93 protein-coding genes and 2 riboswitches (1 of these 95 running past the window's edge) are annotated in these 102,660 nt (G+C 46.6%); of the genes, 69 read left to right on the forward strand and 24 right to left on the reverse strand.

Annotated elements, in window-relative coordinates; translation table 11 throughout:
• The 3 genes from AC58QC_RS20770 to AC58QC_RS20780 form a co-directional block, all read right to left on the reverse strand.
• Positions 1 to 1,299, reverse strand: partial view of a S8 family serine peptidase gene (locus AC58QC_RS20770; RefSeq protein ID WP_497416979.1) — the 5' end (the start) only. 1,845 nt of this gene lie to the left of the window's left edge; 1,299 of the gene's 3,144 nt are visible here — the first part of the coding sequence; it begins with the start codon at positions 1,297 to 1,299; its stop codon lies off the left edge, out of view.
• Positions 1,300 to 1,403: 104 nt separating this feature from the next.
• Entirely contained in the window at positions 1,404 to 2,804 is a 1,401-nt protein-coding gene (locus tag AC58QC_RS20775; RefSeq protein WP_497416980.1) for an MFS transporter, read from the reverse strand.
• A gap of 63 nt (positions 2,805 to 2,867) precedes the next feature.
• On the reverse strand, positions 2,868 to 3,458 hold the full coding sequence (locus tag AC58QC_RS20780; RefSeq protein ID WP_497416981.1) for a TetR/AcrR family transcriptional regulator: 591 nt from the start codon (positions 3,456 to 3,458) through the stop codon (positions 2,868 to 2,870).
• Positions 3,459 to 3,829: 371 nt separating this feature from the next.
• Here AC58QC_RS20780 and AC58QC_RS20785 point away from each other — a divergent pair, with 371 nt between their 5' ends.
• The 8 genes from AC58QC_RS20785 to AC58QC_RS20820 all read left to right on the forward strand — a co-directional run bounded on the left by AC58QC_RS20785 (position 3,830) and on the right by AC58QC_RS20820 (position 19,013).
• Positions 3,830 to 7,756 (forward strand): polysaccharide lyase family 8 super-sandwich domain-containing protein, encoded by a 3,927-nt coding sequence (locus AC58QC_RS20785; RefSeq protein WP_497416982.1) that lies wholly within the window; start codon positions 3,830 to 3,832, stop codon positions 7,754 to 7,756.
• Positions 7,757 to 7,895: 139 nt separating this feature from the next.
• Complete coding sequence (locus AC58QC_RS20790) at positions 7,896 to 10,208, forward strand: AraC family transcriptional regulator (protein ID WP_497416983.1); 2,313 nt, start codon at positions 7,896 to 7,898, stop codon at positions 10,206 to 10,208.
• 202 nt (positions 10,209 to 10,410) lie between these two features.
• Complete coding sequence (locus AC58QC_RS20795) at positions 10,411 to 11,403, forward strand: ABC transporter permease (protein WP_497416984.1); 993 nt, start codon at positions 10,411 to 10,413, stop codon at positions 11,401 to 11,403.
• Position 11,404: 1 nt separating this feature from the next.
• Complete coding sequence (locus tag AC58QC_RS20800) at positions 11,405 to 12,283, forward strand: carbohydrate ABC transporter permease (protein WP_497416985.1); 879 nt, start codon at positions 11,405 to 11,407, stop codon at positions 12,281 to 12,283.
• 99 nt (positions 12,284 to 12,382) lie between these two features.
• Complete coding sequence (locus AC58QC_RS20805) at positions 12,383 to 13,927, forward strand: type 2 periplasmic-binding domain-containing protein (protein WP_497416986.1); 1,545 nt, start codon at positions 12,383 to 12,385, stop codon at positions 13,925 to 13,927.
• 78 nt (positions 13,928 to 14,005) lie between these two features.
• Positions 14,006 to 16,336, forward strand: a complete 2,331-nt coding sequence (locus tag AC58QC_RS20810) for a glycoside hydrolase family 95 protein (RefSeq protein WP_497416987.1) — start codon at positions 14,006 to 14,008, stop codon at positions 16,334 to 16,336.
• A 12-nt stretch (positions 16,337 to 16,348) separates the two neighbouring features.
• Positions 16,349 to 17,551 carry a metallophosphoesterase family protein gene (locus AC58QC_RS20815; protein ID WP_497416988.1) on the forward strand — a complete coding sequence of 401 codons (1,203 nt, stop codon included), beginning with the start codon at positions 16,349 to 16,351 and terminating at the stop codon, positions 17,549 to 17,551.
• 37 nt (positions 17,552 to 17,588) lie between these two features.
• The gene (locus tag AC58QC_RS20820; RefSeq protein ID WP_497416989.1) at positions 17,589 to 19,013 is read left to right on the forward strand and encodes an alpha-L-fucosidase; all 1,425 of its coding nucleotides are present in this window, start codon (positions 17,589 to 17,591) and stop codon (positions 19,011 to 19,013) included.
• A gap of 67 nt (positions 19,014 to 19,080) precedes the next feature.
• Here the strand turns inward: AC58QC_RS20820 and AC58QC_RS20825 are convergent, their stop codons facing one another.
• Genes AC58QC_RS20825 through AC58QC_RS20835 form a run of 3 tightly spaced genes read right to left on the reverse strand, consistent with a single transcriptional unit; the run spans position 19,081 to position 21,749 of the window.
• Entirely contained in the window at positions 19,081 to 19,899 is an 819-nt protein-coding gene (locus AC58QC_RS20825; protein ID WP_497416990.1) for an alkaline phosphatase family protein, read from the reverse strand.
• An 18-nt stretch (positions 19,900 to 19,917) separates the two neighbouring features.
• Complete coding sequence (locus tag AC58QC_RS20830; protein ID WP_497416991.1) at positions 19,918 to 20,781, reverse strand: EamA family transporter; 864 nt, start codon at positions 20,779 to 20,781, stop codon at positions 19,918 to 19,920.
• Between the two features lie 26 nt (positions 20,782 to 20,807).
• Positions 20,808 to 21,749, reverse strand: coding sequence for a metallophosphoesterase family protein (locus AC58QC_RS20835; protein WP_497416992.1), 942 nt, complete (start codon positions 21,747 to 21,749; stop codon positions 20,808 to 20,810).
• A gap of 232 nt (positions 21,750 to 21,981) precedes the next feature.
• On the opposite strand from AC58QC_RS20835, the gene AC58QC_RS20840 reads away from it, so the two are divergent.
• The 4 genes from AC58QC_RS20840 to AC58QC_RS20855 all read left to right on the forward strand — a co-directional run bounded on the left by AC58QC_RS20840 (position 21,982) and on the right by AC58QC_RS20855 (position 26,495).
• Positions 21,982 to 22,752 (forward strand): DeoR/GlpR family DNA-binding transcription regulator, encoded by a 771-nt coding sequence (locus tag AC58QC_RS20840; RefSeq protein WP_497416993.1) that lies wholly within the window; start codon positions 21,982 to 21,984, stop codon positions 22,750 to 22,752.
• Between the two features lie 139 nt (positions 22,753 to 22,891).
• Entirely contained in the window at positions 22,892 to 24,319 is a 1,428-nt protein-coding gene (locus AC58QC_RS20845; protein ID WP_497416994.1) for a spore germination protein, read from the forward strand.
• Complete coding sequence (locus AC58QC_RS20850) at positions 24,316 to 25,386, forward strand: GerAB/ArcD/ProY family transporter (protein ID WP_497416995.1); 1,071 nt, start codon at positions 24,316 to 24,318, stop codon at positions 25,384 to 25,386. The genes AC58QC_RS20845 and AC58QC_RS20850 overlap by 4 nt, the downstream gene beginning before the upstream one ends.
• Entirely contained in the window at positions 25,383 to 26,495 is a 1,113-nt protein-coding gene (locus tag AC58QC_RS20855; protein WP_497416996.1) for a Ger(x)C family spore germination protein, read from the forward strand. The genes AC58QC_RS20850 and AC58QC_RS20855 overlap by 4 nt, the downstream gene beginning before the upstream one ends.
• A gap of 246 nt (positions 26,496 to 26,741) precedes the next feature.
• Here the strand turns inward: AC58QC_RS20855 and AC58QC_RS20860 are convergent, their stop codons facing one another.
• Entirely contained in the window at positions 26,742 to 27,737 is a 996-nt protein-coding gene (locus AC58QC_RS20860) for a helix-turn-helix domain-containing protein (protein WP_497416997.1), read from the reverse strand.
• 104 nt (positions 27,738 to 27,841) lie between these two features.
• Between AC58QC_RS20860 and AC58QC_RS20865 the strand changes: the two genes are divergently transcribed.
• Both AC58QC_RS20865 and AC58QC_RS20870 read left to right on the forward strand, forming a co-directional pair.
• Positions 27,842 to 29,605: a glycoside hydrolase family 35 protein gene (locus tag AC58QC_RS20865; RefSeq protein ID WP_497416998.1), complete on the forward strand. Its 1,764-nt coding sequence runs from the start codon at positions 27,842 to 27,844 to the stop codon at positions 29,603 to 29,605.
• 190 nt (positions 29,606 to 29,795) lie between these two features.
• Positions 29,796 to 30,557: a sulfite exporter TauE/SafE family protein gene (locus AC58QC_RS20870; RefSeq protein ID WP_497416999.1), complete on the forward strand. Its 762-nt coding sequence runs from the start codon at positions 29,796 to 29,798 to the stop codon at positions 30,555 to 30,557.
• 365 nt (positions 30,558 to 30,922) lie between these two features.
• On the opposite strand, the gene AC58QC_RS20875 is transcribed toward AC58QC_RS20870, so the two are convergent.
• Entirely contained in the window at positions 30,923 to 31,990 is a 1,068-nt protein-coding gene (locus AC58QC_RS20875) for a GntR family transcriptional regulator (protein WP_497417000.1), read from the reverse strand.
• Between the two features lie 327 nt (positions 31,991 to 32,317).
• Here AC58QC_RS20875 and AC58QC_RS20880 point away from each other — a divergent pair, with 327 nt between their 5' ends.
• From AC58QC_RS20880 to AC58QC_RS21035, 32 genes are all read left to right on the forward strand, one after another.
• Positions 32,318 to 33,616: an ABC transporter substrate-binding protein gene (locus AC58QC_RS20880; protein WP_497417001.1), complete on the forward strand. Its 1,299-nt coding sequence runs from the start codon at positions 32,318 to 32,320 to the stop codon at positions 33,614 to 33,616.
• A 99-nt stretch (positions 33,617 to 33,715) separates the two neighbouring features.
• Complete coding sequence (locus AC58QC_RS20885) at positions 33,716 to 34,600, forward strand: carbohydrate ABC transporter permease (protein WP_497417002.1); 885 nt, start codon at positions 33,716 to 33,718, stop codon at positions 34,598 to 34,600.
• A gap of 2 nt (positions 34,601 to 34,602) precedes the next feature.
• Positions 34,603 to 35,451 (forward strand): carbohydrate ABC transporter permease, encoded by an 849-nt coding sequence (locus tag AC58QC_RS20890; protein WP_497417003.1) that lies wholly within the window; start codon positions 34,603 to 34,605, stop codon positions 35,449 to 35,451.
• 86 nt (positions 35,452 to 35,537) lie between these two features.
• Complete coding sequence (locus tag AC58QC_RS20895; RefSeq protein WP_497417004.1) at positions 35,538 to 36,497, forward strand: glycoside hydrolase family 43 protein; 960 nt, start codon at positions 35,538 to 35,540, stop codon at positions 36,495 to 36,497.
• 55 nt (positions 36,498 to 36,552) lie between these two features.
• On the forward strand, positions 36,553 to 36,696 hold the full coding sequence (locus AC58QC_RS20900) for a hypothetical protein (RefSeq protein ID WP_171632188.1): 144 nt from the start codon (positions 36,553 to 36,555) through the stop codon (positions 36,694 to 36,696).
• A gap of 108 nt (positions 36,697 to 36,804) precedes the next feature.
• Positions 36,805 to 38,739, forward strand: coding sequence for an ABC-F family ATP-binding cassette domain-containing protein (locus AC58QC_RS20905; protein WP_497417005.1), 1,935 nt, complete (start codon positions 36,805 to 36,807; stop codon positions 38,737 to 38,739).
• Between the two features lie 150 nt (positions 38,740 to 38,889).
• Entirely contained in the window at positions 38,890 to 39,594 is a 705-nt protein-coding gene (locus AC58QC_RS20910; protein ID WP_497417006.1) for a hypothetical protein, read from the forward strand.
• A 115-nt stretch (positions 39,595 to 39,709) separates the two neighbouring features.
• Complete coding sequence (locus AC58QC_RS20915) at positions 39,710 to 40,408, forward strand: pirin family protein (protein ID WP_497417007.1); 699 nt, start codon at positions 39,710 to 39,712, stop codon at positions 40,406 to 40,408.
• A gap of 32 nt (positions 40,409 to 40,440) precedes the next feature.
• Entirely contained in the window at positions 40,441 to 40,770 is a 330-nt protein-coding gene (locus tag AC58QC_RS20920) for a hypothetical protein (protein WP_497417008.1), read from the forward strand.
• Positions 40,771 to 40,784: 14 nt separating this feature from the next.
• Positions 40,785 to 41,873 carry a nitric oxide synthase oxygenase gene (locus AC58QC_RS20925; protein ID WP_497417009.1) on the forward strand — a complete coding sequence of 363 codons (1,089 nt, stop codon included), beginning with the start codon at positions 40,785 to 40,787 and terminating at the stop codon, positions 41,871 to 41,873.
• 437 nt (positions 41,874 to 42,310) lie between these two features.
• The gene (locus AC58QC_RS20930; protein ID WP_497417010.1) at positions 42,311 to 44,191 is read left to right on the forward strand and encodes a sensor histidine kinase; all 1,881 of its coding nucleotides are present in this window, start codon (positions 42,311 to 42,313) and stop codon (positions 44,189 to 44,191) included.
• Positions 44,157 to 44,966 carry a response regulator transcription factor gene (locus AC58QC_RS20935; protein WP_497417011.1) on the forward strand — a complete coding sequence of 270 codons (810 nt, stop codon included), beginning with the start codon at positions 44,157 to 44,159 and terminating at the stop codon, positions 44,964 to 44,966. The genes AC58QC_RS20930 and AC58QC_RS20935 overlap by 35 nt, the downstream gene beginning before the upstream one ends.
• Before the next feature lie 95 nt (positions 44,967 to 45,061).
• Positions 45,062 to 46,420 carry an extracellular solute-binding protein gene (locus AC58QC_RS20940; protein WP_497417012.1) on the forward strand — a complete coding sequence of 453 codons (1,359 nt, stop codon included), beginning with the start codon at positions 45,062 to 45,064 and terminating at the stop codon, positions 46,418 to 46,420.
• Between the two features lie 92 nt (positions 46,421 to 46,512).
• Entirely contained in the window at positions 46,513 to 47,394 is an 882-nt protein-coding gene (locus tag AC58QC_RS20945) for a carbohydrate ABC transporter permease (protein WP_497417013.1), read from the forward strand.
• A gap of 21 nt (positions 47,395 to 47,415) precedes the next feature.
• Positions 47,416 to 48,297, forward strand: a complete 882-nt coding sequence (locus AC58QC_RS20950) for a carbohydrate ABC transporter permease (protein ID WP_497417014.1) — start codon at positions 47,416 to 47,418, stop codon at positions 48,295 to 48,297.
• A 168-nt stretch (positions 48,298 to 48,465) separates the two neighbouring features.
• Positions 48,466 to 49,347 (forward strand): EamA family transporter RarD, encoded by an 882-nt coding sequence (gene rarD / locus AC58QC_RS20955; RefSeq protein ID WP_497417015.1) that lies wholly within the window; start codon positions 48,466 to 48,468, stop codon positions 49,345 to 49,347.
• 615 nt (positions 49,348 to 49,962) lie between these two features.
• Complete coding sequence (locus AC58QC_RS20960; protein WP_497417016.1) at positions 49,963 to 50,829, forward strand: MurR/RpiR family transcriptional regulator; 867 nt, start codon at positions 49,963 to 49,965, stop codon at positions 50,827 to 50,829.
• A 180-nt stretch (positions 50,830 to 51,009) separates the two neighbouring features.
• Positions 51,010 to 51,924: an N-acetylmuramic acid 6-phosphate etherase gene (gene murQ / locus AC58QC_RS20965; RefSeq protein WP_497417017.1), complete on the forward strand. Its 915-nt coding sequence runs from the start codon at positions 51,010 to 51,012 to the stop codon at positions 51,922 to 51,924.
• A 30-nt stretch (positions 51,925 to 51,954) separates the two neighbouring features.
• Entirely contained in the window at positions 51,955 to 53,391 is a 1,437-nt protein-coding gene (locus AC58QC_RS20970) for an ABC transporter substrate-binding protein (RefSeq protein WP_497417018.1), read from the forward strand.
• Between the two features lie 90 nt (positions 53,392 to 53,481).
• On the forward strand, positions 53,482 to 54,384 hold the full coding sequence (locus tag AC58QC_RS20975) for a carbohydrate ABC transporter permease (protein WP_497417019.1): 903 nt from the start codon (positions 53,482 to 53,484) through the stop codon (positions 54,382 to 54,384).
• A gap of 16 nt (positions 54,385 to 54,400) precedes the next feature.
• Positions 54,401 to 55,261, forward strand: a complete 861-nt coding sequence (locus AC58QC_RS20980) for a carbohydrate ABC transporter permease (RefSeq protein WP_497417020.1) — start codon at positions 54,401 to 54,403, stop codon at positions 55,259 to 55,261.
• A gap of 28 nt (positions 55,262 to 55,289) precedes the next feature.
• Positions 55,290 to 56,258: a GNAT family N-acetyltransferase gene (locus AC58QC_RS20985; RefSeq protein WP_497417021.1), complete on the forward strand. Its 969-nt coding sequence runs from the start codon at positions 55,290 to 55,292 to the stop codon at positions 56,256 to 56,258.
• Entirely contained in the window at positions 56,258 to 56,962 is a 705-nt protein-coding gene (locus AC58QC_RS20990) for a PIG-L deacetylase family protein (protein WP_497417022.1), read from the forward strand. The genes AC58QC_RS20985 and AC58QC_RS20990 overlap by 1 nt, the downstream gene beginning before the upstream one ends.
• A gap of 92 nt (positions 56,963 to 57,054) precedes the next feature.
• Positions 57,055 to 58,194 (forward strand): exo-beta-N-acetylmuramidase NamZ family protein, encoded by a 1,140-nt coding sequence (locus AC58QC_RS20995; protein WP_497417023.1) that lies wholly within the window; start codon positions 57,055 to 57,057, stop codon positions 58,192 to 58,194.
• A gap of 25 nt (positions 58,195 to 58,219) precedes the next feature.
• Positions 58,220 to 59,134: an N-acetylglucosamine kinase gene (locus tag AC58QC_RS21000; protein ID WP_497417024.1), complete on the forward strand. Its 915-nt coding sequence runs from the start codon at positions 58,220 to 58,222 to the stop codon at positions 59,132 to 59,134.
• Between the two features lie 20 nt (positions 59,135 to 59,154).
• Positions 59,155 to 60,783, forward strand: coding sequence for a beta-N-acetylhexosaminidase (gene nagZ / locus AC58QC_RS21005; protein ID WP_497417025.1), 1,629 nt, complete (start codon positions 59,155 to 59,157; stop codon positions 60,781 to 60,783).
• A 595-nt stretch (positions 60,784 to 61,378) separates the two neighbouring features.
• Positions 61,379 to 62,449 (forward strand): serine hydrolase domain-containing protein, encoded by a 1,071-nt coding sequence (locus tag AC58QC_RS21010; RefSeq protein ID WP_497417026.1) that lies wholly within the window; start codon positions 61,379 to 61,381, stop codon positions 62,447 to 62,449.
• A gap of 91 nt (positions 62,450 to 62,540) precedes the next feature.
• A complete protein-coding gene (locus tag AC58QC_RS21015) occupies positions 62,541 to 63,722 on the forward strand; it encodes an anhydro-N-acetylmuramic acid kinase (RefSeq protein WP_497417027.1) in 1,182 nt (393 codons plus the stop codon).
• A gap of 131 nt (positions 63,723 to 63,853) precedes the next feature.
• Positions 63,854 to 64,696: a tetratricopeptide repeat protein gene (locus AC58QC_RS21020; RefSeq protein WP_497417028.1), complete on the forward strand. Its 843-nt coding sequence runs from the start codon at positions 63,854 to 63,856 to the stop codon at positions 64,694 to 64,696.
• A 335-nt stretch (positions 64,697 to 65,031) separates the two neighbouring features.
• The gene (locus AC58QC_RS21025) at positions 65,032 to 65,166 is read left to right on the forward strand and encodes a hypothetical protein (RefSeq protein ID WP_497417029.1); all 135 of its coding nucleotides are present in this window, start codon (positions 65,032 to 65,034) and stop codon (positions 65,164 to 65,166) included.
• Positions 65,167 to 65,243: 77 nt separating this feature from the next.
• Positions 65,244 to 65,474 carry a hypothetical protein gene (locus AC58QC_RS21030; protein ID WP_497417030.1) on the forward strand — a complete coding sequence of 77 codons (231 nt, stop codon included), beginning with the start codon at positions 65,244 to 65,246 and terminating at the stop codon, positions 65,472 to 65,474.
• 14 nt (positions 65,475 to 65,488) lie between these two features.
• Positions 65,489 to 66,010 carry a YbjN domain-containing protein gene (locus AC58QC_RS21035; RefSeq protein WP_497417031.1) on the forward strand — a complete coding sequence of 174 codons (522 nt, stop codon included), beginning with the start codon at positions 65,489 to 65,491 and terminating at the stop codon, positions 66,008 to 66,010.
• 75 nt (positions 66,011 to 66,085) lie between these two features.
• Here AC58QC_RS21035 and AC58QC_RS21040 read toward each other — a convergent pair whose 3' ends face one another.
• Positions 66,086 to 66,799 carry a hypothetical protein gene (locus AC58QC_RS21040; RefSeq protein ID WP_497417032.1) on the reverse strand — a complete coding sequence of 238 codons (714 nt, stop codon included), beginning with the start codon at positions 66,797 to 66,799 and terminating at the stop codon, positions 66,086 to 66,088.
• A gap of 131 nt (positions 66,800 to 66,930) precedes the next feature.
• On the opposite strand from AC58QC_RS21040, the gene AC58QC_RS21045 reads away from it, so the two are divergent.
• The 7 genes from AC58QC_RS21045 to AC58QC_RS21075 all read left to right on the forward strand — a co-directional run bounded on the left by AC58QC_RS21045 (position 66,931) and on the right by AC58QC_RS21075 (position 72,581).
• Positions 66,931 to 67,401: a GNAT family N-acetyltransferase gene (locus AC58QC_RS21045; RefSeq protein WP_497417033.1), complete on the forward strand. Its 471-nt coding sequence runs from the start codon at positions 66,931 to 66,933 to the stop codon at positions 67,399 to 67,401.
• 75 nt (positions 67,402 to 67,476) lie between these two features.
• Positions 67,477 to 67,902, forward strand: coding sequence for a GTP pyrophosphokinase (locus tag AC58QC_RS21050; RefSeq protein WP_497417034.1), 426 nt, complete (start codon positions 67,477 to 67,479; stop codon positions 67,900 to 67,902).
• Positions 67,903 to 68,014: 112 nt separating this feature from the next.
• The gene (locus tag AC58QC_RS21055) at positions 68,015 to 69,235 is read left to right on the forward strand and encodes an ATP-binding protein (protein WP_497417035.1); all 1,221 of its coding nucleotides are present in this window, start codon (positions 68,015 to 68,017) and stop codon (positions 69,233 to 69,235) included.
• Positions 69,236 to 69,700: 465 nt separating this feature from the next.
• Positions 69,701 to 70,228 (forward strand): P-loop nucleotide/nucleoside kinase family protein, encoded by a 528-nt coding sequence (locus tag AC58QC_RS21060; RefSeq protein WP_497417036.1) that lies wholly within the window; start codon positions 69,701 to 69,703, stop codon positions 70,226 to 70,228.
• A 61-nt stretch (positions 70,229 to 70,289) separates the two neighbouring features.
• Positions 70,290 to 71,378, forward strand: coding sequence for a low temperature requirement protein A (locus AC58QC_RS21065; RefSeq protein ID WP_497417073.1), 1,089 nt, complete (start codon positions 70,290 to 70,292; stop codon positions 71,376 to 71,378).
• 24 nt (positions 71,379 to 71,402) lie between these two features.
• Entirely contained in the window at positions 71,403 to 71,945 is a 543-nt protein-coding gene (locus AC58QC_RS21070; protein ID WP_497417037.1) for a GNAT family N-acetyltransferase, read from the forward strand.
• Positions 71,946 to 72,125: 180 nt separating this feature from the next.
• The gene (locus tag AC58QC_RS21075; protein ID WP_497417038.1) at positions 72,126 to 72,581 is read left to right on the forward strand and encodes a DinB family protein; all 456 of its coding nucleotides are present in this window, start codon (positions 72,126 to 72,128) and stop codon (positions 72,579 to 72,581) included.
• Positions 72,582 to 72,665: 84 nt separating this feature from the next.
• Here AC58QC_RS21075 and AC58QC_RS21080 read toward each other — a convergent pair whose 3' ends face one another.
• On the reverse strand, positions 72,666 to 74,006 hold the full coding sequence (locus tag AC58QC_RS21080) for an MFS transporter (RefSeq protein WP_497417039.1): 1,341 nt from the start codon (positions 74,004 to 74,006) through the stop codon (positions 72,666 to 72,668).
• A gap of 169 nt (positions 74,007 to 74,175) precedes the next feature.
• Between AC58QC_RS21080 and AC58QC_RS21085 the strand changes: the two genes are divergently transcribed.
• From AC58QC_RS21085 to AC58QC_RS21095, 3 genes are all read left to right on the forward strand, one after another.
• Positions 74,176 to 74,454, forward strand: coding sequence for an autorepressor SdpR family transcription factor (locus tag AC58QC_RS21085; protein WP_497417040.1), 279 nt, complete (start codon positions 74,176 to 74,178; stop codon positions 74,452 to 74,454).
• The gene (locus AC58QC_RS21090) at positions 74,451 to 75,089 is read left to right on the forward strand and encodes an SdpI family protein (protein ID WP_497417041.1); all 639 of its coding nucleotides are present in this window, start codon (positions 74,451 to 74,453) and stop codon (positions 75,087 to 75,089) included. The genes AC58QC_RS21085 and AC58QC_RS21090 overlap by 4 nt, the downstream gene beginning before the upstream one ends.
• Before the next feature lie 207 nt (positions 75,090 to 75,296).
• A riboswitch (cyclic di-GMP riboswitch) is annotated at positions 75,297 to 75,388 on the forward strand.
• Between the two features lie 74 nt (positions 75,389 to 75,462).
• Positions 75,463 to 76,992, forward strand: coding sequence for a methyl-accepting chemotaxis protein (locus AC58QC_RS21095; protein WP_497417042.1), 1,530 nt, complete (start codon positions 75,463 to 75,465; stop codon positions 76,990 to 76,992).
• A 15-nt stretch (positions 76,993 to 77,007) separates the two neighbouring features.
• On the opposite strand, the gene AC58QC_RS21100 is transcribed toward AC58QC_RS21095, so the two are convergent.
• The 3 genes from AC58QC_RS21100 to hflK form a co-directional block, all read right to left on the reverse strand.
• Positions 77,008 to 77,991 carry a bile acid:sodium symporter family protein gene (locus AC58QC_RS21100; protein ID WP_497417043.1) on the reverse strand — a complete coding sequence of 328 codons (984 nt, stop codon included), beginning with the start codon at positions 77,989 to 77,991 and terminating at the stop codon, positions 77,008 to 77,010.
• 180 nt (positions 77,992 to 78,171) lie between these two features.
• A complete protein-coding gene (gene hflC / locus AC58QC_RS21105) occupies positions 78,172 to 79,044 on the reverse strand; it encodes a protease modulator HflC (protein WP_497417044.1) in 873 nt (290 codons plus the stop codon).
• A complete protein-coding gene (gene hflK, locus AC58QC_RS21110) occupies positions 79,041 to 80,051 on the reverse strand; it encodes an FtsH protease activity modulator HflK (RefSeq protein WP_497417045.1) in 1,011 nt (336 codons plus the stop codon). Before hflK ends, hflC begins: the two co-directional genes overlap by 4 nt.
• 128 nt (positions 80,052 to 80,179) lie before the next feature.
• Positions 80,180 to 80,278: riboswitch (TPP riboswitch) on the forward strand.
• A gap of 145 nt (positions 80,279 to 80,423) precedes the next feature.
• On the opposite strand from hflK, the gene AC58QC_RS21115 reads away from it, so the two are divergent.
• The 8 genes from AC58QC_RS21115 (at position 80,424) to AC58QC_RS21150 (ending at position 87,465) form a co-directional block, all read left to right on the forward strand.
• The gene (locus tag AC58QC_RS21115; protein WP_497417046.1) at positions 80,424 to 81,044 is read left to right on the forward strand and encodes a thiamine phosphate synthase; all 621 of its coding nucleotides are present in this window, start codon (positions 80,424 to 80,426) and stop codon (positions 81,042 to 81,044) included.
• Positions 81,045 to 82,268, forward strand: a complete 1,224-nt coding sequence (gene thiO / locus AC58QC_RS21120; protein WP_497417047.1) for a glycine oxidase ThiO — start codon at positions 81,045 to 81,047, stop codon at positions 82,266 to 82,268.
• Positions 82,252 to 82,455, forward strand: coding sequence for a sulfur carrier protein ThiS (gene thiS / locus AC58QC_RS21125; protein ID WP_497417048.1), 204 nt, complete (start codon positions 82,252 to 82,254; stop codon positions 82,453 to 82,455). The genes thiO and thiS overlap by 17 nt, the downstream gene beginning before the upstream one ends.
• A gap of 4 nt (positions 82,456 to 82,459) precedes the next feature.
• Positions 82,460 to 83,227 (forward strand): thiazole synthase, encoded by a 768-nt coding sequence (locus AC58QC_RS21130; RefSeq protein ID WP_171632287.1) that lies wholly within the window; start codon positions 82,460 to 82,462, stop codon positions 83,225 to 83,227.
• Positions 83,228 to 83,503: 276 nt separating this feature from the next.
• A complete protein-coding gene (gene thiD / locus AC58QC_RS21135) occupies positions 83,504 to 84,346 on the forward strand; it encodes a bifunctional hydroxymethylpyrimidine kinase/phosphomethylpyrimidine kinase (protein WP_497417049.1) in 843 nt (280 codons plus the stop codon).
• A complete protein-coding gene (gene thiE / locus AC58QC_RS21140; protein WP_497417050.1) occupies positions 84,343 to 85,002 on the forward strand; it encodes a thiamine phosphate synthase in 660 nt (219 codons plus the stop codon). The genes thiD and thiE overlap by 4 nt, the downstream gene beginning before the upstream one ends.
• Before the next feature lie 732 nt (positions 85,003 to 85,734).
• Positions 85,735 to 86,346, forward strand: coding sequence for an ArsR/SmtB family transcription factor (locus AC58QC_RS21145; protein ID WP_497417051.1), 612 nt, complete (start codon positions 85,735 to 85,737; stop codon positions 86,344 to 86,346).
• Between the two features lie 3 nt (positions 86,347 to 86,349).
• On the forward strand, positions 86,350 to 87,465 hold the full coding sequence (locus AC58QC_RS21150; protein WP_497417052.1) for an aminopeptidase: 1,116 nt from the start codon (positions 86,350 to 86,352) through the stop codon (positions 87,463 to 87,465).
• Positions 87,466 to 87,542: 77 nt separating this feature from the next.
• Here AC58QC_RS21150 and AC58QC_RS21155 read toward each other — a convergent pair whose 3' ends face one another.
• Positions 87,543 to 87,932 carry an MmcQ/YjbR family DNA-binding protein gene (locus AC58QC_RS21155; protein WP_497417053.1) on the reverse strand — a complete coding sequence of 130 codons (390 nt, stop codon included), beginning with the start codon at positions 87,930 to 87,932 and terminating at the stop codon, positions 87,543 to 87,545.
• 50 nt (positions 87,933 to 87,982) lie between these two features.
• Positions 87,983 to 88,834 carry an AraC family transcriptional regulator gene (locus AC58QC_RS21160; protein WP_497417054.1) on the reverse strand — a complete coding sequence of 284 codons (852 nt, stop codon included), beginning with the start codon at positions 88,832 to 88,834 and terminating at the stop codon, positions 87,983 to 87,985.
• Between the two features lie 144 nt (positions 88,835 to 88,978).
• Here AC58QC_RS21160 and AC58QC_RS21165 point away from each other — a divergent pair, with 144 nt between their 5' ends.
• Positions 88,979 to 89,830, forward strand: coding sequence for a sugar phosphate isomerase/epimerase family protein (locus tag AC58QC_RS21165; RefSeq protein WP_497417055.1), 852 nt, complete (start codon positions 88,979 to 88,981; stop codon positions 89,828 to 89,830).
• Between the two features lie 342 nt (positions 89,831 to 90,172).
• On the opposite strand, the gene AC58QC_RS21170 is transcribed toward AC58QC_RS21165, so the two are convergent.
• The 8 genes from AC58QC_RS21170 to AC58QC_RS21205 form a co-directional block, all read right to left on the reverse strand.
• Entirely contained in the window at positions 90,173 to 90,904 is a 732-nt protein-coding gene (locus AC58QC_RS21170) for a nucleoside phosphorylase (RefSeq protein ID WP_497417056.1), read from the reverse strand.
• A 1-nt stretch (position 90,905) separates the two neighbouring features.
• Positions 90,906 to 91,583 carry a sulfite oxidase-like oxidoreductase gene (locus tag AC58QC_RS21175; protein WP_497417057.1) on the reverse strand — a complete coding sequence of 226 codons (678 nt, stop codon included), beginning with the start codon at positions 91,581 to 91,583 and terminating at the stop codon, positions 90,906 to 90,908.
• A gap of 30 nt (positions 91,584 to 91,613) precedes the next feature.
• Positions 91,614 to 92,537 (reverse strand): ABC transporter permease, encoded by a 924-nt coding sequence (locus tag AC58QC_RS21180; protein ID WP_497417058.1) that lies wholly within the window; start codon positions 92,535 to 92,537, stop codon positions 91,614 to 91,616.
• Complete coding sequence (locus tag AC58QC_RS21185) at positions 92,521 to 93,588, reverse strand: ABC transporter permease (RefSeq protein WP_497417059.1); 1,068 nt, start codon at positions 93,586 to 93,588, stop codon at positions 92,521 to 92,523. Before AC58QC_RS21185 ends, AC58QC_RS21180 begins: the two co-directional genes overlap by 17 nt.
• Entirely contained in the window at positions 93,581 to 95,080 is a 1,500-nt protein-coding gene (locus AC58QC_RS21190; RefSeq protein ID WP_497417060.1) for an ABC transporter ATP-binding protein, read from the reverse strand. The genes AC58QC_RS21185 and AC58QC_RS21190 overlap by 8 nt, the downstream gene beginning before the upstream one ends.
• Before the next feature lie 94 nt (positions 95,081 to 95,174).
• Positions 95,175 to 96,200 carry a BMP family lipoprotein gene (locus AC58QC_RS21195; protein ID WP_497267741.1) on the reverse strand — a complete coding sequence of 342 codons (1,026 nt, stop codon included), beginning with the start codon at positions 96,198 to 96,200 and terminating at the stop codon, positions 95,175 to 95,177.
• A gap of 184 nt (positions 96,201 to 96,384) precedes the next feature.
• Complete coding sequence (locus AC58QC_RS21200; protein ID WP_497417061.1) at positions 96,385 to 96,927, reverse strand: MFS transporter; 543 nt, start codon at positions 96,925 to 96,927, stop codon at positions 96,385 to 96,387.
• Between the two features lies 1 nt (position 96,928).
• Positions 96,929 to 98,359: an FAD-binding protein gene (locus AC58QC_RS21205; RefSeq protein ID WP_497417062.1), complete on the reverse strand. Its 1,431-nt coding sequence runs from the start codon at positions 98,357 to 98,359 to the stop codon at positions 96,929 to 96,931.
• Positions 98,360 to 98,590: 231 nt separating this feature from the next.
• On the opposite strand from AC58QC_RS21205, the gene AC58QC_RS21210 reads away from it, so the two are divergent.
• From AC58QC_RS21210 to AC58QC_RS21220, 3 genes are all read left to right on the forward strand, one after another.
• Positions 98,591 to 99,256: a TVP38/TMEM64 family protein gene (locus AC58QC_RS21210; RefSeq protein WP_497417063.1), complete on the forward strand. Its 666-nt coding sequence runs from the start codon at positions 98,591 to 98,593 to the stop codon at positions 99,254 to 99,256.
• A 40-nt stretch (positions 99,257 to 99,296) separates the two neighbouring features.
• Entirely contained in the window at positions 99,297 to 100,010 is a 714-nt protein-coding gene (locus AC58QC_RS21215; protein ID WP_497417064.1) for a phosphatase PAP2 family protein, read from the forward strand.
• Between the two features lie 278 nt (positions 100,011 to 100,288).
• The gene (locus tag AC58QC_RS21220) at positions 100,289 to 101,320 is read left to right on the forward strand and encodes an LLM class flavin-dependent oxidoreductase (protein WP_497417065.1); all 1,032 of its coding nucleotides are present in this window, start codon (positions 100,289 to 100,291) and stop codon (positions 101,318 to 101,320) included.
• Between the two features lie 45 nt (positions 101,321 to 101,365).
• On the opposite strand, the gene yxiS is transcribed toward AC58QC_RS21220, so the two are convergent.
• Positions 101,366 to 101,674 (reverse strand): protein YxiS, encoded by a 309-nt coding sequence (gene yxiS / locus AC58QC_RS21225; protein ID WP_497417066.1) that lies wholly within the window; start codon positions 101,672 to 101,674, stop codon positions 101,366 to 101,368.
• A 116-nt stretch (positions 101,675 to 101,790) separates the two neighbouring features.
• On the opposite strand from yxiS, the gene infC reads away from it, so the two are divergent.
• Positions 101,791 to 102,279 (forward strand): translation initiation factor IF-3, encoded by a 489-nt coding sequence (gene infC, locus AC58QC_RS21230; RefSeq protein WP_497417067.1) that lies wholly within the window; start codon positions 101,791 to 101,793, stop codon positions 102,277 to 102,279.
• Positions 102,280 to 102,660: the final 381 nt, after the last annotated feature.

Raw genomic sequence — 102,660 nt, forward strand, 5'->3', positions numbered from 1 at the left:
ATTAGGATAATGGGTGAAATTCTCATAATGATTTGCGTTTACAGCACGGAGTACTAGTGGTTGTGTAGATGTACGAAGAATAGTTCGAATGTCCTCTTCATCTAAGTCTTTATTTGATGCTTTCAATAAAGCGGAAAGCCCAGTAACAAATGGCGTCGCCTGAGAAGTACCAGACATATAGGTATAGCCGCCATTTAAAGCTGTACTATAAATAAAAACGCCAGGCGCTACTACATCTAATTTCCCAACATTGGAAAAATCAGCAACAGCGTAACTTAGATTTGGAAGCTGTTCAACTGCACCAACGCTAATAACTTCATCATAGGCAGCAGGGTAAGACGTTAAATAAGCATAACGTTCAGTGTCTATGGAAGGCTGGGAATCCAATTGCCCCTGTTCATTATTAATCCAGTGGTTACTGTCGTTACCTGCAGCCGCAACAATCACAATATGCTTAGCATAGGCTTCTTTAATGATTTCATGCAATGCTCTACTGTCTCCACTAATACCAAGACTCATATTAATGAGATCAACATTTTTATCGATGGCGTATCGAATCGCTTGAATTAATAGATCAGAACTTCCCTCGCCTTTATTATTTAGGACTTTAAGGGGCATGACCTTCACGCCAGGTGCTACCCCAATGCTAGTGCCCACGGCGGATTGAGCAGAAATAATCCCCGAAACATGAGTACCATGTCCATTATCGTCTTGTGCATTATTATCTTGATTAATAAAGTCATAACCCTGAACAACAGAGCCTTGTAGGTCTGGGTGTAACATATCCACGCCTGTATCCATGACGGCAACAGTTACTTTTTTATTTTCAGAAACGGATGAGTAGGTCCCCATATCGTCAAGGTGTGCCGCGAGCTTCCCCCAATGCTGCATGTAAGACTCATCACCTATATAGACGGTGTCAGTAACAGAGGCTGCGAGCGGTGTTACATCCGAAGTAATCAAATGAACTTTATAAACCGGTTCGACATAGTCGATATTTGGGTCTCTTTGAAGCTCAGCGATTTTATCCGAGACGGATTGTTCATTACCGAAGTTGAGCGTTGTCCATGATGAAGTTGATTGAGAGGACAACGCACGCATACCGTTATTATCAGGCTGTTGCTTGTACTTCACAATGACCTTTCCTGGAACGATATCGTTCTCATTAAAGGAAGGGGTAGTGGTTGTGGAGGCTAGTTCGTTCGTTTCTTGAGCAAAGCCTAGTGATCCAAGAAAAAGATTGAAGACGGTTAAGAGAGTAACGAATAGAACAATAAACTTTCTTTTATGCAGAACCATGACTTCCCCCTAGTAAATGTAATATGAATATGATGATTTAGAGATCCAATTCCATATATTACATGTATTCAGGGCGGTCTTTTGTCGGAATGTGTCGATAAACTCTAAATATTCGATAAAACAGTGGATTTGCGCTCGTTTATTCGAAGGGTCTGCCTTCCAAACGAAACATAATACAACCCAAGAATAACAAGCTGCGAACCCGCCAGAACGAAGTACATATTGCTAAAAATAAAGCCAGTCACGCTGCCGAATAAAGGATTCCAGTTCGGAATCACTGCCGATCCCAGATCGACAAATTTACCGTAAATGGAGATGGCGATGCCTTGCCCAATGAAATTGGCCATGGACATCATGCCCATCCCGACGCCAACCTGATCGGTAGGCAAGGTTCTCGAAATCGAGTTGGAGATCGCAATTGTGATGAACGATTGACCGACGTTTCCGAGAAGGAGGAAGGCTGAGATGTACAGTGGGGAGCTTCCAGTAAACGTCGATAATAGAATGAAACAGGCGAGCAGCAAGCTGGAAGCGATGTACACGACGAATGAATTGCCTTTGGCATCAGCAAGCTTGCCCCCACGACGGCCAAATAAGGCAGAAGCAACAGCAGCAGGCACCATAGCGAAGCCAATCCAGACGGAGGGCAGATGCTGAACATCGGATAGCAGGAGCGGGCTGAGCACATAGAGTGAGCAGCAGGTCCCACTGACGAGGAACGAGATCGTGAGTCCGAGTGTGTATTTTCGATTGTGGAATAGCACTGGCGCGATAAAAGGCTCCCCAGCGGTGCAAATACGCGCGATGAATAAGCCTAGAGCAGGAAGTGCGCCAAGCACAAGCCAGATGTTGGTCGTCACGCCGAGCAAGAGCAAGGCGATGGTGATGGCTAGCAATCCGCCGCCAAGCCAATCGAATTTGCCAGCTGTACCAGCAGGCTCATTTCCCAAATATTTGCGGTAGAAGGGGAGCGACGCCAAGACGAGCAGAGGCACAGCGAATAGCCAGCGCCAGTGCAGCGTGCTTATGATCAATGCCGCGATAACGGGGCCAAGCGCATTCCCGAAAGCGAGGCCGACCGCGGTCATACCGAGGGCTGCACCTCTCCGTTCCGGCGCAAAATAGCGCAGGGGTATGATCATCGCAATCGCGGGAATGACCGCGGCACCAGCAGCCTGTAAGCATCGGCCGACGAGCGCCATGCCAAAGGTGTGAGAGGTGAGTCCGAGCAATGAGCCTAGTGCGAATAAGAGGAGCCCGAAGGTAACTAAATCTTTTAACCTGTATCGATCAGCTAGCTTACCATAAGTGACGGAGCCAATGGCGTAAATCAAAATATAAGCCGAAGAAAGCCAACTCACTTGGCTAATCGTCAAGGCGAATTCCTGGCTTATCTTAGGGAGAGCGATGTTGAACATAATGCCGCTCATCATGGAGAAGGTCATCGTGACCATGAGTATTCGCATTAGTTTGTCACCAACTTGAAGCGGTGCTTTCGTTGTCATGAAGTTCCACATCCTTATTTGAAATGACTGTCAGTACTTACTGACATGTAGGCGAGAAAAAAACTAGGGCCGTAAAGCCCTAGCAAATAATCTAACACTCTCTTGAACGAATGGTGTTAAGGTGATGCCGGGATAGCTTTTATTACTATCGAGATCGTTCATGAACGCCCCGAAATGCATCATTATGAATGAAAAGGCATGAAGCTCGGGATTCGTTGTGACGATTTTCCCCTTCGCGGACATGTCGATGAAATAGTTGGTCAAAATCTCAAGAAGCTGTTGAGGATGCTTCTGGGTACGAGCGCGAAAGCCGGGCAGCTGGCCTTCATCTTCTTTGAGAGAAATTTGAATCATTTTCCGATTCCTATTCATGATCTCGTGATACGTCGTGGTAACTAGGAGGAGATCCGTCTCCAAATCCCAGACGAGCTTCTCGGCAAACAGCTTCTTCATCTCTTCCGCATAATGATAGCGGTCGAAGGCAGCTTCGAGGAGCTTCTGTTTCGTGCCAAAGTGACGGAATAGCGTCTTCTCGCTGAGGCCCGCCGCAGAAGCGATTTCCAGCGTCGTTACTCCGTTGTAACCTTTTTCCGCGATTAAATGGAGCGCTGCTAATAGCAGTTTATCGCTGCTTCCCATCTTGCTGCCGTCCATAGGGTATCCCACTCCTAAATGAAATGTCAGTACTCACTGACATTTATGATATAGGCGTTTGGAAGGAAAGTCAATAATGGTTTCTGATTAAGTTTTCTACGAGCAGGCAGTGAAAAAAACAATGCTCATAAATGGACATGAAGAATCCGAATAGGTTAAAAAAAGTGCATGAGTTGATGGAGAAGCCTATAACAACGGGGTTCTCTTTATTTGTCTCCGTCGATTTTCGAAGCAACAATTGGTCATTGTCACGGAAGAGGCGGTCATGTACGATCGGATATGTGCAAGCCATCAAGACGCACCTTACAGAAGGATAGGAATTTTTTTCATAGTCTTTATGATTGATAGAATGTGATCGGGAGGATGAATTCATGAAGAAGGTCAAAAAGAAAGTGAGTATGCTGTTAGCTGCTAATTTGCTTTTTAGTCTGGTAGCTACATCTGTTCCACTTTTTGAAAGCGCAACCAATCATGCGGAAGCCGCAGCGGTGAATTTGATGACGAACGGAAGCTTCGAACAAGCGGCCACGGCCACGGATACCAATTGGAGTAGCGTGAATGCTCCTGTAGGTTGGGGGCTCTGGATTCCGACTGGAAGCGGGAAAGCTCCAAACAAAACCGTTAATGTAACACTGGATTCAACGTCCACCCATGAAGGAAGTAAGTCTGTTTACTTTGATGCATTTGCAACAAGCAGAGTCTCGGTCAATCAGACGGTAACAACGGTGACCGCGGGGAAATCCTACCGATTGAAAATGTGGTTGAAGACGGAGAATGTGACAGGTACTGGCGCATACTTCAGAACGCAATTTTATAATACAAGCAAGGTTGGAGACGGACCTTCAACCCCCAAATTGTTAGGTACGAACGATTGGACGATGCAGCAGGTTTTTATGACGATCCCAACGAATGCAACCAAGTTAGTGATCGAACCATTTCTTGAGACCGGTATGGGGAAAGTTTGGTTCGATGAAGTAAGTCTGGAGGAATATAACGGAATCACAGGGATAGCTTTGGATCCGGCTGCGCTGTCTATGACAAAGGATACAACGTCTACGCTCACAGCGGTTCTCACTCCAACGAACGCAGTGGACAGAACTGTGGTATGGACTTCAAGCAATCCGGATTCAGTCACCGTGGACAGCAGTGGCAATGTGACTGCCGTAGGGGTTGGGATGGCAACGATTACCGTTGCGACACCAGATGGGACGATATCCGCTCAAAGTACAATAAATGTCGAGTCAGCAGAAATGGTAGCATCGTACAGTGCGCTTCGACAAAAATGGAACGATAAATTAACGGGAGGTGGCCTGTTCAATCCTGCCGATTCGGATATGGCTGCTAACCTTTCTAAACTGGCAGACAGTGTATCAAATGCAGCTCAAACGGGCTTTTGGAATACACTAAATAAAGCTGGCAATCGGACAAACGTATGGAGCGATTTGGCGAGCACAACAGATTCGAGCCAGATTAGCACGTCTTACGGTCGTTTAAAGACGATGGCCTTAGCCTATTCCATGCCGGGTACTCCCTTATATCAGAACACCTCGCTGCGAGATGATATCGTAAGCGCGATGGATTGGATGTATACGAATCGATATAACGAAAATAAGAGTCCATATGGAAATTGGTGGGACTGGGAGATTGGAATCCCGCAAACATTAAATGATCTCATCGTCCTCATGTACGGGCAATTGACACAGGGGCAGATCACCAAGTATATCAAGCCGATTGATAAATTTTGCCCAGATCCGAAGGTGGGTTCCGTTCTAGGTGTCAAAGGAAGCAAAATGACCGGAGCTAATCTGCTGGATAAAGCACTCGTTGCTACGGTTCGGGGTGTGATTGGAAAAAACAGTGCAAAGATTATACAAGGACGCGATGCTATGGGTCCTGAATTTGTTTACGCTGATCATGGAGATGGCGTTTATAAAGACGGCTCTCTTGTTCAACATACGAATATCGCGTATACGGCGGGATACGGAGCAGTTTGGTTAAGCCGAGCGGCAGATATGACGTACTTGTTAAACGGATCCCCTTGGCCTGTAACAGATCCCAACGTTAATAACGTATACAAATGGGTGTCAGATACGTTTGAGCCAGTGATTTATAAAGGTCTCTATATGGATATGGTTAATGGCAGAGGCATGTCGAGACAAGGCTCAGGCAGTGCGAGAGGAACGATCACCACGTTGCTTCGCTTAGCTGAAGGGGCGCCAGCAGATGTGGCGTTATCCATTAAGCGTATGGCGAGCGAGTGGATTTTGTCGGATACGACATATAGTAATTATTTCGATGGATTACCTGTTTACGAGTTGAGTCTTGTGAAAAATCTTTTAAACGATGCTTCGATTCAGCCTAGAGGTGAATTGATCAAAAATCGGGTATTTTCCGGCATGGACCGGGTTGTCCATTTGCGAGAGGGGTACGGTTTCGGAATCAGCATGTTCTCCAACCGAATCTCGGCATTTGAAAAGGGGAATAACGAGAATTTAAAAGGCTGGTATACGGGAATCGGGATGACGTACCTGTACGATCAAGATCTCAGCCAGTATCGCAATGATTTCTGGCCGACTGTAGATTCATTTCGTCTGCCAGGCACGACAACAAACGGCTCTGGTAAAGGCGTGACACCAGGCGAATGGACATCGTACATGAATGCGAAAGAGTGGGTGGGAGGATCAACGATTGATGGGCTTTACGGCGCGTCAGGAATGGATTTTTCCTTGTCGAAAGTGACCGGAAGCGACCTGCAAGGCAAAAAATCGTGGTTTATGTTCGATGATGAAATCGTCGCATTGGGCGCAGGTATTTCGAGCAGCAAAGCCGGACCGCAGCCGGTTGAGACGATTATCGATAACCGCAAGTTAAGTGATGCGGGCGATAATGTGCTCACTGTGAATGGAACTGCCAAATCAAGTCAGCTCGGTTGGTCGGAAACGATGGAGAACGTCAAGTGGGCTCATTTGGCTGGAAATATGCCGGGGGCTGACATTGGCTATTATTTCCCAGAGACGACAAACGTATATGGACTGCGCGAAGCAAGAACCGGCAAATGGAGTGACATTAACAGCGGTCAATCGGCAAATCCAATCACTCGGAATTACTTGAGTATGGCCTTTGAACACGGGGCAACGCCTTCGAATGCATCATATTCCTACGTGATGCTGCCGCATAAAGACACACAGGCTACCGCGCTTTATAGCAATGCGCCTGATGTTGAAGTATTAAGCAATACGACTGATGTACATGCGGTTAGAGAGAAGAAGCTCGGTATTACAGCTGCGAATTTCTGGAATTCAGGTACAGTTGATTTTATTACAGCACTAAATCCTTCTTCCGTCATGGTAAAGGAAAACGAATCCGAGTTAAGCATTGCCGTATCCGATCCAACACAAAAGCAAAGCACGATTACGCTTGAGCTGAACAAGGCTGCATTATCGCTTGTACGCAGCGATGATACGGTTACGATTGTACAAACATTACCGACGTTAAAGCTCCAGATTAACGTAGCAGGTTCAGTAGGCAAAACGCATGTCGTAACCTTCAAGAAGGATACGACAGCTCCGAGTACGACAGATAACGCAAAGTCAGATTGGCAGCGAAATGCCCAGACAGTGACATTGACTGCAAACGACGAGGGCAGTGGCGTGCAGAAGACGTTCTACAGGCTAGACAAGGGCACGTTTACAGAAGGGAATATCGTTACAATTGCAGAAGATGGGAAACATGAACTTCAATATTACAGCATCGATAATGCTGGCAATCAAGAGTCGGTCCAAACAGCGATTGTCAAAATCGATGCAACGGCTCCCGTCATCGTTCCAACTGTTTCGATGGTTGTATACTGGACGGCTGGCGGCAGCCTGAATTTCGATATTTCTGATCCTGTAAGTGGAATAGCAGGGAAGTCGCTTCAATTGAACGGTAGTGAAGTAAGCCTGCCGTACACGTTCAGTCCCTTAAGTCTGACAATTGGCGATCATCCCGTAGTTGTTACGGCAACGGATATGGCAGGGAACGAAACAAGAATCGCCTATACGCTAAAAGTAGTGATGGATTCAGGCCACTTGGATGAATTGGTACAATATGCGTACCAGCAAGGTTGGATTACCAACCAAGGCGTATATAACAGCTTGCTGGTCATGATTGATGATCTTCAAGAGCATTTGAATCATACACAAGTAAAAAATGCATTCAATGCGCTGGAAAATCACATCCGTGCTCAATCAGGTAAAAAGATTGACGCAGCATTTGCTGATAGGCTGTTAAACGCTATTGCTTTTTTAAAGTCATAAGTTGAACAAGTTCCTGGAAACAAAGATCACCCGACTTTGTCTGTAAGACGAAGTCGGGTGATCTTTATTCCCTTGAAGACTTGATTTTATAGGTGTAACCGATTAAAATGCTCATTATTCAATGAATGAGGTGATTGCCATGCGCAAAATACTTACGAATTTGTGGAAGCGTTTTTTCCGACGCAAAACGATCTTTCGCAATATGGTGACCCTATCCTTGTTTGCTGCCATTATTCCCGTTCTCGTCGTTGGGATAGGGAGTTATTTATATTCAGCCTCCGCTGTACAAAGTGAAGTGAATCAATCGAATGTTCGGATCTTAAATAACGTATCCTCAACCATCGATTCCACGTTAGATCGCCTGCAAAATAATGCGATCCAAATGTTGCTAGGTTCATTTTTTAGTTCCAATTTGGTGGAATTGAAGAGCACGAATTACACGGGTTTTTACTCAGGGATTTCACGTGAATTATCTGCACTCATCAATGGTAACAAAGAAGCTAGCGATGTTGCTGTGTACGTGCCGGATGAAGGCTATTTGATCTCTCCGATTTATGGGGGGAGACGAATTGAGGGCATGGGGGAACGTGAGACGCTCCTTAGAGAGCTTGCTGTGGATGATCAGCTCAAATGGGTAAGCGGACCCTACCCTTCCTTACCTGGCTATAACGACAATGGCGTTACGTTAGTTGCCAAATTGCCACTACTTGCTAAACAGCCCATCGGGCTCATGTTTATTCGTATTAATGAAGATCTCTTTAAAAACATTATGAAACGTTTTATAAGCTATAAAGGTGAACAAATGTTCATTTTGGACGAAAAGGGAGCACTTGTTACCTCGATGGGGGGGAGTGATGTTCCTCCAGGATTATTTGATCGCGTTGCTCAACAGGGTTCCGAACAGCGTTTCCAGTTCGCCTTTAAGGGAACCGAATATATGGTGACCCCGATTACTTCTTCTTTAAATAAATGGCAATATATCAATATGGTTCCGATCGATCAATTGAATGCGAAGTCCAATGGGATCAAATTAATAACACTGATCATTGTTCTCATATGCTTGGTGTTAGGAGCACTCATAACGCTATGGGGCACACGTCGTGTATATCGCCCTATTCAGAATCTTGTCGCTTATGTCAAAGACGGACAAACGGATGAAGTGGAAACCGATGAAGTGGGCTTTGTACATAAACGATGGGCAGAGCTAAGTAACACGGCCAATGACATGCAGCAGCAGCTCAGTGACCAGTTGCCGCTCATTCGCGAAATCTTTGCGCTTCAGCTCTTGCAAGGACGTTTTCTCTATTATTCCGAGGAGCAGTTAGCGGCCATGCTGCGAAGGTACAACGTGCCTGCAGATAAGGAAAGCATCGTGATCGTAATTGCTTTCGATTTGCAGTCAGAAGGCAAGGTGCGTTTCCAAGAAAATGACCGTGAGTTAATTGTATTTGCTGTGAAAAATATAGCAAGTGAACTTATACAATCCCATGAGATGGAAGGTATAGGCATCAATCTGCTGAATGATCAGGTTGCTGTGTGGCTGTATAGGGATCCGCTGCAAGCGGAAGACGATGAGTCCGACATCAAACAATTTGCCGAGAGATTGCGGCTGCTTGTATCTGACTATTTGCATCTGCAGGTTACGATTGGGCTTAGTGGAAAAAGCGAGCAAATTAGCGAGTTGCCTGAATTATACGAAGAGGCGTTGCTTGCGGTTCGTTCTCGTATCATTGTTGGCGGGAATCAAGTCATAGCCCATACGAGTGGTAAAAGTCATTCAGACATGCATTATCGGTATCCGTTGGAAATCGAAACTCATTTTGAGAATTCGCTGCAGCTTGGCGACCGTGATGAAGCAGTCAGGATGATGGATGAGTTTGCCAAATCGATGGGTGCTGCGATTCAGAAGCCTGAGCTCATTCAAATGTCGTATTATCGACTGCTAACTGCTGCGATTCGCACGGCCTACATGCTCGGATTGGATACAGCTCAATTATTTGGCGAGTCGAATGAAGATCCGTATCTTCATATCCGCAATATCAGTACGACATACGAACTGAATGCCTGGTTTAAAGAGCAATTGGTCGAGCCCATTGTTGCTTATGTGCATGGCAAGCAGCATCAGGAGCATGAGCAGTTAATTGCGAAAGTGGTTCGGTACATGGAGGAGAACTATCATTTTGATTTATCGTTGGATCAATGTGCACAAATTTGTGGATTGAGTCCGCAATATTTAAGCAAGTTGTTCAAAAAGAAAAAGGATCTCTCCTTTATTGAATATTTGACCAAGGTAAGGATTGAGAAATCCATTGAGTTGCTTCGTACGACCGATTTATCGGTTTCCGATGTGGCTGAGCGAGTGGGGTATCAGATGAAGAACTTTATTCGGGTATTTAAAAAGCAAATGGGTGTGACACCAGGTCAATTCCGTGGATCAGACGAGGAAAATTAGAATGCCCAAAAATCGTTATATGGATTCATTATGAAGCGAAAAATGAGGAAAATAGGAAGAGAAACCGCGTAGTTACGGGGTTTCTCTTTTTTTGTCTTGAGGGAAAAGCGTGAATAAGAATTGGTCATTGTTCCTAGGACTTACGATCAGGTACGATCATTTCAAGCAAAACAACGAGATGCCAACGTAATAATGAGAGGTGATGACATTGTCACATAGTCAGGTGGAACAAATTCAGAAAGTAATCCCGAGTGGACTCGAAGAAAGAAAGACATCTAAGAAATCATGGGTACACGAGTGGCAGGTCGCGCTAAAGCGTGACAAATATCTATATCTATTGGCAGCGCCAGGATTACTATTTTTCCTCATATTCAAGTATGTACCGTTATGGGGATTATTGCTTGCTTTTCAAAATTACTCTCCATATTTAGGTTTCTGGGGTAGCGAATGGGTTGGATTGAAATACTTTCATGAGTTTTTCACGAATCCCGATTTTATGGTGTTGTTTCGAAATACGATGGCGATCTCGCTTCTAAATATCGTGTTTTTCTTCCCCATTCCCATTGTGGTTTCCTTATTGCTGAATGAGGTGAAGAGTTTACCCTTTAAGAAATTCGTACAAACGGTCATCTATTTGCCCCATTTCTTATCATGGGTTATCATCGTCGGTATTTGCTTCCTAATATTGGGTCAAAGCAGTGGGGTTATTAATCAATTAATCGTTGAGTTCGGTGGGCACAAGATTGAATTCCTATCGGAGCCCAATTATTTCTGGGCCATGCTCACGGCTCAAAGTATCTGGAAGGAAGCGGGTTGGGGGACGATCATTTTCCTGGCTGCCCTTGCAGGGATTAACTCAGAGCTCTATGAAGCAGCGCAAATTGATGGTGCGACAAGATGGCAGCAGATGAGGAATGTCACGATTCCCGGTATTAAAAGCACGATTATTGTTTTGTTAATCCTACGTTTAGGTCAAGTCATGGATGTAGGCTTTGAACAAATATTCCTTATGGCAAGCGGACCTGTATCGCAGGTGGCTGACGTATTTGATACGTATGCCTACCGCGTTGGTATTCAACAAGGTCGGTTCAGCTATGCCACGGTTGCTGGGTTGTTCAAATCAGTTGTAGGACTCATACTGGTTGTTTCTGCAAACCGTGTAGCCAAGAAGTTCGGGGAGGAGGGACTTTACTAATATGGATAATCAGATAGGTTCTAAGATATTTAATGTCCTAAACTATACGGTATTAACGATTATTGGACTTGTTACACTACTGCCCTTCATTTACGTTGTGATCATTTCATTTACCGATCCTACGGAGTACTTGACGAAGTCGCTGGTCCTGATACCTGAGAAATGGAGCTTATCTGCCTACGAGTATATCTTCTCCACGAACGCATTCGTTCATGCGATGGGGATAAGCGGAATACTCGCTGTGTTCGGTACCTTACTAAGCTTAATTGTTACAAGTGCGCTAGCCTATGTGCTCTCACGCAAACGGTTGAAAGGGAAGAAGTTCTTTCTTGTTGCGATACTAATGACAATGTTGTTCAATCCCGGCATGATTCCGAACTACTTGCTTGTTGATAGCCTTGGTTTAATGGATTCGATCTGGGCGCTCATTTTGCCAGCGCTGACCAGTGCATGGTATGTCTTCTTGATGAAAAACTTTTATCAGGAGATCCCAGATGAGCTAGAGGAAGCAGCAAAAATGGATGGTTGTTCGGATATCGGTGTGTTCTTCCGTATTATGCTGCCGATCTCTGCCTCAGCCCTTGCCGCTTTCGGGTTATTCTACGCTGTAGCGTATTGGAACACGTACTTTAGTGGCGTACTTTACATCAATAGTGACAACTTGCGTCCGTTGCAGGTACTCCTTCAAATGCTGCTCATTTCTGCATCGCAAATGGCTGATCCTTCGATGGCTGCTATGTTGGAAAGTGAACGTACCGTGCCGCCACAGGTGATCAAGATGGCTGCCGTTGTAATCTCCTCTTTACCGATAGTCATGGTGTATCCGTTCTTACAGAAATATTTTGTTAAGGGTATGATGGTTGGTTCCGTGAAGGGGTGAGAGAACTGTACGGAGAGGGGTGATACAGGCAGGGAAGTATTGGACATGCAGGTTGATATTACGGATTGTATAATAAGCATATAAACGGGAGGTCTTTACATGAAACCAATGGTTAAAAAATTGGCAGTACTCTTAACAGCAACGGGGCTAGTCGCTTCCTTAGCGGCTTGTGGTAAAGCGAATGAAGCTGGGTCAGCAAGTTCAGCAGCGAGTTCAACTGCAGCATCAGCTAAACCTGCGGCACCGGCGGATATTTCCATTACGACACTAGCTTTCGCTGCTGCACCTACAGGTGAGTTGGAAGCTGTGAAAAAGCTAAATGAGAAGCTAAACGTCAATCTAAAGTTAAATTGGATTCCAGCAGCCCAAATTTCAGAGAAATTAAATGCACTTCTTGCTTCCCGCGATTTACCCGATGTTCTATTCGTAGAAGATTTTAACTTAACGCCTGCCTTCTTGAATGCGATTGATCAAGGCGCTTTCTGGGATCTAGGTCCTTATATTAAAAACTATCCTAATTTAGCTAAGTATCCAGAGAACGTATATAAGAATGCTTCTTTGAAAGGTAAACTGTACTCCCTTCCACGTGTAAGACCGTTGGATGGTCACGAGTCCATGCTAATCCGTAAAGATTGGTTGGATAAGCTAGGCTTACAACAACCGAAAACGATGGATGAGCTAGCTACTGTTCTTGAAGCCTTCGCACAGAAAGATCCAGATGGCAACGGCAAACCTGATACCTACGGTGCTGTCATTCCAGGATCACCTGGACCTGCTAGTTATCTGCTCTCGATGTTTGGCACGGGTACGAAGTGGAAAGAAGAGAACGGTAGTCTAATCCCGTATTGGTATACACCACAAGCCAAAGATGCGTTAGCTTTCTGGAATAAATCATTTAAAGCAGGCGGCATTCTTCCTGATTTCCCAGTACTCAAGGCAGCACAAATTAAAGATATGCTCGTTCAGGGTAAAGCGGGTGTAGCATTTGCCAACGTGATTGATGCTTATAAATATAATTTGGAATTGCAAAAGGTAACTCCGCAAGCGAACCTTATTGCTGTGGAACTACCAAAAGCACCAGATGGCAAGGCCTATTATGAGCAAGCAAGTGGTTATTATGGACAATTCCTGATCAATAAGAAATCGGTTGATGAGGCGAAGCTGAAGAAAATCCTAGAAGTCTATGATTATACAGCTTCGGTTGAAGGGTATAACCTTGCTACTTACGGCATCCAAGATGTTGACTATAAAGTGAAGCCTGACGGAAGCGTTGAGCAAACCGAAGAAGGTAAGAAAAAAGGATATTCCGGTGATACGACAGGCCAATGGGTAACCGGCTACTTTGATAAATATTCGAGAGCAAAAATCTCGGGTATTCCGACGGATGTTTACGAAGCCAATAAAAAAGTGGTTGATGCGATTTCCTCTATCACAGATCCGACTTACGGCTTAATGAAGTCAGCGCCATTTAAGGAAAAGGGAGCAGACTGGGATAAAAAGCTGAACGATATGATGGTGAATGTGGTTTTTGGCAAAAATACGCTTGAGGATTGGGATAAATTGGTGAAACAGTTCAAAGATGATCCAAGCTTCCAACAGCATCTCAAAGAAACGAACGAGTTCTACAAAGAAAAATCCAAATAAGTCTGATGAAATGAAAGGACCCGATCGTGCCTGTTGATGGCGTGATCGGGTTTCTTTTCAAAAAGAAGGGTGATCCTTATGGGTACACAAGAGTTGAAGTTATGGTATCGGGGGCCCGCAGAGAAGTGGGTAAACGCTCTTCCAGTAGGGAATGGCAAGTTGGGAGCGATGGTATTCGGAGGCGTAAAGCAAGAACGGATTCAGATCAATGAAGATTCCCTCTGGTATGGCGGACCCAAGAAGAGGGAGCAACCTGACGCCTATAAACATCTTGAGGAAATTCGCAGGCTTATGTTCGAGGGTAAGCCGCAGGATGCCGAGTATTTGGCGCGTATGGCGATGACACCGGGGCCCAAATACTTTGCCCCCTATCAAACGCTAGGTGATATAAACCTTTATTTTCGACAATCAAATGGGGAAACCGCCAACTATAGGCGTGAATTGGATTTGCCGACGGGGATTGCTAAAACTTTTTATACCTTGGACGGGACGACGTATCAAAGGGAGATCTTCGCAAGTGCGATTGATCAGGTGCTTGTTATTCGTTTAAGCTCGGATCGCCCTGGAGCAATCAGCTTCTCAACGAATTTGAGCCGACGTCCATTTGAAGGCACGTCAGGTAAAGAAGGTGCGGAAAGCATTGTTATGCAAGGGCAATGCGGGCCAGATGGGGTTCATTATGCGACGGTTTTGAAGGCCGTAGCAGTAGGTGGGCACGTGCAGATTATTGGCGACTTCATTTCCGTGGAAGCTGTAGACAGTGTTACTTTGTACGTGGCTGCTGCAACAACGTTTCGACATCCCGAACCGCTCGTCGTGTGTCAATCTCGCATAGCAGCAAGTGTAGTCAAAGGATTTGAGGCTGTTCGAGAGGACCATGTGAAGGATCACCGTTCGTTGTTTGAACGTGTTCAACTTGAAATTGAAGATCCAGATCATCATGTTGCGGTAGCGTTGCCGATAGATGAACGGTTATGTCGAATCCAAGAAGGCTATGCAGATCACGGACTCATTTCGTTATTCTTTCAATATGGCCGCTACTTGCTTATGGGGAGTTCGAGACCAGGCTCATTGCCTGCCAATTTGCAAGGTATATGGAATGAGAGTCACACACCGCCATGGGAAAGTGATTATCATTTAAATATTAATTTGCAGATGAATTATTGGCCGGCTGAAGTGTGCAATTTGGCTGAATGTCATGAGCCAGTATTCGATCTGATGGATCGGTTGCTTGAGAACGGGCGGAAGACAGCTAGGGAGATTTACGGCGCCAGAGGCTTTGTGGCGCACCACGCCACGAATCTGTGGGCGGAGACAGACATATGCGGCATTTATGTGCCTGCCATTTTCTGGCCGATGGGCGGGGCATGGATGTCCTTACATTTATGGGAGCACTATCGTTATGGCAGGGATCGGGATTTTCTAGGTGCAAGGGCGTACCCGATTATGAAAGAGGCAGCACTGTTTTTCCTTGATTTTCTCATTGAGGATAAGCAAGGTCGTCTTGTCACGGTTCCTTCGCTTTCACCGGAAAATACGTATCGATTACCAAACGGCAATGAAGGGGTCCTTAGCATTGGACCGTCGATGGATTCGCAAATGATTCATACCCTTTTTGCTGCTTGTATAGAGGCGGGGACGGTTCTAAATACGGATAAGGAATTTCTAGAGGAACTAGAACAAGTAAGGAGGCGATTACCAGAACCCGCGATTGGCAAGCATGGCCAATTAATGGAATGGGCAATTGATTATGAAGAAGTGGAACTCGGCCACCGTCATATCTCACATTTATTTGCCCTGCATCCAGGTGAGCAGATTACTGTACATCATACACCAGAGTTAGCCGAGGCTGCTCGACGGACGCTAGAGAGGCGGCTTGCACACGGAGGCGGTCATACAGTGTGGAGCCGCGCATGGATCATCAACTTCTGGGCGAGATTGCATGATGGCGAGCAAGCCTATACCAATTTGATGGAGCTGCTTAGTCATTCTGTGCATACGAATCTACTTGGTGACCATCCCCCTTTCCAAATAGATGGCAACTTTGGCGGTACAGCGGCTATCGCAGAAATGCTCCTGCAATCCCACAGGGATGAAATCTTGCTTCTGCCAGCCTTGCCGAAAGCATGGCGTCATGGCCGAGTTAGCGGCCTGCGGGCGAGGGGCGGTTTCGAGGTTGAGATTGGGTGGCAAGATGGTCAACTTATAGAAGCAGTGCTACATGCTACACAGGATGGCTTGTGTACAATCCGCAGCGAATCACCCCTTGTGATCAATAGGGAGGAAGGGGATGGGCTGATGGTGAACTTTATAGGTGGTTCGGTGTATTCCTTCAAGGCAGAGTCAGGAACAAGGTATTTGGTTCGATGCGCAAATAGAGACTTTTCAATTCCTTCTATATCAAAATAAGGAGAGAAAGAAATGGTAAAGAAACCAAGCCTCAAGTTCGTCGTCTTAACAGATACCCATATTAAAGCGAGTTTAGAAGGGACTGAAGCCCAGAATTTCGACAGGGCTCTCAAGGATATTATAGCAACTTCCCCCGATTGTCACGGGATCATGCATGTTGGTGATATCACGGACAATGGGGAGCGAGCGGAATTCGAGATCATGGAACAGATTTGGAAAGCTAACATGGAGGGGCTGCCGCCAATCTATTTTACTTACGGCAATCATGATGTGCGCTGGAAAGATCTTGATAGGCAGATGTCGTTATTTACAGAGCATACGGGGATTCAAAATGCCTACTATGATTTGTGGTTGGAAGGTTATCATTTTATATTCCTTGGCACAGAAATTGGCTTGAAAGACTGCGCTTATTTATCAGAGACACAGCTCAAGTGGTTGGATGAAAAGTTGTCCGAACATGAAGTGGCGGAGAAACCGGCATTTATTTTTGTTCATGAGCCCCTATTGAATACGGTTGCAGGGTCCCAAAGTGAGTTTGGATGGAACGGGATCAGGCAAGACGCAGAATTAAAGATGATTCTAGCCAAACACCCGCAATCCATTGTATTTACCGGTCACACGCACTGGGAGCTGGGCGCCAGGGAGACGATGTACAACAGGAAGTATGCAACCCTGTTTAATGCGGCTTCTGTCGCTTATTTATGGACGGATGACGACGTCCTGAAAGAGGGCTCACAGGGATTTTTCGTTGAAGTCTACGAGGACAGGGTTATTGTAAAAGGAAGAGATTTCTCCTCGAAATCGTGGGTACCTGATGCAGAATATAGGGTAGAACTGCCAGTGACCATTCCGGTGGTGGATCTGACGGTAGATCCGGATTGTACGCTCCGTAATCCTGCCATGAATATGAACAAATCTGTCTTTCAGCCATATGAACAAATTGAGGTTACGTATGAGGGTTCGCTAAGAGAAGATGCCTTCGGCATTTATCTAAGAGGAGCTAAACCGAGTGAGACTGAACCGATTAGTCCTATTGTCTCCGTGCAGACCAAAACGTTCAGCCAGCCAGATGGCAAGTTGATTTTCAGTGATCTGGATCTTCCAGTGGGCAGTTACGATATGATTTATTTGGGTGAAACACTGAATACGGAACTCACTCGTTTGCCTTTCGATGTAGTGGCAGACGGATGCGCAAATAGTGTTCATATAAAATAGAGAGTCAAATTTATTACGTGTGAGGAGCAATATAGAGATGGCAGTTTCCTTAGAAGAAGCAGTAAAGGTCGTTCCCACTCCACGCCAGTTGGCTTGGCAAGAGATGGAGTTTTATGCGTTTATTCATTTCGGTATGAACACGTTTACGGGGAGACAATGGGGATTAGGTGACGAGGATCCTCAGTTGTTTTATCCAACGGCTTATCATGCTGCACAATGGGTCGAGTCCTGCCGTTTAGCAGGAATGACAGGCGTCATCCTGACCTGTAAGCATCACGATGGATTTTGTCTCTGGCCAAGTACTTACACGGATCATTCGGTCAAATCTACCACATGGCAGGATGGGCAAGGGGATGTCGTAAGAGATGTAGCTGAAGCTTGTCGTGAGCAGGGATTGAAATTTGGTGTTTATTTATCACCTTGGGATCGGCATGAACCTAGTTATGGGGATTCCCCAAGATACAATACTTATTTCCAGAATCAATTAAGAGAACTTCTTACGAACTATGGTGAAATTTTTTGCGTTTGGTTTGATGGTGCTTGCGGTGAGGGGCCGAACGGTAAAATGCAGGTATATGATTGGGAAGCTGCTTATCGAATTATTCGCGAACTGCAGCCTAAGGCTGTTATCAATATTTGTGGACCTGATGTTCGTTGGTGCGGCAATGAAGCCGGTCACACACGCGAATCGGAATGGAGTGTAGTTCCTGATGCTCGATGGAATATCGAGGAAATTGAATCGGAATCGCAACAGGAAGATGATGGTACTTTTTCGCAAAAAATAAATGCAGAAACAGAAGATTTGGGGAGCCGATCTGTTTTGGCGGAAGCTAATCGAATGATTTGGTATCCGGCGGAAGTGGATGTATCGATCAGACCCCAGTGGTTCTACGATCCTGTTGACGATGATAAGGTGAAAACTGTCGATGAATTGATTGATCTATACGAGAGTACAGTTGGCGGTAACAGCGCACTTCTGCTGAACATTCCACCGGATCAACGTGGGCTCATTCATGAGACAGATGCACGGCATTTGCGTGAAATTGGGCAATGGCTCCGGGCAACCTATGGACAGGATCTAGCTGAAGGAGCGCACGTGTGGGCTTCTCAAACCAGGGATACAAGTGTTGATGCGGGGAATCTAACAGATGGTCGGTCCGATTCGTATTGGTGTCCTCAAGAAGGAATTGAGCAGGCTGAGCTTGTCATTGATCTGGGTAAGGAATTGACGTTTGACCGTATCGTATTGAAGGAATTTATCCAATTAGGACAACGGATTGAACGCTTCCAGCTGGCCTACAAACAAGGCGATGAGTGGGTTTACCTTTATGAAGGTACCGTTGTTGGGTATAAGAAGATTTGCAGCTTTCAACAGACGAACGCAAGATACATTCAGTTGAAAGTGATCGAATCACGTATCCATCCTACATTAAGCAGCTTCGGTGTGTATTGCAGCAAATAAGGTAAGACGAAGTATAGCCCGACATGGCCATTGTGGACAAAGTCGGGCTTTCTTTGCGTTGAGGCGATTACAAGTCGGGAAACAAACCCTCAGGTAGTTTGCCCTCCCAAGAAGCGGGTGCATCCAGTCCGAGTGCATGGGCGACGACGGTTGCTGTGTCGGCAATGTTGACATTGTCGAGCTTGGTGCCAGGTGCGATGCCGGGACCTGTGCAGCTCCAGAAGATGGTTTTGTCTAAAGGATGATCACTGCCGTGATCGAAAGCATTTTTGCCTCCACCACCGTGATCGGTGACAGCGATAATGAGGCTATCGTCCATGAGTCCAGCCGCCTCCAGCGCATCCAAAATGACACCCGTATGACGGTCGGACTCTTCAATAACGCGAAGTTGCTCCGGCATATTGTACCCGTACTTATGACCTGCAGCGTCAGGTAGATCCAGTTGCACATAGAGCAGCTTGAAGTCCGGGTTTTCATGTATGTATGCAGCTATGGCTTGAACAAGCTCGCCGTCGGGCATTGAAACTTTATGGACGCCGATCGACGTCTCAATAATACCGTCGTTAATTGGCTTCCAAGCGCTGTAGGCCGCTAGTTTAGCAAGAGGGAGTGCTGCTCTAACAACGCGGAAAATAGACGGATAGGGTGAGTCTTCGGGGAAGGCTTCTACTTCTGCTTTGGTATTCGTAAGTCCATGTTTCATAGGATCAACTCCGTGCAGAAGTGTTCCCCAACACTCGGCACTGATCGTAGGCGATGCGGTTTGCGCTTCGAGTGTGAAAGCTCCTGCCTCGAACAAACGGTCCAAATTCGGCGTATGCGCATCACGGACAAAATTGCCAGCGCCATCCCAACCGATAATAATGACACGACGACAAGTATTCATTGTGTAACCTCCCCTTTTTTAGCCCCAAAAGCTGATCATTAGTATTCCTATTAAGATGAGAATAGAGCAAAGAATGCGTAAAGTACCTTGTTTCTCTTTGAGGACAACGATGCCCAGAATGGTTGCGAAAACAGTCCCAATTTCACGCAGCGGGGAAATATGGGCAACAGGGGCGTATTTCATGGCGAAGAGGAATAACAAATACGATGCAGGATTGAGTATCGCGCCGAGTCCAATCATCTTGAAGTTGATTTTCCACTCCATACGTAGTTGTTTGGAGGCAATGACTAGGGGGGTGAGACCTGCGACAAATCCGATATTCGTCACCTCTAATAAGGCGATGGGCGAGATGTGTGCGAGATTCAGCTTATCGACAAGTACGTAGCAAGTCGTGCATAGGCCCACACAAAGAGCCATTAGAAAGGGTTTAATAGATTTTACAGACGTCTGACCAGAAGATCGCGATCTTGTGAAGATACCGCTGAGTGAAACGAAGCCAATCACCATACATAGCAGTCCCAACCATCCGAGCAGGGACAAGGATTCGCGTAGAAACATGACACCGACAATGGGGATAAATAAGGTGTTGGTGCCTCTCATAATGGGATAGATCTGCGAGAGATCACCCATATTGTAGGTGCGCGAGAGCAAGAGGGCATAAACAGCCTGCAAGGCGGCGGATAGCAAAAGTAGACCATAAGCTGATATGGATAAGGGCGTGAACCATAACTCTTTGATCAAGTAAGGAAGTAGGAGAACAGTGGTGACCATGATGATGGACCATAGGAAGACGCTTTTGTTCAGGCTGCTTTTGGTAAACAGGCTCCAAATGGCGTGAGCAAGACCTGAAGCAACAACGAGTAAAATCGACACAGTAAACACGTGATCAGCTCCAAACGTAGGTTAGGTTACAGCGTTGGTGGGTGTTCGGGTTGGTCACGGATGACAGTGCCATCAGCGAGTCGCAGCCAAGTTTCAAATGTACGCTCATCTTCGCGGAGGCGAATCATTCTGGCACCACGGTGAAAGCCTTCTTTGCCATACGTATTGTAGCCTGTCGCTCTGCCATAGCAGAGACGAATCCCATGCAGCTCGCCCCAGTAATCGTTGATGTGATCATGTCCGCAGAAAGTTCCTACAACATCACCCATTTCAACCATTGCTGCAAAAAGACCAGAATTGACGTGAGCACAGCAGACATTTTCGTGTTTGTTACCGTAGCATGTTGCACGTTCCCATACTTGCTGATACTCCGGTAGCGGGATATGGAAGAAAGCGAGTGAAGGTAGTTCGCCCTGCTCCTTACGTGCTTGTTCTGTGTACCAGTTGATTTGATTGCTGCGAATCCAGTCGTAGCCTTGGATCTGCGAGACTGAAGAGCGACTGCCTGAATCGAAAAAGATGAGGTTCGCAGCCGTCTGCCCATCACGGCTATGTAACGAAAGCCGGTAATTGCCAACCCCGCAAATGTCGGCAGGACCAGGTTGTGTCACATTGTAGGAATGCTCGAGGATCGTGTCCATGAGCTCATCTCTTGTGATGAAGGCTTCGGTGTCATGATTACCGAATACCACAGCCCATGGAATACGGCGAACTTCCACAGCTTGAACCGCATCGCGGAACGCTTGGCGAGGCTGCTCACAGCGCTGTTCACCCTCTGAAACAGGTCCCGTATAAATAACATCACCGGTGAAAACGACCAAATCAGGTTGCTCCGCATCAAGTACTTCCTCCATCAGACGGAGGGTTAGTTGATCCTCATTTCTGCCATCAATCCAGTGTAAATCTGTAAATTGCGTGATTGTAAAAGTGCGATCCTCACGAAATGTGAGTGGATGCTGTTTGAGCATGATGATAGCCCCCTATATATAATTGAGTGTGGAATCATGTTGTTTTTAATTTAAATGTTGTTGTTTGTTGACAATTGTATACCCGTTCAGGTAAAGCTGTCAACGAACAAATTTCGCTGAGACGGGGGGCCGAGGTGCTCCTGATTGACACACCTAGCACTAACCCCTACACTAATAAAAACAACATAAAACAACAACATCTATTGAATATCGGGCATGGTAGGAGGCCGTTATGTCGTTAACCTATGAAGATCGCAGGACGACGATCCTGAATCAGTTGGAGCTGGAAGGGAAGGTTCAGGTCCATCACCTTTCAGAATTGCTTACGGTTTCGACGGAAACTGTTCGACGGGATCTGGATCGTTTGGAAAAGGAAGGCAAGCTGCGCAAGGTGTACGGAGGCGCTGTCAAAATGCGGATGGAGCTAGTGGAGCCTCCCTTCCTGAATCGGGTACAAATGATGAAGCCAGAAAAAACGGCTATTGGTAAGCTAGCAGCCTCACTCGTTCAAGATGGTGAAACGATCATGCTGGATAACGGGACGACGACGATCGAAATTGTCCCTTTTTTGAAGGATAAGACGAATGTTACGCTCATTACCAACTCGATCCCGATTCTAAATCTGGCGATGGAAACGTTCCGAGGGAGAATTATTTTTGCAGGCGGGGAAGTAAGCCAGGAATGCCGAGCGGTGACAGGTTCTCTAACAGATCAACTGCTTGATCAGTTTAAAGTGAACAAAGCGTTTATTTCCGCTGGCGGTATTTCCCTGCACGATGGCATCACGGATTTTCATTTGGCTGAAGCTGTTATTTCACGGAAAATGATGCAGCGAGCCGAAGAAACGATTCTGGTTGCAGACCACAGTAAATTCGGACTATCTACGTTCGCAAGAGTCGCCAAGCTTGAGGAAATCTCCATGCTGATCACAGACTCTGGCTGCCCGAAGGAATGGGTGGATACGATGGAGTCGCTTAGCATCGAGGTGCGAATTAGCGAGTAAAAAATGTAGTGATCCAATAGGCAATGTTACGCTTCCTTAGCGATGAGGAGGCGTTTTTCATGTCTGTATGGATGTATTTGGATAATCTTGACCAACTGGTAAATACTAACGGAAATGTCGTAGTGCGGGAGGGTAGAGTATGGAAATCGAACAGGATTCATTTCAAATCTCAGCGGAGATCGAGACGAATATACGTAACCTTTTCCAATGTTTCCATTCTTCCGACGATGTGCGATCTAGAGCATTCAACTTGCACGGCTTAAAGGGAAGCCTCCTCTATCTGACTACGGTAACGGATAAAGATAAGCTGCAATCCGATATCCTAAGACCTTTGCTCCAAGCCGGGGAAGGTCGTCTTGAAGATATTCTTCCGATTATGGATATAGACTTCGTCACGGATTTGAAGTCCGCGGCGGATGGGATGCTCCAGGGCCGATGTGCCATTCTGCTGGAGCTAAGAACGGATATTGTATTGGTAGATGCAACTGCAAGGGTTGCGCATAGCATGGGAGAGCCGCAAAACGAACAAACGGTTCGCGGATCGCATGTCGGTTTTGTAGATGACGCTTCCGTTAACGCGCAATTAATTCACCAACGATTGAAGAATGCGAACTTGGTTGAGCGGCACTTCACACTTGGCGCTGAAAGCCCGACGAACGTAAAGCTGCTATACATGTGTGATATTGCGGATATGAACGTTGTTGACGAGATTATTGCCAATCTGCTCACGAATCAGGCCACCTTTATTAAATCCCCAGGTCAAATCACAGATCGTTTGGAAAGCAGTCATTTATCGCCATTTCCGCAAATGCTATTTACGGAAAGACCCGATACCACGGTGTCGCATTTAATGGAAGGTCGAGTAGCGCTATTAGTGGATGGAAGCTCATTTGCAACGATTCTACCGGTGACGTTCTTTATGTTTTTTCAAGCGGCAGATGATTTCAATGTCAGGTGGTGGAACGGGACCTTTTTCCGGTTTCTCCGGTTTATCAGCGTCATGATCGGTATTGCCCTTCCATCGGTATACATCTCCATTGTTTCGAATCACTTTGATATATTGCCGATTGATTTGGTGTTTTCCTTGAAAGCATCGTTGGAAAATATCCCATTCAATCCGCTCATGGAAGCCTTATTCATGATTACCGTGTTGGAGCTTCTTAGAGAAGCTGCGATTAGACTGCCTAAATCGATTGCATCAACGCTGTCCATTGTCGGAGGCTTAGTAATTGGGAGTGAGGTCGTCAATGCGAATTTAGTATCCACGACGATGATTGTTGTCATTTCATTAACAGCTGTAGCTTCCTTCAGCATACCTTCACATGAAATGCGTCTTGCCCTGCGGCTCATCTCATTCCCAATCATGATCGCATCCTCGTTGCTCGGTTTTGCTGGTATTGCCTTTAGCTTCAGCCTCTTATTCATGCATTTAAGTAAACTCGAAACGTTTGGCGTATCTTATTTTTATCCGTTTACCCCTTTTAAACCAAGCCGCATTCTGACTGCGCTTGTTCAGCTGCCAGGACGATTCTTAGGCAGGAAAGCGTCCAATAGGAGGCCATCATGACTCGAGTTCAATTATTTGCCTTCATTTTGCAAACGCAGATCGGTATTGCCGTCCTCTCCTTCCCATATGATTTGCATAAAGCTGCGGGTGCAGATGGCTGGATTTCTGTTCTATTGGCTGGCGTTTGTGTCCAACTCATCTTGGTAGCTTTCGCTATTTTATGCCGAAGATTTCCGCAGCAAAATATATATCAATTTGCACCTCTAATTGTGGGCAAATGGCTCGGGAAAGCGCTCTCCGCGGTGTACATTTTACATTTTACGTTTACGAGTTGTCTGATTTTATTATTGGAAATGATGTTCGTGGAACTATGGATATTACCTTCTACCAACCCCGGCCTCGTCATCTTAGCGAATTGTGTGGTTTGCCTTTACATGGCCAAAGAGAATATACGGATTATTGCCCGTTATCACTTGTTAATTACCCTATTAATTATTGTCATGCTCGGCATTATGATGACAAGCTTTAAGACGATGGATTATCGCTATCTGCTGCCTGTTGGGCGAGAAGGACTCCATGCGATTTTATTGGGGGTCAAGAGCTCTGTGCTTTCCTTTTTAGGTTTTGAAGTGCTGTTGGTGCTGAATTCCGATATACAAGCAAAAGGAAAGAGCTTGATTACTCCTATTTTATGGGCGAATGGATTGGCAACCGCCTTTTTTATGATTATCGTTCTTGTCTGTTTTCTAAATTTCAGCCCCGAATCGCTTAGTTTCATTCCACAGCCAGTACCGTACTATCTCAATGGGATTTCCCTGCCGTTTTTAGAACGATTGGATCTGCTCTTTCTTTCCATCTGGCTGGTCAAAGTGACCGCAACACAGATTAGTTACCTCTATAGCGCGGGAAAAGGAATAGGGTTTTTATTTCATCGCAATGAGCACAAAAAAGCAATCTACTATCTTGTTCCCATTGTCTGTATGACGGGAATCTTTTGGCGATCGGAGAGACGAGTTGAGTTCTTAGAGCAAATCACCAAAGTTGACAGTTTTATTATTCTCGGGATTCCGTTTGTGCTCTTAGTGTTAGCTTGGCTTAGAGGGAAACGGGGGCAATTACCGGTATGAGAAAACTTATTATTGGATGCTTAATCCTTCTCTTACTTACGGGATGTAATTATCGAAATGAGCTCAAAAATCTGCAGCTTATTTATGCTGCCTCGATTGACATCGATGATAATAATGACATCGTCACGACCGTTACCATTCAATCTCCTGGGGGGAAGGAACGAACGGCGCCGGTCAATGAGGTGTTATCCGCATCAGGGCCTACGCTGCAAGATGCGTTGTTTAAAAAAATCGGGTTGCAAATAGCAGGCCCGGTTGGTACTTCCAAAAATCAAGTGATGCTGATCGGCGAAAAGCTGGCAAAAAAAAATTTGTCGCAAATCTTAGACGCTGCCTTCCGGAGCTCAAACGTTCCTATGCTAGCTAAAGTGGCTATTGTTCGTGGGAAAGCTGGCGACTTGATTCGCCTTGATCGTATTGGGTCTGCAACGGTTGGTGAATATTTGCGGAAAATTATTAAAAGCGCAGGCTATGAAACGGTGATTCCTCCAATGACGCTGCATTCACTCTACCCCATGCTGCATGACCCAGGGCGAGATCCGGCAATTCCGATTTTGAGGAAGGAGTCAGATAAAGCGGTGGTTGACGGCTTGGCACTCATGCATGAACAAAAATATACAGGCTATTCTTTAACACCGGGGCAATCAACGTTGTATCTATTAATGAATGGGGAAAAAAGCGACCTTTGCGTGATTACGAGGGATATCGAAGAGAGTTCTTCCAAAGATGAACCTTCCGACTATTTAGGCCTTAAAATCTCGAATCTAAAGAGAAATAAAAAGGTCTGGGTTGATAAGGAGGGGCAAGTGCAGATTCAGCTGGATCTGAATATGAAGGGGAGAGTCATTGAATATGCTAAGGATGGCCTTGCAGACAAGCAAAAGATCGATCAATTGAATAAGCGATTCTCCGAGATACTGACGGATGAGGCTAACGATATTTGCAAGCTGATGCAGCGAGCACATTCAGACGCTTTGGGCATAGCGCGAGACATTATTGCTTTCTATCCAGACCAGTGGAAGAAGATGGATTGGGAGCTTGAATATCCAAAGGCGAATTTCCAAGTTTCCATGAAGGTGGAAATTGTTTCGCATGGGATTATAAATTGAAATGGCTGACAGTTGGACGTATAAAATGTTTTAACTCGGGCAATACTATTGTGTATTGCGTTAAAATGAAACCAGAAGTAAACCTGTTTACCGGATAATGTTCGTAATAAAATATATCCATGATGGAATCGAAAATTGAATGAAGTATTGCCTGCAATATGTTTAATTTCTGCTTTCGGATAAAACGCATGAACGAAGAAGCTGTGATCCATGATCCAGCTTCTTTTTTTGTTGTATTCATGCGGTTTATTGCTCAGCATGATGCTTCGGCCTGAACTCGCTCGGCGATTGACCCGTCCAGCGCCGAAATTGCCGCGAGAAGTGACTGGCGGACTGGAAGCCAAGCTTATCCGCAATGTCGGTCATCGACAAATGCGTCGTGACAAGCAGCTCCTTGGCCAGCTTCAGCTTCATCTGGCTGACATATTGACGCGGTGACAGTCCGTACACCTTGGAGAATAGCTTCGTGCACTGGCTGCGGCTTAGATTCAGCTCTTTCGCAATGCCTGCGATAGAGGCTTCCTCGCCGAGGCCAAGCGAAAGCTTTTCTTCGATGGCGTGAGCGATATCTGTGGTGAACAAGGAGGCGTCCCTGCTGGGGCCCGATGCAGACTGCATGGGTTGCTTCGATTGCTTAGGGGCAGCCTGCTCTTGTTGACGCAGTAAATGCAGCACATCATGGACGATGAGCAGGGTATACGATTGCAGCAGCAGCTTATCTTCGAACCGCAGCGGAAGCTGACGTTCTTGATCCTGCAGCTCAACTGTCTCCGCAGAGCGATTGCGATGCATGACAGCCTCAAGCTCACTTACATAGAACATAAGCTTGCTCTGTTCGGCCTGTTGACGAGGGATATGCCGATATGCAGCGGCGGCGAGCAGACTTCGAATCTCCGTATCGTCGAGGTCAAAATGCACGTTGAAATACCCATACGGCACCAAACCAGCATTGGAAGATCGATGTCTGATGCCAGACTTGATCAGCAACCAGTCACCTTCCCGCATCGTAATCACATCGCGATTCATTTCTTGAACAACCTCACCCTCCGAGCAATATAGCAACTCAAACAAATGGTGATGATGTAGAGGGTAATGCCAGCCTGGGAGTTGCAAGCCGAAATGGCAGCCCACCACTTGCAGGGTATTTACTAGGTTAGGGAACCGATATACGTCTACCATCGTCGGACTCACATTCTCTTTCGTGTTAAAGGTTGGTTTCATCATATCATGCCATTGGCACATTTGGTATAGAACATGCTCCATTTGGAGATTGAGAAGGTATGGCCGAATCAGCGATGATGAGAGAAGTAAATCACGACGTAATCGTATAATTCGGAGGGGTCATTATGGCTATTTTAGCAGCTGAAAATAAGCAATTTCTATTGGACGGTCAACCTGTTCAACTGTTGTCTGGCGCTATTCACTATTTCCGCGTGGTACCTGAGTATTGGGAAGATCGGTTGTTGAAGCTGAAAGCCTGCGGATTTAATACCGTGGAGACGTACTTGCCTTGGAATTTGCATGAACCGAAGGAAAATGAATTCAACTTCAGTGGACTTGCAGACGTGGAGAAATTCATCCAGCTTGCAGGCAGCCTTGGTCTGCATGTGATCGTGAGGCCCAGCCCCTATATTTGTGCGGAGTGGGAATTTGGCGGATTACCAGCATGGTTGCTCCAATACCCGGCTATGAAGCTGCGCTGTATGGATGCGATGTATTTGCAAAAAGTGGATAACTATTATGATGAGCTGATTCCTCGGTTGACGCCGCTTCTGAGCACCAACGGCGGGCCCATCCTGGCGATGCAAATTGAGAATGAGTATGGCAGTTACGGAAACGATACGGCGTATTTGACATATTTACGGGATGGCTTGATCCGTCGCGGTGTAGATGTTCTGCTGTTTACCTCAGATGGCCCTGAGGATGGCATGCTGCAAGGCGGAACGATTCCAGGGACGCTGGCTACCGTCAATTTCGGCTCACAGCCGGAAGAGGCTTTCGAGAAATTTCGTCAATATCGCGCGAATGAGCCATTCTTTTGCATGGAGTATTGGAATGGTTGGTTTGATCACTGGTTGAAGCCGCATCACACACGTGACGGGGGCGATGTAGCGGATGTATTCGACCGTATGCTGCGGCTCGGTGCTTCGGTGAACTTCTATATGTTCCACGGTGGGACGAACTTCGGCTTCTATAACGGAGCGAACTATCAAGAGAAATATGAAGCGACGATCACCAGCTACGACTACGATTCGCCGTTATCAGAGTGTGGAGATGTGACAGAGAAATATCGTGCCGTTCGCAAAGTGATAGCTAATTTTTTGGGCAAAACGGAAGCGGAGCTTCCTGCACTGCCTGATCCCATAGCGAAGAAAAGCTATGGGCAAATCGCACTGACGGAACAGGCAGATTTGCTCAACCATTTGTCTGATCTAGTCGAGCCTGTAACTCGCATTTCCCCAGTGCCAATGGAGCAGCTCGGGCAAGATTACGGATTCATCGTGTACGCGACACACGTATCAGGACCGCGTACAGGTGAAAGCCTTCACCTGCAAGAAGTTCATGATCGCGCGCAGGTGTTCTTGGATGGCGTGTATCAAGGCACGGTAGAGCGATGGGATGCTCGTCCACTCCAAATGGACATTCCTGCTGGGGGAGCGAAGCTGGAGATAGTGGTTGAAAACATGGGACGCGTTAACTATGGGCCGAAGCTCAAAGATTACAAGGGCATCACCGAGGGTGTGCGGATGAACAACCAATTTTTATTTGATTGGACGATCTATCCACTCCCATTAGACAATCTAGCTGCAATTCCATTCACGCGCGCAGCGGTAGAAGGTGAAGTGCGGGAGGATCGCCCAGCTTTTTATCGCGGTGAATTTACAGTCGAGGATACAGGGGACACGTTCGTTAAGCTAGCGGGCTGGTCGAAGGGTGTTGTTTGGATCAATGGCTTCAACCTGGGCCGTTACTGGGAGAAAGGGCCGCAGGGCACGCTGTATGTGCCAGCTCCTTTGCTCCAAAAAGGGCGTAACGAGATCATCATTTTGGAGCTGCACCATGCGGAGAAGCTAGTTGTGGAATTGACGGATGCGCCAGATTTAGGGTGAGTGTCCAGTAGAGGAAGTAGAAGAGAGGGCAGTTCGAGGAAACTCGGCTGTCCTTTTTGCTACTTCCTCACTTAATTTTCCAAAGGTAAATTCTTGCTAGAACAGTTGCATCGTGCGAGAATAGATGTTGGACAAATCAGCAGTCATTTACATCAAAATTATTTACATAAAAAAGGGGTCAATTGATATCATGTTACACTTGAGTTGGGAAATGATGATCTTTGTCATCGTCGGTGGATTTATAGCGGCCTACGTGGATTCCGTTGTTGGGGGAGGCGGGCTCATTTCGGTGCCTGTGCTGCTTGCTACGGGACTGCCGCCGGCGCTTGCATTAGGTACGAATAAATTAGGGGGCACGATGTCATCGCTGACAAGTACGATTTCTTTTATGCGATCGGGAAATATCGATTTGAAGGCAGTGCGGGGATTATTCGTGCTCTCTTTAGCCGGCGCAGTATGCGGGACATTCGTATTGCAGCAAATTCCTTCTGACTTTTTGAAGCCGCTTATTGTGGTCATGCTGATATTAATTACGATCTATACGATATTCCGCAAAAATTGGGGAGACATCTCAACCTTCAGCCAATACTCCGCAAAAACGGCTTTTTTGATGGGGTGTGCGGCTTTCGTTCTCGGCTTCTATGATGGATTCTTTGGTCCTGGAACCGGCTCTTTTCTAATCTTCGTATTCCTCATAGTCGGCTTCGATTTCGTCAAAGCTGCTGGAAATTCCAAGATCCTTAATTTGGGCTCCAACGTCGCTAGCTTAATTACGTTTATGGCTCTGGATTCCATCGATTATTGGATCGGGATCCCTATGGGGCTGGCAATGGTGTGCGGCGCTTTTCTCGGCTCGCGCATGGCGATTCGCAAAGGTTCGGCGTATGTGCGACCACTTTTTATCACCGTATGTGTTCTGCTGGTTGGTAAGCAGATTTGGAGTTTAATGTAGGGGGAGAATTGTTACGCCCCTAAGCGTTGAAAGATCCTCCGAACCCCTACAAAAACTGCGAAAGTGCAGCTTTGGTGGGGGTTTTCTTGTGGAAATAAGAAAAACCTGCAATTATGCAGGTTCTTGAATCAATTTCTAATGAAAAGTGAACAAACGAAGAAAAAAGATGTACTTTGGCATCAATTCACTCCTTTGGAGGGAGATAAGGCATGAAATGATGTACATTTGCAGGCTTCCTCAAGAAATACGTGTTATTGAGGGAACGGCGTGGCTTACCCAATTCCAATTGATGTTTCGAACCGCTGCTCCCGTTGCTCCTGCTCCTTACCGCTCCGCCACTCTTCCCCCAGTCGCGCCCCGCGTCACTACCCGTTGATCCACTTCACAGGAATCTCCATCCGCTGCGGCGTGTACTTTCCGCTAAATTGCTCAAGTAATAACTCGACGGCAGATCGCGCCATACGCTCTTCATCCTGCAAAATATGCGGAAGGTTAGGGATCTCGGGATCGTCGAAGGAAACGAGATGGATACTCTCATTCAAGCCTTCTTCCTGATGCAGCGCTTGATAGGTCAGCCTCGCCATCTCAGCAGTTAAAGCAAAGACGGCTGTTATTTGTGGATGCTGATGCAGGAAATGAACGAGGTGAGTGTAAGTATCTCCGGTTCTTAGAATATCGATCGGCACATGAAACCACAAGCTTTTATCAATGGGAATATTGCCGTCAATAAAGGCCTTCTCGAAGCCGTGGGTACGATCCTCAATTGTAGTATTTGTATTAGCTGGAGAGATGAGCGCGATTTGTTGATGCCCAGCTTGCAACAGTCTGGACACGGTCTCATAAGCGCCGCCCCAATTATCGGAAATAATGCGATACGTATCAATGTTGCGTAGGAAACGGTCGATGAAGACGAACGGGAATTTATCTAACGATAGACGCAGCAAGGATTCATTATAAATTTCATCCTCCGTCGGGAACACAATGATCCCGCGCATCCCAGGGGAACTTGTTAATTCTTGAACTGAGCGTGATTCTTCTAGGGAAGACTCACGTGTAATGTGAAGGATTAGTTGATACCCTGCCGCCTTGATATAGAACTCGATATAATCAACTAGCTTCTGAATAACCATGGTTTTCATCGTAGGGATAATGAGTCCTATGTAGCCACTGGATGCCAGAGCGGGTGTCGGTGCGGTTTTCTGAAGGTGTAATGAAGGGTTGGACGCAACGAAGGTCCCTTTCCCTTGAATACGATTAACGAGTCCTTCATCGACAAGCGCAGCTAAAGCATTTTTGACAGTGATTTTACTAACCCTATATTCATCCATGAACTCTTGCTCTGAAGGCACGCGATCTTTCGGACGAAGCTCACCTAATTCGATTTTGCCTTTGATTGATTGATAAATTTGCTTATAGAGAGGGACTTTATGCAATTGGCATCACCTGATTCATGTATTTGTTAATTGTATTGTAGCGAGTAATGACGAAAAAGGGAATATGCCGAGTATAATAAATATGATTATTATAAAATTAAAGTGATTTATAACCAATTAAGTATATAAAAGCAGTAAAAACTGAGCTAATATATGTGATGAAGCGCTTCCAAAATTCAATCAAATGGTGAGAAAGGAAATAAATAATTATTAAGTATAATAATTATAGTTTTAATACCAATTGATTATATGAATATAAATTTACTTGTCATATAATTCAATTATTAAAACGCTTTCAAAACTATATTCCATAGGGGGATACCTTACATGAAGAAGAAACTTCAAATGTCATCGGCCATCATATTAGCATCCATGGTATTACTAACTGCTTGTTCGAGTACTACTAGTAAAAGTGACAGCGCCTCCAATAGCGCCACACCAGTTAAATTAAGCTTCTGGACTTTTAATGAGCTGCATCAGAAATTCTTCGAAAGCATGGCAACTTCTTGGAACAAAGCTCATCCTGAACAGCAAGTTCAAATTGAAGCAACAACATTCCCTTATGATGACAATCACAATAAATTGTTAGTAGCTCTTCAATCTGGTACAGGCGCACCGGATATGGCTGATATCGAGATCAGTAAAATCGGCAACTACCTAAAAGGCGACGTACAATTGACGGCTTTGAATGATATCGTAGAGCCAGAAAAAGGGAATCTCGTCATGTCCCGTTTGGACAATTATGCGAAGGACGGCAAATATTACGGAATCGATTATCATGTTGGTGCACAAGTGATTTACTACAATAAAGAAATTCTTGATAAAGCAGGCGTGAACGCCGACGATATTAAGACATGGGACGATTTCGAAAAGGCAGGTAAACAGGTTCTTGAGAAAACAGGCAAGCCAATGACGACCGTTGAAACAACGGATCAGTGGTCTTACTGGCCAATGGTTGTGCAGCATGGTTCTGACTTCTTGGATAAGAGCGGGAATGTAACACTAGGGGATCAAGCAAATACAGATGTACTTACCTACTTACAGAAGCTAGTTAAAGAAAAAGTAGCCGTAGCTGCTCCGGGCGGCTTCCACCATGCAGAAGAGTATTATGGCTTCATGAACAAAGGTGGCGCAGCTTCCGTCTGGATGCCAATGTGGTACATGGGGCGTTTCACGGATTACATGCCTGATCTGAAAGGCAAGGTTATCATTAAACCTATGCCGGTATTTAAACAAGGTGAAATGCGTTCTTCCGGTATGGGTGGTACAGGTACTGTTATTACAAAGCAATCCAAAAATCAAGACATCGCGAAGAAATTCCTTTCCTATGCGAAGCTTTCCAAAGAAGGCAATATCCAAATTTGGTCCCAGCTTGGCTTTGATCCAATCCGTTCTGACGTTTGGTCCGATCCAGCACTTAAAGCTGACAATAAATTCACTTCCTATTTCGGCAAAAATTTATGGGATGTATTAATTAGTGTGAAGAGTGAAATCGCGCCTACGAATGTCAAAGAAAGAACACCGGCTGTGTCGGATTATATCAAGACGAAAGCGATGTTCCAAGCACTTAATGACATGAAGGATCCTAAACAAGTGTTGTCTGATGCGGTTAAAAATATTAAGTAAGCCGAACGCCAAGCGTTCCGCTGCAGGCTGTACCCGAGGGCTGAATATCCCTCGGGTTAAGCTTTCAGTGCTTCAAGAAAGGAGTGACGATCGAACAGTATGAATAAATTTCTGTATTCTTCTCGGATAGCCCCATACGTGTTCGTTTTGCCTTTTATCTTATCGTTTCTGATTTTCTTTGCTTATCCGGTAATTACAACGGTCAACATGAGCTTCCAAGAAGTATTGCCAGGGCAGACTCATTATATTGGTCTCGCTAATTATAAGAATTTATGGAGTGAGACTTTCTTTGCTGCGCTTAAAAATAGCAGTCGATATACGTTCTGGACGCTGCTTGTACTCATTCCACTTCCTCTTATTCTTGCTGTTTTCTTAAATTCGAAGCTAACGAAGGCAAGCGCGTTCTTCCGTTCTGCCTTGTTTATTCCATCTCTCACCTCTGTTGTTGTCGCTGGAACCATCTTCAGGCTAGTGTTTGGAAGCTTGGATGATTCAGTTATGAATGGATTCCGTCATCTTGTAGGAATGCCGACGATTAACTGGTTGGCGAATTCGACAACAGGGATGTTTGTTTTGGTTATATTGGCGACATGGCGCTTTACGGGTGTTAATATCATCTACTTCCTATCTGCGCTGCAAAGTATTCCGCATGAATTGTACGAATCAGCTGAGATTGATGGCGCGAATGCATGGCAACGGTTCTGGCGTATTACCTTGCCTCTATTGAAGCCGGTTGCGATTTATGTGATCACCATTTCCATTTATGGCGGATATTCGATGTTTACAGAAAGCTACATTCTTTGGAATGGCAACCGTTCACCAAATGATATTGGTCTAACGATGATAGGTCTTCTCTATCGCGAAGGGATCGAGAAAAATAATTTAGGCTTTGGCTCGGCCATTGGGATTACCCTGCTCGCGATTACGATGGTCATCAATGTGATTCAGCTGAGATTTTTCGGCTTATTCAGGAAGGAGGATTAAGCATGCTCACACAACAACGGAAAAGGCCTGTTCCTTCCTTCCTGCTTTTGATGCTTTTTCTAGTCCTAGCAGGCCTCGCGCTCTTCCCGTTCTATAGTATTGCTTTAGCTTCGCTCAAGCCTTCGAAGGAGATGCTCCGATACGGGCTGAATGTGAAGCTGCAACCGGAATTACTGTCCATGCATAATTATACGTTCCTATTTTCGGCATCAGCGAAGAAATATTTGCTCTGGTATAAGAACAGTGTTCTGATCTCCCTCGTCTATACGGTTTTCTGTCTCTTGCTGTCCTCTATGGTTGGCTATGGACTTGCGATGTACCGTTTCGCAGGGAGAAATATTATCTTTGTCTTCGTGCTGTTGGTCATGATGGTGCCGGTTGAAATTATTATGCTTCCATTGTATAAGCAAATGATATCGTTTCATTTAATTGATACGTTTAGCGGCGTGATTCTCCCATTCGTTGTAGCACCGCTGCCGATCTTCTTCTTCCGGCAATATGCCGAAGGGCTGCCCAAGGATTTCCTGGATGCAGGGCGAATTGACGGCTGCTCAGAGTATGGCATCTTTTTCAAAATCATGGTGCCATTAATGACGCCTGCTTTCGGGGCTATGGCTATCTTGCAAGCGTTGGCGAGCTGGAATAGCTTTGTATGGCCATTAATTGTACTCAAAACAGGGGAGAAGCTGACACTGCCAATCGGACTAGCGAGCCTGGTAACGCCTTACGGAAATAACTATGACATTCTCATTGCTGGCTCCGTGTTGGCAATCGTTCCCATCCTGATTGTATTTATTTTCTTTCAACGCTTCTTTATATCAGGTCTTACGGTTGGCGGAGTGAAAGGGTAGCGGCAAGGGAAACGTGTCACAGGAATGAAGGAACAAGACATTAACATCTGGGGCACTTAGACGGATGAAATTAAAGGAGAGTAACCATGGAGAATTTGGAGACTAGCTATATCAAACCACTCTTGGAGCAGCGTGCTGATCCATGGGTATATAAACATACAGACGGATATTATTATTTCACGGCTTCCGTGCCAGAATACGATCGCATTGAGCTTAGACGCTCACTTACAATTGAGGGTTTAAAGGAAGCAAAGGCAGCAATCGTGTGGCGTAAACCGACGGAAGGTCCCTTAAGCGCGAATATTTGGGCACCTGAGATCCATTTCGTCGCAGGCAGCTGGTACATCTATTTCGCAGCAGCAAGAACGACCGAAACCAACGAAGGTCTATTCGATCATCGGATGTATGTGCTAACGACAGATGAGGCTAATCCACTCGAAGGAAGCTGGCAGGTGGAAGGGCAGCTGCGAACAGCGTGGGAAAGCTTTGCATTAGATGCGACATCATTCGAGCATAACGGTACGCGTTATCTCGTTTGGGCACAGAAGGATCCTGCAATCGTAGGCAACTCGAATTTATATATTTCAGCAATGAGCAACCCGTGGACGCTGAGCGGTAAGCAAGTCATGATTGCAACGCCAGAGTTTGATTGGGAAATCATCGGGTTTAAGGTAAATGAAGGAGCGGCTGTTTTAATTAGAAATGGTCGAATTTTTATCAGCTTCTCGGCAAGCGCCACCGACTACAATTACTGCATGGGGTTATTGACGGCTCAAGAGGATGCGGACTTATTGGATCCGGAGTCATGGGTGAAAACAACAAGCCCTGTGCTTACAACCAACGAAAGTATCGGTCTTTTTGGACCTGGTCATAATAGCTTCACGGTCTCTGAGGACGGGACCCAAGACATTCTCGTATTCCATGCTAGAAATTATAAAGAAATTGTAGGCGATCCGCTGTATGATCCCAACAGGCACACGTTCGTACGTGTGCTGAAATATAACGCTGATGGCAGCCCAGATTTTGCAGGGTCCATTGCGAATTGACCGATGGTTATGGTACTATTTTAGCAGAGTGTAATTTGAAGGAGGTGAAGGTAGGATGAATCGAGAGTTCGTAAACAACCGTGTGAGCCAGTTACCCATTGCGATGGCTGGCATCGTTCATGCAGAAGTCAAAGACGCGAGAGGTCTGTCCACTTATGCGCATACGGTTTACCAACTCACGAAAAGACGCCTACCTTAACCCTCTACGGAAGTATCCGAAAGGTCGTAGGAATTTTTCCTGCGGCCTTTTTGTGTTAATTTGGTTCATGGTAGGGTCTGTCTTTATAACCAAGGAGGATCCTTCATTATGTTAATTGTTAATGGTCAAAATATAAAAAAATACCACGGTGCCCAGCTGGTGCTCGAGGATGTTACGTTTGAAATTCATCAAGGGGAGCGTGTTGGACTTGTCGGTCGCAATGGCAGTGGGAAATCAACGCTGTTGCGCCTTATTGCCAAGATGGAGAAGCCCGATGAAGGGCAGTTGACGGTGCGAAAGGATACAGGGATCGGGTATTTGGCCCAAATCCCAAGCGCTTGGGAAAGCTTCACGGTCTATGACGTGCTGGCTGCGAGCTTGCAAGAGCTGCTTGCGTGCCGTGCGACGATGCGTCAGCTCGAAGGGGAAATGTCGAGCCCGGCGGTCATGAATGATGAGAAGCAGATGGATCAGCTGCTGAAGAGATATGCTCAGCTACAGGAGCGATTCGAGCGAGAAGGCGGCTACGAATTGGATGCGCGAATAGATCAGGTAGCGAATGGACTTCGTATCGCGAAGGGGTTTTACGAGCGAAGCTTTGCCTCACTGTCTGGAGGCGAGAAGACGAAGATCACGTTAGCTTCCCAGTTAATTGGAAAACCAGACCTGCTGCTGCTGGATGAGCCGACGAATCATCTGGATTTGTCTGGTGTGGAATGGCTGGAGGAGTACCTCAAGCATTATGACGGCGCTTGTATTATTGTCTCTCATGACCGTTACTTTCTGGACCTTGTCGTCACGAAAATCGTGGAATTGGAAGACGGTGAGTCGACTACGTATCACAGCTCTTATTCGGGCTATGTGAAGGAGAAGGAAGTACGTCTGCTTCAGCAGTTCGCGGAGTACCAAGAGCAGCAGAAGGTCATAAAAAAGATGAAAGAGACGATCAAGCAGCTGATCGAATGGGGGCGTATAGGCGGGAATGAGAAGTTTTTCCGCAGGGCGTTCTCCATGCAGAAGGCGCTGGATCGGATGGAAAAGCTCAAGCGTCCCGTGCTGGATCCGAAGGCGGCTGATTTCGATTTGAAGCCGGAGGACCGTTCAGGACGGAGGGTACTGCGATTCGAGAACGTCACGAAGCGATACGGTGATAAAGTGCTGTTGCAGCAAGCGGGGGGCGCGCTTGAATACGGCGAAAAAGTGATGCTTGTCGGGCATAACGGCTCAGGCAAAACCACCCTGTTGAAAATGCTGCTGGGAGAAGCGCAGCCGGATGGTGGGGAACTCGAGCTCGGGGCTCGTGTCGACATCGGATATCTGGCGCAGCAAGCGTATCCGGCGGATGATAAGAAATCCGTATTAGCCTATTTCTGCGAGGAAGCGAAGCTGGAAGAAGGGGAAGCGCGAGGTCGGCTCGCAGCCTATTTATTTTATGGCGCGGATGTGTTCAAGTCGGTGAGTTCCTTGTCTGGCGGCGAGTGGACGCGATTGCGGTTAGCTCTGCTAGTGCTGCGCAAGCCGAACCTGCTTATCTTAGATGAGCCGACGAATCATATGGACATCGCATCGCGCGAAGCGCTGGAGGATGCGCTCGATGAATTCCCTGGCACAGTGCTGGCGGTGACGCATGATCGGTATTTTATGAATCGGCTGGCACGCAAAATATGGGAGCTGGATAAAGGTAAGATTACTGTGTATTTGGGTGATTTTGATGCGTATAAAGAAAAAAGCAGTGAGCTTCGCGCTCGGGAAGAGCTTAAGGCTGATGAACGCCTGGTCGTCGTTGACAAAGTGAAAGCGAAGCAGCCTGAGGCTTCGGGAGCAAGTAGGGGCAAGGCAACGAAAGTGACTTCGCCTGGGAAGGCAGCTTTGGAGAAAGGGATCGCGAGCGTAGAAGCCAAGATGGCAGTGTTGGATCTTCAGTTGCAGCAGGAGAGTGAAACACTGACAGCTGCTGAACTCACGGAGCTTTGGGAGAAGCGGGAGGTCGTGCAGGGACAGTTGGATGAGCTGTATGAGCAGTGGATGTTGATCGAGGAATAAATGTTTAACTCATCACGAGGCTGTCATCAAGTAGGTATATCTACTTGATGGCAGCCTCGTTCCTGTTCCTGCCACCACCAAAATATGTAACCTCAAACTATTTTTGTGCGATAATGTAAGATATATCGATTGGTGAAGTGAGGTTAGAACATGCAAAGAAAGAAATTACTTGTTGGAATTACGTGGGTTACCTTAACGATCATCTACTATTTTGCTTACGGGATTGTGAATCAGTTTTTAGATTATATGGAGAATGGTTTTAGCTTATTAAATACTACGATCAGTTTGCTGCCATTTTTCATAGCCATTTCGATTACATATGTACTTATTCAACTGCTAGCTCTACGTCAATCCTATAAAGTACTTTGGATGATTATGCTCTCGATCCTACTATCAGTTCCTACAAGTTTGCCGGTGCTAAAACTAATTGACCAGCAGATGAAGAAAGTTGATCCGATTCAACATCAAACACTAGCAGGAAATTTTCATAAACAGATTGATTCCATTCGAGGTAGTGATATAACGACTACGATGAATATCATACAACTAACCGATTTTACATGGGATAAGCTATATTTGTTCGGTCCTTATACAGGATATAGTCAAATCAATGAGCGACTAGGCTACATATGGACGAAAAATTCTTTGCGCTTATCAGACGAAAATAGCAGTCTTCTCGTTTTTGTTTTGAATGGAAAAGTTGTGCAATATCTGGATCTATCTACTTGGATTCGAGGCGATAAAAACACTATCTATACGCCTGATCGTGGTGTGATTCAGTTTTCCAACATGCGCTCAGACAATAACCAGATGAATCAAACATTAGTAGAATTAATTGAACAGAGCATTAGGTAGAAACAACACCTGTAGAAATCGTCACACAACTGGCTTCGATTTGCCATTGTTCCGACATGGAGTCCGTACCCTGAGTGTGATAAGCTAGAGGTACTTAGAGAAGGAGGCGATTGATGTGATACAAGTTTTCCCGGCCCACACGCGTAATTCAACCGATATGGGGTGGCTCAAGAGCCACAAAAGCTTCTCGTTCGGCGATTATTTTGATGAAGACAATGTTAGCTTCGGTGTTATGCGTGTTTGTAATGACGATGATATCGCAGCAGGGCGGGGCTTTGGCCCACATCCCCATAGTGATATGGAGATTGTCAGCATCGTGCTCAGCGGAGCGATTAAGCATGAAGATAGTCTCGGCCATGTTGCCGTAACGGCGGCTAATGGTGTGCAACGAATGTCCGCGGGCAGCGGCGTTATTCATGCCGAGTATAATGCATCGGAAACGGAGCCGATGAGTCTTTTCCAGCTTTGGTTTATGCCAGCAAAACGAGGAATGGAGCCCTCTTTTGAAAATGTCACATATGAGCCGGAGGCGATGGTAAACCATCTCTTGCCAGTCGTAACACCAGAGGGAGGTCCTCACATCGCGAAAATCCATCAAGACATGAGCATTTACCTGAGCAAGCTGGATGCGGGTAAGGAGCTGCAATTCGAGCAAGGTGAGAATCGCCGTATTTTCCTCATGCTCGTGAGCGGGAAGTGTTCAGCCAATGAAGCAGTACTGGAAGCGAAGGATAGTGCGCGTATGGAATCGGAGTCAACGCTGACGATTCGCGCGCTGGAAGATACACATTTCATGCTTATTGATCTGCCTTAAGGAGATAACGAGAGATAGAGGAGGTTGCAGCGATGAAGGAAACTTTTTTGGTGAAGCATGCGGTTGGCGGACGTGCATTTATCGATACCGGTAAGCACCCCGTGCCTTATGAATGGAAGCAGCAAGGCGAACAATGGTTGTTCAGCGTTCAGATCGATCAGCCAGAGCGGATTGCGGAGCTTTTGAAATGGAAAGATGAACTGAACGTATTTATTTTCCAAGAGTTTGAGAATGAGCCTACACGGAAATTATGGTTCTATGTCGGTGACGATGCGGTTCAGTATACCGCAGATAAAGGCGAGCTAACGATTGTCGCAACCTCCCGTATTAGCTATATCCCCGACCAATTTAGTGCGAAGTGATTGGAGTTATACCCATGAAAGTTCAGGTTCAACAACTAGAGAAAGCGATACCCTTTATACAAGAATGCTACACCGAATTAGGCAAAAGTCAGACTCAAATCAACGCCCGAATTGCTGAAATAACGCAAACCATTCAGTATAAAGGTGAGTATGAGCATACGATAGAAGAGTTGACCCATGGTGCAAAAATGGCTTGGCGCAACAGCAACCGCTGCATTGGCCGCTTGTTCTGGGAGTCGCTTCGTGTACACGATGCTCGTCATATTGAGACTGAAGAGGCAGCGGCCGACGCGCTTTTCAGGCATATCGAGGAAGCGACGAATGGCGGCAAAATCCGCCCCGTCATCACGATCTTCCCACCTTCGCGAGAAGGGAAGCCTGTCGTCCAGATCAAGAACGAGCAGCTGATTCGCTATGCTGGGTATGAGACCGAGAATGGCATCGTGGGCGATCCTGTTTCATTGGTTTTCACGAAGGAATGTCAGGCACTCGGTTGGCAAGGGGCAGGCACGCATTTCGATGTGCTGCCGCTCATGCTTCAAGTGGGAGAACGCACGCCGCGGCTGTTTGAGATCCCACAAGCGTTGATTTTGGAGGTTGCCATCACCCATCCGGAGCTGCCAACCTTTGAAGAGCTGAACCTGCAATGGTATGCGGTGCCGATGGTCTCCAACATGTACCTCGAAATAGGCGGCGTGATTTATCCTGCGGCTCCTTTTAACGGGTGGTACATGGGAACGGAAATCGGCGCACGGAACTTTGCCGATGAGGCCAGATACAACATGCTGCCGCGAGTAGCGTCGATCATGGGGCTGAACACGCATCGCGAATCTTCCTTATGGCGGGACAAAGCGCTGGTCGAGCTGAATGTAGCGGTGTTGCATTCATTTGGGCAGCAGGGTGTCGCCATCGTCGATCACCACACGGCGGCGAAGCAGTTTAAACGCTTCGAGGACAATGAGGAGAAGAGCGGACGTGACGTCACTGGCGATTGGACGTGGTTGATTCCGCCGATGTCCCCAGCAACGACGCATATTTTCCACCAGCATTACTCGAATGAAGTGAAGCTGCCAAATTTCTTTTACCATAGTAGAAAGCATTAGTTTCGGTTCTCGGAAGCCGTAGTTAATCAAGTTGTAAAGTCTACTCCCATACTCACACTTTGTGTGGAGACGGGGGTAGGCTTTTTTGTTGCGAAAAGTTGGATAGAATGGTTAGATACGGAACGAGGTTCCGCTATTTGTTGTAAATTAGGCTTTATGGCGAAGTTGCGGAACGACGTTCCGCTATTTCGCCGAAATCAGCAAAATTTGCGCGAAACAGAGAAGAATAGCGGACTGACGTTCCGTATCATGAGGAAATCGCCTGATTTCACGAGATTAGCGGACTGACGTTCCGCAACGTGTGTCAGCTCGCCTTACGAACGGAGATTTCCCGCGAATCGCCAATAGTTTAATAGCCAAACTAACTCGTATGTAGTATGATTTGGCATATTGAAAGCACTTAAAGCACGTATTATACACGTAAAGGGGAACTCCGCTTGTGGCAGAAGGTGGCTAACTGGAATACTTTGCGCAATCAGATGTTAGCGGGATTTATTGCCGTGATGATCATCGTTCTGGTCTGTGCAGGCGCTATTACGTTCAACTCGGTGTCCACCCTCCTGAATACGAAGGCGGAGACACAGATGAAGCAAATCGCTAGTCAAGCCAACGGCAGGCTGGAAGCGCTCATTACACAAATCGATACGTTAACGTTACAAGCTGTAAATGATGTGTATCTGCAGCAATTATTTTTATCGTCGGTACAGGGGAGAACGGTTAGCTTCAGCGAACGTCAATCGCTTTTGAAAATCGCCAATCACATCCAAGCCTATAGCGGTGTGAGCAATGTAGAGCTGTATACGACTGACTTTGCGCGCATGTTTCCGCTGGATGAGCAGAAGCTAACAGATCGCATTGACCCGAACTGGATTGAGCAGGCGGATCGAGAGAAGGGCAGGCTGGTTTGGATTGGGAACGATCCGAAGAACCCGGAATCGGTTCTAGCCATCCGGCGGATTAATTTAATTGACCGATGGTTCTCGAATGGCGGGTATCTGATGGTGCGAATTAATCGCAGCTATTTTGATTTCCAAAGCCAGCTGCCGGATACGGGGCACCGAGAGTTGATGCTGCTAGCCGATAGCTCGGCTAGACCCATCGTTTCGGATGTCGGGGCGCTCGCCAACATAAGTGAACTGATGCATACCGTCGCACAGCAGGTCACGCTGGAGCAGAAGCGGTACATTCTGGTGAAACAGCATTCGGACCAGACGGGCTGGACGTTGATGATTCTGTATCCGGTGAGTGATATTACCGATGGGATTTCCGTACTGCGCTGGGCGATTATCGTGTCTGGGGCCATCGGATTGGTGCTGTTTATCATCCTTTCGTTTCTTCTTTCATCGATGATTACGAGGCCGATTCTGAGGCTGATGCGAGCTATGAGAAATACAAGGCAAGGGGTGCTGACGCCCAATCTGACGCAGTCTTACACCACAGAGTTGAACGACTTGAACATGACATACAATCAGATGGTGGACAATATCAATCGGCTCATTAAACTCGTGTACGAGAAGGAAATGATCCAAAGCCGAACAGAGCTGCAGGCGTTGCAAGCACAGATCGATCCGCATTTTTTATATAATACATTGGAAGCATTGTACTGGTCCTTGCAAGAGAAAGACGAAGAAGAGCTCGCTGATCTCGTTGTATCGATGTCTGATTTATTTCGCTATGTCATCGGTAATCCGAACAAGGATGTGTGGGTTACCCTATCAGACGAATTAGAGCACATAAAGCGTTATTTAAGCATCATGAGTGTGAGGTTCGGTTCACGTCTCGTTTGGGAAATTGACAGCGAAGAGATGTATAGTCATGTGCATATTCCGAAGCTGCTTATTCAGCCGTTGGTGGAGAATGCGATTTTGCATGGTTTGGAAGGTAAAATTGGGGTGGGGCTGATTACGATTCGCGTGGAGCCGTCACCTTTGGAATCAGATGAGCTCCGCATTACGGTACGTGATGACGGCCCGGGGATGAATGAACAGACACTCCAAGCTGTGCAGGAGTCGATGGAACGCGGAAGCGCAGCCACAAGTAATGGTTTTGGATATGCTTTTAGCTCTTCTCCTAGCCCCAACCCTAGCGGAGAATCAAGCTCTGCCCTTAACACCAATGCCTCATCAGCCAAAGGAAAAGGTATGGCCATTTCCAATGTACAGCGGCGTCTCCAGCTCTACTACCCGTCACTGCCAGATAAGTATCGTGGTTTAACGATTACTAGTAGGCCTGGGCATGGGACAAGCGTGAGCTTCGATATTCCGATTTATAAGGAGGAAAACGATGATACAATCGGGGAAAACTATACTCATCGTTGACGATGAGCCATTAACAAGAGAAGGCATACGCAAAACATTAGAAGCCTGGTCGATTGGGCGTTATTCCATACTCAGCTGCAGCAATGGGACGGAGGCACTCGAACTACTCAACACACGTCCCGTGCATCTCTTGATTACAGACATCCGTATGCCTGAAATGAACGGTCTGCAAGTCGTGGAAGGTTCTCGAAGTTTCGCCCATAAGCCCGTAGCTATCATTATCTCGGGACATCCTGATTTTCAATACGCACAAACAGCCATAGAGCTGGGTGTCGTTAACTATCTGCTCAAGCCGATCCAGAAGAGCAAGCTGATCGATGCCGTTGAGCAAGCATTGCGCATTGAGGAAGAACGCGGCCGCGTAGAAACGATGGAGAAAATGGTGGACACTCGCCTGATGCAGGCGAAGACCGCTGACAAAAACTATAGTGCGCCTGTCCAACAGGCACTACTTTATGTTGAAGAAAATTTACAAGCTCCGCTTGGCATGAGCGAGGTTGCTAGCCATATTCATCTGAATCCGAGCTATTTCAGCGCGCTTTTCAAAGAGCAAACTGGTTTCACCTTCAGTGAATATGTTACGAGAAGCCGGATCCAGAAGGCGAAAGAACTGCTGCTGCAAACAAGGCTGACGATCGCCGATATTTCGGAGCAAGTTGGTTATCAGACGTCGAAATATTTCATCAAGCTGTTCAAAGAGTACGAAGGGACAAGTCCAAATCAGTATCGGAAACAGATTATGGATGCCGATGATCGGATAGATACCTCGAAATAGTGGAATATTACCCGATAGCTGTTACTCCCTGCGGCCTCTATGAAAGCGCTACAATAAAACACGTAGCACACAAATGATTTGAGGGGGAAACAAAAATGGTAAGAAAAACGCTTACATTGTCGCTTACTACGATGCTTGGCCTATCTATGGTACTGACGGGCTGCTCTAGCTCCACAGATAATGCGAGTCAAACGACAGCGCCTAAAGAATCAGCGAAAGCAACGGAAGCAGCAAGTGCTCAACCCGCTAAAAAAGTGACTATTAAAATGATGCACCTCTGGCCGACTGGAAACTCGGCAACACAAAACAAAATTGTAAACGATATCATCAAAGAGTATCAAGCGGCTAATCCGAATGTTACGATCGAACAAGAAGTGCTCGAGAATGAACAATATAAGAATAAAATGAAAGTGCTTTCTACTTCGAATGCGCTTCCAGACGTGGGCTTCACATGGGCTGCAGGCTACATGGATCCTTATGTAAAAGGCGACATGTTTGCTCCACTTGATGACTTGCTGCAAGGTGATTTGAAGGACAAGTTCGTTAAAGGCACAACAGATGCTTATGCATTCGGCGGCAAAACCTACGGACTTCCGGTTGAATTGAACATCGTACCGGTGTATTACAATAAAGCCATTTTTGCTAAGCATAACCTTACACCACCTAAGACGTATGATGAGTTCAAAAATATTGTAAAAACGCTTAGCTCGAACGGTGTAGCTCCAATCGCGCTTGGTAACAAAGACCGTTGGACAGGCTCACTCTGGTACATGTACCTTGCTGACCGAATCGGCGGACCAGAAACATTGAAGAAAGCGATTGACCGCTCAGGCTCCTTCAACGATCCTGGCTTGGTTCGCGCAGCTTCGGAAGTTTCCCAGCTTGTTGACATGAACGCGTTCAACAAAGGCTTTAACGGACTTGGCAACGATGAAGGTAAAGCTGAATTCATGAATAGCAAAGCAGCTATGTACATGATGGGAACATGGGAATTACCGAACTACACAACGAATAAAGATGTTCCACAAGCGTTCAAAGATCAAATCGGATTCTTTAAATTCCCAACGGTAGATGGCGGTAAAGGTAACATGGATAGCTGGGTTGGCGGACCAGGCGTAGGCTTGTTCGTTGCTAACAACTCCAAAGTAAAAGAAGAGTCCAAGAAATTCGTTAGCTTCTTCGTATCGAAGTGGGGCGAGCACGCTATTTCTGAAGCAGGCGTAATTCCAGCAACAAAAGTAGACACGTCCAAAGTGAAGCTGCCGCAAATGTATATCGACCTATTGAACGAGCTTAATAAAGCGAGCAACATTACGCTGTTCGCAGATGTTCAAATGAAGCCTGCATCCGCAGAAGTTCACTTGAATATGATTCAAGCCTTGTTTGGTAAAGCGGTGACACCGGAAGCCTTTGCGAAGAATCATGAGGATGCCTTGGCGAAGGAAGCCAAGTAATCTAACGAATACGAACGATACGGGCAAGGACATATCCCTGCAAAGTGGTATGTCCTTTGTCATTATCGGGTTGAGAAAGGGAGTGCCTACTTATGGATAAAGTCATGTCTAATAAATCCATGATTGCGATCTACGTGATTCCCTCGTTATTTCTGCTTTTAGCCTTGATCTATATGCCGATCTTGATGACAGGCTATTACGGACTAATGAAATGGGACGGCGTAGGCAAAATGAGTTTCATCGGTTTGCATAATTACGCAGAACTGCTTAAAGATAAATTATTTTGGGGAAGCGCGAAGCACTCGTTCTTGTTGGCGATCTTCTCAACGATCTCCTTGCTCGGTTATTTACTAGTCGCATTGGTGCTATCCGCGAACATTCGCGGGGCTAATCTTTTCCGTAAAATCTATTTAATTCCTATGCTGCTTTCTTCTGTTGCAATCGCTCAACTATGGTTGAAAATATTCCACCCAACGAACGGGGTATTGAATCATCTCCTGACGTCACTGGGGGTCACGCATACACCGGAATGGCTGTCCAATCCATCCATTGTTTTATACGCGATTTTTATGCCTATCTTATGGCAGTACGCCGGATTTTATATTTTGATCTATTATGCAGCTTTGAAAAATGTACCGACCTCGCTGATCGAAGCAGCACGTATCGATGGTGCCAGTCCATGGCGCGTTGCGATCTCCATTCGCGTTCCGTTAATCGCAGAAGTGATGAAAGTAACGGTCGTTCTAGCCGTCGTCGGATCGCTGAAATATTTTGACCTGATCTACGTTATGACAGGCGGCGGACCTAACGGATCCAGCGAAGTAATGGCGTCCTACATGTACCGCAAAGCGTTCAAAGGCTATGATTTCGGCTATGCCAGCGCAATTGGCTTTTTCCTGCTTTTGATTTGCCTTGTAGCTACTTGGTTAATCCGTAAAGCAACAGCTTCCAAAGATGATATCCAATATTCGTAATGAAAGGAGAGTCCGATTCCGATGCAAATCGAAACCACCCGTGGTCAGACACAGGCGCTAACACAGCGAAGCAAGCTGCCTGAACAAATCGGATATGGCGTTCTGTACGTCGTGTTGACGATTGTCGCCGTGATTCAGATTTTTCCTCTCTTGTGGCTCATGCTGTTCTCCTTGAAAAATAATGAGGAAATATTTAATCTTGCTCCGATGGCATTTCCTGAAAGACTGCGTTGGGAGAATTACGAGAAGGTCTGGACGCAGGGCCATATTAACAACTACTTTTTTAACAGCGTTTGGATGACATTAGTGTCTGTAGGTGTCACGGTAATACTGGCCAGCTTGGTCACATTCGCCTTGACCCGGATGAGATGGAAGCTGCAATCGTTCGTGCTCGGACTGTTTATGGTTGGGCTGATGATTCCTGTGCACTCGACGCTCATTCCGTTATTCAGTCTCTTTACGAAAATGGGCTTAACCAATCATCCGTTGTCGATCATTTTGTCTTACATTGCCTTTAACCTGCCGATTACAATTATGATTATGCTCGGCTTTTATTACACGCTGCCGCGAGAAGTGGAAGAAGCGGCCGTTATGGACGGTTGCTCCGTGAATCGCATCTTCTTCAGCATCACGCTGCCTATGACGGCATCTGTGTTATCTACCGCAGTCATCATTAATATGATCTACAATTGGAATGAGTTCATTTTCGTGAATACCTTTATCTCCTCCGAAAAGTATAAGACGTTAACTGTTGGCGTACAGAATTTCGTCGGCCAATACACGACCGATTGGGGAGCGATTGGTGCTACCCTGATGATCAGTATTTTGCCAATCATGATCGCCTTCATCCTGCTGAGTAACCGTATCGTAGAAGGAATTGCGGCAGGTTCTGTAAAAGGATAATGCTGTGAAAAGGGTCCCCGTGTATCGGGGATTTTTTGCGTTTGGTTTGTCGATTGTTCACAGACGCTGTGCCAAGGCTATGTTACAATGAAGCAATGTTATTAACCAACGGACAAATTTTATGTTGCATAGAATTGTGTTACTTGTATGTGAAGTGAGGTTTTTAAAATGAAAAAAGGTCTTGGCTATGCCATTATTGCTTATATTGCTTGGGGTTTGCTGCCTGTGTATTGGAAGCTTTTCGGGTCGTTAATGGCTGGTGAAATATTGTCGCACCGCGTGATTTGGTCATTCGTGTTTATGGCGATTCTGATCGTAGCAGGCAAAGGTCGGTGGCAGCAATTCCGCAACCTCTTAACCAATCGAACAACCTTCCTACTGGTGGGGGCAAGCAGCCTCCTGATTAGTACCAATTGGCTCATTTTTATTTGGGCAGTTAATAATGGGCATGTCATCGAGACGAGTCTCGGGTATTACATTACGCCACTCTTCAACATTATGCTGGCGGTGCTGTTCCTGCGTGAAAAGCCAACCGGCAGACAATGGCTTGCCGTTGCTTTGGCAGGGATTGGTGTCCTGATTGCCACTATTGATTACGGTAGATTTCCGTGGGTGTCGCTCACGTTAGCAGGAACCTTTGGCTTATATAGCCTGGTGAAAAAAAGGGTCTCTTACGATGCGTCGATCGGGCTCGCGGGGGAAACAGCCTTTGTTTTTCCTATCGCGCTAGCCTATATCATCTACTTATTTGCTACGCATCAAGATGCAGCGTGGACACTGCCGCCGATCACATTGATCATGCTATTCCTTGCAGGCGCAGCTACAGCATTACCCTTGCTATGGTTTGCTAAAGCTGCTGCACAACTGCCGCTGTCTATGCTGGGCTTCATTCAGTATATCGGCCCGTCTATAACGCTTCTGCTCAGTGTATTTGTGTTTAAAGAGAACTTCTCCCCTGTGCTGATGATTAGCTTTGCGTTTATCTGGAGCGCGCTCATTGTTTATGCTTTCGCATCGATTCGAGTAGCGCGCACCGCAGTGGCTGATTAATACATTCAAAACTTAGAACCGCTTGAGACACAACGTCTTTGGCGGTTTTCGTTCGAATAAGTACTGGAATGAGAATAGTAAAAGTAGAAGTATTAGGGCCGCCAAGTGCGCGCCTCTTGCGCAGGCTTCAGCACGATTAAATGGAAAAACTACAGCTAATTTCTATGAAATTGCAGTGATTAACGTAATAACTGGAAAATATCCAGTTATTTCTCCTGATTGGCACCCATCTGGCGAAATTGGACCAAATTACCTGTAGTAAATCCAGCTATTCCTCCAAAGTCAGCCATTTGGGATGGAATAGCTACATAAGATCCAGTTATCACAGACGGCGCCGTTCTGATGAAGAACTTACTCTAGAGACGCGCACGACGCAAAGAAACCCGTTCGAGAAACAATTCTCGGACGGGTTTTTCTAAATAGCATCGTACAAAGAACGGTTGAAATTTACATTGGAATAAAAATTTATTTTGATGTATAATTTGTGAAATAAAATTTCTTTAATGCGATATAATTTTACAGTTTTTTTACATGCTGATCTTGTGTTTTCGCCTAATTATACGTATGATGAAGGTGATTTCAACACAGATAATCTATGGTGAGTAGGGAACCTATATGTCAATAAATGATAATATTTTGATCAAAATCCGCGATATGAAAGACAGCCTCACTCCTGTAGAGAAGCTAGTGGCTGAATATATTCTAGATAATGTGGACGAGATTCCACATCTTTCAATTAAGAACCTTGCTGGGCTAACCAAAACGAGTGATGCCTCTGTTCTACGCTTCTGCAAAACGATGGGATATAAGGGCTATCGCAACTTTATCGTGAGCATTTCGGCCTCGCTGGGGTCGATGGATGAGGAACAAAAGGACCAATACACCGATATTCAACCAGGTGATGACCTCTCTACCATTATCTCTAACATCTCACATAATAATAGCAAATCCATTGAAGACACCCTAAGTGTCATTGATAGAAATGAGATTGCCCGCGCGGTTAAAGTGTTAGTCGGATGCAACCGGATTGTTTTCTTCGGGATCGGTGCTTCCGGCCTGGTCGGGATGGACGCGGAGCAGAAATTCTCACGCATCAACAAGATGTGTCACACTTATACGGATGGACATAGTCAACTAACAGCAGCAACGCTGCTAGGAAAAGGCGATGTCGCCATTTTCATTTCGAACTCGGGGAGCACAATTGAAATCCTCGATACACTGGAAATTGCGAAGAAGAATGGTGCCACGATCATCGCAATTACCAAGTATAACAAAAGCGCCTTAGCGGATAATGCGAATATTGTACTCAGTATTTCGACACCAGAAATCACGATTCGAAGCGGAGCAATGGGCTCACGGATTGCGATGTTGACAGTGATAGATATTCTTTTTGCCGGGGTAGCGAGCAGTGAATATAAGCATGTGAAGAAGTATTTGGCCAAAACGCATGATATTATTGCTAGCAGTAAGCATAGAAAATAAACATACAGAACAAACTAACGATGTCACCTAAGACATCGTTTTTTTGTCGAAATTTAAGAAATAAAAAATCAGTTATTTATTTTACCATAAAATAAAATTTCAAAAAGTATTGACCGAGGTGAAATTTTTAGTTAGTATAAAACCGTAAGCGAAGTAAGTAACGCAGTCAGGAGGACGGCTATGGATGAGTATCTATCGGGTTTAACTACGGAAGAGATTAACGAGAAGACACAGATAATTGACGAATGTTCAACAGAACAAATGTTGCGTTTGATGAATGAACAGGATGCATTGGTTCCTGCAGCAGTCGGAGCTGAAATACCGCAGATTGTGAAAGCGGTTGATATTTTGCATCAGGTTCTCAAGAACGGTGGCAGAATGTTCTACGTAGGAGCCGGATCTTCTGGCAGACTCGGTGTGCTTGATGCATCAGAATGTCCTCCAACCTTTGGCATTGATCCAATGTTGGTGCAAGGTCATATCGCCGGTGGCGATGGTGCACTGCGAACAGCGGTTGAAGGCTTTGAAGACAACGCTGAGGAGGGGGTCGCTCTCATTGAACGATGCGGAGTGACAGATAAGGATGCGGTAATTGGGATTACGGCCAGCGGAAGTGCGCAATTCGTAATAGCTTGTTTAAAGAAAGCGAAAGAAATTGGTGCCGCAACGATTGGTGTCGTGAATAACAAAAATTCCAAATTAGTAGATGTTACTGATGTATGCATCGCTCCAGTGGTTGGGCCGGAAGTGATTATGGGATCTACTCGTCTGAAGGCGGGTACAGCACAGAAGCTGGTTCTTAACATGCTGACAACCGGAACAATGGTTAAGCTTGGAAAAACGTATAATAATCTCATGGTTGACATGAAGGCTAGTAATATCAAATTGTACGATCGCTCTGTTCGCATCATTCGGATTGCGACTGGGGTGGATGAATCCACAGCGATTGCTCATCTCGAGAAAGCATCTATGAATTGCAAACTTGCGATTATGATGATCAAAACCGGAATGGAAGTAAAGGAAGCAGAAGAAGCATTAGCACAGTGTGAGGGTAGCTTGAAGAAGGCCATACGTACTTATGTTCAAGTTGTGTAAATAACTGAAATTACTAGGAGGTCTATTTTTATGAAAAGTAAATTGCCCGTATTAGCTTCTGTTGTAGCTCTAACTATGGCGTTAACAGCTTGTGGTGGTGGTTCAGGCACGAAAGAAACGACTACACCTGCAGGTACAACCGCTCCAGCAGCTACTGCAAGTACTGCAAAAGACACCATTACAGCATTGCTTCCACCGGTTTCACCGAATTACCAAAAGAATTTCGAGCAAATGTCGAAGGATTTCACAGCACTTTATCCGAATCTGACGTTGAAAATCGAACCAGCTAGCTGGGAAGATGTGAAACAAAAATTGGATACACAAGTGAATGCAGGAAGCCCGCCGGATATCGCTTTCGGAGGATCTGACAGCATTCCGAAGTATATCGAGCAAGGCTTGCTGATGGATATTACGGGTACAGCAACGCCTGAAATGGTGAACGATTTCGATAAAGCTCCACTTGAATATATGAAGAACGGCAAGGGCTTGTACGGCTTCCCAGCTTATATGGAAGTTCATGCACTTGGCGGTAATAAAGAGTTCTTAGAGAAAGCCGGTATTGACTGGAAAAAAGTACAGACAAACGGTTGGACGTACGATGAATTCCGTCAAGCGATCAAAAAAGGCGTTGTTACTGAAAATGGTAAAACAAGATATGGCTTCGTATTCGCTGTAAAAGGTGTAGCAGCAGTCGATTACCTAGGTATTATGGCCAAAAATGCAGGCATGCCGCATGCGTTTAATAAAGACTTGAAATATGCGTATACTAGCAAAAACTATCTTGGTTTGCTGAAAGATCTTCGTGCATTGATTGATGATGGCTCCATGCCGAAAGAGCTTAGCTCCGTAGATGCGGGTAAACGTTGGAACATGTTCTTAACGGCTCAAACGATGATCACAGGTAAAGGTCTTGCTACATTCGAGAACTCTGCGAAAACGAATAACGCTAAGATTAAAGCTGCTGATGGTTCCGCAGTGAAAGACAGCGTTCCAGTTGACTATATCGTATTGCCAGCTCCAACTTTCCAAGGTGCGAAACCTTCTGCCGCTACGGTTGTTGATGGTTACATGGCATTCCGCGGTAAGAAAGAACCGACTGCAGAGCATAAAGCGAATGTCGTGAAAGCGGCTTACTTCCTAGCTAGCGGTAAGGTTGCAGCAACAACGAACAATGATTTGTTTGCAGCACACATCACGCAAAGTGGTAAAAAAGAAGCAGCAAACATGAAAATTGACAGAAACCCTGACAACGTTGCTGCTGTAGACAATATGCTTAAAAATGCAACACCAGCTCGTTCAGACATCCCATCTGAGTTGTCTGCTAAAGCGATCAAACTAGAAACAGAAGTTATCGTTCCTAAATTCCAAGGTCTAATCGCAGGTGAGGTTACACCTGAAGCAATGTATGAAGCTGTTAAAGCTGCTGCCATTGCTGCCTTCGGTGCTGACGGAATCGTTAAAGACTAAGAATATGGTATAAACCTCGGATAGTCGGGCAGAACATTGCACGACTATCCGAACTATTTTAAGCAAGTTGTGAAAAGAGGGTTGAATCGTATGGCATTAATGGCGAAGTCGATAAAGCGAAAAGGAATTAAGGGAGAAGGCACCTGGGGATATATCTTTATTGCTGTGTCCTTAGTTGTGTTTGCCATGTTCACAGCTTACCCGGTAGTAAGCGCGTTTATCATTAGTCTACAAAAATATAAACCACTGGGCTCCACGTATGTCGGCTTGGATAACTACGCGAGTACATTGAAAGATGCTCTGTTCTGGAAGGCTATGAAAAATACGTTGGTCTATACCGTATTGACCGTACCTGTAAACCTGATTCTTTCGATGGCCATTGCTGTATTGATTCTGCCGCTTAGAAAGAAAACGCAGTCCTTTTTCAAAGGGATTTACTATTTGCCTGTTGTAGCTTCAGGTGTTGCTTTATCCGTCGTGTGGCTATGGATTTTCGATCCTTTAGAGGGCGGAATTCTAAACCAACTTATTCATTTCTTTGGATTTGAGAATCAAAATTGGCTGGGTTCAAGTAAAACAGCAATGTTTTCATTGGTGTTGATGTCCTGGATGTCCAGTCATGGTACTAGCATTATTATTTATCTAGCAGGCTTGCTCGGCATTGATGATACGTATTATGAAGCAGCAGAAATGGATGGCGCGAATTTCCTCCAAAAGCTGTGGTATATCGTTGTTCCTAGCCTTAAACCAGCAACGTTGTTCCTTCTTGTAACAGGTGTAATTGGTTCCTTCCAAGTATTCCAGAACGCTTACCTGATGACAGGCGGCGGTCCTAACAATGCAACGACGATGGTGGGGTTACTCATCTTCAACAGTGCGTTTACGTATTTTGAATTTGGCAAAGCAGCGGCGCAATCACTGATTCTAGCCGTCATCATAGCAGGAGTGTCGGTTATCCAATTTAAATATGCGGGTAAAGACGTCGAGTATTAAGAAAGGGGATAAAAAAATGGCTTTATATAGCAATCATGTAGGCAATCCGAAAGTAAAAACCATTCGTAACTCAATCATTTTTATCGCCCTTCTTCTTTTTGCTCTGGCGACGATATTTCCTATTTACTTCATGGTCATATCTGCACTCGGAGATCCAGTTGAGGCCGGTGCGGTTAGTTATTCCATTTTTCCAACGAAGGTCTCATTTGCTTCCTTCAAATTTTTCTTTGACTATAGCGAATACTCCTATCGCTGGTTGTTGAATTCACTTATCGTGGCTTCGACAGTAACGGTTTCTAATGTGATTTTCGCCAGCATGGCGGGGTACGCTTTTTCTAAACTTCGTTTCAAGGGTAGAGGCGTATTATTTGGGTTGTTACTAATGTCGATGATGATTCCCTATCAAGTTACACAAGTTCCTTTATACATTCTAGTTGTGAATGTGTTTAATTTGCAGGATACCTACAGTGCTTTAATTATGCCTGGGCTTGTAACGGTGTATAACATTTTCTTAGCGAAACAATTCATGAGCTCGATCCCGAATGAAATTATGGAAAGTGCCAAAATTGAAGGATGCAGCCAGTTCACTATTTATGTTCGCATCATTCTGCCTTTATCCAAAACGGTATTAGCTGTTATGGCGATTCTAACCTTTATGGACAGCTGGAACACATTTTTCTGGCCGTTACTCGTTACAAATACGATGGAAATGCAGACCATTCAGGTTGGTCTCAAAAACTTCCGTTTTGCCAATACAACGTACATCGCTCCTATGATGGCAGGGGCTACAATCTCGGCATTGCCTATGTTCGTACTATTCTTTAGCCTGCAAAGATATTTCTTAGAAGGCGTAACTGTAGGTGCGGTGAAGGGCTAGGCTTTGGTCAAAAGGAGGTCGCTGCAACATGCTGGTAACTTGGGACGATTCGTATCGTCACGCCGTCATCGCATTATGGAATGAAGCCGCGGTGAAGGATGGCTATAAGGAGCTTACTGAACAAAGCTTTGATGATATTTTTGCGGGGAATCCTTTTTTTGATAGAGACGGGACGTTTCTACTCCTTGCAGATGATAAGGTCATCGGTTTTGCCTGCGGGTGCACTGGTGATGATCTTCCCCTAGGTAATGTGGCCGGATACATCACATGTATCGTGTTAGCGAACGGCTTGGAGACAGACGACAATTATTTAATGCTGTTAACTGCTTTGGAACAGCGCTTTAAACAGCTAGGTAAAAAGCAAGCAGATGTCCTCTTCTTCAACCCGATGTTATTGCCCTGGTATATCCCAGGAACCCCTAAGCATGAGCACAACAATGCCCCGGGTGTACCTGTGGAAAGCAAGCTTTATGCGTTTTTACTGAAGCATGGTTATATGGAGCGTGCGAAGCAATGTGCCATGTATCTCCATTTGTCAGAGTTCATAATTTCCGACGAAATCAGAGTGAAAGAAGCGAAAGCAGGCGCCCAAGGGTACACGATCACGATGTTCGACCCGGGTAAGCACGCTGGTGTGGAAGACATGCTGCAGGGTTTCGGGAATCCGTTATGGCAAAAGGAGATCGGTGGAGCGACGGCGCAGGGTGTGCCCGTAGTTGTAGCTGCCTATCAAGGCAAGACGGTTGGTTTCGCCGGCCCGGTTATTCGTCAGGCGAATGGACGTGGTTACTTTGCCGGCATCGGTGTGCTTCCTGACCATGAGGGCCATGGTTTAGGGAGCCTTCTGTTCTTCAAGCTATGCGAAGCGTTTCAGGAGATTGGGACCGATTACATGTCGCTCTATACAGGCATGTCGAACCCAGCCATACGTATCTATGAACGGGCAGGATTTCAAACTGTGAAACTTTTTGCTGTCATGAGAAGGGAGTTTGCATAATGAGCGAATCGAAAATGACCATTCTAGCTATCGGAGGTCACGTAGGCGATGCGGAATTAACGGCAGGCGGCGTGCTGGCCCACCACTCGCTGAAAGGCGATCGAATTGTGACGTTAGCGTTAACTGCGGGGGAACGCGGTGTTCCTGCTGGCCAAGATATGAAGGAATATCGTGTGCAAAAAGTGAATGAGGCTAGAACATTTGCTGAAATGTTAGGTGGGGAATCCATCGTTTTTGACATTCCGGACGGTGAACTGCAAGATAACGAAGAAATGCGCTTTCGTGTATGCGATGTTATTCGCGACGTGCGTCCTAATGTCATCATCACGCATTTTAAAAACAGCATGCATAAGGATCATATGACGACTCACCGCATTGTGAACGATGCACGCTTTTTCGCGGGGCTATCCTCGTTTGAAAGGGAGAAGCCAGCTCACTTTGCTCCGAAATTGTACTATGCCGAAAACTGGGAGGATGCCGTCGACTATCGTCCTTATGTCTATGTCGATTTCCCTAAAGAGGCGTTTGATCTATGGGTGAAGGCGGTATCGACACATTGGTTCGTGACAGGCAGCAAATCTTTTCAATACTTGGAGTATTACAAGCATCTGATGCGTGTACGCGGTCTCGAAGCGAGAAAAGAATATGCGCAAACGTTCATGGTTCCAGAAGAAACGATGCGAATTCGCCAATCGGAATTATAAAACTGAATCATTAAAAAAATACCAAATGACTGTAACGAGACTTGAGCTTGTTGCAGTCATTTTAAAATCAAGGTGAGTTTGGGGAGGCAGCGATGATCTTAAATGGTATCGATTGTATAGAACGGTATTCTCATCTGTTCGTAGGTAAACGTGTAGGGCTGATTACAGCACCTACGGGATTAAACAAGGATTTTGTATCGACCATACAAATCCTTCATGAGAAGTTCAACCTGGTTGCCCTGTTTTCACCAGAACACGGCGTGCGTGGAGACCTGGCAGCAGGTGCGCTAGTCGACACATATGTGGATCCGTTGACGGGAATTCCCGTCTATAGCTTGTATCGGAAAGATTCCAAACGTCTGACACAGGAAATGCTGGATGTGGTCGATATCATCGTCTACGATATTCAAGACGTAGGGACCCGTTATTATACTTTCATTTATACGATGCTTTATGCTTTGGAAGATTGTGCACAAGCTGGCAAAGAATTTGTCGTGCTGGACCGTATCAATCCGCTGGATGGCGTAACGGTAGAAGGCAATGTGCTCAAAAGCGGCTTCGAATCCTTTGTAGGCAACTACCCGCTCAGTGTTCGATATGGATTGACGCCAGGAGAGGTCGCTATGATGGCGAACGATGAAAGGAAATTGAATTGCAAGCTGCATGTCGTACGTTGTGAAGGTTGGGAACGAAACATGCTGTTCTCGGATACAGGACGTCCATGGATTATGCCTTCCATCGGCATTCCTCGATTTGAGACAGTGGTGCTGTATCCCGGCACTTGTATTATTGAAGGAACGAATCTATCGGAAGGCAGAGGAACGACAGCTCCGTTTGAGATCGTCGGTGCTCCATTTATTGATGCGCAGCAGTTAGCGGATGAAATGAATAGGAAAAAGCTGCCTGGCGTCGTGTTCCGTCCTGTTTATTTTAAACCGTCATTTTCCAAATTTCAGGGAGAGCAATGCGCAGGCGTGCAAATTCATGTACTCGACAATCGCGCCGTTCGTCCCATCGATGTTGGCGTTACGCTGATGTTCACGATTCAACAGAGATACGAACAATTTTCATTTTTACCACCTTTTAAAGAGGGCTCAAGACCATTCATTGATTTACTTGGCGGCGACAGCTTGTATCGCGAGAATCAAGTTGACGTTCCAGCTATGCTGGAAAAATTTCGTGAGGAGAGCAGTGAATTTGCTCGAAGAAAGTTGCAATATCATCTGTATTAGAGGCATTAGGAGGTAACGTTCGTAGATGAAGAAATATGCAGTGGGACTAGATGGCGGAGGTACGAAAACCGCAGTAACCATCGTCGATGAGAGCGGTAGTGTCGTTCATACGTTTACATCGGGGGCCATTAACTATAATGGCCAGGATGAGGCGAGTGTTGGGGCCAGTCTAGAGGAGATCTTTCGTACGATTGCTAGCGTATGTGATGGACTTCAGCATTGCGCGCAAGTGTGCATTGGGGCGGCCGGTATCAGCAATCCAACGGTTAAGACCCGTTTGGAATCCAGTGTTCGGGCATGCGGCTATGACGGAGGTCTATTCATAACTGGAGATCAAGATACTGCGCTTTGCGGCGCTCATAACAGGGAGCTCGGGATCATTTTGATCGCAGGTACAGGTTCGATTTGTTATGGCAAAAATGAAGCTGGTGACACACATCGTGCTGGCGGTTACGGCTACCTAATTGATGATGAGGGCAGCGGCTACAGTATAGGAAGGGATCTGCTTTCTGCAGTCGTACGGGCTCATGATGGACGGTTGCCTGCGACGGTGATTACGAGAATGGTATTCGAGCAATTAGGCATGACAACGATCCAACAAATCATCGGGTTTGTCTATGATAAACAGACCAATAAGAAGGATATCGCTGCACTGGCCCCTATTTTATCTAAAGCATGCGAGCTTGGGGATGAAACGGCATTGGCTATTGCCGACAAAAGTGCCCGTTCGTTGCTCGAGTTGGTGGTACCCGTAGCGGAAAGATTGTCGATGCAGGAAGGCATTCTGGCGATGGCTGGGAGCGCGCTGCTCAAGAATAGCTTTATACAGACAGCTTTTATTGATTTGCTAAAAGAACGTTATCCGGCTATGACCTGTATTACACCGAAGAGTGATGCCGCTAGCGGTGCCGCGCTAATGGCGCTGGGCCGATTGCAGTGATTATGTGACGAGGGATGGTAATGAGCATGAGAGAAATTCATGAGATGTCGCTGCAAGAGAAAATCGGACAGATGATTCTTTGCGGATTTGAAGGCATGGTGTCGTCTGAATCGCTGGAAGCGCTAATCGCGGAACAGCGCATCGGCGGTGTTATTTATTTTGCGCGGAATGTAGAGAATACCAAGCAAGTTGCTGAGTTATCCGGCAGTCTGCAGGCGATTGCGGAGCGTAACGGTACAGTGCCGCTCTGGATTTCCATCGATCAAGAGGGCGGGATGGTAGCCCGCATTACCGAAGGGGTTGCCCTTATGCCTGGGTCTATGGCACTGGCTGCTGGGGATGCAGGTCCGGAGGGAGTTTATGAAGCGGCACTTATTTCGGGTAAAGAGCTGCGCTCGCTCGGTATCAATATGAACTTTGCACCGGATCTGGATGTGAACAACAATCCGGATAATCCGGTTATTGGCGTGCGGTCGTTCGGCGAATCGCCGGAGAAAGTCGCTCAGTATGGCCGAGAGGCTGTACGGGGCTTCCAAGATGCGAACGTCGTGGCAACCGCCAAGCACTTTCCCGGTCATGGGGACACGAATACGGACTCACATCTTGATTTGCCGACGATTACACATGATGAAGAGCGGATTCGCGCTGTTGAGCTTGTACCATTCATAGAAGCCATTGATGGTGGAGTCGATGCGATTATGTCTTCGCATATTTACTTCCCAGCTTTAGAGCCCAGCAAGCTGCCTGTTACGCTTTCCAAGGCTGTGCTCACTGGCTTGCTTCGAGAGGAGCTAGGTTATGACGGCGTAATTATGACCGATTGCATGGAGATGAACGCGATCTCTGAGCATTACGGTACGGTTGCCGCCGCTGTTATGGCGGTCGAAGCAGGGGCTGATCTTGTGTTAATCAGTCACCGACGCGACCTCCAGGTCGGCGCCATTGCGGCGATCGAGCAAGCTGTGCACGAAGGGCGTATCACTGAAGCGCATATCGACGCTTCGGTCCGCCGATTGCTCGCGCTGAAAGCGCGGCGCGGCGTAATTGCGGAGCAGCCTCGTGCGACAGCTGCGCAAGAGGTCGGGACCGCGGCGCATTGTGCGGTCGCTGAGCGCCTCAGCGAAGCAAGCATTACGCTCGTCAAGGACGAGCAACAGCTGCTTCCGCTGCCGCGCGTGCGGACGCTCGCGGTCACCGTGGCCGCAGCTGTTTCGTCGGGTGTCGACGAAGCCTACGCGGGCGTCGCAAGCTTGGGAGCTGCGCTGGCCGAACACGGCTTGGACGTGATCGATCGTGTGCTCCCGCTTGCGGAGGTGAGCGAGCTCCGCGCAGCGGTGCTTGCTGATGCTGGGGCCGCGGAGCAGATCGTAATCGGGACTTACAACGCCCGATTCCATCCTTCGCAAGTCGAGCTGGTGCGCGAACTGCAGTCGCTCGGCAAGCCGCTGGTCGTTGTCTCGCTGCGCGTGCCGTACGACCTGTTGGAGTTCTCGGACGTATCGACGTTCATCGCGGCGTACGAAAGCCGACCGTTGGCGCTGCATAGTACGGCACGTGCTCTGCTCGGAATTGTGGCACCTCAAGGCCGATTGCCGGTGTCGCTTGGCGCTGACTATCCAGCAGGTTGGAGATGGGAGAACGGAGAATGACGGAAGCTGCAAGTCGATTTATTGGCTGCATGTAGTCCGATATCTCCGAACTAAAACGAGGATTACTTATAAAAAAAGACCAATAGTCCGATTTTGTCGAATTATTTAACCATTTTCCTTGCGTGAGAAATGTTTTGGTCGATTTAGTTGGGCTATTTAGGACTAATTTAGATTTAAAGATGCAGTCAATGAGATTAATTCGCTAATTTCGGACTAATAGCTACAGAGGGAATATCCTCCGACCTAAGCTAGTCAAAAAAACAGATAAACCATATATCATATCGATTTACTCGTGCTCGCCATGGGCTATTGGAAGTGAGTAAGTCGATTTTATCGACTTACTCGTGCTCGCCATGGGCTTTTGGAAGTGAATAAGTCGATTATTTCGACTTACTCGTGCGCGACACGGGCTGTTGGATGTGAGTTAGTCGATTATTTCGACTTACTCGTGCTCGCCATGGGCTATTGGAAGTGAGTAAGTCGATTATTTCGACTTACTCGTGCGCGACACGGGCTATTGGAGTGAGTAAGTCGATTATTTCGACTTACTCACTTGCGGGTTCTAGGCATAGAAAGTGGAGGGAGCTCACTCGTTATGTCCAATTGGGATATCGATAAGATAAGCAAATTCATTGAACAAGAAATTGCTGAAGGACATCTACCTGGTGCAGTCCTTTATATCGCTCATAGAGGGAAGGAAGTATTGAAGCAAGCCTATGGCAGTCGAGTTATTTATCCGGAAGCGGCTCCGATGAGTACCGACACGGTTTTTGACTTGGCTTCACTAACCAAAGTTGTTGCAACGCTGCCGGCGGTGCTTCACTTGATGGATCAAGGGAAGCTTTCTTTGGCTGATCCGATAGGGGTCTTTTTGCCGCAATTTCGACTCCTGCAGGAAGAACCCATCCGGATCGTACATCTGCTTACACATTCATCAGGGCTTAAGGCGGATATCCCGGGCATGAGAGGGCTGATGCATCTATCCCGGGATGAGCTGGTGGATCTGATCTTAAACGAACGGCCGCTTCATCCCCCGGGAACAAAGGTCGTGTATAGTGACATTGGCATGATACTGCTCTATCTGATCATTGAAGCTGTGACCGGTGAAGCGTTCGAAACCTATCTCCAACGAGAGATATTTGAACCGCTGGAGATGTCGGAAACAGGGTTTTGTCCGACCTTCGAGGAAACGCGTTATGCGGTTACCGAGTTTTCGGAACAGCGTCAAGCGTACAAGTCAGGCATTGTTCACGATGAAAAAGCGGAGCTCATGCATGGTGTAAGCGGTCATGCGGGGTTATTCTCGACGGCTCACGATTTAGCAAATTATGCTGAAATGATCCGGCAGAAGGGTGTCTTTAAGGGGCGGCGAATTATTTCCAGGGCTGCCATCGGGCTGTCATCCCGTAACTTTACGCCTTATGACCAAGAGTTTCGGGGGCTCGGTTGGTTACTGAGAAATCCGAGAAGCTTCTTGTTTAGCGGTGACTATGTATCCGAGAATTCATTTGGACATACAGGGTTTACAGGTACTAGCCTTTTGTTCGAGCCTGAGCAGGATTTGCAGATCATATTGCTAACAAATCGGGTTCATTTCGGTCGAACGGAACACATTTTGCAAATTCGGCCAAGGCTGCATAATCTCATTCTCTCTCAATCCAAATAACTTTGGAGGAAAAAAGAATAGAGATGCCCTCCAATCTTCATCAATTTTTGAATATAAAATAAGTAGATTATACGAATGGGGATGAGCTCTTTTGTTGCGCACACTTCTGAATAAAGCCTCACTGACCATAGCAGGGATAATGTCCGGCACTTCACTTGATGGCATCGATGTGGCCATTGTCCAAATAGAGGGGCGAGGCGTGGCTACGAACATCAAGCTGCTTCACTTCAAGAGTTTTTCTTACGAGGAAGAGATGCGCGAGAAGCTCAAACTACTGTGTACCGTTGAGCACTCTGATGTTGCTCAGGTGTGCGGCATGAACTTCGCAATCGCAGAACGCTTCGCAGATGCTGTTATCGACACAGTGGCTGCGGCTAATATGCAGATGGAGGACATCGATCTCATCTCCTCGCATGGCCAGACCATCTGGCACATTCCGGTTGCAGATGAAGTGGATCGTTTCCTACCCAAATCGACGCTGCAGATCGGGGATCTATCCGTGATTGCCAAGCGAACAGGCAGACCTGTTGTCGGCGATTTCAGGACAGCGGATATAGCCGTTGGCGGTCAAGGTGCACCGCTTGTACCATATGGTGACTATCTCCTTTTCAGGGACGCTAATAAAGGGCGCATCCTTCAAAATATAGGCGGTATCGGGAATTGCACAGCCATCCCTGCTGCGGCCAGCGGGATCAGTGCTTTTGACACGGGGCCAGGGAACATGATCATGGATCAAGTCGTATACGAGCTATCAGGGGGACGTATTTCGTACGATGCGAATGGAGATTGGGCTGCTAAAGGTATGGTGCATAAGGAATTGCTAGAGGACATGCTCGCACATCCATACTTCCAAGAACCGCCTCCCAAAACGACTGGACGCGAAATATTCGGAAAAGCCTATGCCGCGTCATGGCTGGCATCCGCTTTGGAACGAGGGCTTCCACAGGAGGATATCGTTGCGACGGCGACAGCTTTTACCGCGCACAGCATTGCTCGCGGATATCAGGAGTTTATTTTTCCACAGAGTGCCATTGCGGAAGTGATTGTAAGTGGAGGCGGGGCTCATAATCGCACGCTTCTTAGCATGCTTGGTGAGCTGCTGCCAGACCAGACCATTCTCACGTCAGATGAGCTCGGCATATCCTGCGATGCGAAAGAAGCGATGCTGTTTGCCTTGTTAGGCAATGCATTCATCCAAGGAGAGCCGAACAATGTTCCAGCTGCGACGGGTGCGGAAAGACAGACGATCATGGGGAAATTAGCTTTGCCGTAGGATTTAATGAGACTGACACCATCTGAAGAACAGGGGGTATGTCGGTCTTTTTATTTTTGGTTAGGAGAAGTGTCTATTTTTTTGATACAATGTCTCTAACTTACTAGAGTTTGTAAAGGAGAGTTATATGCATGCCGCCAATCCTCAAAAGTCTTCTTAAAATTATCGTTGTAATTGTTGTGATTGTCATGGGTTTTCAGGTTAACTGGCTAGTTGGGGTAGCTGCGATCTTGGTCATCCTAGGTTATTTTGTTTTTGTGAACCGATCTGCTATGTATGCTCATCGGGGCAATCTGGCCTATATGAAGGGAGATCGGGAACAAGCGTTGATTTGGATGGAAAAAGCGTATGTCTCGAAAGCGTTTCTGCCGAAACATCAGATTGGATATGGCTATTTGTTAATGAAGACAGGTGATCTTAGCAAGGCGGAGCAAATGTTCGAAGAGGTTCTGCAATCAACGAATGCTACGGATATCCGTATACAAGCGAGGCTCAATGTGGCAACGGTGTACTGGTTGAAGAACAAGCAGGACGAGGCATTGAGCATGTTGCAGGAACTAGCGAGCGAGGTCAAGAACACACTGGTTTATGGGAATTATGGTTATTTTCAAATTTTGCAAGGAGACTTGGAAGCAGCACTTATCTATAATCTCGAGGCCTTCGCTTATAATGACAACGATCTAACCATTATGGATAACTTAGCGCAAAACTACTATATGCTCGGTCGTCTGAATGAGGCGGATGAGATGTACACCAAGGTGATTGCGATAACGCCTAAGCACGCGGAGTCCTATTATTACTATGCGCGAACGCTTCAAGAACTCGGTCGAACGCAGGAAGCCCGGGAGCAAATTGAAACAGCACTTGTGAAGGAACTCGCCCTTGTTACTCCTCTAACCAAGGAGGATATTGCGTTATTCGCAAGTCAATTAGGTAAGGATGAGGTTGGTCAAGAGCTAGAGCAAGAGGAGTAGGTCGAAGTGGTAAAAAGAAAGCTCGTTCGAGTGATTGAACTCGAACGGGCTTTGTTGGCTGGGAGCGGCCATTCTAACGGACACGATAGCTGTTTATTTGACTAAAAACAGGGATTACAAATTCTAACGGACGACATGGCCGTTATTTACTTTCATAAGGTCCATAAGAGTACACAAATCAGTAAATAACGCTCTGTACGTCCGTTAGAAATCGAAATTGCTTAAATTTCAGGTAATAAAGGCTGTCAGGTCCGTTAGCGTTACCGATGGGAATAAACCAAAAGCCGGAGGCTAGCCCCCGGCTTTTATCATTTCGTTGAGCTCACCTGTAACAGGTGAGCTTCTTTGCGACTGAGCCTGCGCAATTACTTGGTCAAATGGTGCTGGATGTGGATCTATTCGCAGATGGCTCTGTGCAATCCGATGATATTGCCGTGCTTATTGTGGATCGGGTTCCTATTAAAATGTAAACTCCACTTCATAGCGTTGTGATATAGTAAATAGACAGACTACTTGCACTCAGGGAAGACATGGTATCGGCGCAGCCATGCCAATTGCTAGATCCTTGAAGCAAGCAGGGCGTGATCGCGCATCGAAGGCAGGCGCTTGGGGTATTACTAAAGCGATCTTCAATGCAGATAAATCGACCGAGAAAAAGCTCGAAAAACGAGCTCACGACACAGATCTTATTTTTGATATGTTCATGAAGCTCCCAGCATACAACGAAACGGATGCACTTAAAAGCGCCATTGTTGAAGCGATGGGCAAGAGAGAATAGGAGATTGAACAGACATGCTGACAGAGCTTGCACATGCGCGTCATTTGGCGCAATTAGGGCAATTGAAAGAGATTTTGGATGAGGCAGAGCTTGCCACGAATTTATTAGAAAAATCCGACGCTATTCCACTGCATGTTCTAATGGCGGGATTTCAAGAGGATAGTAAAGGGCGCGATCGTTTCCTCCACTTTAGCTTTTTACCGTTGAATGATGAGGAGATTGTAGCGATTCAATTGCTGCAAATTTACAGTACACTGCCGTTTCATCTTCAAGCAGGTGCTCGTGAAGGTGTAGCCGCGCTCTTACTAGAAATTAATACACGCTTGCCAATAGGTCACTTTGGGGTGAATGAGGAAGGCGAGATACATTATCGCTATGTGTATAGCCTATCTGCTTCACGTACGTTCGATAGTGATGAAGTATTAGAAGTCCTTACCCTGTTCGTATATATGTGTGATATGTTTGCAGAGCACATTGAACAGGTTGCCAGCGGTGAAGCGAATGCAGAGCAGGTCATTCAGGCGTTAAGATCATAAGAGTGAACGAGAAAGACCTCCAAACCCACTTTTGTGGAGTTGGAGGTCTTCTTCATTTCCTCGGAAATATTCGACTTATTTCACCTTGTTTTGCAGCAATTCAATGAATTGCTTACCAACATCTCCCATTTGGCCGCCAGCAGGGCGATTTCCTCCTCCGAAGCCGCCTCCGCCGTTTTGGCCTCCGCCATTAGCATTACCGCCGCCGTTGCCATTCGGTCTTTGGCCGCCTGCTTGTTGGCCTTTACCATTACCATCGGCCGCATTAGCTTTAGGTACAGCGGAAGCATCTGGAGCCTGGGCATCGCCCGAACCGCCATTCCGATTACCTTGGCCATTTCTTCCGGGATTACCCTGTCCATTTGGACCTCCGTTGCCACCATTACCGCGATTCGCCATACGTGTTTCTGCGTCAGTGAGGAAGGTCTTTTGCGCGTCTGTCAGCTTGGCCAACAGATTGGTTTTATTGTCGTCGCTGAGCTCATTCTTCGTGACAATATCCTGAGCGACAGGCAGCATGGCTTGCGCTTGCTCTTTTGTGATGGTGAGCCCATCCGCCTTATCCAGCATCGTCAGCATTTGAAAAGTACTGAAGAGCTGTCTCTGCGCTGGATCCATAGCAGGACGATTTTGTTGGTTGTTCTGCTGGCCATCTCCCGCAGCCTTCTCCTTTTGCTGACTGGGCTGAGAAGTGCCTGCAGCAGCGGTTTGGGTGTCAGATTGATTCCCGCATCCGGCTAGAAGAATGGGGATGAGAATGCATATGCCTGCTAGATTTTTCATATTCATACTTGTATGTATCACTCCTACTATTTTAGTCCACGTCGTCATTGTACGATGATATTATGAAAGAATAACGAAGAAAAGCTGAAAGCCAGCTTAAAATTAGTTTGCTTGAAATGCCATGAGGGAGGCGCCAAATGGAGTTTAGATCGATTGATGTGGAAAAGGATCGTGAAACGATTATTGCCTTTCGTAAAGATTCTTATGTCGTAAGCTTCGGAACTGAAGAAGGCTTCGGGGACGAGGATGAATACGTCAGAAGGATTGCAGCTCGCGCTATACGATTTCCAGACGGACTCGTGCTGATTGAAGAAGCTGGACAGCCTATCGGCCAAATGGAGCTTCAAATTGTTCTTTTTGAGGGCAACTATATCGGCTATGCGAATTTGTTTTACCTCATTCCGTCTTATCGAGGGAAAGGATACGGACGACAGTTAATCGCGTATGCGGAACATTTTTTTGAGAAATATGCTGTGAAATCGTATCAATTAAGGGTGGCGCCGACGAATCTGCGAGCTCTGCAATTGTATGAGAAATGCGGCTTTCGCATATTAGAGAAAGAAGAAGATCAACCCAATGCCGTTTGGCTAATGGTCAAGGAGCTGTAGCCATATGCAAAAACCAGGAGTTATGCTATAACTGGTGAAAAGCTATTTCATGAACAATGTGAGAGGGAGACATCCATGAGCACGTTAACAAAAGCCATTTTAATAGCGGCTAAGGCACATGATGGTCAGGTAGACAAAGGGGGCAGCCCCTACATTTTGCATCCGATTCGTCTAGCTAGCAGGGCCAAATCGACAGAACAGTCCATTGTTGCTGTCTTACATGATGTTGTTGAGGATTCGAATTTCACCCTATTTGATTTGAAAAAAGAAGGCTTTAGTCTACCCGTCCTAGAAGCGCTAGATTGCCTTACAAGAAGGCCAGATGAATCGTATGAAGGATTTATTAAGAGAATCAAAGTAAACCCATTAGCCTCGTTTGTGAAGCTCCTGGACTTAGAAGATAACTGTGATCTTACTCGAATTGAACATCCTACCCGTCAAGACTATGAAAGAATCGATAAATACAAGAAAGCGATAGCTGAATTGAAATTTGGAAGCTGACACCTGAGGTGTCAGCTTTTTTGTCGAAAAACACTTGTAGTGAGAGGACACCAATCGACATACGAAATGAGCTTTATGCAATATGATAGGCGTATGAGTAAGAGCTGACTATATGAAGAAAGGGTTGATCGCCATGAACAACATAAGAATATCCTCAAAAGGTATCGAAAAAGCGCTTCGAAAGTTTGATTATTTGCAAGCTATTGCCGAATACATTTGGAACGGTTTCGACGCTGAGGCTACGGCGGTAGACATAACCCTTCATAAAAACATACTAGACGGCGTAGATCAAATCGTAATTGCAGATAACGGTTATGGCATTAAGCTGAAGGATCTAGAGGGAAAGTTTACGCCTTTCTATGAATCCGAGAAGAGTGTGGATCCTGATAAACGGGGCAGAACGACCTCGGCGATGCACGGTAAAAATGGGATAGGTCGCTTAACGTTCCATCATTTCGCTTCTGAGGCTATCTGGCAAACCACCTATGAAGATGGTCTTCTACTCAAAAACACGTATAACATTCACATTCAAGCTAAACGCCTAGATGCCTATCATGTAACGAAGCAGGATTTAACGGATAAGGACAGAGGGACGACAGTCACGTTTAACAATATCATCAAGGAATTCGTGGTTGAGGATTTCATGGCATTTTTGAATAGAGAATTTGGATGGTTCTTGGAACTGCATGCGGACAAGCCCTTCACGATTCGAATTGATGGTGAACCGTTGAATTACGCTAGCTTGATCGCGGAAAAGGAAACCTTTACATCCATGCATCCGATGTCGCAAACGAAATTTCGAATTACCTATATTCGTTGGGCAGATCGTATGAATCACGAGTATTCGAAGCTCTATTTTATCGACTCGAAGAAGAAAGAGCAGCATAAACAGCCAACGACGTTTAACAATAAAGGGGATTCTTTTTACCATAGTGTCTATATTCAGAGTAAGCTGTTTGACCAATTTGATTTTAGTAGTGAGGATGCAAGTGGGCAGCAGTCGTTTACATTCGGTGCGAGTCGAAAAAGCGATGCTTTTCAATTTCTATTAGATGAGATAGGCACGTTTATCAATGAGAAAAGGCAGCCCTATCTGCGAAAATTATCCGATGCGGTCATCAAGGAGTTTGCTGAAGCTAAGGCGTTTCCAGCGTTCACAGGTGATCCCGAGGCGGCGAGCCACCGGGATGAACTAGAAGCTGCGATTCGTGAGTTGTGCCATGCGGAGCCCAAGGTATTTGCTAGATTGAACCCAGAGCAGAAGAAGGTGCTTGCTCACCTGATGCATTTCGTAGGTTCAGAGGAACGGCAGCGCTTGTTGGCGGCTCTATAATGGGTACTATAAGAGGCTGGCCTACCCTCGCATGTTCCACCAGCGGCAGACCGGAAGAAGCGTATACGGATTCTATTCCAGTATTTGAATAGGATTGTGTTGCGTAGCTAAGCTGCGTCCTCAAAAGGGCGTGGCTTTTTTTATATCGAGCAAACTAACTGGATTTTCTCCATCTATTTCAACCATAATCGCGATATTTGGTGAATTAGCTGTGTTTTCTACAGTTATTTCTCATAATAATGGCCGATTGTCCATAATTGATATAAAATAACTTCATATTTTCCATCTGTCCCCTGCAATCAGTTGATTTCTTTAAAATTAGCTGTAGATTATACAGGTAAACGCTGGGCCGGAGCTACAGGATTATCCATTTTCATCTCGAATACTTGGAGACGGCATTTTTTAGGGGAGAACGTGAGGCATGAGGGGAGAGCTTCATAACGCCAGCGGTAAGGAGTGTTAACCATGCAAACTGTCTATCTGTTATCAGGACCAGCGGGAGTGGGAAAGTCCACGACTTCACGGGCTTTGGCCAAGGTCTTGCCAAATTCAGCTTATATTTCAGGTGATGCTGTTAGTCATATGCACGTGAATGGCCGTGAGAAACCATGGGAAAGCCGATCTGAGCTATCACTCATTTGGCATAATATTTGGCGGCTTACAGCTAATTTTATTGCACATGGCGTAGACGTGATCGTCGATTATGTGACATTCCCTGGAGAAACAGAATGGCTCCAAAAGCATTTAATGGAATTAAATGTTAATATCGTTTATGTTGTTTTGTGGACGGACAAAGCGACTCTTCTGCAAAGGGATCAAACGAGATTACCGCAGCATCAAATGGGTGAACGCTGCCTAATTCTCATCGACGAATTTGAGAGCTCTGGATTAGAGTCGAAACATCTTCTGGATACGAGTCTACTCCGTGTTGAGGATTTGAATGAGATCATAGAGGACATTCGGAGTAACGCTAAATATAGGCTTAAATCGTGAAATTGCTGAAGGGAGCCTTACAATGAACAATCACGCATCAGGGCTGCACCACATCAAGGCAATCGTCGAGAAAAAGGTGACTTGGCTCGAGCTGTTTTACGATCTGCTATTTGTCGCGGCCGTGTCCAAAGCGAGTCATGTCCTGCTGCATGTGCATCATGGAACGATCCCGCTCGAGTATTTGAGCAAATTCGTCCTCATCTTTATTCCAATCTGGTGGGCTTGGGTGGGGCAGTCCCTTTTTGTGAATCGGTTTGGGCGGGATAGTACCTCGCATCGTATTTTTCTCATCCTGCAATTATTTTTCGTGTTAATTATGACGGCTAGCCTGTCGGTCGATTTTGATCAGTATTTTGTGCCATTCCTAATCGGCTACTTAGGTTTACGGGCGATGACGGCTATTCAATACCTAGCTGTACATAACAAAGAGGAAGAACATCGACGCCACACCGCCCGTTATTTAGGCAGCCGTTTTTGGATTGGGCTTGCGATATCCGCGCTCTCCCTTTTCTTTGATTCGTGGATTCGATACGTTGTTTTGTATGCGGGCATAATGGTAGATATACTGCTCCCATTAATAGGGCGAAAATATTTGGTGAAAAGTCCGATCAACACGCATCACTTATTAGAGCGCTTCTCGTTATTTACCCTTATCCTGCTGGGAGAATCGGTTATTAGCATTCTTGCCGTCTTGCAATCGAGTGATTGGACATGGCAATCCATTGTGTTTGCTTCCATCACCTTTCTATTAATCATCGCGATGTGGTGGCAGTATTTCGAGAATGTGGAGAAGAAAGTGAATAAGGCGCTTGAAACGGCCGGGCAAACCATCATCTATGGTCATTTATTCATTTATTTATCCTTGTGCATGATTGCCGCATCCATACAGCTGTTATTCTTAGAGCAATTGAATTATACGTTTATGCTAAGCTTTATTTTTGGTTCTGTGCTTCTGTACTTTTTCTCAACATCTCTTGTTTTTCATAAGTATAGACATGCACATCAACGATTAAGATTAGCCCATTTAGCGCTATTTATTGGGGTGCTTGCCGCATTTCTTGGGTTGGATCTGATGTTCAAAATGCCAAATTACGTACTCATCGGAGAAATGATGCTTTTCTTTGTTGTCTATGCGAAGGGAACGACTTAATTATCACTTGGAGGGGAAAATGATATGCGCGTAGAAATTAACGCTGACCTTACACTCAAATCACTCGAACCAAAGGATGCCGAAGCTCTATTTGCATTAACCGACAGCTGTCGTGAATACCTGAGAGAATGGTTGCCATGGGTGGATGCGACGCAGAATAGCAATCAATCAATAGCTTTTATCCAGCACTGTCAAAATCAAGAGGCATCCAATAATGGCTTCACTGCTGGCATTTGGTTCAAAGGAGAGTTCGCAGGCTGCGTCGGATTTCACCCGATCAATTGGGCTAATCATTACGCCAGTTTGGGGTACTGGTTAGGGGAAGGCTTTCAAGGTCATGGCATCATGACGCGTGCTTGCCAATGGGTTGTAGATTATTCGTTTAACGAGCTGGGCTTAAACCGAGTAGAAATCAGATGTGGGGAAAGCAATTTCAAAAGCCGGGCCATTCCTGAGAAATTAGGGTTTACGAAAGAAGGTCAGATTCGGGATGCCGCATGGCTGAACGATCATTATATCGACCTGATTGTGTATGGTATGCTGAAGCGTGAGTGGAAGAAGGGTTGATCTGTCGAAGAAAAAAGCAGGTTGCATAGGCAACCTGCTGTCAACTGTCCGGGGAGAGAGAGATCCCTCCGCTTTGTTAAGCAGCGCATTGTGCGGAAGTGTCAAAAAGTGTATCCAAGTGTCATTTAAGCTACAATCAAAATACAACAAACATTAATTCATCCAGGAGGTTTGAGAAAGATGAGAGATTCATTTGTTTTCGATTTGGTAGACAAACATCGCGGACGGATGCTGCAGTTGGTTGAAGGATGCCCTGCGGATAAACGCAGCGTTATTCCTGCTGGCTTTAATAATCATGTACACTGGCATATTGGTCATATCCTGACGGTGAGCGAACGAATTATATTCGGTATTTCTGAGCAACCGACAGTGCTTCCTGCCAGTTATATGGGGTTTTTCGGCAATGGCACTAAACCAGCGGATTGGAAAGAAGAACCGCCTGCTTGGGACGTCATTGTGGCACAGTTGAAGGAGCAGGCTGAACGGATTCGTGCGAGTTTGACGGATAAGCTGGCTGTACCGGTCAAAGAGAACTTTTTCAAAGCAAAAACGATTGATGAACTGATCCTCTCGAGTATTCTACATGAGGTTAATCACGAGGGCATGATTGCCTCGATGCTGAAAGTATTAAAATAACAGGGCTTCGTATTCGAAAAAGGCACCTTCACCCCGAGATGGGGAACGAAGGTGCCTTTATTCATACGGAACGTGTTTTCGTTTTTATTTGGCTGCTGCGCTATCCTCGATACCTACCCGCATCTCTGAGAGCCTGTACCACAGAAGCATTCCGAGTGAACAAAGCCCGACGACGAATAACAAACCATAAACATGCTTGTACGAATGTAGGAGCGACGTATTCCGCTGGATTTCAAGTAGAATGCCGCATAACGCTACCGACATGGATCCTCCAAAAAACTGGATCAGCTGCATAAGTCCCATGCCAGAGCCAATTAAATGCTTCGGCAGGATGCGTGAAGTCTCATTATTTAACGATGCGATTGTCGCGGAAAATGCAGGCGAGAAACAAAGATAACCGAACATTACGACAAACGGTGAAGCACCAAGCAATGACGAGAATGCGATCATCACCAGAGATAAAACCCCGTGGCCGATGAGTAGAAATCGCAGATTGCCGAACCGATCAATCCAGCGGCCGACGAAGCGGGTTAGGAACGCGGACAGAATCGCTCCTGGTGCAATCGTTAAACCGATGATCATAGCGGACTGATGGAACACCTTGGCGAGAACGAGTGGCATTAGAAATAGATTCCCAAGGTTCAGAACCAAGATGCAGAACCCGATTACTACAAGCTTACGAAACGCTGGATTCGCAAGTAATAAGGGGTTTATGAACGTGTTACTTGATCGTCTCAGGTGCCAAACATGTACACCAATGGAAATGGCACTGATGGCAAGCCACACGCCAGAAATCTGCGTGACCGCGAGTAGCAAGGTCGCGGCATTGACTACCGTCAATAGCGCCCCTAGCATGTCAAATCGGAACGGTACAGGCTGTTCTTTGGGAAGCAAGCGTAAGAGAAGGGGAAGAATGACTAAGACTAGACAGGTAATGGCGAACAACCCATTCCAGCCAAAGTATTCACTTATCAAGCCGCCAACGATTGGGCCGAGCCCGAAGGCCATTGCGCTGCCCGCAGAAATCATGGCAATCGCGGAACCTCTTCGTTCAATCGGGATATAACGGCTGGCGAGAACTAATCCAAGACCGGCCATCACCCCTGCGCCTGCGGATTGGAGAATACGTGCCGCCAGCAGGGTGTGGAACTCCCTTGCGAACAGTCCGAATATCGAAGAAAGTCCAAGCACAACTAGCCCTACGGTGAGGAGTTTACGTATCTGTACCACATCCGAAAGTCTACTGTATATAACCGTAGATAAGGCATAGCCAATAGAATAGCTGGAAATGACCCAAGACCCGAGATCCGCCGTGATGCTGAGATCTTGAATAATACTGGGAATGGAAACGTTGAACATCGTCGTATTCATAACAACAATGAACAAGCCAATCGTCCAAACGGGCATTACAATTTTATCGTTCATGTGGATCCATCCTGTCTGACGTGAGAAGTACGATGATTTCTTTATTATAAACCTACATAGTCTAATAACCAAAACAGATTAAGGCACATGCCAATTGACAGGCGGAAGAAATGGAGGTAATATCTTATTATATATTTAGATAAATATCTAAATAAGGAGGATCGGCCATATGAATGAGGCATTTAAAGCGCTAGCGGACCCGACTCGTCGTGAAATTCTACAGCTGCTGCGGGAAAAAAGTATGAATGCTGGAGATATAGCTGATCATTTCAAGATTAGTAAGCCGAGCATATCGCATCATTTGAACCTGCTTAAACAGGCGGGACTTGTACTTGATGAACGTCAGGGACAACATATTATGTATACCTTGCATACTACCGTTGTTGAAGACGTCATTGGATGGATGTTTAACATCCTTAACAAAAAAGATGAGGAGGAACAGTTATGAAGAAATGGAGGGAGATTTTATTAGTTGTGATTAGCCTTTCCCCAGCGATAGGGGGCTTGGTTCTGTATAATCGTCTTCCGGACACGATGGCGAGCCATTTTGACATGAATAATGAAGTGAACGGAACGATGAGCAAAGAAATGTTGCTTCTCATGCTGGTGTTACTGGGTTTGCTGCCGCTATTCATGCGGGTGATGAGATCCATCGATCCGAAGAAAGCGAATTTCGAGAAATTTCCTGCGGCTTTTGAGGTGACGCGGTTCGGGGTTACCATCCTTTTAGCTGTCGTAGGTTGGGCGGTCATTTGCTTTAATTTGGGCTACAGCTTGGATTTTCAGAAAATCACCATGATTTCGCTAGGCGTGTTGTTTGCCGTTATGGGGAACTTTTTGACGCAGGTGAAGCCCAATTATACGTTTGGCATTCGGACGCCGTGGACACTCGCCAATGAAGAAGTTTGGAGAAAAACGCATCGTTTGGGCGGTCCGCTTATGTTGATTGGCGGAGTTGTATCTTTTATCGCTGCGTTCTTAATGACCTCCGTCGCGATCATCGTCTTCATAGCAGCAATAGCAATCAGTTCCTTAACTCCAGTCATCTACTCCTATGTATTGTTTAATCGTCTTAAGAAGTAAATAGGCTCTATGTAGGCTGCCAGCGAATCGTTGAGCAGTCTTTTTCACATGTGGTCAATAATTTTCGCTAATCGACAAAATCTTACAAAAATCGCTATGTACACATGTGGGCTTGCTACCTATAATTAGCAATAGGAATTGTGCCTTTAGTCGGGTGTCTGAAGTAGTAGATGGACGAATGAATGGTTCTTATTTTGAATATTAACCTAATAGAAAAGGCAAATCAGTTGGAAACGCTGAGACGCAAAGCCATGGCCTAAAGCATCCATAATGTATGCTACGGTTGACAGGTTACCGAGTTAGATGGGAGCATCCTTCATTCGGGATGGTCCTTTTTCTTTTATCATTAACATTTTCTAGGGGGAAGCTTGTCGTGAAAGCAAAAAAACGTGTCATGCAATTCATTGTCATCGGAACATTGATCTTGGCTTTACTGGTACATGGCTTATCGAGCTTTATTCATGGGTCCATGGACCATGACGCAATGGTTATACTTTCTCCCACTGCTTCTGTCCTACTTCAATGGCTATTTTGGTTGCCCATTGCGCTTGTCAGTCTGAGTGTTATTTTGTATGGATTACATAAAGATCATGCTTGGATACCATTCCTTCACGCTTTGTCACTTACCTTTAGCAGTTTCTCAATTATTGCCGGGGGGAAAGGCATGGTTGAGTACCACTTTTCGATCTTCATGGTGCTGGCCATTCTTATGTACTATGACAACATTAAGCTGCTATTGCTCAGTACCGTGTTATTTGCAGCGCAGCATCTATTGGGATATTTATTCTTTCCAGAGCTGGTGTATGGGGTAAAAGTCTATGCGTTTTCAATGGTTGCCATCCACTTGGTGTTCGTGATTCTATTTATCGGTGCAGTTATTTACCAAATCGTCTCGAATCGCAAAAACACGCAAGCCTTCGAATTAGCCCAAAACGATAAACTGCAGCAAACCGTCAAAGACATTATTGAACGTCTCTCCGATACGTCGCAGGAAGTACGGATGAATTCAAATGGACTGTCAACACAGTCCTCCGAACTGAATCGCTTAACCTCAGAAGTCGTTCAAACCATGAACAAGGTGGAGCAAGCGGCGATCAATCAAGAACAAGGGGTGGAAGTCAGCAGAAATGCCGTTACCGAAATGTTAAAAGATACTTCCCTCATCGCAGAGAACTCGTCGAATGTCTCTGAAATCTCTAACCAGGCTGCACAGGAAGCTGAGAAAGGCAATGAATTGATCCAATTGGCTGTTCATCAAATGCAATCGATGAATAGCACAATTCACACGACAGCCGAAAAGGTGAAAGTGCTGGGTGAACGCTCCGAAGAAATTAATCAAATTGTTAACTTGATTACAGATATCGCCTCGCGTACGAACCTGCTTGCCCTGAATGCAGCCATCGAGGCTGCTCGCGCAGGAGAGCACGGGAAAGGCTTCACGATCGTTGCCAGTGAGGTCCGTAAACTTGCTGAACAAACGAGTACCTCTGCCAAACAGATCGCGGATCTCATTCAGGATGTTCAATCCAATAATCAGGCATCTATCGATTCTATGGATCGTGTGATTGTGACCTTCGAACATGGTAACGATGCTGTCGTTGCTGCGGGTCGTGCTTTTGAACATATTTTAAAAGCCGTTCATTCTATTGCCTTACAAATGCGTGATATTCAAGGGGCATCCCAGCATGTGTCCGCAAGTACACAGCAATTCAGCGTGACAATGGAGGAAATTTCGCATCTATCTACACAGCTAGCGATGAACGTGAAATCCGTAAGTAAACGGACGGACCAGCAGGATCAGCTCATTTGCAAAACGTCGCAGCTGGCGGAGTTGCTAGGTGGTCTGAGTGATAAATTAAATGACATTATGAAGACGACAGAGCAGTCATTCTCCCAAACCTAGAGTTCGACAATCCATTTACATCTGTTTAACGCTATTAACTTTTAAGCAGGGTGTATCGCTTTTCAACGCATATTTCCGATTCAGCAGAAAGCCGAAGAGGGAAGCAAGCGATTGCTGGAACAGCATGCCAAGCACGACAGGAATCGCAACGGGTGGCGGGAAATAAGCTACAGCGAGTACCGCGCCCGCACTAATATTACGCATACCACTGTTAAAAGTAAGGGCGACCACGACATCTTGTTCCCAACGGAACAGCCTAGCGACAAGCCAACCGATCATGTAGCCCAGTGAGGCTACGATGAGCACAAATGCTGCCAACCCGAGTAATTTAGCATCGAAGTCTCGTAAATACGGAGCAATGACAGAGCTATTAATCGCGACGACGATGCCCATGAATATTTTAGAAAAAGGACCTAGACGGCCTCCCCACTGCTCCTTAATTTTCCCCCGCGTCCATTGATTCAGCAGCATCCCGATGAGTGAAGGAACGACGATCATGAAGAAAAGGCCTTTCATCATGGCCAAAGTATCGAGATGCACTTTGGTGCCTACCAATAGGGAAAGTGTATACGGTACGACGAACGGTGAAAGGATCGTATCCATCAGAATGATCGAAAGCGTCAGCACAATATTGCCTCGATAAATCGCCACCCACACGAAGCTTGTAATCCCAGTTGGAATGGCTGCGGCCAAAATAAGTCCCGTAATGGTCAGCGGTTCGTGACTATAAACAGCATGTCCGAGACCTAGTGCGATAAGCGGCATCCCGACATGTAGAATAAATAAGGTGGCAAGGAGCGGCAGCGGTTGAACGACAACCTTGATGAACTCTTTGAAGCTGGAGGAGATACTCCCCGAGAAGGTCATAAAGGCGAATAACCATGGTGATAGATAGGTAAACCCAGATAAGTGACTCCCGAGCAGAACCCCGATAAGGACACTGATGGGTGTGATGAGCGGCAAAATCCTTTCTAATTGACGATTCAACTGAGGCAGCATCTAGGTGAACATCCTTTCGTGACCAGTTCAGAACGGGTGCAGTAGTAAGCCGATTTGATTATGATCTTACAATTGTAGCAGATCAATAAACATAAGATAAGAGTCGATTGGACGAAGGTTAATGACATGAATAAAAAAGCATGCCATCCCGAGATGAGCATGCTTTGAAAAGTCACTTATTTATTTACCAAGTAAAATTTTCGTGTAAGGGGAATCAATAGGCAGCATAATGACCGGCTCCCCTTTGAAGGAGACTAAGTAACTATCCAGTGTACGATAGAAATTGTAAAAGGCAGGGTCCTTGCCGTAAGCAGTGTTATAAATTTGAGCGGCTTCCTGCTCACCTGCGGCCACAATTTTCTTCGCATCCGCTTGGGCCTGAGCGATCAACTCGCTTGCCTGTCTGTCAGCCTTGGAGGTGATTTTCTTCGACTCTTCATCCCCCTCGGACAAGTACTTCGCCGCAATGGATTGACGGTCGGAGATCATCCTTTTATACACGCTTTGCTTGTTTGAATCAGGCAGATCAGTACGCTTGATGCGCACATCGACGATTTGGATGCCGTAGTTATCGCGTTCCATCAACTCGGAAACTTCCTTCGTAATCTCATCGTTCAGGTTACCACGCTGCGTATTTTCGCTAATGATATCGCTGTAATTGATTTCCGATAATTTCCTTCTAACCGTGTTATACACAGCGGCATCAATGCGTTCTTCCCCGCCTGTGATCGATTGAATCGTGCGCAGGAACTGCTGAGCATCATCAATTCGCCATACCGTATAGTTATCAACTTCGATTGGTTTTTTATCTTTTGTCAAAATGGAAGTAGGCTTGCTGTCATATACCATTTGATATTTAGGCAGCGTGCGAACCGATTCTATGAATGGGATTTTAAAATGAATGCCTGGCTCGGTTTGGATCCGAACAGCTTCACCGAACTTGAGAACGACGCGGTACTGCCCTTCCTTGACAATAAAAATAGAGATCAGGAAGAAAAAGACGAGAACGACACCAATGATGGATCTAAAAATCCATTTGCCTTGTAAGGTCATTTCGCAGTTCCTCCTTGCGTCTGGCCGGTTGCAGCAGCAGGTGTGCGCAGCAGCTCATTAATTGGTAAATATTTGACCGTTTCGCCAGTGCTGTCACTGATGAAAATTTTGGCATTCGGCAATATTTTCTCTAACGTCTCGATGATAAGCCTGCTTTCCGTAACCGATTTATTATTGGCATACTCCGCATAAAGGGCGTTAAACTTCGCAACATCCCCCTGCGCATTCAAAATACGTGATTTCTTCTGTGCCTCGGCATTCTCAATAAGTGCTTGAGCGTTGCCTCGCTCCCTAGGAAGGATATCATTTTCGTATTTGGTCGCGACGTTAATCTTCGTGTTTTTCTCTTCGCGTGCGTTGGTGACATCTTTAAAAGCATTTTGCACATCGCCCGCTGGCGGCTCGATATCTTGGAACTTCAAATCGACAATATGGATGCCTGTTTGATATTTGGTCTGCATCTCGATCAGCCGTTCTTTAACCTTGCCTTGGACCTCTGTTTTTCCTTCTGTAATGGCAAAGTCGAGCGCCGTAGCGCCGATAACTGAACGAATCGCTGCACTTGCGGAGTTGCGAAGGAACTGTTCGGCATTATCAATGTTGTACAAGTAGTTACGCATGTCACTGATATTCCACTCCACAACGGCATCAGCGGATAAAATATTTTCATCCCCCGTAATCATCATCGCTTCTTCTTCGACGGGTGTGATTTTACCATTGGCTTCACGGAAGCCGATTTGGATACGCTGTGTCTTTTTGGCAGGCAGTACAATCACCTGTTGGATCGGGAATGGGAGTTTGAAGTGAAGCCCAGCTTCCTTCTCCGTCGTATATTTGCCTAATGTCAAAATGGCCGCCTTCTCATGCTCCTGCACCGTATAGAAGGTGGACTTACCAAAAATGAGGACGAGAACGATAATAAGGCCGATTATGATTTTGGTCACCAAGCCTGGCGGGAGCGAGGTTGGTCTTCGTCGATCGGGTTCTGGCAGTACAAATGGTTCCATTGAAAACACCCCTTTAATATAAGATTTACTGATATGCTATACGGGGAGTTTTGGAAATGGTTTCAATAGGAAAATTGTTATTTCCAAGACTTGGCTGTCATGCTATGATATTTAGTAATTGAATACGAATGAATCCCTAGGGGCGCCGAGAGGCTGAGACAGTGTAGACTGAACCCTTTGAACCTGATCTGGTTTATGCCAGCGGAGGAAAGTGGAACGAGCTTTGGAGCCGATTTAATAGTTGTATATGATGAGGCAGCCTACAACCACTTTCTTGAGGAAAGTGGTTTTTTTGTGTTTAAAGGCGATGTCAGGATGGTTTGTTTGCTTATGAGCACAAGTGATGGTTGGTGGAGAGGAAGTGGGTCGTAGGTGTCGGAGAAAGAGCTGCATGTCATATCGGACGGGAAGCTTACGTGGTCTGAACTGGCGAAAATTGCGGTTCAGATTTACCCGTATGTCACGGCGATTCATATTCGTGAGAAAACGAAATCCTTGGATGAGATTTTCATCGGAGTGCAGTACTTATTAGAGCAGGGGGTTCCTGCCAAAAGTCTGTACGTCAACGGGTTTCCTTCCATCGCTCTAGCTTTACAGACAGGGGGGCTTCAGCTTCCAGGCACGACGCCATCGCTTGTTATTCAGGATGAGTTGTGCAAGGGGATTCAGCGTATCGGAATTTCTGTGCATCATGCGGATGAAGCGAAATGGCGTGAAAAAGAGGGAGCCGACTATGTCATGTTCGGTCATATCTTTGCGACAAATTCGAAGCGGGGAGCGCCGCCTAGAGGCTTAGAGCAATTACGCAAACTGGTTAATCACATTAACATTCCTGTGATTGCGATTGGCGGGATGACGCCTGCGAGAGTAAGGTCTGTTCTGGATACAGGAGCCTCTGGCATCGCAGTCATGAGCGGAATATGGGAAGCGGCTGATCCTCTCGGAGCCGCACAGGCCTATCACGATGAGCTTAGGCAGATAGAGGTGAGTTAAATGTCAGCAGATAGATCAGATGTTATCATCGTTGGCGGTGGTGTTATCGGTACATCCATTGCGTATTACTTGGCAAAAAGTGGGCGGTCCGTCACGCTGCTTGAGCGGGGCCAACTCGGCACAGAAGCCTCGGCAGCTGCAGCGGGCATGCTCGGCGCGCAGTCCGAGATGGAAGACACGGGCGCTCTGTTCCAGTGGGCGCGCCAAAGCCGTGCCATGTTCCCCCAGCTAAGCGGGGAACTCCGAGAACTCACGGGCATCGACATCGGTCTCGTCCGTGAGGGGCTGCTGAACGTCGCGCTCAGCGACGTTCAAGAGCAAGAGCTGCGCGCGCGAGAGAAGCTCCAGCGCGCCGTGGGCGAGAAGGCCCAGTGGCTCAGCGCAGCTGAAGCCACGGCGATAGAGCCCGCGCTGAGCGGTGCGACGCGCGGAGCCCTGTACCTGCCCGAGGATGGGCAGGTGGATGCTCCGCTGCTTGCGGCGGCATTCGCGCAGGCTGCGCAAGTGCTTGGGGCGAACGTGCAACCGTTCGCCGGGGTGCAAGGGCTGCTGACCGCGCAGGAGCGCGTCATCGGCGTGCTGACGGCCGCCGGTCCGCTCTACAGCGACCATGTCGTCGTCGCCGCAGGCACGTGGAGCGGTCAGCTGCTTGGGAGCATCGGCATAGATCTGCCGATGTATCCCGTGAAAGGCGAGTGCTTCTCCGTTAGGACGCCGAAGCCTTTATTGAAGAAAACCCTGTTCACACCAGGGTGCTATATCGTTCCGAAAGCCGGCGGACGGCTGGTGGTCGGCGCGACGGTCGTGCCGAACAGCTATGACCGCAAGGTGTCGCTCTCGGGCTTAGCCGAGCTGATGGAACGCGCGAGGGGGCTGATGCCCGCACTCGGCGACGCAGAGTGGGAGAAGGCTTGGTCGGGGCTGCGCCCGCAGACAGCCGACGGACTGCCTTACATCGGCAAGGTGCCGACGGTGGAGGGGTTGTATACAGCGTGCGGTCATTACCGTAACGGGATTTTGCTGAGCCCGATCACCGGGAAGGTGATGGCTGATTGGATTGTGGGCGGAGACGGCGCAAGTGAACAAGGGATACAATCGTTAGCCCCTTGGCAGGATGCCTTCAGCCCTGATTTTTCCCCAGAGACCACGCGAGTGAGTCATCAGGTTGAGGACGTATTTTCAGCCACAGGAAAGGAATTGATAAGATTTGAAACTGCACATTAATGGTCAACAAGTAGACGTGCCCGATACGATTCGGACCGTTGTGGAGCTGCTGGCACACTTCGATTTAAGCGACAAAATGCTCGTGGTAGAGCATAACGCAGCCATTTTACATAAAGAGGATCACGCTGGAGCTGAGCTTGCAGAAGGACACAGAATTGAGATCGTTCATTTCGTTGGAGGAGGATAAATACATGTTAAAAATCGGTCCATATGAGTTTCGTTCACGTTTACTGCTAGGTACGGGGAAGTTCCCTGATTTTCAGATTCAAAAACAAGCGGTGGATATCAGTGAGTCCCAAATTTTGACGTTTGCGGTTCGTCGGATGAATATTTTTGAGGCGAGTCAACCGAATTTCTTGTCGATGCTGGATACGTCGAATTTCACGTTGCTGCCGAATACCGCTGGTGCCAAAACAGCCGAAGAAGCCGTTCGCATCGCACGTTTAGCAAAGGCATCAGGCTTATGCGACATGATCAAGGTCGAGGTCATTGGGGATGAAATGACGCTGCTGCCCGATCCAGTCGAAACGCTGAAAGCTTCGGAAATGCTGCTGGAGGAAGGCTTTATCGTGCTTCCGTATACGTCGGACGATGTATTGCTGGCTAAACGTCTGCAAGCGCTCGGCGTACATGCAATTATGCCTGGTGCATCACCAATTGGAACAGGGCAGGGGATTATTAATCCGCTGAACCTGAGCTTCATTATCGAGCAGGCGACGGTTCCCGTGATTGTGGATGCAGGGATTGGTGCGCCTTCGGATGCGGCATTGGCGATGGAAATGGGAGCGGACGGTGTGCTGCTTAACACGGCAGTATCTGGTGCGAAGGATCCTGTCAAAATGGCTTACGCCATGAAACTAGCAATTGAAGCGGGACGCGCTGGCTTTGAAGCGGGGCGCATTCCGAAGAAGCGTTACGCGTCGGCGAGCAGTCCGATGGACGGGTTGAGCCGGGTGTAGAGCCCCACCCCACCCCGGCAGCACTCGCATTGGCCAGCATTGACCAGCATTGGTTAACGGACAGGGAAGACGCTATTGGGGATGAATATGAGGATTTGAAAGGCTAACGGACACAGAGGTCGCTATTCAGAGAATTTCCTGCTCATTTGGTGAATTCTGCTGCAATAATGACTGCCGTGTCCGTTAGATTATGGAGATAGTGTTGTAGGTGGCAATAGCGTCTATGGTGACCGTTAGGACAACTTATTACGAAAGTTAGCGGAGAGGGGGAGTACTGTGGCGATAAACAAAGCATTGACGATTGCCGGCTCGGACAGTGGCGGTGGCGCAGGGATACAGGCGGATCTGAAAACATTTCAAGAGTTAGGCGTCTACGGGATGTCCGTGATTACGGCTGTAACCGCTCAGAATACGCTGGGTGTGCAAGGGGTTTATCCGATGAGCGCGGAAGCGATCGATCGCCAACTGGCGTCCATTGGGGAAGATTTGCGACCAGATGCGTTGAAGACGGGGATGCTTTTCAGCGGAGAGATTATTCGCATTGTGGCGGAGGCGATTAAGAAATATGGTTGGAAGCAAATTGTTGTAGACCCGGTGATGATTGCCAAGGGCGGGGCTTCGCTTTTGCAGCAAGAGGCGATTGACGCGATGATTCAAGAGTTACTGCCGCTAGCTGACGTGGTAACACCCAATATTCCCGAAGCAGAGGCACTTAGCGGGATGCGGATTACGGACGGGGACTCCCGGCAGAAGGCAGCGATACGAATTCATGCGTACGGATGCAAGCATGTAATGATCAAAGGCGGACATGAGGCGAATACCGAGCATGCGACGGACTTATTGTATGATGGTGTTTCTTTTACCGAGTTTACTTCGAAAAGATTGGTTACGCAGCATACGCATGGAACAGGATGCACATTTGCAGCTGCCTTGACGTCGGGATTGGCGCAGGGACTCACAACGAAGGCGTCCTTGCAACTGGCGAAAAGCTTCATCCACGCTGCGATTTCGGAGCCTTTACATATCGGAAGCGGGCATGGACCGACGAATCATTGGGCGTATCAGCAGGGTGTTCGAACAGCTGAAGTAAAGGATATTGCCACGCGAGGTATACGATGAGCGTCGTCATGAGTAAGGAGCAGCTGCGCAAAGCGCTGCGTTTGTATTTGGTGATGGGCAGCCCGAACTGTGCCGGGGCTGACCCGTATGTAGTGCTGGAAGCCGCCATCGACGGCGGCATCACGATGTTTCAGCTGCGCGAGAAGGGCCCCGGCGCCCTGCAGGGGCCGGAGCTGCTCGCGCTCGGCGCACGGCTGCGCCGCCTTTGCGCGCAGCGCGGGATCCCGTTCATCGTGAACGATGATGAACGGCTGGCTCTAGAGCTTGAGGCCGATGGGATCCACATCGGCCAAGAGGATGCCCCAGCCGCCGCCGTGCGGCAGCGGCTGCCGAACATGATCGTGGGCGTATCGGCCCACGATCTGGGCGAAGCCCAGTCGGCGCTGGCCGAAGGCGCCGACTACTTGGGCGTAGGCCCCCAGTACGCCACGCGCACGAAGCTCGATGCGCGTGAGGTCCAGGGGCCTGCCGGCATTGTGCGGATGCGCGCAGGCGGCATCCAGCTGCCGCTCGTGGGCATCGGGGGCATCGATGCCACGAATGCGGGCGCCGTCATCCGCGCAGGGGCGGACGGCGTGGCGGTGGTTAGCGCCATCGCGGGTGCGCGCTCACCGCGTGAAGCTGCCGAGGTGTTGCGCGAGCTGATTTGCCTCTAGAGAGGGGGAGGCAGGGTTGATTCTGCCCCTCGTTACCGTTCCAAGAATACGCCTAAGTATCGGCGGGAGTAATACCATCTCTCACTTCACGTCCTAGGATAACGAATGACAAAAATCATTATTTGTTAGATGAAATTACCAGATTTGAATAATTGATAGATCAATACGCCCAAGTTTCAGCCGGAGCAATACCATCCCTCACTTTGCGTCCTAGGATAACGAATGACAAATATCATAATTTGTCGGATGAAATTACCATATTTGAATAATTGATAGATCAATACTCCTAAGTTTCAGCCGGAGCAATACCATCCCTCACTTCACATCCTAAGATATCGAATGACAAAAATCATAATTTGTTAGATGAAATGGCTAGTTCAGTCCGGCTTTTCATTTTCTTAGAGACGTTTCTACCTTTATTGGTGACAGAAACGTCCCTTTTTGCTACCATAGTAGAAAGCTTAATTTCGGTAATCCTTTAAAGCGGTGAAATGTCGCATGGAAAAAGACCTCGTACTGAATCATTAGGTAGTCATAAACCGCAATTGACATAGATTCTGTTTAGCATTATGATACGGTTAAAAAGATTTGACCGTCGTTTAATTAATCTCGATAAGGGATTAAAAGTTGACCAAGAAGCGCATGTCGTAAGGCTTTTCGAGATTAACACACTCGTTCTAGTAGATGGCATATACGTAAACCTTGGTACTAGAGAGGGAGGTCGGATCCACGATGAAACTGCAACCTGTTTATATCATTGAAGAACTCGAACAACTCAAAACAATTAGTGATCCACTTCGCGCTAGAGTACTGCTTTATCTCATAGAGAAAGCTTATACCGGCCAGCAGTTGGCTAAACTGTTAGGGATGGCGCGCGCTAAGGTGCATTATCATTTGAATGAGCTTGAGCGTCATAATTTGATTGTTGTTGTTCGTACGGAGCTTAAGAATGGTATTGTACAAAAATTCTATCGTGCTGTAGCACGTGGTTTTGTGCCTGGCGAGAACTTGCTCCCGTATGTCTCGGAAGTAGAAAATTATTACCGAGAACGTACATTAAGCGTACTTGGACATGCTAGAAACAGAGCAATTCATGCGCCAGAAGAGGCGTTTCAAATTCCGTCACCCGACAGATCTCAATGGCCTATTCTCATGACACAGGTTGAAGTGAAGATGAGTAGAGCGAAATTTACCGAATGGTTGAGGAAATTCCGCGCACTTATTTATGAGCTGGATGCCGAGCAAGAAGAGAATGGGGACTGGTTCTATTTGACGACGGTCGGCTTTCAGACGCATGAAAGGGGATTTGACCCCGTCGAACCCGCCACCGAAGAGGAGAGATAACACATGTTGGATCCTAGATTAACTAAGCTTGCAGATGTATTGGTCAATTACTCCGTGAAAGCGAAAGCTGGGGAAAATATTTTAATTGAAGCGTACGGGATTGATTCCGCGCTGGTTAAAGAAATCGTGAAAAAGGTCCACGCTGCGGGCGCGCATCCTTTCGTAAACTTGCGTGATCATGCTGTGATTCGCGAGCTCGTTATGAATGGTACAGAAGCTCAAATGCAAACGTGGGCGGATACAGATGCGTTCCAAATGAAACAAATGCAAGGGTACATAGGTGTACGCGGCGGCGCGAATATTTATGAACTGTCAGATATTCCTGCAGATCGGATGAAGCTGTACAATTCCGTGTATTATCAACAGGTTCATTTCGATGTCCGCATCAAGGATACAAGATGGGTTGTTCTTCGTTACCCAACGTCTTCAATGGCGCAGCTGGCAAGTATGAGCACAGAAGCGTTTGAGGATTTCTATTTCAATGTATGTACGATGGATTATGGCAAAATGTCCAAAGCGATGGATCCGTTGAAAGAGCTTATGGATCGCACAGATAAAGTGCGTCTGGTTGGTCCTGGCACGGATTTGACGTTCTCGATCAAAGGCATCGGCGGCGTGAAATGCGACGGAGAGCTGAACATCCCAGATGGCGAAGTTTACTCCGCTCCAGTGCGTGATTCCGTTAACGGTATCATTTCGTATAACACACCTTCACCACATGATGGCTTTATTTTCGAGAACGTTGTGCTTCATTTCGAAAATGGTAAAATCGTTAAAGCGACAGCGAATGATACGGATCGCATCAACGAAATTTTCGATATGGACGAAGGTGCGCGCTATGTTGGTGAGTTCGCAATTGGCGTGAATCCTTATATCAAGCACCCGATGAAGGATATTCTGTTCGATGAGAAAATCGACGGCAGCTTCCACTTCACACCTGGTAATTGCTATGATGATGCCTACAATGGCAATAAATCCTCGCTGCACTGGGACATGGTAAACATTCAACGTCCTGAGTACGGCGGCGGTGAAATTTGGTTTGACGATGTGTTGATCCGTAAGGACGGCATTTTCGTACTGCCTGAGCTTTTAGTCTTGAATCCGGAGAACCTGAAATAGGTTTCCCGTTTTATGAAAAAAAGGTTGTCCATCGTCGTTATAGACGTGGGCAACCTCTTTTTTGTTGCAAACAAGATTTATGACATCGTGACTTTCAACTGCTGGACAAGCTTCTTAGGTGCGGTTCGTGCATACCCTTCCACGATCAAATCCTGAATCTCTGTCCATGGCACGAGTTCAATGTTCAGAATGCTAACCCAGCCATGACGGCCGATATAAGGCGTCTTCTGATAAGCCGTGCCGTCCTGACCTAAGAGGAACTCCTGTGTAGTAAGGTTCGTTTTGAGCGATGTAGAGACTTGGCCATCGGTCTCGCCTATAAATATAAAAGGTTTGTCTTTGACACGAAAGGTGGTGTGGCCAAATCCGTCTACCTTTTCTTCTACTTCCGGCAGCTTTGTGCAAAAATCACGGATTCTGGCAAGCAGGGCTAGTCCTTGAGCGGATTCAATCTGACTGTGGGACAAGGGAATCAACTCCTAAGTTGGATTGGGATTTTCCTAGTAGCAATGGCCTATTAAACGCGTCGCTGCTGCGATTGATACTGCCGCGGTGGCAGTCCGACAGCCTTTTTAAACGTGCGTATGAAGTTTGAATAATCATTGAAGCCTGCGAGCTGGCAGGTGTCGGTGACTGTAGAGCCCTCGCGCAGCAAATGCTTCGCCTTGGCAATACGTTTGAACAGGATATGCTCGTGGATCGTGCTGCCTGTATGTTTTTTGAACAGTCGGCATAAGTACGATCGGTTCATGAAGACGACCTGCTCCAGCACCTCGAGTGAGAGGTCTTGATCTAGATTTTCATCAATGTAGGTGAATAGGGAGGAGAGCTTGTCTGGCATCATGACCTGATCTTCTTGTTTGCCTTGATTCTGGAAGATCCGATTGATAAAAACAAGCAGCTCGATAAAGGTAGCAACGAACAGGATCTCTGATCCTGGCAGTGCCTGTGGGCGGCGATGCATTTCCATGCGATCATAGAGCTTCATGATGTCGTCGATTTGCGGCGGCGTAAGTCTCATGCGGTTTTGCTCACCAAACACACGATTATTGAAGCAGTCCAACAGGTTGAACTGCGGAGAGTTAAAATGCTGCACAAGAGATGGATTGAAATGGATAACCACGTTCTCGTAACGTTGTTTCTTCGCTTGAAAGTTAGGCCGATGCAGCTCATTGCTATGCATGATCAGCAGGTCACCATATTGCAGGGGATACACTTGCTTTTCGATAAAATAATGAACGTCGCCCGTAAGGAAGAAGTAGATTTCATAATGGTCCTGATGCTGGTGGAAATCCAGCGGGATTGGATTATGGGTTACCGCATGTCGGAAATTGATCATTCGATTGAGATTGTTATATATTTCTTGCATGTGAAGATCTCCTCTATGTGAGCCCTAGTCAATATAAGCAAACTTTTGCCCAATTAATGCAATGAATACGTTTTTATTATACTGCAAAATAAAGGAGAGATAAACATTCAACCTGATCTTGCTTATACTTAAGGAGGCTTATATATGAAATTATCCGTATTTACTGTCGCTACACCAGATTTAACACCTGAAGAGCTTGCTAAAGCGGCTGCTGCTGCCGGTATTACTGGCATTGAGTGGCGCTTCAAAGATATTCCTGCGGACGCAGTGGGAGAGACTCCATCATTCTGGAGAAACAATCTGTGCTCCATCGATCCATCTGCTTCGGATGCAGAACTAGAGCGCTTCAAGCAAGCAGCTCTTAACGAAAACCTAGTGAATCTGAGCATTACACCGTATTTGAACAACTGTGATGTAGCGGAAACGGAGCATGTCTTCAAAGCGGCTCAAAAAATCGGCGTTCCTTTTATTCGTGTTGGCGTGCCTGGCTACGATAAGAGCAAAAACTACAATGATTTGTTTGCCAAAGCAGTGGACTACCTTCACCATGTCCAAGAGCTTTCCCAGCAGTATGGGGTGAAGGGCTTAGTTGAGACTCATCACAATACGATCACTGCGAGTGCCGGGCTGGCGCATAGACTCGTATCTGGTTTCAAACCGGAGAACATTGGTGTGCTACATGATGCGGGCAACATGGTCCATGAGGGCTTTGAGAACCACCGTATGGGCCTTGAATTGCTAGGACCTTACCTTGCACATGTGCATGTCAAAAATGCCGCATGGACGCTTACAGGCGAGGAAAAAGACGGCATTAAGCTTTGGAAAAGCGATTGGTCGCCAATTGATGCGGGTATCGTGAACTGGAAGCAAATGCTTGGCGATTTGAAAGCAGTCGGGTATGACGGCTACCTCGGTATTGAAGATTTCAGCGGTCAATTCGGTTCACAAGAGATGCTGAATAACTTCTCAGCGAAAGTGAAGCAATGGTTGGCTTAATTGTATAAGAGTAAAAACCTTCAAAACCACGTTAATGTGGGGTTGAAGGTTTTTTTGTGCTCGGTATTGGTGGCAAAAATGCAAAAGTGCAAAAGTGCATCCTTTTCAGGGGAAGTAGCTTCATCCTGTTTAATAAATGCAAAAGTACAACTTTTTGGATCGAAAAGGTCTGAAATGAGCTGAAATCACAGAAATTAATGCCTTTTCGCATCAATTTCATCTAAAATCGCTTATTTGTTAGAAAAAAGATGCACTTTTGCACTTCTCAGCCAAGGTGCGGTGCGTGGATCCAATGTTTGCGATACGGTAGTGCTGCTAACTGAATAGATAGCTTGGATAGCTCTACTTGTCTTCCGTATCCAACTTCACAATCGCACGAATCGCAGCTTCAATCTCCCGCTCAATGGCCCCAGAAACGACATCCGTATGCGGATTATACACTTCTCGCAGATCGGCATCTGCATAGCCATCCAAGGCGACAATGGCGCCAGCACGCACACTACGCAGCGAAGCAATGACATAGAGGGCGGAAATTTCCATCTCGACGGCCAATGCACCAGCTTGCTTGTATTTACGATGCGGGAACTCCTCGACTCCTTGGAAGAAAGCGTCCAACGTCACTGTAATCCCTAACTTAACTAGACCGTCCGTTTCAGAAGCCGCTTCATATAGCGCGCGGGTAACAGCGTGATCAGCAACCGCGGGGAAGCCATGTGGCACTAACTGGCGAGTCAAGCCTTCTTCGCGTACCGCTGCGGTGCTTACAACGAGACTCCCAGGTGGCACATCGGCTGAGTAAGATCCAGCGGTTCCGACGCGAATCAGCGTCTTGACGCCGCCTTTGATGAGTTCTTCGAAGCAAACTGCCGCGCCTGGCGACCCGACACCATGACTTACAACGGTGATAGGAACGCCATCCTTTTCGCCAACGAAGGTCCGGTATTCCCGGCTGAAGGAAAGCTCTCTTGCATTCTCCAGTTTGCGTGAAATGGCTTCCGCTCTGAATGGATCACCACACACGATGGCATAAGGAGTTAAGTCTTCCGAATTGACTTGTAAAATAGGTAAAAGCAACTTAATCGAACTCCTTTCTGACCCATTCATCTTCTGGAATAGGGATAGCTTCACCAGAGAAGCGTTGTTCTTCAAAAGGATCCGCCACATTATGGAAACCATTGCGTTCCCAGAAGCCTTCACGATCTTCCGCCATGAACTCGATGCCGCGAATCCATTTGGCACTTTTCCAGAAATAGAGATGAGGGATGACAAGCCGTAATGGCCAGCCATGCTTGAGGGTAAGCGGCTTGCCATCGAAGGTCATGGCCAGCAAGATATCGTCACCCATCAGATCTGCGAGCGGCACATTCGTTTCATACTCATTGTCAGCATGAATCATGACATACTTGCCTTCGGGTTTCACATCTAAGTGTTGAAGGAAATCCCTGAACCGTACACCTTCCCAGACCGTATCCAGCTTGGACCAACGGGTCACACAGTGAATATCGCACTGAATTTGCGTGCGAGGCAGGGCAAGCAAGTAGTCGTAGCTGAACGTTTTCTCTTCGACTACTTGTCCAAAAACGCGTAACGACCACTCCGCCATGTCATACTTCGGTACTTCACCCTCATGTAAAATGGGGAAACGGTCTGTGACGACTTGACCAGGCGGAATTCGACCAGCAAGCTCTTGTGGAACGTCTACAGCGGGAATTTGCATGCGTTTGATGCGCTCCGCTTTGGTGTCTTTATGCATCTGCCATCCTCCTAAGCTTACTTAACTTTATTAACGCGAACTGCCATTCGCTTTCTGTGCATCCGCCAAATAATTGCTTTTACGGAAGAACAACATGGCAAGCAGTGTCACGATATAAGGCAGCATTTGTGTGAAATGGGTTGGTAATGAGAAGCCCTGAAGTCGGATACTAAACGCATCCATTAAGCCGAACAGCAAGCTGGAAGCCATGACGCCAATCGGATTGGCTTGCCCTAGCATGGTTGCAACGAGTGCGATGAAGCCGCGGCCTGCTGTCATGCCTTCAGTGAACATGGTCACTTGTCCCAGTGAAAGCTGAGCGCCTGCTAGTCCGCAAAGAACACCACAGATGAGAACAGCCAAATACTGCATCCGATTGACCTTAATACCGATACTTTTCGCTGCAACCGGGTTTTCCCCGACAGCAATCATGCGGAAGCCAATAACGGACTTAAATAGTAAATACTGAAGACCGAATACAAGTACAAAAGCTAGATAAACAAGAGGGGAATGCCCGGAAATAATCCCGCCAATGACAGGGATATCTTGAATGAAGGGGATGTCCCATTTCGGAAGTCCGATCATATTTTTATCATAGTAAGCGCCTTTTACATTAAAAATGGCTTTCAAACAAAACGCTGTTAAACCTAAGGCTAGGAAGTTGAATGAAATACCGACGACAATGACATTCGCTTGCAAATGGATACTCATAAAAGCAAATATCAGTGAAAACAGCATGGTTATGGCTATGGCGATGAGCACGGCAAGGAATACGTTGCCTGTGTAATAATTACCCACAATCGCCGAGAAGGCGCCGACCAAGACGAACCCTTCCAAGCCGACATTAAACAATCCGACCCGCGAACAGATCGCCCCGCCGAGTGCTGCAAGAAGAATGGGAGCGACCATGCGCAGCATGGAGTTAAATAAAGATACATCAAGAAGATGCTCCATCGCCCTTGCCTCCTTTCCGACGTTTCCATAGGGTATAGCTGAATTTAGCTGTTACAAAGAGAATTAGCAACGATTGAATGACACTGGATATCTGCAGTGGAATGTCTGTATTGCGTTCAACACCCATGCCTCCAGTCTGCAGGGCAGCAAGGAGAAGAGAGGCTATGGCCGTACCTAAGGGATGAGCCCCTGAAAGCAAAGTCGCCATGATGCCTGACCAAGCGTAGCCTGGATTCGATATCATCCCATCGGTATAGCGATATTGCATACCAAGCACCTCGACGGCTCCGGCAAGTCCGGCGAATCCGCCGCTGGCGAACATACTCGTTAGCATGACTTTCCGTCTATTTACCCCGCCATAAGCTGCAAATAACGGATTATAGCCCAACATCCGAATTTCATAACCTGCAACGGTATATTTAATGAACAAGAACAAGAGGATGGCTAGTCCAATGGCTATGATAAAGCCGACATGGACGCTCATACCTTGAAACAGCTTGGGAAGCCATACGCCTTTATCAATCATCATCGTTTGGGCGAGCGCTGCTGAACCCGACTTGTCTTTGAAAGGATAGGCAACTAAATACCCTGCGAATAAAGCCGCTATATAATTAAGTAACAACGTCGTAATGATCAAATTCATCCGGAATTTAGCATCGAGCCAGCCTGCGAACGCTGACCAAATGCCGCCTGCCAGAATCCCGCCAAGAATGGCAGCCAGCAATTTAAATAGCGGAGGTCCAGGCAGGTATAGCGCAACCATGGCGCTGGATAAAGCGCCAAGAATCATTTGGCCTTCCGAACCCATATTGAAAAATCCAGCACGAAAGGCGATTGAAACGCCTAACCCAACAAGAATGAGTGGAGTGGCGCGCGTTAACGTATTCGTGAAATAGAAGAAGTTGCCGAAGGCACCTTTCCACATCTCGGTGTACGTTTCAATGACGGACCCGCCAATCAGCGTAATGGCAATCGCACCACCGAGCAAACCGATGACAACGGCAAGCAATGGCTGAATCCAAGCGCTTAGATTGAGTCGACTTTTAAGCATCTGAATTTCCTCCTGCCATCCATAAGCTAATTTGCTCCTCTGTTGCGTCCTCTGCTGACAATTCGCCGACAATTCGTCCTTCATACATGACAACGATCCGATCTGACAGCTTGAGAATCTCTGTTAATTCGGAGGAGACTAATAAGATAGCTCCCTGTTCATCTCGTTTGCGTAGAAGCTCTTCATGAATCAATTCCATGGCCCCAATGTCAACACCGCGAGTAGGCTCAGCAGCAATGAGGAAAGGTTGTTTCTGCGCAATCTCTCTGGCCACAATAAGCTTCTGCAAATTCCCGCCGGACAGGAACTTCACTTTGGTATCTTGTGAGCCAGCCTTAATCTGAAATTGTTGGATGAAGCCGCTCACCATGTGACGGAGCCCCATGCCTTGTAAAAAGCCTGAGCGACTTTTGGTTTTATGATGGCCCATCGTGCCATTTTCTAACACAGTGCCTTCTTTGGCAGCACCCCATTGATAACGATCCTCAGGTACATGGGAAAGCCCAATTTCTCTGATTTCGCGAACGGAACGTCCTCGGACAGGCGTACCTAATAATTGGATTTCTCCCTGATCAATCGTTTGGAGTCCGGAGATCGCTTGAATCAATTCCGATTGGCCATTACCTGAAATACCAGCAATACCAACGATTTCCCCGGCTTTCACTTGCAAATTGACACGGTCGAGATCAGGCTTTCCTTTATCTCCAAGAATGGAAACATCCTGAACCTGAAGTACGGTCTGACCAACATTCACATCTCGTTTCTGAAGCTGCTTCAAATCTCTGCCTACCATTAACTTGGAAAGCTCTTCGATGCTAGTTGCGTCTGCGTCTACCGTGCCTGTCATTTTCCCGTCCCGAAGCACGGTTACCCGATCAGCAACTTCCATCACTTCATGCAGCTTGTGCGTGATGATGATGAAGCTCTTGCCTTGATTGGCCAGGCTTCTCATAATGACGAGCAGCTCTTTCGCCTCCAACGGCGTAAGCACACCAGTGGGCTCGTCCAAAATAATAATGTCGGCCCCTTGATACAACACCTTCAAGATCTCCACGCGCTGCTGTAATCCTAACGGACAATCAGCAACCTTCTTACGTGGATCAATCGGTAAGCGATATTTCGCACAAAGCTCTTCAACCTGTGAGATCGCTTTTTTACGGTCAAAGGCAAGACCAGCTTTGGGTTCGTTGCCAATCACGATATTTTCAGCCACGGTAAACGACGGAAAAAGCATGAAGTGCTGATGCACCATACCGATACGATGACGAATAGCGTCAGTGGGGTTGGTAAAAACAACTTCTTTGCCATTCAGAAGAATACTGCCAGCCGTAGGCTGCTCCATGCCGTATAAGATGCGCATTAGGGTTGTTTTGCCGGCGCCATTTTCCCCGACTAATGCATGAATTTCACCTTGACGCAGCGAGAAATCAACGCCCAAATTCGCTGTTAAATTGCCATATGTTTTTGTAATTTGACGCATTTGAAGCAGCATAACGGTTTTTCGCTCCTCTACCTAGACATGAGGAAACTGCTTACGTCTCCGTAAACAGTTTCCAGGTCAAACATATGCGATTATCGTACTGTGACTATTTTACTGGATTTTCTACTTTCACTTTACCAGAAACGATATCATCACGTATAGCTTTTACCTTCGTAATAACATCTTGTCCAACGAAAGGACTTAGTGCAGACTTCGTTTCTCTCGTCACGAATGTAAGACCAACGCCATCTTCTTTCAAGCCGTAGTCAACAGCACCGAATTTGAACGTGCCATTTACGAAATCTTTCACGGTTTGATAAGCAACAGCATCTGTCCCTTTCAATTGGGAAAGCACGATATGTTGTGGATCTGTTACCGTACGGTCAATATCTTGTCCGGAAGTAAAGAAGCCTTTTTCTTTCGCCGCTTCAAATACACCAAGATCGCCTACAGCCGATGCGCCTGCAATGAAGTCTGCGCCTTGCGAGAATTGAGTTAATGCCAACTCTTTCGCTTTAGCTGGATCCGTGAAGCTGCCTACATAGTTAACGATGAATTTCGCATTCGGATTTGTTGATTTCAATCCTTCTTGGAATCCAACGGTATATTTCTTGATAAGTGGGATATCTACGGCCGCAACCATACCTACCACATTTTTCTTCGTAGATAGACCCGCTGCTGCTCCAAGCAAGTAAGCTGCTTCATGCTCACGGAAGACAACGCTGCGAACATTCGGAAGATCAACAACAGTGTCAATAATCGCGAAGGATTTCTTCGGATTCTCAGTTGCTACCTTTTTAAGTGCATCTTCAGCTGTGAAGGAACTTGTAATAATCAGATCATAGTTATCAGCTACGGCAGCGCGCAAGTTTTGCTCGATGGCGCTAGCATCTGCGGATTCTACGGTTTTTACGGTAACACCAAATTCTTTACTAGCTTTCTTTACACCCTCATCCATTTGTGTGAAGAAGGGGTTCACACCGATTTTCTCAGGCGTAATAAGGATAATCTTCTTATCTGATTTGGCTGCTGGCGCACCCGATGCTGCAGGTGATGCTGTGTCTGTCTTCGCAGCCCCGCATCCTGTTAGTAAGACAGTTGCGGCAAGAACTGAAAATATGGCTTTTTTCATGATGTGTTTCTCTCCTCTATATCTAGTGTGTATGTAATTAACCAATGACTTGGTTTATATCCTACTAAAAAAGTCGGATATAGTCAAAGGAGTTATTTTCCAATTCGACAAAATCAAACAATTTTCAACATATTTAAAGCCTAACGGTTATTATACTAAAATGCACGCTCACAATCCATAAGAATTACTTGGCAACTTTATTACGCATCCGCAGCGTCATCCACGCACTCCAGCCATAAATCGCTGCACTCACGTAAAATAATACATCGATCGTCAACCAATCAATGATATACCCGCCGATAAGTACTGCAAATCCGGATGAAACCGATGTCCAGAAGTGGTAATTGCCAAGCGTACCACCACGTTGTCCAGACGCTGTTCCATCCGCAAGCAACCCCCGTTCGCTCATTTTTTGCATGGCGTTGCATACACCCATGAAAGCTTGAATGCATAAGACAAATCCGTACGAAGGAATCCAAGGGAAGACGAGCATTGCTCCCATCATACCGAGCGAACTTCCTGCCATTAGCTTCACCGAGGCGTGGTCTACGAGCTTTCTCAGCCAGAGGGCCGATGCCGCAGAGCTTATGGTGAATACGGCGAAAGCGAGGCCATATGCGGAATACGTACTGCCGAGATTTTTCAAAAACAACAAATAATACGGATAAATCATCCCTGCCGCCAATGTCGCTAAGCTTTGGGATCTGATGAGCAATTGAACATTCATCCTAATGCCCCCTATAATCGTCATAGAATTGGTTCATAAAAACATGCTGTGGGTCCCACGTGTCTTTGGCTTGGAAGAAGGCTTCCGCCTTTGGATAAATCGTCTGGAACTGATCTACCGAAGGGAAAGGAGCATAAGGCAAATAATAGGAACCATTCAAGGGAATTAATTGATTGATGATCCGCCGGATTCCCTGGGTCATACGAGCTTGCGCCGCCTCACTTAGCGGTGTATTGAATAGACAAACGAGGGCGAACATGTCGCTCTTCGCATACGACAGCGTAGCTTCCTCATCATGATTAACGTAACGAACCGTAATATTTAATAGGTTTAATTGTTCCTCTTGAAGGATTGGTTTCATGCTGTTAACGAAGTCCGCAAAATGTTCCACAGGAATGAAATATTCTTGAAGTAGATCATTCTTAGAATCCGAGCTATAGTCCATAAAGTCAGATTCAGATCGCATCGCATTGTTACGCGTTAGAATCGTACTCCGGCCAGTGAGGAAGTACCGCTGTAAATCCCAGAATGCATTCTTCGCCCAATCAAATGATCGATTGAGTCCAAATAGAAGCTTCAATGGCAACACGTAGCTGTCCTTCAGCTTTAACTTATTGTAATCGGTAAGAGGAAGATCAGGTCGTGACATGTAATTCGAAGCATACATTTCCGATAAGAATGAATCCGGTGCGACAGAAATACGTGCGAGATGCATATGGATGTCAGGATTCTTTTTAACATGGTTAAGAAAATAATCCATATAAGTTTCAGTTGTCATCGTGTCGCTTGTCATTTCGTACACTTCATCCTCTGTTAGCGACAATGTCAAATCCAAAATGACACCGAACAATCCATATCCACCCAGCGCCATTGGGAATAGCTCCGCGTTTTCAGAGCGGGAAACATTTCGAATATTGCCATCAGCCCCCAGTAGTCGAAAGGATTCAACTGTACTAATGAGAGAGCCATTCCGAATGTCACGGCCATGTGCATTGACTGAGATTGAGCCTCCGATTGTAAAAATATTTTGCGACTGCATCGTCTTCACAGCAAGACCGTACGGATTGATAACCTTCTGCACATCTGCCCAAGTAGCTCCGGACTGTACGGTAATCATCTTGGCCTTCTCATCGAAGGCGAGAACCTTGTTAAATGGGGTCATATCTAGAACAATACTGTCCTTGTAATAAGTATGCCCGCCTTGGCTGTGCCGCTGGCCAGCAATAGAAATCTGGAGCCCTTTCGCGCGAGCATCCTTTACAATCTCTTGAAGCTGCTTAATTTCCTTGCTTGGAATGACCCGCTCGATCTTCACAGGTCGAAGCTTACTGTAATCCGATCGCAAGAAGGGATCCTCGCCAGCGACCAAGGTCCTCGCATACTGCCAGAGGCATAACGCAATTAATAGGAGTAATACCATCATTTTCTTCATGTGATGCGCCCATCTCCCAACTGTCTAGTTATGGCGACGTTTTGCGAAGCTGATCTCACTTACATTATATGCCCTAAATTATTCCTTTAGTGTAATTTCACACCTTTAGCTATGTCAATTGAAGCGAACCGTAGGCTAAGTTGATATCGACCGATATATTTGTGTAAGATGGAGGGAAAGATCCGCTTGCAAGAATTGGGAATGGAATTAGGAGTATGAAGGAGGCGAGCCATGGCGCGTTCGAAGCCGCTTTGGTTGCTAATTAGTTGGTTTGTTGTTGCCATTCTTGGGTTATTGATATTGAAATGGACAGGTATATGGAAGCATGTGGATCTGAACTGGGTCACGAGATGGTTGCGTGATTTGGGCCCACTAGGCGGATTACTGTATATCCTTGCGTATACACTCAGACCATTAGTCTTGTTTCCCGCAACACCATTGACCCTCTATGGGGGTTATGTATTTGGTGCATTTTGGGGGACGATTTACGATGTTATCGGGGCAGGTGCAGGCGCACTACTGTCTTTCTATATTACACGCAGATGGGGCCGCGGCAGCTTTCAACGCATTTTACGAAGTCCTAAGCTGTTATCTTTCGATCAAAAGGCAGAGGAAAAGGGCTTCATGGTCGTGCTCTATATGCGGCTCATGCCTTTCTTTCCTTTCGATGGGATCAGTTACGGGGCAGGATTATCGAAAATCCGCTTCTGGGACTATACCTGGGCTACGTTCATCGGGATTATACCTGGAGCCATAGTGTACAACGTATTTGGTGCGTCCTTAAATGATATTTGGTCGTGGAAGTTTCTCGGAGCAGTAGGAATGTATGCTGTTTTTGCTATCGTTCCACTGATTATTAAGAAAAGACAAGGGCGCAAAATGCGCCAAGCAGCGTAAGAGTAGGAATGAAAATTTCGCCGTGGGAGGCATGGGAAAGATGAAGGGGAACGTTGTGGTTAGCAGGTATGGAATCTGGCGCATAGGGGGAGCGGGTGTTCTGCTCCTTATCTTTATTGTGCTGTCGCAGAGCATTTCTGCGAAATGGTTACAAGACTTTGATCATCATGTAGGCGGTTACATACAAGATCAGAGAGGTGATCTATGGACTCCCGTTGCCAAGGTATTCACCTTCATGGGAAGCGGATCGACGGAATTTATCCTTTTTTTTCTGGTTGCGGGGCTGTTGATTTTTAAATTCAAGCATAAGTGGGAAACGCTTGTCATGTTCCTAGGTGTGCTTGGTGCGTGGGGGCTTAATACAGTACTGAAAAAGCTGGTTGAGCGCGAACGTCCATTCTCAGAGGGATGGCTAGTCGAGGTAGATGGATTCAGCTTCCCAAGCGGTCACGCGATGGTGTCTATTCTTTTCTATGGGCTGCTTGCTTATTTACTATGGGTGAATGTGCGACACTCGTGGCGAGCGGCTTGGGTGATACCCGTGTTAGCTGTTCTAATTATCTTCAGCATTGGACTTAGCCGGATTTACCTCGGTGTTCATTACCCAAGTGATGTGCTGGCGGGCTACACGGCTGGCGGTGTTGGGCTCCTCGGTTGTATGCAGGCGGTTCGGAATATAAGGAGCAGAAAAACGGGGGCAATCGAGAGCAAGATAAGTAATAAAGAAAAAGGAAGTCATACAGTTTCCCAGTAGGGGGAGCGCTCGCAAATGTAAAGAGGTGTACGCTTGCGACATGGATAAACGCGAAATAGATAAAAACGAAATAATAAAAGAGATGGCATATTATATTGGGAAAGAGAATATAGATCAAATTAACCTTTCCACTTTATTAACCGTATAAAATGACTACCACGTTAACAACTCGCCCAACAGGACAACGCCACTTCGGTTTGTCCTTTTTTCTTTTGTGAGCTGGGCGTTGTATAATTATCATCATCACCCTGAAGAAGACTCAGAAAGAAGGGATGACTATGCTGAAGTTAAGTATTCTTGATCAGTCACCAGTATCATCCGGATTTACCCATAGTGAGGCATTACAACAAACAATTACACTCGCGCAGCTCGCTGACCGTCTCGGCTACACCCGATTCTGGGTATCGGAGCACCATAACTCAGCAGGGCTTGCCGGTTCCTCGCCAGAGGTTTTATTATCCACGCTGGCTGCTCGCACAAGCCGAATTCGGCTTGGTTCTGGCGGCGTGCTGCTTCCTCATTACAGCGCCTACAAGGTCGCTGAGAATTTTCGCATGCTCGAGGCGCTCTATCCTGGGCGCATCGACCTTGGTATCGGGCGTGCGCCAGGCGGCACGCCGCATACAGCGAAAGCGCTGCGTGGCGTCGGCGCAGATCTGTTCGAGGGACTGGAGCGGTTCCCAGCGCAAGTCACGGATCTGCTGCGGTTCCTCACCGACTCGGTGGAACCCGGGCATGTGTTCGAGGGCATCCGTGCCACCCCTTTGGTGGCCTCGATGCCCCAGGTGTGGCTGCTCGGCTCCACGGGGCAGAGCGGGGTGTATGCATCGCAGGCAGGCGCAGCCTTCTGCTTCGCGCACTTCATCAACGGAGCGGGAGGTCAGCATGCGGTACGAAGCTACCGCAGCTCGTTCCAGCCGTCCGCATTGAATGTCGTGCCGCAGGCGACAGTCTGTATTTATGTGCTGTGCGCCGAAACGTCAGCGGAGGCGGAGGAGCTTGCGACCTCAATCGATTTGCGCATTCTGCAAATGGAAAAAGGCGAGTTCACCGGAGTGAAATCGCCGAAGGAAGCTGCGGAATATGCGTATTCCGATTGGGATCAAACCCGCGTGAGAGATAATCGCTCGCGGATGATCGTGGGCAATCCGGGCGAAGTCAGGGAACAAATCCTGCGACTCGCCGAAAGCTATGGTGTTGACGAAGTCATGGTCGTCGCAGGCGGCCACCAGGTGGAAACAAGACTGCGGACCGTAGAGTTGTTAGCGGAAGCTTTTGAATTATGTCATCAGCACAGTTACGTGATATAGGGGATCAAGAATGGCGCCCTGACGCTGCAGGCAGATATCGATCGCCTAGCGATTGTTCTTCGGTCGTTTATCGATTTCTTGTGTGACAATAAACGCAAGCTCTTCATTGCCAAAGAGGGAAAGCACGCCAAGCAGTGTGTCATCCGGCACCTCGCCGGCTTCTTCTTTGGGCACCGTTAATTCAAGAGCTTTCTCTAGCGCTTCATTATTCGGCTGGTCTGGATAGGCACTATGATAAAGTGCGGCTGGATCCAGACCATGGTTAATACACCACTGTGCAAAAACCAAAATCATCATATGCTCTTCACGTTTGTAATTTTCGATCATTTGCTCTTCTAATTGTTTATTATTCATTGAGTAAAAGACATCTCCTTATACAACCTCTTTGCAACACGCGTAATATCTAGGCCAACTTCTATCGACCTGCGAGTGGATGGGTTCATTATAGCGAAAGATTAGGTGTATTCACAATGATTATTAAGAATGAGAAAATTAAAGCATCCGAAGTTCAGGTCACTGGGCTACAGGGTGAGGATCTGGGCGTTATGTCCACGAAAGATGCGCTTGCTTTGGCGAAAAAATTAAAAGTTGACCTCGTCTGCACCTCGCTCATGAGCAGCCCGCCACCTTGCAAGCTGATCGGAGCGGGCGCAGCGAAACAAGAAGCCTTGCAGGAAAAGCAGCAGGCACGGAAGCAAGAACTGGGCCCGAAGGTCAAAGAGCTTCGCTTGACGGCGAACATTGAAGATCACGATCTCGAGACGAAGCGTCAGCAGGCAGAGCGCATACTGAAAGGCGGAGACGCCGTTCTGCTGGTCGTTAAGATCTCCGGCAAGGAAGGCGCGAAAGCGAAGGAACTGCTGGAAATGCTAGTCAAGGAGCTCAGCTCCCACGGTATGAAGCATACAGGTATCCAGTTGAGCGGCAAACAAGCGGCTGTTCAGTTGGATCCTTTGTAAGTAAATATGGACAGCCCTTTGGGGGCTGTCCATATTTTTATGGTATTGAGGCAAACCCAAGCTACTCAGGGGACCCAAGCGGCCTAAGTGTCTCCAATTATTTCCAATTAACTCCAATTAACTCAACCTCCGATAGTCGAAAAGATTTAACTGGAGAAAGTACAGTTAATTCCTTTGTATTCAACTAATTTGAGTGAATAACTGGAAAAACTCCATCTAATCTGGTCAATCTATTGAAAATAGTGATGTATTCGTTGAATTAACTACATATTTGCTCTTCTGTCAAGAAAGTGGACGTCCCTAAGTTATGCCACCCGCTGGTAGTATAGCTGCTCAAATTCGGCGGGAGACATGTAACCAATTGTGCTATTCGACCTTGTC

The organism is Paenibacillus sp. J22P51, assembly GCF_059692215.1.

What these genes read in the sequence shown, in the direction of transcription:
- hflC (WP_497417044.1), bottom strand. Translation starts at nt 79,044, where the DNA reads ATGACCTTACAAGGCAAATGGATTTTTAGATCCATCATTGGTGTCGTT.
- AC58QC_RS21150 (WP_497417052.1), top strand. Translation starts at nt 86,350, where the DNA reads ATGTTGGATCCTAGATTAACTAAGCTTGCAGATGTATTGGTCAATTAC.
- AC58QC_RS21035 (WP_497417031.1), top strand. Translation starts at nt 65,489, where the DNA reads ATGCTGACAGAGCTTGCACATGCGCGTCATTTGGCGCAATTAGGGCAA.
- AC58QC_RS21100 (WP_497417043.1), bottom strand. Translation starts at nt 77,991, where the DNA reads ATGCTGCCTCAGTTGAATCGTCAATTAGAAAGGATTTTGCCGCTCATC.
- AC58QC_RS21220 (WP_497417065.1), top strand. Translation starts at nt 100,289, where the DNA reads ATGCTGAAGTTAAGTATTCTTGATCAGTCACCAGTATCATCCGGATTT.
- AC58QC_RS21080 (WP_497417039.1), bottom strand. Translation starts at nt 74,006, where the DNA reads ATGAACGATAAAATTGTAATGCCCGTTTGGACGATTGGCTTGTTCATT.
- AC58QC_RS21180 (WP_497417058.1), bottom strand. Translation starts at nt 92,537, where the DNA reads ATGGAGCATCTTCTTGATGTATCTTTATTTAACTCCATGCTGCGCATG.
- AC58QC_RS20835 (WP_497416992.1), bottom strand. Translation starts at nt 21,749, where the DNA reads ATGCTCAAACAGCATCCACTCACATTTCGTGAGGATCGCACTTTTACA.
- AC58QC_RS21185 (WP_497417059.1), bottom strand. Translation starts at nt 93,588, where the DNA reads ATGCTTAAAAGTCGACTCAATCTAAGCGCTTGGATTCAGCCATTGCTT.
- AC58QC_RS20795 (WP_497416984.1), top strand. Translation starts at nt 10,411, where the DNA reads ATGACATTGTCACATAGTCAGGTGGAACAAATTCAGAAAGTAATCCCG.
- AC58QC_RS20980 (WP_497417020.1), top strand. Translation starts at nt 54,401, where the DNA reads ATGGCTTTATATAGCAATCATGTAGGCAATCCGAAAGTAAAAACCATT.
- AC58QC_RS21030 (WP_497417030.1), top strand. Translation starts at nt 65,244, where the DNA reads ATGCCAATTGCTAGATCCTTGAAGCAAGCAGGGCGTGATCGCGCATCG.
- AC58QC_RS20805 (WP_497416986.1), top strand. Translation starts at nt 12,383, where the DNA reads ATGAAACCAATGGTTAAAAAATTGGCAGTACTCTTAACAGCAACGGGG.
- AC58QC_RS21090 (WP_497417041.1), top strand. Translation starts at nt 74,451, where the DNA reads ATGAAGAAATGGAGGGAGATTTTATTAGTTGTGATTAGCCTTTCCCCA.
- AC58QC_RS20790 (WP_497416983.1), top strand. Translation starts at nt 7,896, where the DNA reads ATGCGCAAAATACTTACGAATTTGTGGAAGCGTTTTTTCCGACGCAAA.
- AC58QC_RS21205 (WP_497417062.1), bottom strand. Translation starts at nt 98,359, where the DNA reads ATGAAGAAAATGATGGTATTACTCCTATTAATTGCGTTATGCCTCTGG.
- AC58QC_RS21040 (WP_497417032.1), bottom strand. Translation starts at nt 66,799, where the DNA reads ATGAATATGAAAAATCTAGCAGGCATATGCATTCTCATCCCCATTCTT.
- AC58QC_RS20995 (WP_497417023.1), top strand. Translation starts at nt 57,055, where the DNA reads ATGATCTTAAATGGTATCGATTGTATAGAACGGTATTCTCATCTGTTC.
- AC58QC_RS20820 (WP_497416989.1), top strand. Translation starts at nt 17,589, where the DNA reads ATGGCAGTTTCCTTAGAAGAAGCAGTAAAGGTCGTTCCCACTCCACGC.
- AC58QC_RS21020 (WP_497417028.1), top strand. Translation starts at nt 63,854, where the DNA reads ATGCCGCCAATCCTCAAAAGTCTTCTTAAAATTATCGTTGTAATTGTT.
- AC58QC_RS21145 (WP_497417051.1), top strand. Translation starts at nt 85,735, where the DNA reads ATGAAACTGCAACCTGTTTATATCATTGAAGAACTCGAACAACTCAAA.
- AC58QC_RS21130 (WP_171632287.1), top strand. Translation starts at nt 82,460, where the DNA reads ATGTTAAAAATCGGTCCATATGAGTTTCGTTCACGTTTACTGCTAGGT.
- AC58QC_RS20810 (WP_497416987.1), top strand. Translation starts at nt 14,006, where the DNA reads ATGGGTACACAAGAGTTGAAGTTATGGTATCGGGGGCCCGCAGAGAAG.
- AC58QC_RS20925 (WP_497417009.1), top strand. Translation starts at nt 40,785, where the DNA reads ATGAAAGTTCAGGTTCAACAACTAGAGAAAGCGATACCCTTTATACAA.
- AC58QC_RS21060 (WP_497417036.1), top strand. Translation starts at nt 69,701, where the DNA reads ATGCAAACTGTCTATCTGTTATCAGGACCAGCGGGAGTGGGAAAGTCC.
- AC58QC_RS21165 (WP_497417055.1), top strand. Translation starts at nt 88,979, where the DNA reads ATGAAATTATCCGTATTTACTGTCGCTACACCAGATTTAACACCTGAA.
- AC58QC_RS21190 (WP_497417060.1), bottom strand. Translation starts at nt 95,080, where the DNA reads ATGCTGCTTCAAATGCGTCAAATTACAAAAACATATGGCAATTTAACA.
- AC58QC_RS20860 (WP_497416997.1), bottom strand. Translation starts at nt 27,737, where the DNA reads ATGTGCCAATGGCATGATATGATGAAACCAACCTTTAACACGAAAGAG.
- AC58QC_RS21215 (WP_497417064.1), top strand. Translation starts at nt 99,297, where the DNA reads ATGAAGGGGAACGTTGTGGTTAGCAGGTATGGAATCTGGCGCATAGGG.
- AC58QC_RS20825 (WP_497416990.1), bottom strand. Translation starts at nt 19,899, where the DNA reads ATGAATACTTGTCGTCGTGTCATTATTATCGGTTGGGATGGCGCTGGC.
- AC58QC_RS21070 (WP_497417037.1), top strand. Translation starts at nt 71,403, where the DNA reads ATGCGCGTAGAAATTAACGCTGACCTTACACTCAAATCACTCGAACCA.
- AC58QC_RS20975 (WP_497417019.1), top strand. Translation starts at nt 53,482, where the DNA reads ATGGCATTAATGGCGAAGTCGATAAAGCGAAAAGGAATTAAGGGAGAA.
- AC58QC_RS20855 (WP_497416996.1), top strand. Translation starts at nt 25,383, where the DNA reads ATGAGAAAACTTATTATTGGATGCTTAATCCTTCTCTTACTTACGGGA.
- AC58QC_RS20845 (WP_497416994.1), top strand. Translation starts at nt 22,892, where the DNA reads ATGGAAATCGAACAGGATTCATTTCAAATCTCAGCGGAGATCGAGACG.
- AC58QC_RS21175 (WP_497417057.1), bottom strand. Translation starts at nt 91,583, where the DNA reads ATGCATAAAGACACCAAAGCGGAGCGCATCAAACGCATGCAAATTCCC.
- AC58QC_RS20890 (WP_497417003.1), top strand. Translation starts at nt 34,603, where the DNA reads ATGCTCACACAACAACGGAAAAGGCCTGTTCCTTCCTTCCTGCTTTTG.
- AC58QC_RS20945 (WP_497417013.1), top strand. Translation starts at nt 46,513, where the DNA reads ATGGATAAAGTCATGTCTAATAAATCCATGATTGCGATCTACGTGATT.
- yxiS (WP_497417066.1), bottom strand. Translation starts at nt 101,674, where the DNA reads ATGAATAATAAACAATTAGAAGAGCAAATGATCGAAAATTACAAACGT.
- AC58QC_RS20780 (WP_497416981.1), bottom strand. Translation starts at nt 3,458, where the DNA reads ATGGACGGCAGCAAGATGGGAAGCAGCGATAAACTGCTATTAGCAGCG.
- AC58QC_RS20920 (WP_497417008.1), top strand. Translation starts at nt 40,441, where the DNA reads ATGAAGGAAACTTTTTTGGTGAAGCATGCGGTTGGCGGACGTGCATTT.
- AC58QC_RS21160 (WP_497417054.1), bottom strand. Translation starts at nt 88,834, where the DNA reads ATGCAAGAAATATATAACAATCTCAATCGAATGATCAATTTCCGACAT.
- AC58QC_RS20970 (WP_497417018.1), top strand. Translation starts at nt 51,955, where the DNA reads ATGAAAAGTAAATTGCCCGTATTAGCTTCTGTTGTAGCTCTAACTATG.
- AC58QC_RS21075 (WP_497417038.1), top strand. Translation starts at nt 72,126, where the DNA reads ATGAGAGATTCATTTGTTTTCGATTTGGTAGACAAACATCGCGGACGG.
- AC58QC_RS21085 (WP_497417040.1), top strand. Translation starts at nt 74,176, where the DNA reads ATGAATGAGGCATTTAAAGCGCTAGCGGACCCGACTCGTCGTGAAATT.
- AC58QC_RS20815 (WP_497416988.1), top strand. Translation starts at nt 16,349, where the DNA reads ATGGTAAAGAAACCAAGCCTCAAGTTCGTCGTCTTAACAGATACCCAT.
- infC (WP_497417067.1), top strand. Translation starts at nt 101,791, where the DNA reads ATGATTATTAAGAATGAGAAAATTAAAGCATCCGAAGTTCAGGTCACT.
- AC58QC_RS21055 (WP_497417035.1), top strand. Translation starts at nt 68,015, where the DNA reads ATGAAGAAAGGGTTGATCGCCATGAACAACATAAGAATATCCTCAAAA.
- AC58QC_RS20950 (WP_497417014.1), top strand. Translation starts at nt 47,416, where the DNA reads ATGCAAATCGAAACCACCCGTGGTCAGACACAGGCGCTAACACAGCGA.
- AC58QC_RS20935 (WP_497417011.1), top strand. Translation starts at nt 44,157, where the DNA reads ATGATACAATCGGGGAAAACTATACTCATCGTTGACGATGAGCCATTA.
- AC58QC_RS20800 (WP_497416985.1), top strand. Translation starts at nt 11,405, where the DNA reads ATGGATAATCAGATAGGTTCTAAGATATTTAATGTCCTAAACTATACG.
- AC58QC_RS20940 (WP_497417012.1), top strand. Translation starts at nt 45,062, where the DNA reads ATGGTAAGAAAAACGCTTACATTGTCGCTTACTACGATGCTTGGCCTA.
- AC58QC_RS21050 (WP_497417034.1), top strand. Translation starts at nt 67,477, where the DNA reads ATGAGCACGTTAACAAAAGCCATTTTAATAGCGGCTAAGGCACATGAT.
- murQ (WP_497417017.1), top strand. Translation starts at nt 51,010, where the DNA reads ATGGATGAGTATCTATCGGGTTTAACTACGGAAGAGATTAACGAGAAG.
- rarD (WP_497417015.1), top strand. Translation starts at nt 48,466, where the DNA reads ATGAAAAAAGGTCTTGGCTATGCCATTATTGCTTATATTGCTTGGGGT.
- AC58QC_RS20865 (WP_497416998.1), top strand. Translation starts at nt 27,842, where the DNA reads ATGGCTATTTTAGCAGCTGAAAATAAGCAATTTCTATTGGACGGTCAA.
- AC58QC_RS21045 (WP_497417033.1), top strand. Translation starts at nt 66,931, where the DNA reads ATGGAGTTTAGATCGATTGATGTGGAAAAGGATCGTGAAACGATTATT.
- AC58QC_RS20905 (WP_497417005.1), top strand. Translation starts at nt 36,805, where the DNA reads ATGTTAATTGTTAATGGTCAAAATATAAAAAAATACCACGGTGCCCAG.
- AC58QC_RS21200 (WP_497417061.1), bottom strand. Translation starts at nt 96,927, where the DNA reads ATGAATGTTCAATTGCTCATCAGATCCCAAAGCTTAGCGACATTGGCG.
- AC58QC_RS20850 (WP_497416995.1), top strand. Translation starts at nt 24,316, where the DNA reads ATGACTCGAGTTCAATTATTTGCCTTCATTTTGCAAACGCAGATCGGT.
- AC58QC_RS20880 (WP_497417001.1), top strand. Translation starts at nt 32,318, where the DNA reads ATGAAGAAGAAACTTCAAATGTCATCGGCCATCATATTAGCATCCATG.
- thiO (WP_497417047.1), top strand. Translation starts at nt 81,045, where the DNA reads ATGTCAGCAGATAGATCAGATGTTATCATCGTTGGCGGTGGTGTTATC.
- AC58QC_RS21210 (WP_497417063.1), top strand. Translation starts at nt 98,591, where the DNA reads ATGGCGCGTTCGAAGCCGCTTTGGTTGCTAATTAGTTGGTTTGTTGTT.
- AC58QC_RS21195 (WP_497267741.1), bottom strand. Translation starts at nt 96,200, where the DNA reads ATGAAAAAAGCCATATTTTCAGTTCTTGCCGCAACTGTCTTACTAACA.
- AC58QC_RS20900 (WP_171632188.1), top strand. Translation starts at nt 36,553, where the DNA reads ATGAATCGAGAGTTCGTAAACAACCGTGTGAGCCAGTTACCCATTGCG.
- AC58QC_RS20910 (WP_497417006.1), top strand. Translation starts at nt 38,890, where the DNA reads ATGCAAAGAAAGAAATTACTTGTTGGAATTACGTGGGTTACCTTAACG.
- AC58QC_RS20960 (WP_497417016.1), top strand. Translation starts at nt 49,963, where the DNA reads ATGTCAATAAATGATAATATTTTGATCAAAATCCGCGATATGAAAGAC.
- AC58QC_RS21000 (WP_497417024.1), top strand. Translation starts at nt 58,220, where the DNA reads ATGAAGAAATATGCAGTGGGACTAGATGGCGGAGGTACGAAAACCGCA.
- hflK (WP_497417045.1), bottom strand. Translation starts at nt 80,051, where the DNA reads ATGGAACCATTTGTACTGCCAGAACCCGATCGACGAAGACCAACCTCG.
- nagZ (WP_497417025.1), top strand. Translation starts at nt 59,155, where the DNA reads ATGAGCATGAGAGAAATTCATGAGATGTCGCTGCAAGAGAAAATCGGA.
- AC58QC_RS20985 (WP_497417021.1), top strand. Translation starts at nt 55,290, where the DNA reads ATGCTGGTAACTTGGGACGATTCGTATCGTCACGCCGTCATCGCATTA.
- AC58QC_RS20775 (WP_497416980.1), bottom strand. Translation starts at nt 2,804, where the DNA reads ATGACAACGAAAGCACCGCTTCAAGTTGGTGACAAACTAATGCGAATA.
- AC58QC_RS20840 (WP_497416993.1), top strand. Translation starts at nt 21,982, where the DNA reads ATGTCGTTAACCTATGAAGATCGCAGGACGACGATCCTGAATCAGTTG.
- AC58QC_RS20895 (WP_497417004.1), top strand. Translation starts at nt 35,538, where the DNA reads ATGGAGAATTTGGAGACTAGCTATATCAAACCACTCTTGGAGCAGCGT.
- AC58QC_RS20885 (WP_497417002.1), top strand. Translation starts at nt 33,716, where the DNA reads ATGAATAAATTTCTGTATTCTTCTCGGATAGCCCCATACGTGTTCGTT.
- AC58QC_RS21010 (WP_497417026.1), top strand. Translation starts at nt 61,379, where the DNA reads ATGTCCAATTGGGATATCGATAAGATAAGCAAATTCATTGAACAAGAA.
- AC58QC_RS20870 (WP_497416999.1), top strand. Translation starts at nt 29,796, where the DNA reads ATGTTACACTTGAGTTGGGAAATGATGATCTTTGTCATCGTCGGTGGA.
- AC58QC_RS20990 (WP_497417022.1), top strand. Translation starts at nt 56,258, where the DNA reads ATGAGCGAATCGAAAATGACCATTCTAGCTATCGGAGGTCACGTAGGC.
- thiE (WP_497417050.1), top strand. Translation starts at nt 84,343, where the DNA reads ATGAGCGTCGTCATGAGTAAGGAGCAGCTGCGCAAAGCGCTGCGTTTG.
- AC58QC_RS20785 (WP_497416982.1), top strand. Translation starts at nt 3,830, where the DNA reads ATGAAGAAGGTCAAAAAGAAAGTGAGTATGCTGTTAGCTGCTAATTTG.